At 72.1% G+C, this 115343-nt stretch carries 103 protein-coding genes, 2 tRNA genes and 2 pseudogenes; 75 read left to right on the forward strand and 32 right to left on the reverse strand.

What is annotated here, in order from left to right; all coding sequences use genetic code 11:
• The 6 genes from C3492_RS06225 to obgE form a co-directional block, all read left to right on the forward strand.
• A partial coding sequence (locus C3492_RS06225; RefSeq protein WP_103810740.1) for an Rne/Rng family ribonuclease occupies positions 1–3484 on the forward strand: 3484 nt, incomplete at its 5' end.
• Between the two features lie 148 nt (positions 3485–3632).
• Positions 3633–4385, forward strand: coding sequence for a sugar phosphate nucleotidyltransferase (locus C3492_RS06230; protein WP_103810741.1), 753 nt, complete (start codon positions 3633–3635; stop codon positions 4383–4385).
• Positions 4373–5434 (forward strand): iron-containing alcohol dehydrogenase family protein, encoded by a 1062-nt coding sequence (locus C3492_RS06235; protein WP_181140224.1) that lies wholly within the window; start codon positions 4373–4375, stop codon positions 5432–5434. The genes C3492_RS06230 and C3492_RS06235 overlap by 13 nt, the downstream gene beginning before the upstream one ends.
• 188 nt (positions 5435–5622) lie before the next feature.
• Positions 5623–5943 carry a 50S ribosomal protein L21 gene (gene rplU / locus C3492_RS06240; protein WP_028422127.1) on the forward strand — a complete coding sequence of 107 codons (321 nt, stop codon included), beginning with the start codon at positions 5623–5625 and terminating at the stop codon, positions 5941–5943.
• A 14-nt stretch (positions 5944–5957) separates the two neighbouring features.
• Positions 5958–6212 carry a 50S ribosomal protein L27 gene (rpmA, locus tag C3492_RS06245; protein WP_010041940.1) on the forward strand — a complete coding sequence of 85 codons (255 nt, stop codon included), beginning with the start codon at positions 5958–5960 and terminating at the stop codon, positions 6210–6212.
• 118 nt (positions 6213–6330) lie between these two features.
• Entirely contained in the window at positions 6331–7776 is a 1446-nt protein-coding gene (gene obgE / locus C3492_RS06250; protein ID WP_103810742.1) for a GTPase ObgE, read from the forward strand.
• Positions 7777–7861: 85 nt separating this feature from the next.
• Here obgE and galU read toward each other — a convergent pair whose 3' ends face one another.
• The 3 genes from galU to C3492_RS06265 all read right to left on the reverse strand — a co-directional run bounded on the left by galU (position 7862) and on the right by C3492_RS06265 (position 12277).
• Complete coding sequence (gene galU / locus C3492_RS06255) at positions 7862–8776, reverse strand: UTP--glucose-1-phosphate uridylyltransferase GalU (protein ID WP_103810743.1); 915 nt, start codon at positions 8774–8776, stop codon at positions 7862–7864.
• Between the two features lie 28 nt (positions 8777–8804).
• Entirely contained in the window at positions 8805–11105 is a 2301-nt protein-coding gene (locus C3492_RS06260) for a bifunctional glycosyltransferase family 2 protein/CDP-glycerol:glycerophosphate glycerophosphotransferase (protein WP_103810744.1), read from the reverse strand.
• 443 nt (positions 11106–11548) lie between these two features.
• Positions 11549–12277 (reverse strand): hypothetical protein, encoded by a 729-nt coding sequence (locus C3492_RS06265; protein WP_181140225.1) that lies wholly within the window; start codon positions 12275–12277, stop codon positions 11549–11551.
• Positions 12278–12685: 408 nt separating this feature from the next.
• On the opposite strand from C3492_RS06265, the gene proB reads away from it, so the two are divergent.
• From proB to C3492_RS06290, 5 genes are all read left to right on the forward strand, one after another.
• Positions 12686–13792: a glutamate 5-kinase gene (proB, locus tag C3492_RS06270; protein ID WP_181140255.1), complete on the forward strand. Its 1107-nt coding sequence runs from the start codon at positions 12686–12688 to the stop codon at positions 13790–13792.
• Between the two features lie 212 nt (positions 13793–14004).
• The gene (locus tag C3492_RS06275) at positions 14005–14430 is read left to right on the forward strand and encodes a hypothetical protein (protein WP_103810746.1); all 426 of its coding nucleotides are present in this window, start codon (positions 14005–14007) and stop codon (positions 14428–14430) included.
• 210 nt (positions 14431–14640) lie between these two features.
• Entirely contained in the window at positions 14641–15927 is a 1287-nt protein-coding gene (locus C3492_RS06280) for a glutamate-5-semialdehyde dehydrogenase (protein WP_103810747.1), read from the forward strand.
• A 116-nt stretch (positions 15928–16043) separates the two neighbouring features.
• Positions 16044–16643 (forward strand): hypothetical protein, encoded by a 600-nt coding sequence (locus C3492_RS06285; protein ID WP_181140226.1) that lies wholly within the window; start codon positions 16044–16046, stop codon positions 16641–16643.
• A gap of 88 nt (positions 16644–16731) precedes the next feature.
• Positions 16732–17802, forward strand: a complete 1071-nt coding sequence (locus C3492_RS06290; RefSeq protein ID WP_103810749.1) for a hypothetical protein — start codon at positions 16732–16734, stop codon at positions 17800–17802.
• 61 nt (positions 17803–17863) lie between these two features.
• Here C3492_RS06290 and C3492_RS06295 read toward each other — a convergent pair whose 3' ends face one another.
• The gene (locus C3492_RS06295; RefSeq protein WP_103810750.1) at positions 17864–18949 is read right to left on the reverse strand and encodes a M48 family metallopeptidase; all 1086 of its coding nucleotides are present in this window, start codon (positions 18947–18949) and stop codon (positions 17864–17866) included.
• Positions 18950–19052: 103 nt separating this feature from the next.
• Between C3492_RS06295 and C3492_RS06300 the strand changes: the two genes are divergently transcribed.
• From C3492_RS06300 to C3492_RS06325, 7 genes are all read left to right on the forward strand, one after another.
• Complete coding sequence (locus C3492_RS06300) at positions 19053–19217, forward strand: hypothetical protein (RefSeq protein WP_103810751.1); 165 nt, start codon at positions 19053–19055, stop codon at positions 19215–19217.
• Positions 19218–19384: 167 nt separating this feature from the next.
• Positions 19385–19549, forward strand: a complete 165-nt coding sequence (locus C3492_RS44475; RefSeq protein WP_165951521.1) for a hypothetical protein — start codon at positions 19385–19387, stop codon at positions 19547–19549.
• Between the two features lie 56 nt (positions 19550–19605).
• The gene (gene nadD, locus C3492_RS06305) at positions 19606–20292 is read left to right on the forward strand and encodes a nicotinate-nucleotide adenylyltransferase (RefSeq protein ID WP_030990853.1); all 687 of its coding nucleotides are present in this window, start codon (positions 19606–19608) and stop codon (positions 20290–20292) included.
• Between the two features lie 16 nt (positions 20293–20308).
• A complete protein-coding gene (locus C3492_RS06310) occupies positions 20309–22063 on the forward strand; it encodes an LCP family protein (protein ID WP_103810752.1) in 1755 nt (584 codons plus the stop codon).
• 126 nt (positions 22064–22189) lie between these two features.
• Positions 22190–22633, forward strand: a complete 444-nt coding sequence (rsfS, locus tag C3492_RS06315; RefSeq protein WP_014672675.1) for a ribosome silencing factor — start codon at positions 22190–22192, stop codon at positions 22631–22633.
• Entirely contained in the window at positions 22633–23301 is a 669-nt protein-coding gene (locus C3492_RS06320; RefSeq protein WP_103810753.1) for a histidine phosphatase family protein, read from the forward strand. Before rsfS ends, C3492_RS06320 begins: the two co-directional genes overlap by 1 nt.
• 92 nt (positions 23302–23393) lie before the next feature.
• Positions 23394–23466, forward strand: a tRNA-Ala gene (locus C3492_RS06325).
• 106 nt (positions 23467–23572) lie between these two features.
• Here C3492_RS06325 and C3492_RS06330 read toward each other — a convergent pair.
• Entirely contained in the window at positions 23573–24460 is an 888-nt protein-coding gene (locus C3492_RS06330) for a helix-turn-helix transcriptional regulator (protein ID WP_103811028.1), read from the reverse strand.
• 378 nt (positions 24461–24838) lie between these two features.
• On the opposite strand from C3492_RS06330, the gene C3492_RS06335 reads away from it, so the two are divergent.
• The 3 genes from C3492_RS06335 to C3492_RS06345 all read left to right on the forward strand — a co-directional run bounded on the left by C3492_RS06335 (position 24839) and on the right by C3492_RS06345 (position 26683).
• A complete protein-coding gene (locus C3492_RS06335) occupies positions 24839–26203 on the forward strand; it encodes an MFS transporter (RefSeq protein ID WP_258055555.1) in 1365 nt (454 codons plus the stop codon).
• A gap of 69 nt (positions 26204–26272) precedes the next feature.
• Complete coding sequence (locus tag C3492_RS06340) at positions 26273–26446, forward strand: hypothetical protein (protein WP_014672673.1); 174 nt, start codon at positions 26273–26275, stop codon at positions 26444–26446.
• Positions 26447–26449: 3 nt separating this feature from the next.
• Entirely contained in the window at positions 26450–26683 is a 234-nt protein-coding gene (locus C3492_RS06345) for a hypothetical protein (protein WP_030653820.1), read from the forward strand.
• Here the strand turns inward: C3492_RS06345 and C3492_RS06350 are convergent.
• Positions 26673–27884, reverse strand: a complete 1212-nt coding sequence (locus C3492_RS06350) for a glycosyltransferase 87 family protein (protein ID WP_103810754.1) — start codon at positions 27882–27884, stop codon at positions 26673–26675. The genes C3492_RS06345 and C3492_RS06350 overlap by 11 nt on opposite strands.
• A gap of 115 nt (positions 27885–27999) precedes the next feature.
• Here C3492_RS06350 and C3492_RS06355 point away from each other — a divergent pair.
• Positions 28000–28072 (forward strand) — tRNA-Ala (locus C3492_RS06355).
• A gap of 119 nt (positions 28073–28191) precedes the next feature.
• On the opposite strand, the gene C3492_RS06360 is transcribed toward C3492_RS06355, so the two are convergent.
• The gene (locus C3492_RS06360; RefSeq protein WP_103810755.1) at positions 28192–29802 is read right to left on the reverse strand and encodes an NADH-quinone oxidoreductase subunit NuoF family protein; all 1611 of its coding nucleotides are present in this window, start codon (positions 29800–29802) and stop codon (positions 28192–28194) included.
• The gene (locus C3492_RS06365) at positions 29799–31082 is read right to left on the reverse strand and encodes a cytochrome b/b6 domain-containing protein (protein ID WP_181140228.1); all 1284 of its coding nucleotides are present in this window, start codon (positions 31080–31082) and stop codon (positions 29799–29801) included. Before C3492_RS06365 ends, C3492_RS06360 begins: the two co-directional genes overlap by 4 nt.
• Before the next feature lie 417 nt (positions 31083–31499).
• Between C3492_RS06365 and leuS the strand changes: the two genes are divergently transcribed.
• From leuS to holA, 8 genes and pseudogenes are all read left to right on the forward strand, one after another.
• Positions 31500–34379, forward strand: a complete 2880-nt coding sequence (gene leuS, locus C3492_RS06375) for a leucine--tRNA ligase (protein WP_103810757.1) — start codon at positions 31500–31502, stop codon at positions 34377–34379.
• A gap of 137 nt (positions 34380–34516) precedes the next feature.
• Positions 34517–35254: a hypothetical protein gene (locus C3492_RS06380; protein WP_103810758.1), complete on the forward strand. Its 738-nt coding sequence runs from the start codon at positions 34517–34519 to the stop codon at positions 35252–35254.
• A 72-nt stretch (positions 35255–35326) separates the two neighbouring features.
• The gene (locus C3492_RS06385) at positions 35327–36172 is read left to right on the forward strand and encodes a DegV family protein (protein WP_103810759.1); all 846 of its coding nucleotides are present in this window, start codon (positions 35327–35329) and stop codon (positions 36170–36172) included.
• 584 nt (positions 36173–36756) lie between these two features.
• Positions 36757–37485, forward strand: a complete 729-nt coding sequence (locus C3492_RS46815; RefSeq protein WP_374938329.1) for a helix-hairpin-helix domain-containing protein — start codon at positions 36757–36759, stop codon at positions 37483–37485.
• The gene (locus C3492_RS06395; RefSeq protein ID WP_308461126.1) at positions 37482–40394 is read left to right on the forward strand and encodes a ComEC/Rec2 family competence protein; all 2913 of its coding nucleotides are present in this window, start codon (positions 37482–37484) and stop codon (positions 40392–40394) included. Before C3492_RS46815 ends, C3492_RS06395 begins: the two co-directional genes overlap by 4 nt.
• A 188-nt stretch (positions 40395–40582) precedes the next feature.
• A pseudogene (locus C3492_RS06400) lies at positions 40583–41418 on the forward strand (arylamine N-acetyltransferase).
• 225 nt (positions 41419–41643) lie between these two features.
• On the forward strand, positions 41644–41889 hold the full coding sequence (locus C3492_RS06405) for a hypothetical protein (RefSeq protein ID WP_103810761.1): 246 nt from the start codon (positions 41644–41646) through the stop codon (positions 41887–41889).
• A gap of 122 nt (positions 41890–42011) precedes the next feature.
• Positions 42012–43001 carry a DNA polymerase III subunit delta gene (gene holA / locus C3492_RS06410; protein WP_059261617.1) on the forward strand — a complete coding sequence of 330 codons (990 nt, stop codon included), beginning with the start codon at positions 42012–42014 and terminating at the stop codon, positions 42999–43001.
• Between the two features lie 396 nt (positions 43002–43397).
• Here holA and rpsT read toward each other — a convergent pair whose 3' ends face one another.
• Complete coding sequence (gene rpsT, locus C3492_RS06415; RefSeq protein WP_004001350.1) at positions 43398–43664, reverse strand: 30S ribosomal protein S20; 267 nt, start codon at positions 43662–43664, stop codon at positions 43398–43400.
• A 225-nt stretch (positions 43665–43889) separates the two neighbouring features.
• On the opposite strand from rpsT, the gene lepA reads away from it, so the two are divergent.
• From lepA to C3492_RS06440, 5 genes are all read left to right on the forward strand, one after another.
• Positions 43890–45764, forward strand: coding sequence for a translation elongation factor 4 (gene lepA / locus C3492_RS06420; RefSeq protein ID WP_103810762.1), 1875 nt, complete (start codon positions 43890–43892; stop codon positions 45762–45764).
• Positions 45765–46024: 260 nt separating this feature from the next.
• A complete protein-coding gene (locus C3492_RS06425; protein WP_103810763.1) occupies positions 46025–47899 on the forward strand; it encodes a long-chain fatty acid--CoA ligase in 1875 nt (624 codons plus the stop codon).
• A 176-nt stretch (positions 47900–48075) separates the two neighbouring features.
• Positions 48076–49896: a SpoIIE family protein phosphatase gene (locus C3492_RS06430; RefSeq protein WP_181140256.1), complete on the forward strand. Its 1821-nt coding sequence runs from the start codon at positions 48076–48078 to the stop codon at positions 49894–49896.
• A gap of 54 nt (positions 49897–49950) precedes the next feature.
• On the forward strand, positions 49951–51183 hold the full coding sequence (hemW, locus tag C3492_RS06435; protein ID WP_103810765.1) for a radical SAM family heme chaperone HemW: 1233 nt from the start codon (positions 49951–49953) through the stop codon (positions 51181–51183).
• A gap of 99 nt (positions 51184–51282) precedes the next feature.
• Positions 51283–51861, forward strand: a complete 579-nt coding sequence (locus C3492_RS06440; RefSeq protein WP_181140229.1) for a Uma2 family endonuclease — start codon at positions 51283–51285, stop codon at positions 51859–51861.
• Here C3492_RS06440 and C3492_RS06445 read toward each other — a convergent pair.
• Together C3492_RS06445 and C3492_RS06450 are read right to left on the reverse strand one after the other, a co-directional pair.
• Positions 51839–52654: a DUF3097 domain-containing protein gene (locus C3492_RS06445; protein WP_103810766.1), complete on the reverse strand. Its 816-nt coding sequence runs from the start codon at positions 52652–52654 to the stop codon at positions 51839–51841. The two genes, C3492_RS06440 and C3492_RS06445, sit on opposite strands and share 23 nt — an antisense overlap.
• Before the next feature lie 68 nt (positions 52655–52722).
• Positions 52723–53445: an MBL fold metallo-hydrolase gene (locus tag C3492_RS06450; RefSeq protein ID WP_103810767.1), complete on the reverse strand. Its 723-nt coding sequence runs from the start codon at positions 53443–53445 to the stop codon at positions 52723–52725.
• Between the two features lie 162 nt (positions 53446–53607).
• Here C3492_RS06450 and hrcA point away from each other — a divergent pair, with 162 nt between their 5' ends.
• From hrcA to C3492_RS06500, 10 genes are all read left to right on the forward strand, one after another.
• On the forward strand, positions 53608–54624 hold the full coding sequence (gene hrcA, locus C3492_RS06455; protein ID WP_103810768.1) for a heat-inducible transcriptional repressor HrcA: 1017 nt from the start codon (positions 53608–53610) through the stop codon (positions 54622–54624).
• Complete coding sequence (gene dnaJ, locus C3492_RS06460; protein WP_103810769.1) at positions 54625–55761, forward strand: molecular chaperone DnaJ; 1137 nt, start codon at positions 54625–54627, stop codon at positions 55759–55761.
• A 100-nt stretch (positions 55762–55861) separates the two neighbouring features.
• Complete coding sequence (locus C3492_RS06465; protein WP_103810770.1) at positions 55862–56938, forward strand: nitronate monooxygenase; 1077 nt, start codon at positions 55862–55864, stop codon at positions 56936–56938.
• A complete protein-coding gene (locus C3492_RS06470; RefSeq protein ID WP_103810771.1) occupies positions 56935–57687 on the forward strand; it encodes a 16S rRNA (uracil(1498)-N(3))-methyltransferase in 753 nt (250 codons plus the stop codon). The genes C3492_RS06465 and C3492_RS06470 overlap by 4 nt, the downstream gene beginning before the upstream one ends.
• A gap of 15 nt (positions 57688–57702) precedes the next feature.
• The gene (locus tag C3492_RS06475) at positions 57703–58095 is read left to right on the forward strand and encodes a VOC family protein (RefSeq protein ID WP_103810772.1); all 393 of its coding nucleotides are present in this window, start codon (positions 57703–57705) and stop codon (positions 58093–58095) included.
• Positions 58096–58506: 411 nt separating this feature from the next.
• Entirely contained in the window at positions 58507–59019 is a 513-nt protein-coding gene (locus tag C3492_RS06480; protein ID WP_258055530.1) for a hypothetical protein, read from the forward strand.
• A 47-nt stretch (positions 59020–59066) separates the two neighbouring features.
• A complete protein-coding gene (locus tag C3492_RS06485) occupies positions 59067–62321 on the forward strand; it encodes a S41 family peptidase (RefSeq protein ID WP_258055531.1) in 3255 nt (1084 codons plus the stop codon).
• A gap of 41 nt (positions 62322–62362) precedes the next feature.
• Positions 62363–62716, forward strand: coding sequence for a histidine triad nucleotide-binding protein (locus tag C3492_RS06490; RefSeq protein ID WP_103810774.1), 354 nt, complete (start codon positions 62363–62365; stop codon positions 62714–62716).
• Between the two features lie 6 nt (positions 62717–62722).
• Positions 62723–63628: a ribonuclease Z gene (locus C3492_RS06495; RefSeq protein ID WP_103810775.1), complete on the forward strand. Its 906-nt coding sequence runs from the start codon at positions 62723–62725 to the stop codon at positions 63626–63628.
• Between the two features lie 20 nt (positions 63629–63648).
• Positions 63649–64653 carry an adenosine deaminase gene (locus tag C3492_RS06500; RefSeq protein ID WP_103810776.1) on the forward strand — a complete coding sequence of 335 codons (1005 nt, stop codon included), beginning with the start codon at positions 63649–63651 and terminating at the stop codon, positions 64651–64653.
• On the opposite strand, the gene C3492_RS06505 is transcribed toward C3492_RS06500, so the two are convergent.
• Positions 64605–65876 (reverse strand): MFS transporter, encoded by a 1272-nt coding sequence (locus C3492_RS06505; protein WP_103810777.1) that lies wholly within the window; start codon positions 65874–65876, stop codon positions 64605–64607. The genes C3492_RS06500 and C3492_RS06505 overlap by 49 nt on opposite strands.
• A 316-nt stretch (positions 65877–66192) precedes the next feature.
• On the opposite strand from C3492_RS06505, the gene C3492_RS06510 reads away from it, so the two are divergent.
• The 7 genes from C3492_RS06510 to C3492_RS06540 all read left to right on the forward strand — a co-directional run bounded on the left by C3492_RS06510 (position 66193) and on the right by C3492_RS06540 (position 72583).
• The gene (locus C3492_RS06510) at positions 66193–67482 is read left to right on the forward strand and encodes a glucarate dehydratase family protein (RefSeq protein WP_103810778.1); all 1290 of its coding nucleotides are present in this window, start codon (positions 66193–66195) and stop codon (positions 67480–67482) included.
• A 75-nt stretch (positions 67483–67557) separates the two neighbouring features.
• On the forward strand, positions 67558–68715 hold the full coding sequence (locus tag C3492_RS06515) for a carbohydrate kinase family protein (protein WP_103810779.1): 1158 nt from the start codon (positions 67558–67560) through the stop codon (positions 68713–68715).
• Between the two features lie 210 nt (positions 68716–68925).
• Positions 68926–70005, forward strand: a complete 1080-nt coding sequence (locus tag C3492_RS06520) for a PhoH family protein (protein WP_051009688.1) — start codon at positions 68926–68928, stop codon at positions 70003–70005.
• Between the two features lie 12 nt (positions 70006–70017).
• Positions 70018–70515: an rRNA maturation RNase YbeY gene (gene ybeY / locus C3492_RS06525; protein WP_030657030.1), complete on the forward strand. Its 498-nt coding sequence runs from the start codon at positions 70018–70020 to the stop codon at positions 70513–70515.
• 9 nt (positions 70516–70524) lie between these two features.
• Positions 70525–71826 (forward strand): hemolysin family protein, encoded by a 1302-nt coding sequence (locus tag C3492_RS06530; protein WP_103810780.1) that lies wholly within the window; start codon positions 70525–70527, stop codon positions 71824–71826.
• A complete protein-coding gene (locus C3492_RS06535; protein ID WP_103810781.1) occupies positions 71823–72182 on the forward strand; it encodes an MmcQ/YjbR family DNA-binding protein in 360 nt (119 codons plus the stop codon). Before C3492_RS06530 ends, C3492_RS06535 begins: the two co-directional genes overlap by 4 nt.
• Before the next feature lie 47 nt (positions 72183–72229).
• Positions 72230–72583 (forward strand): cytidine deaminase, encoded by a 354-nt coding sequence (locus C3492_RS06540; RefSeq protein ID WP_103810782.1) that lies wholly within the window; start codon positions 72230–72232, stop codon positions 72581–72583.
• Positions 72584–72644: 61 nt separating this feature from the next.
• On the opposite strand, the gene C3492_RS06545 is transcribed toward C3492_RS06540, so the two are convergent.
• Together C3492_RS06545 and C3492_RS06550 are read right to left on the reverse strand one after the other, a co-directional pair.
• Entirely contained in the window at positions 72645–72983 is a 339-nt protein-coding gene (locus C3492_RS06545) for a P-II family nitrogen regulator (protein ID WP_103810783.1), read from the reverse strand.
• On the reverse strand, positions 72980–74293 hold the full coding sequence (locus C3492_RS06550) for an ammonium transporter (RefSeq protein ID WP_103810784.1): 1314 nt from the start codon (positions 74291–74293) through the stop codon (positions 72980–72982). Before C3492_RS06550 ends, C3492_RS06545 begins: the two co-directional genes overlap by 4 nt.
• Positions 74294–74467: 174 nt before the next feature.
• Here C3492_RS06550 and era point away from each other — a divergent pair, with 174 nt between their 5' ends.
• A complete protein-coding gene (gene era, locus C3492_RS06555; protein WP_181140230.1) occupies positions 74468–75421 on the forward strand; it encodes a GTPase Era in 954 nt (317 codons plus the stop codon).
• Here era and C3492_RS06560 read toward each other — a convergent pair.
• A complete protein-coding gene (locus C3492_RS06560; RefSeq protein WP_103810786.1) occupies positions 75418–76272 on the reverse strand; it encodes a helix-turn-helix transcriptional regulator in 855 nt (284 codons plus the stop codon). The genes era and C3492_RS06560 overlap by 4 nt on opposite strands.
• Positions 76273–76407: 135 nt before the next feature.
• On the opposite strand from C3492_RS06560, the gene C3492_RS06565 reads away from it, so the two are divergent.
• On the forward strand, positions 76408–77253 hold the full coding sequence (locus C3492_RS06565; protein ID WP_103810787.1) for an NAD(P)-dependent oxidoreductase: 846 nt from the start codon (positions 76408–76410) through the stop codon (positions 77251–77253).
• Here C3492_RS06565 and C3492_RS06570 read toward each other — a convergent pair.
• From C3492_RS06570 to C3492_RS06580, 3 genes are read right to left on the reverse strand one after another with little or no spacing between them, the layout of a single operon-like run.
• Positions 77227–78570 (reverse strand): GH1 family beta-glucosidase, encoded by a 1344-nt coding sequence (locus tag C3492_RS06570; protein WP_103810788.1) that lies wholly within the window; start codon positions 78568–78570, stop codon positions 77227–77229. The genes C3492_RS06565 and C3492_RS06570 overlap by 27 nt on opposite strands.
• 57 nt (positions 78571–78627) lie before the next feature.
• Positions 78628–78894, reverse strand: a complete 267-nt coding sequence (locus C3492_RS06575) for a protealysin inhibitor emfourin (RefSeq protein WP_103810789.1) — start codon at positions 78892–78894, stop codon at positions 78628–78630.
• Between the two features lie 21 nt (positions 78895–78915).
• Positions 78916–79986 carry a M4 family metallopeptidase gene (locus C3492_RS06580; protein ID WP_103811033.1) on the reverse strand — a complete coding sequence of 357 codons (1071 nt, stop codon included), beginning with the start codon at positions 79984–79986 and terminating at the stop codon, positions 78916–78918.
• Positions 79987–80327: 341 nt separating this feature from the next.
• Between C3492_RS06580 and leuA the strand changes: the two genes are divergently transcribed.
• The 4 genes from leuA to C3492_RS06605 all read left to right on the forward strand — a co-directional run bounded on the left by leuA (position 80328) and on the right by C3492_RS06605 (position 85144).
• Positions 80328–82049, forward strand: a complete 1722-nt coding sequence (gene leuA / locus C3492_RS06590; RefSeq protein ID WP_103810790.1) for a 2-isopropylmalate synthase — start codon at positions 80328–80330, stop codon at positions 82047–82049.
• Positions 82050–82235: 186 nt separating this feature from the next.
• A complete protein-coding gene (locus tag C3492_RS06595) occupies positions 82236–82931 on the forward strand; it encodes a TerB family tellurite resistance protein (RefSeq protein WP_103810791.1) in 696 nt (231 codons plus the stop codon).
• Between the two features lie 137 nt (positions 82932–83068).
• A complete protein-coding gene (locus C3492_RS45430; protein ID WP_258055532.1) occupies positions 83069–83863 on the forward strand; it encodes a LuxR C-terminal-related transcriptional regulator in 795 nt (264 codons plus the stop codon).
• 81 nt (positions 83864–83944) lie between these two features.
• Positions 83945–85144 (forward strand): exo-alpha-sialidase, encoded by a 1200-nt coding sequence (locus C3492_RS06605; RefSeq protein ID WP_103810792.1) that lies wholly within the window; start codon positions 83945–83947, stop codon positions 85142–85144.
• Positions 85145–85222: 78 nt separating this feature from the next.
• Here the strand turns inward: C3492_RS06605 and C3492_RS06610 are convergent, their stop codons facing one another.
• From C3492_RS06610 to C3492_RS45440, 10 genes and pseudogenes are all read right to left on the reverse strand, one after another.
• Complete coding sequence (locus C3492_RS06610; protein ID WP_103810793.1) at positions 85223–86161, reverse strand: dihydrodipicolinate synthase family protein; 939 nt, start codon at positions 86159–86161, stop codon at positions 85223–85225.
• On the reverse strand, positions 86158–87165 hold the full coding sequence (locus C3492_RS06615; RefSeq protein ID WP_103810794.1) for an ABC transporter ATP-binding protein: 1008 nt from the start codon (positions 87163–87165) through the stop codon (positions 86158–86160). The genes C3492_RS06610 and C3492_RS06615 overlap by 4 nt, the downstream gene beginning before the upstream one ends.
• Entirely contained in the window at positions 87162–89159 is a 1998-nt protein-coding gene (locus C3492_RS06620) for a dipeptide/oligopeptide/nickel ABC transporter permease/ATP-binding protein (RefSeq protein ID WP_103810795.1), read from the reverse strand. Before C3492_RS06620 ends, C3492_RS06615 begins: the two co-directional genes overlap by 4 nt.
• Positions 89159–90115, reverse strand: coding sequence for an ABC transporter permease (locus C3492_RS06625; protein ID WP_103810796.1), 957 nt, complete (start codon positions 90113–90115; stop codon positions 89159–89161). The genes C3492_RS06620 and C3492_RS06625 overlap by 1 nt, the downstream gene beginning before the upstream one ends.
• Before the next feature lie 4 nt (positions 90116–90119).
• Positions 90120–91757: an ABC transporter substrate-binding protein gene (locus C3492_RS06630; protein WP_103810797.1), complete on the reverse strand. Its 1638-nt coding sequence runs from the start codon at positions 91755–91757 to the stop codon at positions 90120–90122.
• Positions 91758–92000: 243 nt separating this feature from the next.
• Positions 92001–93155 carry an LLM class flavin-dependent oxidoreductase gene (locus C3492_RS06635; protein ID WP_103810798.1) on the reverse strand — a complete coding sequence of 385 codons (1155 nt, stop codon included), beginning with the start codon at positions 93153–93155 and terminating at the stop codon, positions 92001–92003.
• A gap of 114 nt (positions 93156–93269) precedes the next feature.
• Positions 93270–93869, reverse strand: a complete 600-nt coding sequence (locus tag C3492_RS06640; RefSeq protein WP_103810799.1) for an AAA family ATPase — start codon at positions 93867–93869, stop codon at positions 93270–93272.
• A 91-nt stretch (positions 93870–93960) separates the two neighbouring features.
• Positions 93961–94665 carry an AAA family ATPase gene (locus C3492_RS06645; RefSeq protein ID WP_103810800.1) on the reverse strand — a complete coding sequence of 235 codons (705 nt, stop codon included), beginning with the start codon at positions 94663–94665 and terminating at the stop codon, positions 93961–93963.
• A 240-nt stretch (positions 94666–94905) separates the two neighbouring features.
• Complete coding sequence (locus C3492_RS45435) at positions 94906–95616, reverse strand: ScbA/BarX family gamma-butyrolactone biosynthesis protein (protein WP_308461129.1); 711 nt, start codon at positions 95614–95616, stop codon at positions 94906–94908.
• A 91-nt stretch (positions 95617–95707) separates the two neighbouring features.
• Positions 95708–95935: pseudogene (locus C3492_RS45440) on the reverse strand (AfsA-related hotdog domain-containing protein); the annotation flags it as partial.
• 130 nt (positions 95936–96065) lie between these two features.
• Here C3492_RS45440 and C3492_RS06655 point away from each other — a divergent pair.
• From C3492_RS06655 to C3492_RS06665, 3 genes are all read left to right on the forward strand, one after another.
• Complete coding sequence (locus C3492_RS06655; RefSeq protein WP_258055535.1) at positions 96066–96707, forward strand: ScbR family autoregulator-binding transcription factor; 642 nt, start codon at positions 96066–96068, stop codon at positions 96705–96707.
• A complete protein-coding gene (locus C3492_RS06660; RefSeq protein WP_103810801.1) occupies positions 96704–97624 on the forward strand; it encodes an NAD(P)H-binding protein in 921 nt (306 codons plus the stop codon). The genes C3492_RS06655 and C3492_RS06660 overlap by 4 nt, the downstream gene beginning before the upstream one ends.
• Positions 97625–97699: 75 nt before the next feature.
• Positions 97700–98452, forward strand: coding sequence for an SDR family NAD(P)-dependent oxidoreductase (locus tag C3492_RS06665; RefSeq protein WP_103810802.1), 753 nt, complete (start codon positions 97700–97702; stop codon positions 98450–98452).
• A gap of 325 nt (positions 98453–98777) precedes the next feature.
• Here the strand turns inward: C3492_RS06665 and C3492_RS06670 are convergent, their stop codons facing one another.
• Positions 98778–99407 (reverse strand): TetR/AcrR family transcriptional regulator, encoded by a 630-nt coding sequence (locus tag C3492_RS06670; protein WP_103810803.1) that lies wholly within the window; start codon positions 99405–99407, stop codon positions 98778–98780.
• A 291-nt stretch (positions 99408–99698) separates the two neighbouring features.
• Between C3492_RS06670 and C3492_RS06675 the strand changes: the two genes are divergently transcribed.
• Positions 99699–100664, forward strand: a complete 966-nt coding sequence (locus tag C3492_RS06675; protein ID WP_258055536.1) for a helix-turn-helix domain-containing protein — start codon at positions 99699–99701, stop codon at positions 100662–100664.
• A 58-nt stretch (positions 100665–100722) separates the two neighbouring features.
• Here C3492_RS06675 and C3492_RS06680 read toward each other — a convergent pair whose 3' ends face one another.
• Positions 100723–101145, reverse strand: a complete 423-nt coding sequence (locus C3492_RS06680) for a MarR family winged helix-turn-helix transcriptional regulator (RefSeq protein ID WP_103810805.1) — start codon at positions 101143–101145, stop codon at positions 100723–100725.
• Positions 101146–101390: 245 nt separating this feature from the next.
• On the opposite strand from C3492_RS06680, the gene C3492_RS06685 reads away from it, so the two are divergent.
• The 10 genes from C3492_RS06685 to C3492_RS06730 all read left to right on the forward strand — a co-directional run bounded on the left by C3492_RS06685 (position 101391) and on the right by C3492_RS06730 (position 110456).
• Entirely contained in the window at positions 101391–102836 is a 1446-nt protein-coding gene (locus C3492_RS06685; protein WP_103810806.1) for an MFS transporter, read from the forward strand.
• 78 nt (positions 102837–102914) lie between these two features.
• On the forward strand, positions 102915–103769 hold the full coding sequence (locus tag C3492_RS06690; RefSeq protein WP_103810807.1) for an MBL fold metallo-hydrolase: 855 nt from the start codon (positions 102915–102917) through the stop codon (positions 103767–103769).
• A 430-nt stretch (positions 103770–104199) separates the two neighbouring features.
• Complete coding sequence (locus C3492_RS06695) at positions 104200–105000, forward strand: HAD family phosphatase (protein ID WP_103810808.1); 801 nt, start codon at positions 104200–104202, stop codon at positions 104998–105000.
• Positions 104997–106343 (forward strand): class I adenylate-forming enzyme family protein, encoded by a 1347-nt coding sequence (locus C3492_RS06700; RefSeq protein ID WP_103810809.1) that lies wholly within the window; start codon positions 104997–104999, stop codon positions 106341–106343. Before C3492_RS06695 ends, C3492_RS06700 begins: the two co-directional genes overlap by 4 nt.
• Complete coding sequence (locus C3492_RS06705; protein WP_103810810.1) at positions 106340–107119, forward strand: SDR family NAD(P)-dependent oxidoreductase; 780 nt, start codon at positions 106340–106342, stop codon at positions 107117–107119. Before C3492_RS06700 ends, C3492_RS06705 begins: the two co-directional genes overlap by 4 nt.
• Positions 107113–107394: a phosphopantetheine-binding protein gene (locus C3492_RS06710; RefSeq protein WP_103810811.1), complete on the forward strand. Its 282-nt coding sequence runs from the start codon at positions 107113–107115 to the stop codon at positions 107392–107394. Before C3492_RS06705 ends, C3492_RS06710 begins: the two co-directional genes overlap by 7 nt.
• A gap of 2 nt (positions 107395–107396) precedes the next feature.
• Entirely contained in the window at positions 107397–108431 is a 1035-nt protein-coding gene (locus C3492_RS06715) for an AvrD family protein (protein WP_103810812.1), read from the forward strand.
• A gap of 93 nt (positions 108432–108524) precedes the next feature.
• Complete coding sequence (locus C3492_RS06720; protein WP_103810813.1) at positions 108525–108926, forward strand: acyl carrier protein; 402 nt, start codon at positions 108525–108527, stop codon at positions 108924–108926.
• Positions 108923–109690 (forward strand): 4'-phosphopantetheinyl transferase superfamily protein, encoded by a 768-nt coding sequence (locus tag C3492_RS06725; protein WP_103810814.1) that lies wholly within the window; start codon positions 108923–108925, stop codon positions 109688–109690. Before C3492_RS06720 ends, C3492_RS06725 begins: the two co-directional genes overlap by 4 nt.
• A 1-nt stretch (position 109691) precedes the next feature.
• Positions 109692–110456 carry a thioesterase II family protein gene (locus tag C3492_RS06730; protein ID WP_103810815.1) on the forward strand — a complete coding sequence of 255 codons (765 nt, stop codon included), beginning with the start codon at positions 109692–109694 and terminating at the stop codon, positions 110454–110456.
• 69 nt (positions 110457–110525) lie between these two features.
• On the opposite strand, the gene C3492_RS06735 is transcribed toward C3492_RS06730, so the two are convergent.
• Complete coding sequence (locus C3492_RS06735) at positions 110526–111629, reverse strand: Gfo/Idh/MocA family protein (protein ID WP_103810816.1); 1104 nt, start codon at positions 111627–111629, stop codon at positions 110526–110528.
• Between the two features lie 41 nt (positions 111630–111670).
• Entirely contained in the window at positions 111671–112201 is a 531-nt protein-coding gene (locus tag C3492_RS06740) for a flavin reductase family protein (protein ID WP_258055537.1), read from the reverse strand.
• Between the two features lie 137 nt (positions 112202–112338).
• Here C3492_RS06740 and recO point away from each other — a divergent pair, with 137 nt between their 5' ends.
• From recO to C3492_RS06755, 3 genes are read left to right on the forward strand one after another with little or no spacing between them, the layout of a single operon-like run.
• Positions 112339–113085 carry a DNA repair protein RecO gene (recO, locus tag C3492_RS06745; protein ID WP_103810818.1) on the forward strand — a complete coding sequence of 249 codons (747 nt, stop codon included), beginning with the start codon at positions 112339–112341 and terminating at the stop codon, positions 113083–113085.
• Positions 113086–113115: 30 nt separating this feature from the next.
• Positions 113116–113964, forward strand: coding sequence for an isoprenyl transferase (locus tag C3492_RS06750; RefSeq protein ID WP_103810819.1), 849 nt, complete (start codon positions 113116–113118; stop codon positions 113962–113964).
• Between the two features lie 40 nt (positions 113965–114004).
• Positions 114005–115330, forward strand: a complete 1326-nt coding sequence (locus C3492_RS06755) for a histidine-type phosphatase (protein ID WP_103810820.1) — start codon at positions 114005–114007, stop codon at positions 115328–115330.
• The last annotated feature ends 13 nt before the right edge of the window (positions 115331–115343 follow it).

A 115343-nucleotide genomic window follows, 5' to 3' on the forward strand; every position in this document is an offset into this window, starting at 1 on the left:
GGAGGCCGCCGTGGCCGAGGAGGCCGCTCCGCGCCGTACGCGTCGTCGTGCCACGCGCCGGGTGTCCGCGCCCGACACCGCCCCCGCCACCGAGGACGCCGCAGAGGCCGAGTCCGCGGTGGCCACCCACACCCCGGAGGTCCCCGCGACCACGCACACCACCGAGCCGGCCGCGGCCACCCAGCCCGCCCAGGCTCCGCAGGTTCCCGCACCGGCCGCCGAGGCCGGGGGGCCGCGCCGGGCCCGGCGCCGGGTCGTCCGCGCCGCGTCCGGGTTCTCCGCTCCCCGGGCCACCGAGCCGGACGAGGCCGAGGCCCCGCGCCGGCCCGCCCGCCCCGCCGTCGCCGTCTTCCAGGCGCCGGTGTTCACCGAGCCCAAGTTCCAGACGCCGGAGCGGGCCGCCGCCGAGGCGGCTGCCGAGGCCGCCGAGGTGGACGAGGCCCCCGAGGCGGACGAGACCGAGGAGTACGCGGAGGAGCGCGCCGAGACCGGTGGCCGCCGCCGCCGGCGTCGCCGTGGTGCCGCCGAGGAGAGCAGGCCGGCCGAGGCCGCCGTCGAGGACGAGGAGCCGGAGGAGGCCGAGGAGGCCCCGGAGGCCGCCGAGGACCTCGCTGAGGCCGAGGGCGAGGAGGGCGACGAGACCGAGGGCGCCGAGGGCTTCGAGGAGTCCGGCTCGCGCCGTCGCCGCCGCCGTGGCGGACGCCGTCGCCGGCGCGGTGACGCGGCCGACGGCGAGTCCGGCGAGGGCGTGGACGGCGACGCCGAGGAACTGGCCGCCGAGCAGGCCGCGCAGGACGTCGAGGACACCGCCGAGCAGGAGGAAGAGGACGCCGAGGAGGCGCGTGGCGAGGAGTCCGGTGGCTCCAGCTCCAGCAGCCGCCGGCGCCGTCGCCGCCGCCGTCGGGCCGGTGACACCTCCGTGGACGCCGAGCCGTCCGAGGACGACCCGGAGCGCACGGTCGTCAAGGTCCGCGAGCCGCGCAAGCCCAGCGAGCCGTCCGACGAGGTGCAGTCCATCAAGGGCTCGACCCGTCTGGAGGCCAAGAAGCAGCGCCGCCGGGAAGGCCGTGAGCAGGGACGCCGACGCGTTCCGATCATCACCGAGGCCGAGTTCCTGGCCCGCCGGGAGGCCGTCGAGCGCGTGATGGTCGTCCGTCAGCACGGCGACCGTACGCAGATCGGCGTCCTGGAGGACGGCGTGCTCGTCGAGCACTACGTCAACAAGGAGCAGTCGACCTCGTACGTCGGCAACGTCTACCTGGGCAAGGTCCAGAACGTGCTGCCGTCGATGGAGGCCGCCTTCATCGACATCGGCAAGGGCCGCAACGCGGTCCTGTACGCCGGTGAGGTCAACTTCGAGGCGCTCGGCATGGCGGGCGGCCCGCGCCGGATCGAGTCCGCGCTCAAGTCCGGCCAGTCCGTCCTGGTACAGGTCACGAAGGACCCGATCGGGCACAAGGGCGCGCGGCTCACCAGCCAGGTCTCCCTGCCCGGGCGCTACCTCGTGTACGTCCCCGAGGGCTCGATGACCGGCATCAGCCGCAAGCTGCCCGACACCGAGCGGGCCCGGCTGAAGACCATCCTCAAGAAGATCGTCCCCGAGGACGCGGGCGTCATCGTGCGCACCGCCGCCGAGGGCGCGAGCGAGGACGAGCTGCGCCGCGACGTCGAGCGGCTCCAGGCGCAGTGGGAGGACATCCAGAAGAAGGCCAAGAACGGCGGCAACGCTCCGACGCTGCTGTACGGCGAGCCGGACATGACCGTCCGGGTCGTGCGCGACATCTTCAACGAGGACTTCTCCAAGGTCATCGTCAGCGGTGACGAGGCATGGCAGACGATCCACGGGTACGTCTCGCACGTCGCCCCGGACCTGGCCGGCCGCCTGTCGAAGTGGACCTCCGAGGTCGACGTCTTCGCCACCTACCGGATCGACGAGCAGCTCGCCAAGGCGCTGGACCGCAAGGTCTGGCTGCCCAGCGGCGGTTCGCTGGTGATCGACCGGACCGAGGCGATGGTCGTCATCGACGTCAACACCGGCAAGTTCACCGGCCAGGGCGGCAACCTGGAGGAGACGGTCACCAGGAACAACCTGGAGGCGGCGGAGGAGATCGTGCGCCAGCTGCGGCTGCGCGACCTCGGCGGCATCATCGTGATCGACTTCATCGACATGGTCCTGGAGTCGAACCGGGACCTGGTGCTGCGCCGCCTGCTGGAGTGCCTGGGCCGCGACCGTACGAAGCACCAGGTCGCGGAAGTGACCTCGCTGGGCCTCGTGCAGATGACCCGCAAGCGGGTCGGCCAGGGCCTGCTGGAGTCGTTCTCCGAGACCTGTGTCCACTGCAACGGGCGCGGTGTCATCGTCCACCTGGACCAGGCGACCGCGAACGGTGGCGGCGGCAAGCGCAAGAAGCGCGGCCGGGGCGCCGAGGCGCCGGAGCCCGTGCACGAGCATGTGCACGAGACCGCCGCCGTGGCCGTGGAGACCGGCGAGGCCGTCGAGCCCGAGGTGGAGACCGCCGTGGAGGTGGCCGCCGAGGTCGCCGAGCCGGTGGCCCTGCCGGCACCCGAGTTCGCGCCGGACGAGGAGCTGTACAGCAGCGTCGCCGAGGCCGAGGCGGCGGCCGGCCGTGGCCGTACGCGGCGCCGGGCGAGCCGCCGGGTGTCGGCTCCGGCGGGTGCGCCGAGGGCGGAGAAGGCGTCCCGGGCCGAGCGTGCGCCCCAGGCCGGTGAGGCCGCCGCGGAGGCCGAGGTTCCGACCGCCCAGGAGGTCACCGCCGAGCAGGCGGCGGCGCGCCCGGTGCAGCCGGAGCCTGCCGCCGAGGCGCTGGCCGAGCCGGCGGCCGTCGAGGACCAGGTGGTCCCGGCGCCGCAGGCCGAGACCCAGGCCGCCGAGGAGGCCGCGCCCAAGGGCCGTACGCGCCGTCGGGCGACCCGGAAGGTGTCGGCCCCGGCCGGCTCGCCCGAGGGTGCCGAGGCGGCCGTCGTGACGGTGCCCGAGACGGCACCGGCGGCCGAGGCACCGGCGGAGCAGCCCGCTCCGGTCGCCGGGACCACGGCTGAGGCCCCGGCCGGGCAGCCGGCGGAGGCCGTGAGCGCTGCCGCCCCGGCCCGCCCGCGCCGCCGTGCGGTGCGCAAGGCCACCGCGCCGACCGCGCCCGAGGAGGCGGCCGTCGTGGTCGTCCCGTCGGCCACGGCGGAGGAGGCCCCGGCGCCGGAAGCCCCGGCCGCCGAGGCTCCGGTGACCGAGGAGACGGCCGCCGCGCAGCCGGCTGCCGAGGAGGCCGCGCCGGCCAAGAAGACCGCCCGCAAGACGGCGGCCAAGAAGGCCACGGCGAAGAAGACGGCCGCCAAGAAGACCGCGGCCAAGAAGACGGCCGCCAAGAAGACGACGGCCAAGAAGGCGGCGAAGACCGCCAAGACGGCCGCGGCGAAGTCGACGGCGAAGAAGACCACCACGGTCTCCACCGCCGCGGACGAGGACTGAGTCCCTCGTCCCACCGGGTGTGGTCCTGTCCCTTCGGGCAGGGCCACACCCCTTGTCGGGGCCTTGGAGCGAGTTCTCCGCGGGGCGCCGGAGCCGAGTCAAGACGTACAGTGCCTCGGCACAGCTGAAACAAAGGAGAGAAACCGCGATGATAGGCCTCGTTCTGGCGGCCGGCGCCGGGCGCCGTCTGCGCCCCTACACCGACACCCTGCCCAAGGCTCTGGTGCCGGTGGGTCCCGAGGGCGCGGAGGAGTCGCTGACGGTCCTGGACCTGACCCTGGGGAACTTCGCCGAGGTGGGGCTGACCGAGGTCGGGATCATCGTCGGCTACCGCAAGGAGGCCGTGTACGAGCGCAAGGCGGCCCTGGAGCGGAAGTACGGCCTGAAGCTCACCCTGATCGACAACGACAAGGCCGAGGAGTGGAACAACGCCTACTCCCTGTGGTGCGGCCGTGACGCCCTGAAGGACGGCGTGATCCTCGCCAACGGCGACACCGTGCACCCGGTCTCCGTCGAGAAGACCCTCCTCGCCGCGCGCGGCGACGGCAAGAAGATCATCCTCGCCCTGGACACGGTGAAGAGCCTGGCCGACGAGGAGATGAAGGTCGTCGTCGACCCCGAGAAGGGCGTCCGGCGGATCACCAAGCTGATGGACCCGGCCGAGGCCACCGGCGAGTACATCGGCGTCACCCTGATCGAGGGCGACGCGGCCGAGGAGCTGGCGGACGCGCTGCGGGCGACGTTCGAGCGTGACCCGCAGCTGTACTACGAGGACGGCTACCAGGAGCTGGTCGACCGCGGCTTCAAGGTCGACGTGGCGCCGATCGGCGACGTGAGCTGGGTCGAGATCGACAACCACGACGACCTCGCCCGCGGACGGGTGATCGCGTGCCAGTACTGACCCGGCTCATCCCCTCGCCGGTCGTGGTGGACATCCGCGCGGGTGCCCTCGACGACCTGGCGAGTGTTCTGGCCGATCAGCGGATCTCGCACTCCGGGCGGCTCGCCGTCGCCGTCAGCGGGGGCTCCGGGGCCCGGCTGCGCGAGCGCCTCGCGCCCTCGCTGCCCGGGGCCGTCTGGTACGAGGTGGGCGGCGGCACCCTGGACGACGCGGTCCGGCTGGCCGACGAGATGAAGTCGGGTCACTACGACGCGGTGGTCGGTCTCGGCGGCGGCAAGGTCATCGACTGCGCGAAGTACACCGCGGCGCGCGTCGGTCTGCCCATGGTCGCCGTCGCCACCAACCTCTCCCACGACGGGATCTGCTCGCCCGTCTCCATCCTGGACAACGACGCCGGCCGTGGCTCCTACGGCGTACCGACCCCCATCGCCCTCCTCATCGACCTGGACGTCATCCGTGAGGCGCCGATGCGGTTCGTGCGGTCCGGCATCGGTGACGCCCTGTCCAACATCTCCGCGGTCGCGGACTGGGAGCTGGCCAACCGCGTCAACGGGGAGCAGATCGACGGCCTGGCCGCCGCCATGGCACGCCAGGCGGGTGAGGCCGTGCTGCGGCACCCGGGCGGATGCGGCGATGACGAGTTCCTGACCGTGCTGTCCGAGGGGCTGGTGCTGTCGGGCATCGCCATGTCGATCGCCGGGCACACCCGCCCGTCCTCCGGCGCCTGCCACGAGATCAGCCACGCGCTCGACCTGCTCTACCCCAAGCGGGCGGCGAGCCATGGCGAGCAGGTGGGACTGGGCGCCGCCTTCGCCATGCACCTGCGGGGCGACACCGAGCGCGCCCTGCTGATGGCCGAGTCGCTCCGGCGGCACGGGCTGCCGGTGGTGGCGGAGGAGATCGGGTTCCGTGACGACGAGTTCGTCCGCGCCGTGGAGTTCGCGCCGCAGACCCGGCCCGGCCGCTACACGATCCTGGAGCACCTGGAGCTGTCCCCGGAGGGCATCGGGAAGGCGTACGCCGCCTACGTGGCCGCGGTCGCCGACTGAGCCGGGGCCCGGTTTGACCCCTACGGTCCGGGCCCGTAACCTTGACCGTCGGCGTGTCCACTGAACACGCCACATCCCCGTAAACCTCTTCCTCCCGGGCACACGGTTGGCCGGGAGAGGTCGTCCGTGGTTTTCCCGGGCGACTGGCCTGCGGGGGTGCCGTTTCTTCGAGCGAAAGTGAGATCCGCGTGTACGCCATCGTGCGCAGCGGTGGTCGCCAGCACAAGGTTGCTGTCGGCGACATCGTTGAGGTTGACAAGATTTCCACTGCCAAGGTTGGCGACACGGTCGAGCTCTCGACCCTGCTCGTTGTCGACGGCGACTCCGTGACCAGCGACCCGTGGGTGCTGGCCGGCATCAAGGTCCAGGCCGAGGTCGTGGACCACCACAAGGGCCAGAAGATCGACATTCTGCGCTACAAGAACAAGACCGGCTACCGTCGTCGGCAGGGCCACCGCCAGCAGTACACGGCGATCAAGGTCACGTCGATCCCCACGGCTGCGAAGTAAGGGACTGAGGAGACATGGCACACAAGAAGGGCGCATCGTCCACCCGGAACGGTCGCGACTCCAATGCCCAGCGGCTCGGCGTGAAGCGCTTCGGCGGTCAGGTCGTGAACGCGGGCGAGATCCTGGTCCGCCAGCGCGGCACCCACTTCCACCCCGGCGCGGGCGTCGGCCGTGGCGGCGACGACACGCTGTTCGCCCTGCAGGCCGGTTCGGTGCAGTTCGGCACCCACCGTGGCCGCAAGGTCGTGAACATCGTTCCGGTCGCCTGAGTCGGCTGATCGGAAGCTTTCGCGAGGCGGACCTCACTTCCCGGTCGGGAAGGCGGGTCCGCCTTTCGCGTGTTACCCACAAGACATACCCGGACGTTCCTTCTGGAGGCACTGAACCATGACCACCTTCGTGGACCGCGTCGAACTGCACGTCGCCGCGGGTAACGGGGGCCACGGCTGTGCCTCCGTCCACCGTGAGAAGTTCAAGCCGCTCGGCGGCCCGGACGGCGGCAACGGCGGCCGGGGCGGTGACGTCATCCTGACGGTCGACCAGTCGGTCACGACGCTGCTCGACTACCACCACTCCCCGCACCGCAAGGCCACCAACGGCAAGCCCGGCGAGGGCGGCAACCGCTCCGGCAAGGACGGCCAGGACCTGGTCCTGCCCGTGCCGGACGGCACGGTCGTCCTGGACAAGGCGGGCAACGTGCTCGCCGACCTGGTCGGCCACGGCACCTCGTACATCGCCGCGCAGGGCGGCCGGGGCGGCCTCGGCAACGCGGCGCTGGCCTCCGCCCGCCGCAAGGCGCCCGGCTTCGCCCTGCTCGGCGAGCCCGGTGACGTCCAGGACATCGTCCTGGAGCTGAAGACCGTCGCGGACGTGGCCCTCGTCGGCTATCCGAGCGCCGGCAAGTCCTCGCTGATCTCCGTGCTGAGCGCGGCCAAGCCGAAGATCGCCGACTATCCGTTCACCACACTGGTCCCGAACCTGGGCGTGGTGACCGCAGGTTCCACCGTCTACACCATCGCCGACGTGCCCGGTCTCATCCCCGGCGCCAGCCAGGGTCGCGGCCTGGGCCTGGAGTTCCTGCGGCACGTGGAGCGGTGCAGCGTGCTGGTGCACGTGCTGGACACCGCGACCCTGGAGTCCGACCGCGACCCCGCCTCCGACCTCGACGTCATCGAGGAGGAGCTGCGGCAGTACGGCGGCCTGGGCGACCGGCCCCGCATCGTCGTCCTGAACAAGGTGGACGTGCCGGACGGCAAGGACCTCGCCGAGATGGTCCGCCCCGACCTGGAGGCCCGCGGCTACCGCGTCTTCGAGGTGTCGGCGGTGGCGCACATCGGGCTGCGGGAGCTGACCTTCGCCCTCGGTGAGCTGGTCGCGGGCGCGCGTGCCGCCAAGCCGAAGGAGGAGGCGACCCGGATCGTCATCCGGCCCAAGGCCGTGGACGACGCGGGCTTCACCGTCACCCGTGAGGAGATCGGCGGCGAGCCGCTGTTCCGGGTGCGCGGCGAGAAGCCCGAACGCTGGGTCCGCCAGACCGACTTCAACAACGACGAGGCCGTCGGCTATCTCGCCGACCGGCTCAACCGCCTCGGTGTGGAGGAGGAGTTGATGAAGGCGGGTGCCCGCGCGGGTGACGGCGTCGCCATCGGTCCGGAGGAGAACGCGGTCGTCTTCGACTGGGAGCCGACGGCCATGGCCGGGGCGGAGATGCTCGGCCGGCGTGGCGAGGACCACCGCTTCGACGCGCCCCGGCCCGCGGCACAGCGCCGCCGGGACCGGCAGGCCGAACGGGACGAAGTCAGCCGGGAGTTCGAGGACTTCGAGCCGTTCTAGCCCACCGGCGGGGCGGCGGCAACGCGAGAGGGCGGGCCGGAGGTTTTCCTCCGGCCCGCCCTCTCGCGTTGCCGCCGCCCCGGTGTCAGGCGTTGTCGTCCATCAGCTCCTGGCCGACGTAACCGCGGAGCCAGGTCCGGAAGTCCGGGCCCAGGTCTTCACGTTCGCACGCGAGTCTGACAATGGCACGCAGGTAGTCGCCACGGTCACCGGTGTCATAGCGGCGGCCCTTGAAGACGACGCCGTGCACCGGGCCGCCGACCTTCTCGTCCTGCGCGAGCTGCTGGAGGGCGTCGGTGAGCTGGATCTCGCCGCCGCGGCCCGGCTCGGTCTTGCGCAGTATGTCGAAGACGTGCGGGTCGAGGACGTAGCGGCCGATGATCGCGTAGTTCGAGGGGGCGTCCGCCGGGTCCGGCTTCTCGACCAGTCCGGTCACCTTGACCACGTCAGCGTCGGCGGTGGCCTCCACGGCCGCGCAGCCGTAGAGGTGGATCTGCTCGGGCGCGACCTCCATCAGGGCGACGACGCTGCCGCCGTGCTGCTCCTGGATCTCGATCATGCGCGCGAGCAGCGGGTCCCGCGGGTCGATCAGGTCGTCACCGAGGAGGACGGCGAAGGGCTCGTGGCCGACGTGCGGGGCGGCGCACAGCACGGCGTGCCCGAGGCCCCTGGGATCGCCCTGGCGCACGTAGTGCATGGTGGCCAGGTCGCTGGACTCCTGCACCTTCGCGAGCCGTTCGGCGTCGCCCTTCTTCTCCAGCGCCGATTCCAGCTCGTAGTTGCGGTCGAAGTGGTCCTCAAGGGGACGCTTGTTGCGCCCGGTGATCATCAGGACGTCGTCGAGCCCCGCCGACACGGCCTCCTCGACCACGTACTGGATCGCCGGCTTGTCTACGACCGGCAGCATCTCCTTGGGAGTGGCTTTGGTGGCCGGCAGGAACCGGGTGCCGAGGCCGGCTGCGGGAATGACAGCCTTGGAGATGGTGGGGCGGGAAGCCATGTGGTGCTCTCTTCTCTCTTTCCGTGTGTCAGGCCCCGATGAGGCCACGCTCGCCGGTCGGCTGCAGCGGGATGCGCGCCTTGGCGAGGACGGACGGTGCGGGCGCCGGAGTGCGCTCGTGCAGGGGCACCACCGCGGGAGCGGCATCCTGACCGAGGAACAGGTGGCGCACCACACGCTCCGCCGCATTCCCGTCGTCGAACTGCACGAACCGCTCGCGGAAGGCGGCCCGCAGCTCGGCGGCCTTGTCGCTGTTCCAGGCGCCGGAGCGGAAGACCTCGATCAGCTCTTCCTCGCTGGTCGCCGTCGCGCCCGGCGTCTCGCCCGGCTTGCCCGAGAGAATGTCGAAGTAGACGCCGCGGGCCCGCTGGTAGACCTCCCAGTCGTCCGCGTAGGTGACGATCGGGCGGTCGAGGCACGCGTAGTCGAACATGATGGAGGAGTAGTCGGTGATCAGCGCGTCGGCGGCCAGGCAGAGGTCCTCCACCACCGGATACCTCGACACGTCCTTGATCAGACCGCGGTCCTGCAGCGCCTGCAGCTGGGGGTCGGCGCCGTAGAAGTAGTGGGTGCGCACGAGTACGACGTAGTCGGGGCCCAGCTCGCGGCAGAACCGCTCCAGGTCGATACGGGGCACATAGCCCTTCTGGTAGTCGCGCACCGTCGGGCAGTAGAGGATGGCCGTCTTGCCCTCTTCGATGCCGAGTTCGGCGCGGATCCGCAGGACGTCCTCACCGGTGGCCCGGAAGTAGACGTCGTTGCGCGGATAGCCGTATTCGACCGCCTCGAACGCGCAGGGGTACACCCGCTCCCAGATCTCCGTGGAGTGCTGGTTCGAGGTCAGGCTGAGGTCCCACTTGTCGGCCCGCTCCAGCATCTTGGCGAAGCTCATGTTCTTGGCGGCCGCGGGGTACCGCTGCTGGTCGATCCCCATCTGCTTGAGGGGAGTGCCGTGGTGGGTCTGCAGATGGACCTGCTCCGGGCGCTTGACGAAGTTGTTCGGGAAGTTGACGTTGTTGACGAGGTACTTGGCACGCGCCATGACCTCCCAGTACCGCGGTGAGTTCGCCACGACGTAGTCCACGCCTTCGGGGACGGTCTCCACCGCGTCGCGCCGCACGATCCAGACGCCGTGGACATCGGGAGCGAGTTCTTTCGCCTTCTGGTAGATGGCCGCGGGGTTGCAGGCGACGCCACGGTTCCAGTAGGCCGAGTAGACGGCCAGCTTCTCGTCGACGGGGCGTCGCAGATGCAGCTGGTAGAGGCGGTTGTAAGCGGTCTTCCCGAGCTTGGTCTTGACCTTGGTGGCCCGCTTGATCACCTGGCGGCGGGTCTTGGTGGCGGCCGTCACCGCCGCGTACGCCGTGTAGGAACCACGCTCCAGCAGCTGGAACCTGACGCCCTGCGAGCCCTCCGGCAGGACGAACCCCTTCGGCTTGAAACGCTTGTAGTGCGCGGCCGACAGCTTGAAGAACTCGGCGCGGTCCCTGGGGACGATGCGGTCCTCACGGGCCAGGGTGAACAGGAAGTGGCTGGCCGCGCGCTCGAACAGCAGCGCCCGCACCGGCTCCAGGTGGGGGCGCTCGTCGAGGAACTCGAAGAGCCGCGTGTACTGCTCGAAGATCCCGAAGTGCTTGCGGCCGGGCGTGCGCATGGAGTTGCCCTGGCGACGCTGTCGGTACTCGACGCACACGTGGTCGGTGGCGGCGATGCGCTGCGCGGTCAGCATGGTCTTGTAGACCATGAGCGCGTCTTCGTAAATGCCGTCGGTGAAGGTGAAATTGTTGCCGACGTAGAACTCACGGCGGTAAGCGCGGTTCCAGACCACGGCGAACATGGTGAGGAACTCGGGGCGCTCCAGGGCCGTGAAGACGTCCGTGCCCGCGCCGGCGAGCATTTCGCCGGCCGCACTCGCCTGAACACGGTTGTTCCAGTAGGTGCGGACGTGGTTGAGCAGCAGGATGTCGGGGTTGCCCGTGGCCTCAAGGCGGTCGGCTATCGCCTGCAACGCGCCCTCGGCGAGGGTGTCGTCGCTGTCCAGGAACAGGATGTACTCGCCGCGCGACTTCAGGGCACCGGCGTCCCGCGCCTTTCCGATGCCCCGGTTCTCCTCGAAGTGCACGGGTATGACGCGGCTGTCCAGGGCGGCGTACTCATCCAGTATGCGACCACAGGCATCGGGGGAGTGGTCGTCGATGGCGACGATCTCGAAATCCTCGAAGGACTGGCTGAGTATGGAATCCAGGCATGCGCGCAGGTACCCCTGAACTTTGTAGACTGGGACCACAACGCTTATTTTCGGCGAAGCGTTTCCATTCTCAACGGGCATGCTTGGGGCTCCTGGACTGTCGTTCAGACTCGACCGCGCCCCGCAGTCGGGCGTACGGTGGCGGGACGCGAGAGGCACAAGGAGTGCGAGGTTAACGTTTGTAGAAGCGTACCGTACGTCTCTGTGCCGATGGTCCTACCGTATGCCCGGCCGTGGCTGGTCGGCCGGGGTGTGGCAAGGGTCACGGATGAGCCCGGTGAGGGCTGGACCAGGACCGTCCGGTGGTACGGACCGCACCGGGTGCCGACCGGGAGGCGGGGTGGCTGCCGCGGCGCAGTCAGGTGGAGGCCGGGTGCGTGCCGGAAATGGTGAAATCGATCCCGGTATTCACGATGCGCCGGAATCCGCAGAGGTACACGGAAGTGCGGGCGGCCACGGATCCGGGCTGTCGGCCGAAGCTCCGCTCCCGTCGGAATTCCGGGCGCAACACTCCTGGTGTCCCCTCAGGCCTTGAGGTCCGCCCTGTCTCCCATCACCACGACCGGGCGCAGCCGGGGATCGAGGGTGCGCAGCAGGTACCGCATCGCCGACTCGGACTGGCTCACGCACGCCGAAGTACCGCTGCCGTGATCCATGTGCAGCCAGATGCTGCCGCCCTTCGACTGGCCCTGCGGCCGCGTCGGGTCATTGGGCGCGGTGCCCTTCACGCGGTTGTAGTCGATGGCTATGACGTAGTCGAAGTCGTGCCAGTACGCCTTCTTCCAGTAGTGGGGCGCCTGGAAGGCCGAGGACCGGGTGTACGGCAGCTTGGTCCCCGGTGCGGCGAGGACGCCGCCCGCGTCGCTGAGCGTGAACACCCCGACGGGGCTGCGCAGATCACCCTCGTGATGATCCGTCGTCCAGCCCTTCCGCCCGTTGTGCGCCGCCCAGGAGCGTTCCTGCTTCCAGACGGCGCCGTGCTTGGTGAAGAGGGCGACGGTGGAGTCGGGGGAGTTCTTCCCCGCGCCGTACACCGCGACCACCTGGCGGGAGCCGGCCGGTACCTGTCGCCACAGCCGGTCCCCGATGCCGGGTACGCGCTTGAGGGCCGTCTTCCGCGGCTGCGTGTCGTCGGACTTGTCCCGAGGTGCGGCACTCCCGTGGCCCGAAGCACCGCACGCCGCGACCGACATCACCAGCAGCCCACCGAGGACCCCGCCCAACCCTGCCCGTGCCGAACCTCTTCTCCGCATGGGGTCCATGGTCGCAGACCGCCGCGAACGCGGCCGTACCGCCCTGGAGGCCCCTGAGGCGAAACCACCGCCCAGCCACACCACTTGGGGCTCGCCGCGGACGAGACCCGGACGAGGGTGTTGCCGTCCGGTGACACGGAGCCGTCCTCGCCGTACCGCGAGCCGCCCTGCTGGAGGCAGAGGTGGCCGCCCCAGCGGGTGAAGCCCTGGAGGTGGCCGGGGCACCCTGAGGGCGAGGACGGTCCCGGCCCGGCGGACGCCCGCGGGTCCCGGCCCGGGACTGTCCGGCGGTTGAGCAGCGCGGGCACGCCGTGCCCGGCTTCCCGTAGATTGAGGACGCCGGGAAGCACGGTGCCGGAACGCGCACGTGAAGGAGACGGACCGCAGGTGGCAAGGGCAAGGCAGGCCGTGGGCGAGGCCCGCAGGATCGTCGTCAAGGTGGGCTCCTCCTCGCTGACCACCGCCGCGGGCGGCCTGGACGCCGACCGCGTCGACGCGCTGGTCGACGTCCTCGCCAAGATCCGCAGCGGTGGCGAGAAGGAGATCGTGCTGGTCTCCTCCGGCGCCATCGCCGCCGGCCTCGCCCCGCTCGGTCTGCGCCGCCGCCCCAAGGACCTCGCGCGCCAGCAGGCCGCCGCCAGCGTCGGCCAGGGCCTGCTCGTCGCCCGCTACACCGCCTCCTTCGCCCGCTACGGCGTCCGCGTCGGCCAAGTCCTGCTCACCAGCGACGACATGAGCCGCCGCGCCCATCACCGCAACGCCTCCCGCACCTTCGACCAGCTGCTCGCGATGGGTGCCTTCCCGATCGTCAACGAGAACGACACCGTCGCCACCGACGAGATCCGCTTCGGCGACAACGACCGCCTCGCCGCCCTCGTCGCCCACCTCGTCCACGCCGACCTGCTGGTCCTCCTCTCCGACGTCGACGGCGTCTACGACGGCGACCCCAGCAGGCCCGGCACCTCCCGGATCGCGGAGGTGAAGGGCCCGCAGGACCTCGCCGGCGTCGAGATCGGCAGCGCGGGCAAGGCCGGCGTCGGCACCGGCGGCATGGTCACCAAGGTGGAGGCCGCCCGGATCGCCGCCGCCGCCGGCATCCCGGTGGTGCTGACCAGCGCCGTCCACGCGGCCGAGGCCCTGGCCGGCGGCGACACCGGCACCTACTTCCACGCCACCGGCAAGCGCTCCGCCGAGCGGCTCCTCTGGCTCCAGCACGCCTCCACCCCGCAGGGCGCCCTGATCCTGGACGACGGCGCGGTGGACGCGGTCGTCAAGCGGCGCACCTCGCTGCTGCCCGCCGGGATCGCCGCCGTCGAGGGCGAGTTCAGCGCGGGCGACCCCGTCGAGCTGCGGGACACCACGGGCCGCGCCGTGGGCCGGGGACTCGTCAACTTCGACGCCAAGGAGATCCCCCGGCTGATCGGGCGTTCGACCCGCGAGCTGGCACGTGAGCTGGGCCCGGCGTACGAACGCGAGGTCGTACACAGGGACGACCTGGTCCTCCTGCACCCCTGAGGCCCGCGGAAGGCCCGTGAAACGGGGCCTGTGGGACGCCCCCGGTGGGGGACGTTCCGTAAAACCGCCACGCGGAGCCCTGCGGCCTGCTCAACTTTGTCTGGGGGACATGTTGAAGGGACGGGTTCCGTCAAGGGGCCGAGCGAGCCATACGAGCATGCGAGCCGTGCGAGCCACGTGAGCCGTGCGAGCCATGCGTGAAGGAGGCCGTCGTGAGACGAGTGCGCCCGGGGGCGGCGTCCCGTGGTGCTCTGACGAGCGTCGCGGCCGGGGACACCTATGAGGAGCCCAAGGACCTGCCCAGGCTGTGGCACGTCACCCTCAGCGTCTCCGGGGAGAAGGTCCCGCTGCCCGAACTGCGGCGGGCCCTGGAACAGCTCGCCCACGACCACCCCTTCCTGCTGACCAGCAGATACGCGACCGACCACGCCGAGATCCGGTACTGGGAAGAGGCCCGCGACCTGCACGACGCCGCCGCCGTGGCGCTGCGCCTGTGGGGCGAGCACCGGCAGAGCGCCGGCCTGCCGCCCTGGGAGATCGTCGGCCTGGAGGTCATCGACCGCGAGACGTACCACCACCGCATCGCCGAGGGCTACGGCCCCGCCCCGGCGACACCGGTGGGGGTGCACCCGTTCTGAGGGGCGGGCGGGGGCGGGGCCGGTGCGGTGGGCCGGCCGGGGGCGGGGAGCCCGGGTCGGCTGTCGGGTGGGCGGGTGCCACGTGGGTGCACCGCGCCGGAGCGAGCGGGCCGGCCGTTGCCCCGCCCGGGAAGGTTCACCCCCTTTTGGGGTGTCTCGGGGTGTGGGACGACCGCTGAACCGCCGGGCCCCGCGCACTACCCTTCCTTCATGACCACGCTCTCGCCGTACGACTCGATGTCCCCGGTCACCCAGGCCGCCTACCGGGCCAAGGCCGCCGCCGCCGACCTCGCGCCGCTCCCGCGCGCCGTGAAGGACGACGCGCTGCTCGCCATCGCCGACGCCCTGGAGGTCCGGACCGCCGAGATCGTCGAGGCCAACGCCAAGGACGTGGCCAAGGCCCGGGAGAACGGCACCAGCGAGGCCATCGTCGACCGGCTCACCCTCACCCCGGAGCGGGTCCGCGCCATCGCCTCCGACGTCCGCGACGTCGCGAAGCTGCCCGACCCGGTCGGCGAGGTCGTCCGGGGCTCCACCCTTCCCAACGGCATCGACCTGCGCCAGGTCCGCGTCCCGCTCGGTGTCGTCGGCATCATCTACGAGGCCCGGCCGAACGTCACCGTGGACGCCGCCGCCCTCTGCCTCAAGTCCGGCAACGCGGTCCTGCTGCGTGGCTCGGCCTCCGCCTACGAGTCCAACTCCGCCCTCGTCCGGGTGCTCCGCGACGCCGTCGGCGGCGCCGGGCTGCCCGCCGACGCCGTGCAGCTCGTGCCCGGGGAGAGCCGCGACTCCGTCCGCGAGCTGATGCGCGCCCGCGGCCTGGTCGACGTCCTCATCCCGCGCGGCGGCGCCTCCCTGATCCAGACCGTGGTCAACGAGTCCACGGTCCCCGTGATCGAGACCGGCACCGGCAACTGCCACGTCTACGTCGACGCCCAGGCCGACATCGACACGGCCATCGAGATCCTGATCAACTCCAAGGCCCAGCGGGTCAGCGTCTGCAACGCCGCCGAGACCCTCCTGGTCCACCAGGACATCGCCGCCGAGTTCCTGCCGCGCGCCCTGGACGCCCTCGCCGAGGCCGGCGTCACCGTCCACGCCGACGAGCGGGTCATGGCCCACGCCAAGGACTCCAAGGCCACCGTGGTCGAGGCGACCACCGAGGACTGGGAGACGGAGTACCTGTCGTACGACATCGCCGCCGCGGTGGTGGACTCCCTGGACAAGGCCGTCGAGCACATCCGGCTGTGGACCTCCGGGCACACCGAGGCCATCGTCACCACCTCCCAGCAGGCCGCCCGCCGCTTCACCCAGCTGGTCGACTCCACCACCGTCGCCGTGAACGCCTCCACCCGCTTCACCGACGGCGGCCAGTTCGGCTTCGGCGCCGAGATCGGCATCTCCACCCAGAAGCTGCACGCCCGCGGCCCCATGGGTCTGCCGGAGCTGACCAGCACCAAGTACATCGTCACCGGCGACGGACACGTCCGCCGCTGAGGTTCACCCGTCCGGCCGCGGGCCCGCTGTCCCGAGCCCCGTCCCGCGCACCGTCCTGCGGCCCGGCCCCGAAGGCGTCTCACCAGGCAGACGAATTTCCGTACCGTCTGCCCAAATTGACCCCCCAGGTCTACTCTGGACACGTGCCGGAGGACGTGGGGGGCACGCCGTTCCCTGACGGCTGGGAGCCCGACGACGACCACGACCACGGGGTGTCGGACGAAGAGTTCGCCTCCGTGGTCTTCGACGAGGCCTTCGTGCAGGCGGCCACCTTCCACGAGCCGACCGCCGTGGAGCGCCTTCTGGCCGCGGCCCAGGCCAGAGCAGAGGCATCCGAGGCCGAGGCCCGCCGCGCCCGCGCGCGAGGCGAGCGCTACGACGACGGCTACGGCCCCGAGGGCACCGCATCCGGCCGGGATCACGACGATGACGAGCTGGACGACACCTACGTCCTCGGCGACCACCACGGCCCCTTCGGTGCCTACGGCAAGCAGGTCCGCTGGCACCGGCCCGTGGCCTGGGTCCTCGCCGTCGTGATGGGCATCGGCATGGTCGCCCTGGCCTTCGCCGCCGTCTACCGGGGAGGCTCCTCGGGCACCCGCGACCGCGTTCCCGCCCCCGCCTCAACCGGCCTCGAACAGGGCAGCGCGTCCGCCCCCGGCTCCGCCACCGACCGCTCCCGGCCGGCCGTCTCGGCCATTCCGCCCTCCCCCTGAGCGCCCCGCCCGAGTTTGGTGAGAACCTGTCAGAAGTTGTCGTGCGGCAGGGCGTTTACCCGGGGCTCACGAGACCTACTCTGAAGGTATGGGCGGGCCTGGAGACCCACCGGAGGGGACACCCGAGGGCGGCCCCGGCGGTGCGGAGGACGAATACCGATCCGTCGTCTTCGACGAGTCGTTCGTCCGCGCTGCCCGCCTCCAGGAGTTCTCCGCCGAGGAGCGGATGGCCGACCACGCCCCCGCCGTCCGCCGCCGCCCGCCCCTGCACCGGGGCCTCACCCGGCAGGTCCTCGTCCTGGTCCTGCTGATCGCCGTCGCCTTCGCCACCGCGATCTACATGGGCGTCCGCCACCCCTACGGCTCCCCGCAGACCCGGCGGCCCGTGGAATCCCTCAGGATGACCGTCATCCCGCTCGCCCCCCAGGGCAAGGTGCCCGGCGCCACGGACCCCGAGAGGCTCTACGCGCACAGCCCCGCCGCTCCGTACGAGGCCGGCGCCGAGGGCATCCCCCTGCCGGCCTCGCGCGGCACCGCCCACTTCTCCGACAGCCAGGTGGTGACCGCCCTCACCACCGCCAAGGACTACATCGTCCGCTCCTCGCTCTACCCCGAGGTGCTCAGCGGCCGCGAGGTCCGCCCCGCCCGGGCCCTGATCGACTCCGACCAGCTCGACCAGTTCGACCAGAGCTTCGACCACCCGGCGGCGGACGGCCGGCACGCGGCCACGGGCTGGGTGGTCCGCATCGACCCCGCCCGCGCCCAGCTCGCCGACGGCAGGATCCGCGTGTTCGGCAGTCTGCACGCGGCCGAAGCCGACTCGGCGACCCTGGAGGTCACCGCCGACCACACCTTCGTCTACGCCCTGCGCCCCACCGGCGCCGCCGCCGACGTCCCCGCCTCCCTCTTCACGGTCCGCCGCGAAGTGACCTTCCGCTTCGACCGCGACGACCTGCGCACCCACCAGGTCCAGCTGGTCACGTCCTACGTCCAGGCGGGCCCCCTCGCCTGCGCCGAGGACGCCTCCGCCTACCTGCGTCCCCTCCTGGCCGGCCAGACGGCCCGGTCGGGCGGCCCCGCGGGCACCAATCCCTACGAGACGGACAGCGCCACGGCCCTGTGCGGGACGCTGGCCACCGGGGCCCAGCCGAAGGTGTGAGGGGCGCGGAGGGGAAACGGCGCCGCGCCCGAGGCCGTCGCTCCCCCCGCCGGCCTGGCGGTTACTCCTCGCCGCCGCCCGGGGCGTCCCCCTTGGCCGGCGGCGGGCTCCGGAAGCCGTCGAAGCCCCGCCTGACCCGGCCGCCCAGATCGCCCGCGCCGCCCGCGAGGTCCGTGACCAGCTTCATCAGCGGGTCCTTGGAGGTCTTCACATCGCTCGCGTAGCTGGCCGCCGACTCGCGGAAGGAGTCACTGACGGAGGCGTCCCCGTCCTCGCTGCGCCGTGGGTAGTGCCCGTCCATGATCCGCTGGTGGTCCCGGGACTCGGCCCACTTCTTCAGCTCGGCGGCCCGCACGGTGGTGAAGGGATGCGAGCGGGGCAGCACGTTCAGGATCTTCAGCACCGAGTCGCGCAGATCGCCCCCGGAGTCGTACTCCTCGGCCTGCTCCAGGAACGCGTCCACGTTCATCTCGTGCAGATGGTTGCCGCCCGCTATCTTCATCAGCCCCCGCATCGAGGCCCGGACGTCCTGGCCCACCAGCAGGCCCGCCCGGTCGGCGGACAGCTCCGACTTGCGGAACCACTCCCGCAGCGCCGTGACGATCGCCATGATCGCCAGATTGCCCAGCGGGATCCAGGCGACCTTCAGCGCGAGGCTCGTCAGGAACAGCAGGATGGTGCGGTACACCGAGTGCCCGGACAGCGCGTGCCCCACCTCGTGCCCGACGACCGCCCGCATCTCCTCCTCGTCGAGCAGCTCCACCAGCCCCGTGCTGACCACGATGATCGGCTCGTCCAGGCCGATGCACATCGCGGTCGGCTGCGGGTCCTGCGTGACGTACATCGGCGGGACCTTCTGCAGGTCCAGGATGTAACAGGCGTCCAGCAGCATGTCGTGCAGGTGCGAGAACTGCCGCTCGGAGACCCGCACCGAGTCGGACAGGAACAGCAGCCTGAGGCTCCGCTCCGGCAGCAGCCCGCTGAGCGCCTTGAAGACGGTGTCGAACCCGCTCAGCTTGCGCAGCGCGACCAGGGCCGAGCGGTCGGCGGGGTGCTCGTACGCGCGCGTGGAGATCCCCGGGAAGCGTCTGCGCTGCCTGCTCGGAACCCGCTCGTGCCCCGTGTGCTGGTGGCCGTCGTCGGACATGTCTTCCCCCATGTGCGTGTGAGTGCCCACTGTGCCCCCGAGGCGGGGCCCAGCCTAGGCGGAGATACCTTGGACGGGCAGTACACCCGAAGGAGTCCACGTCATGGAGCACCACCCCGCAGCCGCCTGGCTGACCCAGGCCGCCACGAGCGCCGTCCAGCAGCACGGGTCGGGGAACCTGCTCCGCGCCGTGCTGATCGTGATGGTCCTCGGCTGTGTACTGACCGCCTGGTTCCTCCTGCGCGGCTACAAGCGGAAGGACGACTGACGGGCGGCGAAGGTTCCCCGCCGCCGGGCACCGACCGCTCCCCGCCGCGCGTGAGCCGCCGGCGCCCTCCGGTCCCAACGGCGGAGTCGGCGTGATCGCCGCACGGCCGCCCGCTTACGATGAGCCGACATCTTTATTCCGCCCACACGCGATAGGTCCTGCCGAAGATGAGCCTCCACAGCGCAGCAGCCCAGTTGGTCACCCTTGCCGCCGAGGGCGAGCAGCACGGCGGAAACCACAACAGCCTGAACCCGGCCCTCACCGGCGGCGGCGCCCTGTTCATCCTGCTCCTGCTGCTGTGGATCACCACGCGCTTCAACCGCGACCGCTGAGCGGGGAACCCGTCCCCGGCCGGACGTCCGAGGCCGGGCCGGTAGGGTCTGCACGCATGGGAGAGCAGGACATGCCTACCGGTCCGGCACACGAGACCGCCGACGACACGGTGAAGCACCCGCAGCACGGACCGGGCAACGGCCCCGCCCACACGGGCAAACGGCGTCTCGGCGTCATGGGCGGAACGTTCGACCCGATCCACCACGGGCACCTCGTGGCGGCCAGCGAGGTCGCCGCGCAGTTCCACCTGGACGAGGTGGTGTTCGTCCCCACCGGCCAGCCGTGGCAGAAGTCCCACCGCAAGGTCTCCCCGGCCGAGGACCGCTACCTGATGACGGTCATCGCGACCGCCGAGAACCCCCAGTTCTCCGTCAGCCGCATCGACATCGACCGCGGCGGTCCCACCTACACCGTCGACACCCTGCGCGACCTGCGCGCCCTCAACCCCGACACCGACCTCTTCTTCATCACCGGCGCCGACGCCCTCGCCCAACTGCTGACCTGGCGCGACTCGGAGGAACTGTTCTCCCTCGCGCACTTCATCGGCGTCACCCGCCCCGGCCACAACCTCACCGACCCGGGCCTGCCGGAAGGCGGAGTCTCGCTCGTCGAGGTGCCCGCGCTCGCCATCTCGTCCACAGACTGCCGTGCGAGAGTCGCCAAGGGAGACCCCATCTGGTACATGGTGCCGGACGGAGTCGTGCGCTACATCGACAAGCGCGAGCTGTACCGCGGCGAGTGAGCCGAGAGGGGCACCGGTGAACGACCGATACGACGCGGGTGACGCAGGCTACGGCGGCGGCCCGTACGAAGTCGTCGGCTACGACGAGTACGGCCGGCCCGTGTACGGGCAGGTCCCGGCACAGCAGGCCCCGCAGTCCCAGCAGGCGACCTACGACCCGTACACCCAGCAGCAGGGCTACGGCTACGACCCCTACGCCACCGGCCGGCAGCCGCAGCCGCCCTCCTACGGCTCGGTCCAACAGCCGCACGCCTACGACCCGTACGGCACCCAGGCCCCGTACGACCCGTACGCCACCGGCACCCAGGAGGCCACGGGCTACGACCCCTACGGGCAGGCGGCGAGCAGCGGACAGCAGCCCAGGGTCGCCGAGCAGACCGCCTACATCCCGCAGCAGGCCGGCCCCGCGGAGAACACCCGCGCCCCGGAGGGCAGCCCGGTCCACCCGGACACCCGGACGCCGGGGGACACCGAGCCCGCCACGGCGGAAGAGGACTACCACACCGAGCAGTTCGCCTTCGTCGAGGAGCCCGACGGCGACTCCGAGGACGTCATCGACTGGCTGAAGTTCACCGAGAACCGCACCGAGCGCCGCGAGGAGGCCCGCCGCCGCGCCCGCAGCCGGATCATCGCCCTTCTCGTCGTCCTCGCCCTCGTCGCGGTCGGCGGTGTCGGCTACCTCTGGTTCGCCGGGAAACTGCCCGGTCTGTCCTCGTCCGGCGGCAAGACCGGCACCGCCACGCCGGTCACCGCCCAGAAACGCGACGTGATCGTCGTCCACCTGCACAACACCGGCAAGAGCGGCACCTCCACGGCACTGCTGGTCGACAACACCACCACCAAGCAGGGCACCACGGTCCTGCTGCCCAACTCCCTCGCGCTGACCGACGACGACGGCTCCACCACGACCCTCGCCAAGTCCGTGGACGACGACGGTGCCTCCGGCACCCGCGACCAGCTCGACACGGTCCTCGGCACCAGCATCCAGGGCACCTGGCGCCTCGACACCCCCTACCTGCAGAACCTCGTCGAACTCGTCGGCAACATCGAGATCGACACCAACACCGACGTGCCCGACCCGGACACCAAGAAGAAGGGCACCGCCCCGCTCGTCCACAAGGGCCGGGGCCAGACCCTCAGCGGCAAGATGGCCGTCGCCTACGCCACCTACCGCGCCACCGGCGAGTCCCAGAACGCCCAGCTTGAGCGGTTCGGCCAGGTCATGCAGGGCGTGCTGCGCAAGATGTCCTCCGACCCGTCGTCCGCCACCACCACCGTGCAGACCCTCGCGCAGATCCTGGACCCGCCGCTCACCGACAAGGACCTCGGCGGCTTCCTCGCCAAGCTCGCCGACCTCGCCAAGAGCGGCGACTACCGGACCGCCCTGCTGCCCGTGCAGTCCGACGGCACCCTCACCGCGCAGACCAGCGACAGCGTGGTGAAGGACATCCTCGGCGGCACCGCCAAGAGCCCCGACGCCGGCTCCTCGGTCCGGGTCTCCGTCCAGAACGCCACCGGTGTGAAGGACGACACGGAGAAGGCGCGCGTGGTGCTCCTCAACGGCGGCTTCACCTTCCTGGAGGGCGGCACCGCCTCCGGTACCCAGTCCGCGTCGAAGGTGCTGTACGCGGACGCCGCCGACAAGGCGAACGCCACCGAGGTCGCCAAGACCCTCGGGCTGCCCGCCGGCTCCGTGACCAAGGGCAGCGTCTCCTCCGGCGCCGATGTCTCGGTGATCCTCGGCGGCGACTACGAGCCGTCCTCCCCCTGACCCCGAGCCGCCTTCCGAACCGGAGCGCGGCCGGGGGCACCCGACGTGATGCCGTAATCACGTGGGGTGCGCCGGGCGGTCCGTGAGACCCTTGATGACAAAAGACCGCCGACGGAAAGCCAAGTAGTGACCGCCACCGACCGTTCCCTTGAGCTCATCAACACCGCCGCCCAGGCGGCGGCCGACAAGCTCGCCCACGACGTCATCGCCTACGACGTGAGCGACGTGCTGTCGATCACGGACGCCTTCCTGCTGGCATCCGCGCCGAACGACCGCCAGGTCAAGGCCATCGTCGACGAGATCGAGGAGCGCCTCCTGAAGGACCTCGGGGCCAAGCCGGTCCGCCGCGAGGGCGACCGGGAGTCCCGCTGGATCCTGCTCGACTACGTCGACATCGTCGTCCACGTCCAGCACAGCGAGGAGCGGGTCTTCTACGCCCTGGAGCGGCTGTGGAAGGACTGCCCCGAGCTGGAGCTGCCCGCCGACGCCAAGGCCACCCGCGGCAAGGCGGAGGAACACGCCAGGGCGCAGGCCGCCGAGGCCGACCAGGAACCGGGCGGGGCCTGGTGATGAGCGCCACCGGCGAGGTGACCGACCGCAAGGGCCGGGGCCGCCGCATCATCCTGTGGCGGCACGGCCAGACCTCCTGGAACGTGGAGCGCCGCTTCCAGGGCACCACGGACGTCGAGCTGACCGAGACGGGCATCGGCCAGGCCCGCCGCGCCGCCCGGCTGCTCGCGTCCCTGAAGCCCGACGCGATCGTCTCCTCGGACCTGCAGCGGGCCGCGCACACGGCCGCCGAGCTGGCCGCCCTCACCGGCCTCGACGTCACCCGCGACGAGGGGCTGCGCGAGACCTACGCGGGCGTCTGGCAGGGGCTGACGCACGAGGAGATCATCGCCCGCCACGGCGAGGAGTACGCCGCCTGGAAGCGCGGCGAGGCGGTCCGCCGCGGCGGCGGCGAACTGGAGACCGAGGTCGCCGACCGCGCCGCCCCCGTCGTGCTGCGGCACGCCGAGAAGCTGCCCGAGGACGGCACGCTCGTCGTCGTGAGCCACGGCGGCACCATCCGCACCACCATCGGCCGGCTCCTCGGCCTGGACGCCCGGCACTGGGAGAGCCTCGGCGGGCTCTCCAACTGCTGCTGGTCCGTGCTCGGCGAGGGTGCCCGCGGCTGGCGCCTGCTGGAGCACAACGCGGGCACCCTCCCGGAGCCCGTCCTCGGCGACGACGACTGACCGTCCCGAACCCCCCGACCCCGGATTTCACTTTCTGGCAGGTCACAGGCTAAAGTTCTTCTTGTTCGCCCCGCCGAGCGGGAAGAACGCGAGGGGCTATAGCTCAGTTGGTAGAGCGCCTGCATGGCATGCAGGAGGTCAGGAGTTCAATTCTCCTTAGCTCCACTGATCGACACTCTGTTGAGTTGTCAAAGATCGGTGATGAGGATCCCGTCCCCACAGGGGGCGGGATTTTCTGCGTCAGACTGCCTTCACTTCCGTCCGACCGCCTTCAGTTCCGTCCGGCTGCCTCCAGTCCTTCAGTGCCCGGCGGCCACAGCCGCTCTCTTCGCTCCCGCAGCACCGCGATCTTCGCCCGCGTCTCCTCGTCCTCCGGCGTGTAGACCACGATCCGGCACTCGGGCATCCCGTCGATGGACAGCGACTGCGAGGTCATCCGCATCTCACCCACGGCGGTGTGGCGGAACACCTTCACCCGGGGGCCCGGAGGCACCACCTCACCGCTCGCCCACAGCTCGGCGAACCAGGGGCTCGCCGCCGACAGCCCGCGTATGTACTCCTCCCAGGCCTGCTCGCCCACGTGTCTGCCGTAGGACGACCGCAGGGTCGCCACCATCAGCGGCAGCTCCTTCTCCCGGTGCACCAGCGGACAGACTTCTTCCGGCAGCGTGAACAGCGTCCACAGCACGTTGGGCACGCCGGTCGCGAGCGTCTCGGGGACCAGGAACAGGTCCCGGTAGGCGGCGTTGGTGGCCAGGACGTCGTACCGCGCGTTGTAGACCGTCGCCAGCATCGGTTCGAGGGCGTCGACGATGCCCTGCACCTCCGGGCTGATCCGTCGGGTCAGTCCCTCGGGCACCGGCTCGAACGGCACCTCCGCGAGCCGGTACAGGTGCTCCCGCTCCGCCGGGTCCAGCCGCAGCGTCCGCGCGACCGCGTCCAGCACCTGCGGCGAGGCGTTGATGGACCGGCCCTGCTCCAGCCACGTGTACCAGGTCACGCCCACGCCCGAGAGCTGGGCGACCTCCTCCCGGCGCAGCCCTGGAGTACGCCGCCGCAGGCCCGGCGGCATCCCCACGTCGGCCGGTGTGACCCGGGCCCGCCTGCTGCGCAGAAAGGCGGCCAGTTCGGGCCTGCGGCGCTGTGTCCTCTTCCCCATCGTCATCCCCCGTCGTCCCCCGTCGCTCCCCGCCGTCCCCGTCTCATGGTCGGCACCCGGTCCCGCCCCTGCCAGGTGCTGGCAGTACCAGCATCGGCAGGCACTCGGCACCGGTACCGGCCCGTCGTCACGCTCGACGCCATGACGACGACATCCCGTACCGGCTCGGGCCCGGGGCCCGTGCCGAATCCTGCGATCAGTGAACCACCCGCCACTGACAGTGACGCCCCGACCGTGGATCGGGCCGCCTCACTCGCCGTGGCGAATGCATCATCTGCCACTGACAGTGACGCCATGACCGTCGACCGGTCTGCCTCACCCATCACGGACAGTGAAGCACCCACCACTGACAATCGGCCCCGGCTGCTGCTCGGCGTGCTGCTCGCCGCTCTGTTCATGGCGGCTCTCGACGTCTTCATCGTGAACGTCGCGGCACCCACCATCGGTTCCGAGCTGCGCGCTTCCGGCGCCGACCTGCAACTGGTCATCGCCGGCTACACCATCACGTACTCCGTGCTCCTGATCACCGGGGCCCGGCTCGGCGACCGGCTCGGCCACGGCCGGGTCCACTTCGCCGGACTGGCCCTGTTCACCGCGGCCTCGCTCGCCTGCGGACTGGCGTGGGGCTCGACCGAGCTGATCGTGTTCCGGCTGGTGCAGGGCGCGGGCTCGGCCCTGATGATCCCGCAGGTGCTCAGCCTCATCCAGCGCGGCTTCACCGGGGAGGCCCGGGCGCGGGCGCTGGGCGCCTACTCGGCAGTCCTGGCCGTAGGTGCGGCGGCCGGGCAGGTCGCCGGCGGGCTGCTGGTCAGCGCCGACCTGTTCGGCACCGGCTGGCGGCCGGTGTTCCTGGTCAACGTGCCGGTGGGCGCCCTGCTGCTCGTGCTGGGCCGACGGGTCCTGCCGCTGGGCCCGGCGGTCGGTCGGGAGCGCTCCCGCGCGCTCGATCTGCCCGGACTGGTGCTGCTCGGAGGCGCCGTGTCGCTGCTGACGGTGCCGCTGGTGCTCGGGCAGGAGGAGGACTGGCCGCTGTGGTCCTGGCTGTCGCTGGCCGCCGCCGCGGTGCTGTTCGCCCTGTTCTGCGGCTACGAGTCCCGACTGGCCCGGCGTGGCGGCGCCCCCCTCATCACGCCCCGGGTACTGCGGCATCCCGGCATCGGTCTCGCCGTCTTCCGCATCCTCGCCGTGATGTCGGTCAACGCCGGCTTCCTGTTCGCGCTGACCCTGCACGTCCAGGGTGGCCTCGGCCACAGCGCCCTGCGGGCCGGACTGGGTTTCGTGCCGACCGCGGCCGTCTTCGGCGCCGTCAGCCTCACCTGGCGAAGGTGGCCGGCAGCCTGGCAGCGGACCCTGGTGCCGGCCGGGTTCGCGCTCACCGCGGTGTCCGTCGCCGTCGTCGGGCTCGCCTTCCACGGCGGCGGTGACGGGGGAGCGGTCCTGTGGGCGGGGTACGCGGGCACGGGTGCCGGGCTCGCGCTCGCCTTCAGCCCGACGCTCACCGGGGCCCTGGCCACCGTGCGGCCCGAGGACGCGGCGGACGCCAGCGGCCTGCTGGCGACGGTCGCGCAACTCGGTCAGCTGATCGGCGTCGCGGCATTCGGCACACTGTTCCTGAACCGGCTTGAGTCGTTCGGGGCGCTGCGCGCGTATCCCTCGGCGGAGGCGTTCTCGGTGGTGGCCTGGGCGCTGGCCGCAACGGCCGCGGCGGGAGCCGTGTCCGGACTGGTACTGAGGCGTCGCTGACCGTATCGGTCCGGTCGTGGCAGAATCAAACGGCCGGAAGGGGGCGCGGCCCGACGGGAGGGAGTAGCGATGCCTGCGAGCATCCTTGAGGAGGTCGGCCACCTCCTCGGTGCGGCGTTGATACGGGATACGACCACCCGGCTGAGCTGCCCTTCCTGCGGTTCCGCGCATGTGGCGCAGGTCCTCGGCGACAACGGCGGAATCTCCTACGTGTGCACGGCCTGCGGCCACAGCTGGAGCTGATCGATGGGTGCACACAGGCGAAAGTGCGACTGGTGCGGGAGCGGTACCCCGATCGTGCGTGACATGGAGCCGATCAATCCCGATTACCAGTACTGGTGCGAGGAATGCGCGCGGGCGCTGATCATAAAAGGCGACCCGATCGAGACATACCGGGAACTGGAGGGCGAGCCGATCTACGGCCGCCTCCTGGAGGAGCACTGCACGCTCAAGAGGTTCTACCAGTTCGTCACGGCTTGACGCGGACTCCGCCCGGCCCGGCCTTCGGCAACGATGTCCGGGCCAGCGCGAGGAAGGCGGCGCCGACGCCCCCGTAGACGGTCGACAGCGCCAACTCCGTGCTCGACTGGTGCAGTTCCGGCCGCCCGGTCCCGTGCGGCACCCACCAGGGGGCGTACGAGCAGAACACCAGCAGGGTGCCCAGGGCCGCCGTCCGCTGCCCGCGCGTCCACAGCAGCAGCACCAGCGGCACGCACCACACCCAGTGGTGGGTCCACGAGACCGGGCTGATCAGCAGGGCGGTGACCGCGCAGACGCACACCGCCCAGGCCCGCTGCCCCAGCAACTCCGCCCGGACGGCCACGGCGAGGCCCAGGACGGCCGCCACAGCCACGCAGACCATCCAGAGGGCTCCCGGCTCGGGTGTGTGCAGAAGGCGGGCCGCGACGCCGCGCAGGGCCTGATTGGCGGTGTCCTCGGCACGCCCGACCCGGCCGGCGCGGAACAGCATCTCCGTCCAGAACCGCCAGGAGTCGTACGGCAGGACGGCCGCCGCCAGCAGCGTCGCCCCGGCGAACGCGACGGCCGCCCCGCGCGCGTGCCGCAGCCAGGGCTCCCCGTGACCGCCCCTCAGGCGGGCCACCAGGCCCGTGGCCAGCAGGAACACCGGGAACAGCGCGGGCGTCAGCTTGACGGCCGCGGCCAGCCCGAGGCCCACCCCCGTCCAGCGGTCGAACCCGCCGGCGGGGCGGCGGGTCAGGTCCCACAGCACCAGGACGGCCAGCAGCAGGTTGATCTGGCCGTAGCGCACGGTCGTCCACACCGGCTCGCACCACACGGCCGTCGCCGCGACCCACCACACGGTCTCCACGCGCGCGTGGCCGACGAGTTTCAGCGAGAGCCGGACGAAGACCACCAGCAGCGCGAGGTTCCCGGCCGTCGCCAGCGCCCGCAGGAGCGCGGTGTCCAGCAGGGGCAGCGGGGTGAACAGCAGGGCGGCGAACGGCGGGTAGGTGGTGGGCAGGTGTGCGGCCGTCGCGCGCAGCGCGTACAGGTCACCGCCGGCGCGTACGGTGGCTCCCTCGGCGCGGTAGACCATCAGATCGATCATGGACACGTGTGCCGCCCGCTGAGCCGCCCAGAAGGCCGCGAAGGACGCCAGGCACACGCCCAGCGCGACCGGGACCCTGTGGTGGGCTGAGGGTGACACGATCACGGCCATGAAAACCGACATTAGCGGGCGAATCGGTGCGGAGCTGAAACCGATTTTGTGCTGCGCCCTCCGCCCTGTAATGTTTACGTCGTCGCCGGGGGAACCGGGCGAAACAACAGAACAAGGGGCTATAGCTCAGTTGGTAGAGCGCCTGCATGGCATGCAGGAGGTCAGGAGTTCAATTCTCCTTAGCTCCACAGAAGTCGAAGGCGGACCATCCCGACGGATGGTCCGCCTTCGGCGTGTTGCGACACGGCGTGGCCGGGCGAACGGGGCGGGCCACCCCGTACGGGTGACCCGCCCCCTTCGCGTGTGCTCAGCGGCCGAGCGCGCGCCGGCCGCGGCCCTGGGAGAGGACCGGCAGGTTGCGCGACGGCGCCTGTCCGCGCGTGTCCTCCTCGATGCGCAGGGCCAGTGCCGGGCAGCGGCGCACCGCGCGCAGCGCCTTGGCCTCCGCGTAGCGCGGCACCTGTGCCTGGGCCACCGTCGGGAAGCCGTCGGCGCCGAGCTCGAACACCTCCGGGAGGATGTCCGCGCACAGCCCGTGCCCCCGGCAGAGCGTCCAGTCGACGTAGATCTTCTGGCGGCTGGCGCCGGTCTCCGCGGGCTCTGCGCCGCCCGGCACGCCCGTGGGGGCCCTGCCCCCCTCGAAGAGCGGCAGGACGCCCTCCACGGGCCGTCCGCAGCCGTTCCCGAGGACGTGCGCGGCCAGGTCGTCGGTGAACGCCTTGATGGTCGACTCCAGGAACATCGCCGAGCCGTCCGGGTGCGAACACGCCCCGCGCCGCTTCACGTTCTTGGCGACCTGCTTCAGCGCCTCCAGGGCAGCCGGTCCGCCGCCGTTCAGGATGTCCTCCAGCCCGCGCGCGGCGGCGGGAAGTCCCAGGTAGCAGGGCCCGCACTGGCCCGCGCTCTCCTCGGCCAGCCACTGTGCGACCCGCAGCGACTCGCCCAGCGGGCACGTCTCCTGGCTGATCGGCAGGATCGCGCCCGCGCCCAGCGAACCGCCCACCGCGTCCAGAGAGTTGCGGGAGACGATCGCCTCGTTGACGGTCGCCGCGTCGATCCACTTGCCGTGGTAGCCGCCGGTCAGCACGCCCTGCGGGACCGGCGGGGCGCCGGCCAGTTGCAGCACGTAGCGCAGCGGCACGCCCGTGGGGACCTCGATCACCATCGGACGGGCGACCGCGCCGGACACCGTGAGCATCACGGTGCCCGGTTCGTCGTACAGACCGGTGTTGCCGTAGCGCTCCGGTCCGATGCGGGCGGCGATGGCCAGCTGCGCGAACGTCTCCGCGTTGGACAGCAGCGTGGGCGCGCCGCCGACGCCGCTCTGCGAGGCGCTGATCTTGCGGCCGGGCGGGATGGCCGGGCCGCCGTCGACGGAGCGGATCAGCGAGGCGGCGGCGCCGGTGACCATGCGCACCGGATTGCGCTGCACCCACGCGCGCAGCGCCGATCTACGGCTGTTGCTCAGCCCGCGTTCGGCGAGCGCGGCCTCCATGGAGCGCTGCGTGGACTCCCGGGTGACGCCGATGACGAGCGTGCGGGCGCCGAGCGCCTCGGCGCACAGCAGCGCGCCGTCGAGGATGAGGTGCGGGGCGCGGTTGATCAGCACCGTGTCCTTGCGGCAGGCCGGTTCGTCCTCGCTGCCGTTGACCACGACGACCGGCCGCACCCCGCGCTTGATCGCCGACTCGGCGACCGAGCGCAGCTTCTTGTGGAAGGGGAAGCCGGCGCCGCCGCGGCCCTTGAGGTTGATGCTTTCGGCGAGCTGGGCGAGCTGCTCGCCGCCCAGCGGGTCGAGCGGCCCGTGCACCTTCAGGTGCATGGCCAGATCGAGCCGCTCCACAAGGTCGAAGCCCGACGTGAGCTGGGGAAGCCCGACCACGCGGACTTCGGGGACGTCGGGCAGGGCCTCGTTCACTTAAAGCCTCCGGAAGGCGTGTTCCAGGGTTCGCCCGAGCCCGGTGTCTCGTAGGACGAGCCGGGCAGCGTTTCGGTGGCGGGACCGCTGTTGAACGTGTCACCCGGGTTGTACGTGCCGTAGAGGCCGTTTGTCTCACCGGTGTCGTACACGTCACTTCCGCCGTATCCGGGTGTGCCCGGATTGCCGTAGACCGGGATGGTGTATCCGGTGTCCTGGAGCGGGTCGTAGGCGGACGGCGGGGCCTCGCCGACCGGCGGCGGGGACGGGATCGGCCAGCTGCCCGAGGTGCTGGACGGGCCGTCGACGCGCGGGATGGCCTCCGTGGGGCGCAGGTCCGTCGGCACGTCCATGCGGGCGGTCTGGTCGGCCATGTAGGGCTGCTGGGGGCGGCCCGGCGTGGAGACCGCTCGGTAGGCCGCCGCGAAGCCGGAGTCGGGCTCGGCGGCGGGGGTGGCCGGGGTCTGGTAGAGCGGGGACGCCACCGTCCCGGCGGACGCCGTGCGGGGATCGCGCCGGCTCTCGAAGCCGGGCAGCACCGACTCGGCCACCCGCGAGCGGCTCGCGTCCAGCTCGTCGAGTCCGGGCCGCTCCGAGCTGCCGAACAGGGCCACCAGCCGGTCGGCGACCTTCCGCTTGACCGGGCGCGGCGCGGCGCGCAGCGCCAGGGCGCCCATCACGCCGAGCAGGGACAGGCTGTAGAGGATCACGAAGACCGGCTTGGCCGAGCGACCCGCGTAGAGGCCGTGGATCAGCGCCGCGCACCAGGCCGGGTAGGCCAGCATGTGCATGGCCCGCCAGCGGGCGGCGACCGGGGCCGGGGTGGCGAAATTGCTGCGCAGGGCGCCGGTGATGCCCACGAAGACCATCAGCAGGCCCGCGAGCGAGCCCAGTCCGATCAGGCCGGCGATTCCGGAGACGCCGAGCGAGAACGGAATGATCGCGGCGATCAGCTTCGTGTGGCCGAGCGCGATCTTCGTGGTGATGTGCAGCAACAGGAACGCGATCGATGCGACCGCGGTCGTCCGGTGCACCGCCTGGCCGATGATCCGCTGGCGCGTGTTGAGGAAGATCCGGTCCTGGGCGAACAGGCCCCAGATCACCGAGCAGCTCAGCGAGACGAGGGACAGCACGCCCGCGCCGAAGTTCAAGAACTCGCGGAACTGGCTGCCTCCGACCAGCACGACCACGGGTATGAGCAGCAGGACGACAGCGGACGCCACCCCATAGGCCGAGCGGCCCGGTTTGGGGAGCGAGCTGGTACTACGACGAGGGTTCATGGGGGCAACTCCGAGCAGTTTCGGGAAAGCGGTCCCGCTGCCGCACTCTAAGTGGCGCCATACCGATCAGTACGGGGTTTGAGTTATTGCGTTGTTATCAACGGACCATGCGACTGGGGGAGGTGTCCCATAGGGGACGTTACGCGAAGTAATCGTTGACCTTCGTTCAGTTCCGGCGGGCTTCGTGACATGTCCACCAGGGATACGGAAGCGCCTCGCGGCTTGCTCAAGGGCTGCGGTACCCTAACGCCATGCGTGCCGTACGCCTTCTGCTTAGCGGGCCGCGCTGATCAGTACCGACCCCGGTCCACCCGTGAGGTCGGCATCGGCGCGGCGTCCCCTCCTGTGCGAGGGGTTTTTTCGTTTCTTTGGATGTCACAGCCGCAGGCAGAGACGATCGATGGAGCTTTGAGGATCATGAGCGAGACGAACCCCGCTGCCACCGCCGCGTCGGCGGAGGCCGCGCCGCACCGCTACACGGCCGCCATGGCTGCCGAGATCGAGGCACGCTGGCAGGACTTCTGGGACGCCGACGGCACCTACGCGGCGGCGAACCCCACGGGCGATCTGGCGGGCGATCCCGAGCTGGTCGCCAAGCCCAAGAAGTTCATCATGGACATGTTCCCGTACCCCTCCGGCGCGGGCCTGCACGTCGGCCACCCGCTGGGCTACATCGCCACCGACGTCTACGCCCGGTTCCAGCGCATGACCGGCCACAACGTCCTGCACACCCTGGGCTTCGACGCCTTCGGCCTGCCCGCCGAGCAGCACGCCGTCGCGACCGGCGAGCACCCGCGGATCACCACCGAGGCCGCCATCAACAACATGAAGTCCCAGCTGCGCCGGCTGGGCCTGGGCCACGACAAGCGCCGGTCGTTCGCCACGATCGACCCGGACTACTACAAGTGGACCCAGTGGATCTTCCTGCAGATCTTCAACTCCTGGTACGACGAGGAGGCGCGCAAGGCCCGCCCGATCTCCTCGCTGATCGCACAGTTCGAGTCCGGTGAGCGCGCGGTTCCGGGCTCCACGCGCGCGTGGAGCGAGCTGACCGCCACCGAGCGCGCCGACATCCTGGGCGAGTACCGCCTGGCCTACGCCTCCGACGCGCCGGTCAACTGGTGCCCGGGCCTGGGCACCGTGCTGGCCAACGAGGAGGTCACCGCCGACGGCCGCTCCGAGCGCGGCAACTTCCCGGTCTTCAAGGCCAAGCTGCGCCAGTGGAACATGCGCATCACCGCCTACGCCGACCGGCTGCTGGAGGACCTGGAGGAGCTGGACTGGCCCGAGGCCATCAAGCTGCAGCAGCGCAACTGGATCGGCCGCAGCGAGGGTGCCCGCGTCGACTTCCCGATCGACGGCGAGCGCATCACGGTCTTCACCACCCGCCCCGACACCCTGTTCGGCGCGACCTACATGGTGCTGGCGCCCGAGCACCCGCTGGTCGAGAAGTTCACCCCCGAGGCGTGGCCCGAGGGCACGCACGAGGTGTGGACCGGCGGCCACGCCACCCCTGCCGAGGCCGTCGCCGCCTACCGCGCGCAGGCCGCCTCGAAGTCCGACGTCGAGCGGCAGGCCGAGGCCAAGGACAAGACCGGCGTCTTCACCGGCGCGTACGCGACCAACCCGGTCAACGGCGAGCAGGTCCCGGTCTTCATCGCCGACTACGTCCTGATGGGCTACGGCACCGGCGCGATCATGGCCGTTCCCGCGCACGACAGCCGGGACTTCGCCTTCGCGCGCGCCTTCGAGCTGCCGATCCGCTGCGTGGTCGAGCCGACCGACGGCCGCGGCACCGACCCGTCCACCTGGGACGACGCCTTCGTCTCCTATGACGCGAAGATCGTCAACTCCGACAGCGACGACGTGCGGCTGAACGGCCTGGGCGTGGTCGAGGCCAAGGCGCGCATCACCGCATGGCTGGAGCGCGAGGGCATCGGCGAGGGCACCGTCAACTTCCGGCTGCGCGACTGGCTGTTCAGCCGCCAGCGCTACTGGGGCGAGCCCTTCCCGATCGTCTACGACGAGGACGGCGTCGCCCACGCGCTGCCCGAGTCGATGCTGCCGCTGGAGCTGCCCGAGATCGAGGACTACAGCCCGCGCACCTTCGACCCGGACGACGCCGACACCAAGCCCGAGACGCCGCTGTCGCGCAACGAGGAATGGGTGCACGTCACCCTGGACCTGGGCGACGGCCCCAAGAAGTACCGCCGCGAGACCAACACCATGCCCAACTGGGCCGGTTCCTGCTGGTACGAGTTCCGCTACCTGGACCCGCACAACGACCAGAAGCTGGTCGACCCGGAGATCGAGCGGTACTGGATGGGGCCGCGCGAGGGCCGGCCGCACGGCGGTGTCGACCTGTACGTCGGCGGCGCCGAGCACGCCGTGCTGCACCTGCTGTACGCGCGCTTCTGGTCCAAGGTCCTGTACGACCTGGGACACGTCTCCTCCGCGGAGCCGTTCCACAAGCTGTTCAACCAGGGCATGATCCAGGCCTACGTCTACCGCGACAGCCGTGGCATCGCGGTGCCGGCCGTCGAGGTGGAGGAGCGCGACGGCGCCTACTACTACCAGGGCGAGAAGGTCAGCCGGCTGCTGGGCAAGATGGGCAAGTCCCTGAAGAACGCGGTGACTCCGGACGAGATCGCCGCCGAGTACGGCGCCGACACGCTGCGCCTGTACGAGATGGCCATGGGCCCGCTGGACGTCTCCCGCCCGTGGGACACGCGCGCGGTGGTCGGCCAGTTCCGGCTGCTGCAGCGGCTGTGGCGCAACATCGTCGACGAGAACACCGGCGAGGTCACCGTCACCGACGCCGAGGCCGACGAGGAGACCCTGCGCGCCCTGCACAAGGCGATCGACGGCGTGCGCCAGGACCTGGAGGGTCTGCGCTTCAACACCGCCATCGCCAAGGTCACCGAGCTGAACAACCACCTGACCAAGGCCGGCGCCGCCGTGCCGCGGTCCGTGGCCGAGCCGCTGGTGCTGATGGTCGCCCCGCTGGCCCCGCACATCGCCGAGGAGCTGTGGCGCAGGCTGGGCCACACCGACTCGGTCGTCCACCAGGACTTCCCGGTCGCCGACCCGGCCTACGTCGTGGACGAGTCCGTGACCTGTGTCGTGCAGATCAAGGGCAAGGTCAAGGCCCGGCTGGAGGTGCCGCCCACCATCTCCGAGGAGGAACTGGAGAAGGTGGCGCTGGCCGACGAGAAGGTCGTCGCGGCGCTGGACGGCGCGGGCATCCGCAAGGTGATCGTGCGGGCGCCGAAGCTGGTCAACATCGTCCCCGCGTAGCAACCGGAGGGTTTTCGCCGGCTCGGGGTAGTCCCCTACGGGCAGGTTCGGGGTTCTTGCGGAACTCCGGACCTGCCCGCTGCGTTTACCGTGGAGAGCACAGCGGCTTGTGCCGTGCCGGCCGGAGGAGGAGCGTCATGGAAGTCGTGCTGACCGTGTTCGCCCTGCTCTTCCTGCTGTTCGTCGCCCTGGGCGCGTACGCCACGGTCAAGGCGGTCGGCGCCGCCAAGCGCGGCGTGGACCGGACCATCGCGCAGGCCCGCCGCACCGTCGAGGACCACACCCTGCGCGCCAAGTCCTTCGCGCAGATCGGACCCGCCGGGGAGATCGCCCAGCTGCGGCTCGCGCTGCGCACGTCCATGCGCGCCACACAGGACGCGCTGCACGCGGGCGCGGCGGAGGACGAGTCGCTGAAGGAGTCCCTCGGCCTCTTCGAACGGCTCAGCGCACACGGACACGAGCTGGACGCCGACCTCAAGCGTCTGGAGTCCGAGCCGGACCGGGCCACGCTCACCGCGCGCCTGCCCGAACTGCGCAGCCGCACCGAGCGGATCACCAAGTCGGCCGACTCCCTGCGCTGGGCCGTCCGCGATCGGGCCCGCCGCTTCGCCGACGACGATCTGGGCACCCTCAGCGCGCAGATCGACATCGAAGCGGACGCCCTGCGCCACTGGACGCGGTCCGAGCCCGGCCAGGCGCCCCCGCCGTGGCCCGACGCACCCGCCACCGCCGACGGCCGGACCACGGACCAGGCCTGGCCCAACGCCGCCGGGGCACCCGCCGCCGAGGAGCCGGCTCCCGAGGCGATCGCCCCGCCGTCCTGGCGCCCCACCGCCCCATGGCAGAAGAAGCCCCGCCCCGAGAGCACCACATGAGCGAGCCCCACCCGGGCCGCGGGACAGGGGCCGGGCTGCCGAGTGAGCACTACGCCAGGTAACCTCCAGCTCATGTCCCGCCATGTCGCGATCGTCACCGATTCAACGGCCTACCTGCCGCCCCGGGCGACGGAGCGTCACGGCATCACCACGGTCCCGCTGACCGTGGTCCTCGGCGACCAGGCCCTGGAAGAGGGCACCGAGATCTCGACCCGCTCCCTGGCCCAGGCACTGCAGAAGCGACGCTCCGTCACCACGTCCCGCCCCAGCCCCCAGGTGTTCGCGGAGACCTACCGCAAGGTCGCCGAGTCCGGCGCGTGCGGCATCGTCTCCCTGCACCTGTCCGCCGAACTGTCCGGCACCTACGACGCGGCGGTCCTCGCGGCGCGCGAGGCACCGGTGCCCGTGCGGGTGGTGGACACCGGAATGGTCGCGATGGCGCTCGGCTTCTGCGCGCTCGCCGCGGCCCAGGCCGCGGAAGCGGGCGGCACGGTGGACGAAGCCGTCACGGCCGCCGAGAAGCGCGCCGACGGCACCTCCGCCTTCTTCTACGTCGACACCCTCGACTATCTGCGCCGTGGTGGCCGTATCGGAGCCGCGCAGGCACTGCTGGGCTCCGCGCTCGCCGTCAAACCCCTGCTCCAGCTGGACGGCGGCCGCATCGACCTGCTCGAAAAGGTCCGTACGGCGTCCAGGGCGATCGCGCGCCTGGAGGAACTGGCAGCCGAGCGGGCGGGCGGCGCCGAGGTCGACATCGCCGTCCACCATCTCGCCGCTCCCGACCGCGCCGCCGCGCTCGCCGACCGGCTGCGGGCGCGCGTCCCGGGCCTGGCGGACCTGCATGTCAGCGAGGTCGGAGCGGTGATCGGAGCGCACACCGGGCCCGGGCTGCTGGGCGCGGTCGTCTCGCCTCGCTGACAACGGCGATCCCGGGTACGGCCTGGTTCCGTTGATCCCGAGGGCCGGCCCGTTTCACCCGTGTGAGTGGCGGGGTTTTCCACAACCAGGCGGTCGTCCACGGGAATTCACCAAGATCATCGCGATCGGGTGGAATGCCCCATCCTCGTCGCATGGCACTTCGATCTCGCTCACGCACAGCAACCCCGACCAGCGGCCCCGGCCGTGACCCCGCCTCCGACGGCCGCGTCCGGCAGCGCCGCCCCACCGGCCGTCGCCATGCCCGCCGCCACCCGTCCGCGCCGGCGGAGGAACTGCGCCGCCGAGCGGAACTCCTCTTCGGCGAACGGGCCGTGCAGTGGCGGGAGTCGGGGAACGCGCCGCCGATTCGGGACGGCTCCGGGGACACACCGACGGTAACGGTGACCGGCCTGGCACCCGGCCTGAGTTCACCTTCGGGTTCCAGGCGGACGGCGACAGCGGCCACGTCGGTGTCGGGCGGGATCCGGTCGCGGGCAGCGACTGTCACCGCGCCTGAACCGGGCGGTGCGGTGCGGTTGTCGGAGCGGGAGCCGGAATCGGAGCCGGTGTCGTTGTCGGAGCCGGTGACGGAGGAGCCCGGGGCCCCTGGCTGGCGGGAGCGGGCCGGGCTGGCGCTGCGCGAGCGGATGCCGGTGTGGCTCCAGACCCGGTACGCAGTGGAGCGGCGGGGAGTCGTGGCGCTCGCCGTGGTGCTCGTGGCCGCCGCTGTCTTCGCCGTGCAGCACTTCTGGGCGGGTCGGCCCCAGCAGGTGAGTGCCCCTCAGGTGGTGCGTGCTCAGGAGCCCTTCACCAAGAAGGGTGAGGGGGCGACCGACGCACCGGGCGTGGGCACGTCGGCGACACCCGGCGCGGAGATCGTCGTGGACATCAGCGGCAAGGTCCGGAAGCCGGGGATCCGGCGGCTGCCGGCCGGCGCCCGGGTGGCCGACGCGCTGCGGGCGGCGGGCGGGGTCCGGCCGGGCGTGAGCACGGAAGGACTGAACCGCGCCCGCTTCCTGGTCGACGGCGAACAGGTCGTCGTCGGCACCCCCGCCGGGTCCGCCGCTCCGCCCGCCCCGGCAGGAGGGTCGCTCACCGGAACCACCGGCACGGGCCCGCCGGCGCCGGTCTCCCTGAACACGGCCACCGCGGACCAGCTCGACACCCTGCCCGGAGTCGGCCCGGTACTGGCCCAGCACATCATCGATTACCGCACCCAGCACGGCGGTTTCCGCTCGGTGGACGAACTGCGCGAGGTCAACGGCATCGGCGACCGCCGGTTCACCGATCTGCGCGACCTGGTACGGCCATGAGCCGCGTGCTCGACGTGACCGGCCCCCGCTCCGAGTCCGAGCGGGATGGCACCGCGCGCGCCGACCGGAGCGGTCCCATGGACCTGCGCCTGGTACCGCCCGCACTCGCGGCCTGGGCCACGGCGGCCCTGACCGTGGACGCGCCGGGGGCCTGGACCGCGGCGATCGCCGCCGTCTGCCTGGTCGGCGGGCTGCTCCTGCTGTCGGTGCGGCGGCCGGGAGGGGTGGGCGGCGTCGGACGGGCTGAGACGGATCCGCCGGCCGAGGACGCGGTCGGTGCTCGGTGGACGGCGTCGACAGGGACGGCGGTGGCGGGGAGGGCTGCGGCAGGGACGGCGGTGACGGGCGTGGCGGTGGCGGGGCAGGGCCGCCCGGCGGGGCTGGCCCGGTGGGTGCGCGCTCGGTTCGGATGGGCGCGTGCCGCCGTCGCCGCGGTGTTGCTCTGCGTCGCCGCGGCAGCCGCCTCCGCCGGGCTGCACGGGGCCGATGTGCGACGTGGGCCGGTGCCCGAGCTGGCCCGGCGGTTCGCGACCGTGACCGCCGAGGTCGAGGTGACCGGCGATCCCTGGCTGAGCAGGCCACACGTGCGTGGTGATCACGCGGCCCCCGCGGCGGTGCTGGCCCGGGCCGAGATGCGCAGCGTCGAAGAGGCCGACGGAAGACGTGCGCGGACGCGGACCCCCGTGCTGTTGATCGTCGATCCGGATGTCCCAGCACCGGAGGGGAGTGCCGGGGGAAGCCGGAGTTCCGGGCCGCCGCCGGACCGCGCCGAACAGAGTGTGCCGAGTGCCGGGGGAAGCCGGGGTTCCGGGCCGCCATCGGACCGCGTCGAACAGAGTGTGCCGAGTGCCGGGGGAAGCCGGGGTTCCGGGCCGCCACCGGACCGCGCCGAACACAGCGTGCCGACTGGGCGAGCCGCCTGGCTCGGGCTGCTGCCGTCCACGCGGCTGCGGTTGGCCGGGCGGCTGGCGCCGGGGCTGACGGGCGGTGACCGGATCGCAGCCGTGCTGCGGGTGCGCGGCCGTCCGGAGCCGCGGATCGTGGCAGGGCCGAGCGGGCCGCAGCGTTTGGCGGGACGGCTCCGAACCGGCCTGCGGGACGCGACCGAGGACCTGCCGGAAGACGCGCGGGCGCTGCTGCCGGGGCTGGTCGTCGGGGACACCTCGCGGATCACGCCCGAGCTGGACCACGCCTTCGCGGAGACGGACCTGGCGCACACGCTCGCCGTCTCCGGGAGCAACCTCACCGTCCTGCTCGCGTTGCTCATCGGCCCGCCCGGCCTGGCCCAACGGGCCGAGCGCCGTGGCCTGGCACCACGCCTGGGACTCTCCCTGCGAGCGACGGCCCTGCTCGCGGGGGCACTGACACTGGGCTTCGTGGTCGTCTGCCGGCCCGACCCCAGCGTGCTGCGGGCCGCCACCTGCGGCGCGGTCGCGCTGCTCGCCCTGGCCACCGGGCGTCGGAGATCACTGGTGCCGGCATTGGCCACGGCCGTCCTGCTGCTGGTGCTGTACGACCCGTGGCTGGCCCGCAGCTACGGCTTCCTGCTGTCCGTGCTGGCCACCGGTGCGCTGCTGGTGCTGGCGCCGGGCTGGAGCGAGGCGCTGCGGCGGCGCGGGGTGCGTCCGCGGCTCGCCGAGGCAATGGCGGCGGCCGCCGCCGCGCAGGCCGTGTGCGCGCCCGTCGTGGCGGTGCTGTCGGCCAGGGTGAGTCTGGTGGCGGTGCCGTGCAACCTGCTGGCCGAGATGGCGGTCGCGCCGGCTACGGTCCTGGGGTTCGCGGCGCTCGCGACGGCGCCGGTGGCGATGCCGGTGGCCAAGGTGCTGGCCTGGTGCGCGAGTTGGCCGGCACGGTGGATCGCCGGCGTCGCCCGGACCGGGGCGGCGCTGCCGGGCGCGGGAATGGACTGGTCCGGGAGCTGGCCCGGCGCACTGGCGCTGGCGGTGGTCACCGTGGCCGTCGTCCTGGCCGGCCGGAGACTGCTGCGGCACCCGGGCTGGTGCGCCCTGCTCGGAGTGCTGCTCGTGCTGCTGGTCACGCGGCCGGCGCCGCTGACCCGGGTGATCACCGGCTGGCCACCGCCGGGCTGGCGGTTCGCGATGTGCGATGTCGGGCAGGGCGACGCGACCGTGCTGGCGGCGGGCGAAGGTGCCGGCGTGGTGGTGGACGCCGGTCCCGATCCCGCACTGGTCGACGACTGCCTGCGACGGCTGGGCATCACTCGTGTCCCCCTCCTCGTCCTCACCCACTTCCACGCCGACCATGTGGCCGGCCTGCCCGGCGTCCTGCGGGGCCGTGCGGTGGCCGCGATCGAGACCACGGCGTTCGCGGAACCCGCGGAGCAGGCCGAGTTCGTCCGAAGAGAGGCGGCCGAGCGGCACATCCCGGTCACGAGCGCCGTCGCGGGAGAGGAGCGGCGCACCGGACCACTCACCTGGCGGGTGCTGTGGCCACCGCCACCGCCACCGCCATCACAGGGTCCACGTGTGCCCCCGGTGGGGCAGGGCGCGGGTGCCGGGTGGGAGCCGGAGGGCCCGAACGACGCCAGCATCGCGCTGCTCGTGCGCACGGGCGGACTGCGGCTGCTGTTGCTCGGAGATCTCGAACCCCCGGCCCAGCAGGCGCTGGTGCGGTCCCCGGCGGGGGCCGAGCTGGCCGGAGTGGACGTCCTGAAGGTGGCCCATCACGGCTCGGCCTATCAGGAGCCGGAGTTGTTGCGCCTGGCGGCACCCAGGGTGGCGCTGGTGTCCGCAGGGGCCGGCAACCCCTATGGTCACCCGGCACCGGCGACCATGGCCGCGCTGCGGGCCGGCGGCGCGGTGGTCCTGCGCACCGACCGGGACGGGGCGCTCGCCGTCACCGGGACCGGAGGGAGGCGCGGGCGGATGGGGGTGACGACAGAGGACTGACGACGAAGGCAATGCAGGGGGCGGAGAGGACGGAGAGGAAGGAGACGACGGAGACGACTGGGGACGGGGTGGCGGCGAGCCCCGGAAAGGGCCGGCCCGGGAAAGGGGAGAAGAAAGGCGGACCAGTGGAGACGTCGGAGAAGGGCCGGCCCGGTGAGGACGGGAAGAGGCTGGAGCAGACTGGGCCCATGACCTCCGTACAGATCGACGCCTATCTCCGTCGACTCGGCCTCGCGCGCCCACCGCGGCCCACCAGCGAGGCGCTGCGCGAGCTGCACCTGCGCCATCTGCGGACCGTTCCCTTCGAGAACCTGTCGGTCCACCTGGGAGAGGAGATCACCCTGGAGGAGAAGCGGCTGCTGGACAAGGTGACCGAGGCCCGGCGGGGCGGCTTCTGCTCCGAACTCAACGGCGCGTTCGGGACGTTGCTCCCGCCCTCGGCTACGAGGTGGAACTGCTCGCCGGACGCGTGTACGGGGACGACGGGCGGCTCGGGATCCCGTACGACCATCTGGCGCTGCGGGTGCGGGCGGCGGACGGGGACACCTGGCTCGCCGACGTCGGGTTCGGGGCGCACAGCCACTGTCCGCTCGCCTATGCGGGACGCGGGGAGCAGGACGACCCCGGTGGCAGCTTCCGGGTGGTGGACGCGGGACCGGACCCGGCCGGGGCGCGTGGTGGTGCCGCGCCGGGCACCGGGGACCTGGACGTCGTGCGGGACGGCAGGCCGCAGTACCGGCTGGACACCCGCCCCCGGGCACTCGGGGACTTCGCGGCCGGCGCCTGGTGGCACAGCACGTCGCCGCGGTCGCACTTCACCCGGTCGCTGGTCTGTTCGCGGCTCACGGAGGACGGCGGGCGGATCACGCTCAGTGGGCGCAGGCTGAGGACGACCACCGTGGACGGCACGCAGGAGACGCGGGAGCTGGAGACGGACGAGGAGGTGCTGACGGTCTACCGGGAGCGCTTCGGTATCGAGTTGAGCTGTGTGCCGACCGTGCGCGACTTCGGCCTGAAGGGCTGACGTGCGGAGTGTGCCGAGGAGTCGAGGCGCCGCCCAGCCGGACTGCCGAAGCCTCGTCGTACGCCTCTTACGCTCTCTTACGCCTCTTACGCCTCTTACGCCTCTTACGCCTCGCGGCTCGTCTCGTAGGGCTCATACGCCTCGTAGGCCTCGACGGCTCATACGCCTCGCTCCCCGGGACCGACCTGCCCCTTCGTCTCACCCCCGGTGCCGGAGAATGGCCCCGTGAGTGATGTGAGACATGTGCTGGTGCTGCCCGATCGCGATGCCGCCGAGGAGGCGGCCGAAGCGCTCGGGGAGAGGTTCGGGATCGACGAGGAACCCCGGCTCGTCCGGGACGCGCTGGCCGGCGAGGACGACGCCGAGGACGCCCAGTGGCTGGTGGTGCTGCGGGACGAGGGGAAGCGGCTCGACCCGGCCGAGCTGGACGCGTTCGCGGGGGAGTGGGACGGCTGGCGCGAGGAGCCGTGACCCCGGAGCCCGGCGCGGCGCTCGCGTCGGGGCCGCCCCCGAGGCGTCTCAGGGATCGCTCCGGGACCGGTCAGGGTGCCGGGAGCGCTTCGTTGTCAGTACCGCGTGGGATGCTGTAAGCGATGGCCAGGAAGACTGCGAATGACGACCCTCTCGCCCCGGTGACCCTCGCCGTGGGCCAGGAGGACCTCCTGCTCGACCGTGCCGTGCAGGAGGTGGTGGCCGCCGCCAAGGCCGCCGACGCCGACACGGACGTACGTGACCTGACCCCGGACCAGCTGCAGCCCGGCACACTCGCCGAGCTGACCAGCCCGTCGCTCTTCGCCGAGCGCAAGGTCGTGGTCGTACGCAACGCGCAGGACCTGTCCGCCGACACGGTCAAGGACGTGAAGGCGTACCTCGGTTCGCCCGCCGAGGAGATCACGCTGGTGCTGCTGCACGCCGGCGGCGCCAAGGGCAAGGGGCTGCTGGACGCCGCGCGCAAGGCGGGGGCGCGGGAGGTGGCCTGCCCGAAGATGACCAAGCCGGCGGACCGGCTGGCCTTCGTGCGGGGGGAGTTCCGTTCGTCCGGGCGGTCGGCCACGCCCGAGGCGTGCCAGACGCTCTGCGACGCGATCGGGAGCGATCTGCGGGAGCTGGCCTCGGCGGTCTCGCAGTTGGTCGCCGACGTGGAGGGGACGATCGACGAGGCGGTCGTCAGGCGGTACTACACCGGGCGTGCCGAGGCGTCCAGCTTCACGGTCGCCGACCGGGCCGTGGAGGGCCGGACGGCGGAGGCGCTGGAAGCGCTGAGATGGTCGTTGGCGACGGGCGTGGCGCCGGTGATGATCACCAGTGCGCTGGCGCAGGGCGTGCGGGCGATCGGGAAGCTGTCCTCGGCCCGGGGCGGCCGGCCGGCCGATCTGGCGCGTGAGCTGGGCATGCCGCCGTGGAAGATCGATCGGGTACGGCAGCAGATGCGGGGCTGGACGCCGGACGGGGTCGCGGTGGCGCTCAGGGCGGTCGCCGAGGCGGACGCCGGTGTGAAGGGAGGCGGGGACGATCCGGAGTACGCGTTGGAGAAGGCGGTCGTGACGATCGCCCGGGCCGCCCGCTCCCGCGGACGCGGATAGCCACCGCCGGGACCAGCTCTGCAAGGGGGGCGTGGAGAAGGGCGACTTTCTCCCGCGCCCGCTCTGGAGGAGGCAGCAAAACCGCTGGCCCCGGCCCGCGAGGAAGCGGCCGAACCGCCTCGCCCCGGGGCAGGCCAACCCCTGAGCCCCGCCCCCGATCCCCGCCCCGGAAAGGAAGCCACCCCCTGGGCTTCCGTTCCAGAAGAGGCAGGAGACAACCGAGGACCCCGGCCCCCACCCTGGGGAAGGGCGAGGGGACCGGGGTCCTCGGTTCAAAGCTGGTGAGCCCGTTCCCGCGTGGCGAACGCAGGCCGCGAACAGGCTCGGGGTGCCGGGCGGGAGCGGATGAGAGAGGGCCCGCTCTGGGTCCTTCCGGCGGTCAGATCAGAAAGGGGTTCAGCCCTTGAGGGACGCGACCTTGGAAGCAAGCGCCGACTTCTTGTTGGCGGCCTGGTTCTTGTGGATGACGCCCTTCGAGACGGCCTTGTCGAGCGCACGCGCGGCAGCGCGCTGCAGCTCGGTGGCCTTCTCGACGTCACCCGCGGCAGCGGCCTCACGGGCCTTGCGGATCGCGGTCTTCAGGGAGGACTTGACGGCCTTGTTGCGCAGCCGAGCCTTCTCGTTGGTCTTGATCCGCTTGATCTGGGACTTGATGTTCGCCACGAAGGAGCCTTTTCAGGTTCAGGCGCGGGACCGCGAGGGTCCCGTACCGGTGATCCAAAATTACCTGTCGTGCCTCGCGCTGAGAGGGCATGAGGCACAGCCATCTACAGTACCAGTGGCCCTCCGGACGGCCCAAAACGGCCCCCGGTCCCTGCGCGTGGGACCATGGAGACTACGTAACGATCCGACCCGAGGCATAAGGCGCCTCAAGAGACAGGACCCTGCGTGCCCGCGACCCCTAACCATGTGCCCGAGCCGAGCCGTACCGACCCGGCTCTGATCCGCAATTTCTGCATCATCGCGCACATCGACCACGGCAAGTCCACCCTCGCCGACCGGATGCTCCAGCTGACCGGTGTGGTCGAGCAGCGGCAGATGCGTGCTCAGTACCTCGACCGGATGGACATCGAGCGCGAGCGCGGCATCACGATCAAGTCCCAGGCGGTGCGTCTGCCCTGGGCCCCGACCGAGGGCCCCGACCAGGGCACGACCCACATCCTCAACATGATCGACACCCCGGGGCACGTCGACTTCACCTACGAGGTCTCGCGGTCGCTCGCCGCCTGCGAGGGGACCATCCTCCTCGTCGACGCCGCCCAGGGCATCGAGGCGCAGACCCTCGCCAACCTCTACCTGGCGATGGAGAACGACCTCACGATCATCCCGGTGCTGAACAAGATCGACCTGCCGGCCGCCCAGCCGGAGAAGTTCGCCGAGGAACTGGCGAACCTGGTCGGCTGTGACCCGGCGGACGTGCTCAAGGTCTCCGCGAAGACCGGGCTCGGCGTGGACGCGTTGCTGAACAAGGTCGTCAAGGAGATCCCGGCGCCGGTCGGGGTCGCCGACGCCCCCGCCCGCGCGATGATCTTCGACTCGGTCTACGACTCCTACCGGGGTGTCGTGACCTACGTCCGTGTCATCGACGGCCAGCTCAACAAGCGCGAGCGCATCCGGATGATGTCGACCGGCGCCACGCACGAGCTGCTGGAGATCGGCGTCAACTCGCCGGAGATGCTGCCGGCGGACGGCCTGGGCGTGGGTGAGGTGGGTTACCTCATCACCGGTGTGAAGGACGTCCGGCAGTCGAAGGTCGGTGACACGGTCACCAGCCAGCACAAGGGCGCGACGGAGGCGCTCGGCGGTTACAAGGACCCGAAGCCGATGGTCTTCTCGGGTCTGTATCCGCTGGACGGCTCCGACTACCCGGAGCTGCGCGAGGCGTTGGACAAGCTCCAGCTCAACGACGCCGCGCTGGTCTACGAGCCGGAGACCTCCGCCGCCCTGGGCTTCGGCTTCCGCGTCGGCTTCCTCGGCCTGCTGCACCTGGACGTGATCCGGGAGCGGCTGGAGCGGGAGTTCGGCCTCGACCTGATCGCCACCGCCCCCAACGTGGTCTACCGCGTGATCATGGAGGACGGCACCGAGCACACGGTCACGAACCCGAGCGAGTTCCCCGAGGGGAAGATCGACGAGGTCTTCGAGCCGGTCGTGCGGGCGACGATCCTCGCGCCCACCGAGTTCATCGGCGCGATCATGGAGCTGTGCCAGACCCGGCGCGGCACGCTGCTCGGCATGGACTACCTCTCCGAGGACCGGGTCGAGATCCGCTACACGCTCCCGCTCGCGGAGATCGTCTTCGACTTCTTCGACCAGCTGAAGTCCAAGACGCGCGGATACGCCTCGCTGGACTACGAGCCCACGGGCGAGCAGTCGAGCAGCCTGGTCAAGGTCGACATCCTGCTGCACGGCGACAAGGTGGACGCGTTCTCGGCGATCACCCACAAGGACCAGGCGTACGCGTACGGCGTGCGGCTCGTCGCCAAGCTCAAGGAGTTGATCCCGCGGCAGAACTTCGAGGTGCCGGTGCAGGCCGCCATCGGCTCCCGGGTGATCGCCCGCGAGACCATCCGCGCCATCCGCAAGGACGTCCTCGCCAAGTGCTACGGCGGTGACATCTCCCGTAAGCGGAAGCTGCTGGAGAAGCAGAAGGAAGGCAAGAAGCGGATGAAGATGGTGGGTTCCGTGGAGGTTCCGCAGGAAGCCTTCATCGCCGTGCTGTCCAGCGATGACAGCGCGGGGTCGGCCAAGGGCAAGAAGTAACCAGGGGTAACTACTGGTGACGCCCGTAAACCGGGCATGTGGGGGCCCGTCGTGCGAAAGTGCGGCGGGCCCTACGCGTGCGTAACGTCGCTCTGAGTGGAAAGTGACAGGCCGAAGCCCCTTACGCAGCGGGCGGTCGCCCCTTACCCTGATGCCTGCTCGATAGTTACTCGCGAGTTAAACAACAGCCCGAAACCCCACCGTGAGTTAACCCAGCCGCACCGAGTCAGCCGCACCGTCGCGGGCCCCCGGAGGATGTCGTGAGCGACACACAGACCCTGATCGAGAACCGTCCGCCGTCCGTGGCGGCCCTCTTCCTGGAGCGCGTGGCGGCGACACCCGACGCCGAGGCCTACCGCTACCCCGTCCCGCCGTCCGCCGGGCAGGGCCCCGACGACTGGCAGTCGCTCAGCTGGGCGCAGGCGGCCGAGCGGGTGTACGCGATCGCGGCCGGGCTCATCGACCTGGGCGTCGAGCCCGAGCAGCGGGTGGCGCTCGCCTCCTCCACCCGCGTCGAGTGGATCCTGGCCGACCTCGGCATCATGTGCGCCGGCGGAGCCACCACCACCGTCTACCCGCAGACCAACGCCGACGAGTCGGCGTTCATCCTCTCCGACTCCCAGAGCCGGGTGCTGATCGCCGAGGACGCGGCCCAGCTCGCCAAGGCCGTCGAGAAGTGCGCCGAGCTGCCGGACCTGACGAAGGTCGTCGTCATCGACCCGGCCGGCGTGGAGACGGACGACTGGGTGATCACCCTGGCAGAACTGGAGCGGCGCGGCGCCGCCTACCTGGAGCAGCACCCCCAGCTGATCAAGGAGCGGGTCGGCGCGATCACCAAGGACCAGCTCGCCACCCTCATCTACACCTCCGGCACCACCGGCCGCCCCAAGGGCGTGCGGCTGCCCCACGACAACTGGGCCTACATGGCGAAGGCCATCGCCGCGACCGGTCTGATCAGCGGCGAGGACGTGCAGTACCTGTGGCTGCCGCTCGCGCACGTCTTCGGCAAGGTGCTCACCTCCGGGCAGATCGAGGTGGGGCACGTCACCGCCGTGGACGGCCGGGTCGACAAGATCATCGAAAACCTCCCGGTGGTGCAGCCGACGTACATGGCGGCCGTGCCGCGGATCTTCGAGAAGGTCTACAACGGCGTCGCGGCCAAGGCCCGTGAGGGCGGCGCGGCCAAGTACAGGATCTTCCAGTGGGCCGCCGAGGTCGCCCGCGAGTACGCCAAGGCCAGCCAGGACAACTTCCGGCGCACCGGCACCGCCTCCGTGCCGTTCGGGCTCGCCGCCAAGCACAAGGTCGCCGACACCCTCGTCTACGGCAAGCTCCGCGAGGCCTTCGGAGGGCGGCTGCGGGCCTGCGTCTCCGGCGCCTCCGCGCTCTCCCCGGAGATCGGCTACTTCTTCGCCGGCGCCGGCATCCACATCCTGGAGGGCTACGGCCTCACCGAGACCTCCGCGGCCTCCTTCGTCAACCCCGGCGAGGCCTACCGCACCGGCACGGTCGGCAAGCCGCTGCCCGGCACCGAGGTCCGCATCGCCGACGACGGCGAGATCCTGCTGCGCGGCCCCGGCGTCATGGAGGGCTACCACAAGCTGCCCGAGAAGACCGCCGAGGTGCTGGAGTCCGACGGCTGGTTCCACACCGGGGACATCGGCGAGCTCTCGCCCGACGGCTACCTGCGCATCACCGACCGCAAGAAGGACCTCATCAAGACGTCCGGCGGCAAGTACGTCGCCCCGGCCGAGGTGGAGGGGCAGTTCAAGGCGGTGTGCCCGTACGTCTCCAACATCCTCGTGCACGGCGCCGACCGGAACTACTGCACCGCCCTCATCGCCCTGGACGAGATCGCGATCCGGGAGTGGGCGAAGGAGAACGGGCTGGAGGGCAAGTCGTACGCCGAGATCGTCGCCGCGCCGCAGACGGTGGAGATGGTCGACGGGTACGTGCGGCAGCTCAACGCCGGGCTCCAGCGCTGGCAGACCATCAAGAAGTTCCGGCTGCTGCCGCGGGACCTCGACGTGGAGCACGGGGAGATCACGCCGAGCCTGAAGCTGAAGCGGCCGGTGGTGGAGCGGGAGTACAAGCACCTCATCGAGGAGATGTACGCCGGTACGAAGGAGGCGTAGCGCGGTCCGGAGGGGTGGCTCGGGGACCGTCGCGGCCGCGTGCGCGTCGTGGTGGTTCGCGCGGTTCCCCGCGCCCCTTTTCGTGCTCGCCCGCGCCCGAAACGTTCCGTCTTCTGGTCACTTCCGTGACTCACTGCTTATAGGTGCCCCCGGTCTGTCACCCTGACCGCATGGATATGGCGGCCATACCCACGCAACGGGACAGCGGCACCCAGCCCGGAGAGACGCGGGGGCGGGCCACGCTGCCCGGGAGCCCTCTCGCTCCGGGTTCGGCCCGCGCGCTCGTGCGGGCCGCGCTGGACGCGATGCCCGGGGTCTGCGCGCGGCTCGCCGACGACGCCATGGCCGTCGTCAGCGAGCTGGTCACCAACGCCGTCGTGCACGCCGGCACCGAGGTGCAGGTCGAATGGCGGCTGGAGGACACCGGCGCGCTCGTGGTCGAGGTGCGCGACCAGCACCCGTCCCGCGCCCCGCGGGACGCCATGAGCGGCGAGGCGCCGTACGACACCCCCGAGTACGGGCGCGGCCTGCGCCTCGTCGCCACGCTCGCCGAGTCCTGGGGCGTCACCTACCGCACCGGCGCCAAGACCGTCTGGGCGCGGCTGCCCCCGGGCGGCAGCGAGGCCCTGGACGGACCCGGCCCCGACCCCGCCCTGGAGGTCGCCGAGGACCTGGCCCCGCAGCCGCACCGCGCCGAGGGCGACCGGGACTGGCTCGGCCGGGGCGCCCTGTCCTTCCTCGCCGAGGCGTCCGACCTGCTCGCCGGGCAGCTCGACGAGAACCTGGTCGCCGCGCTCACCGGCCAGCTGATCGTGCCCCGGCTCGCGGACTGGTGCGCGGTCTGGCTGGAGGACGAGGCGACCGTCCGGGGCGGCGCCGGCGGCGGACCGGCCCGGGTCTGGCACGCCAGCGAGACCCGGATCGAGGAGCTGCGGTGCGCCCTGGAGAAGGAGCCGCCGTGCCCGCCGGGCGGGCTCCGCTCCGGCCCCGAGCCCTACCCCTGGCCCGGCCACGCGCTCGGCCCCCAGGGCGCCCATGGGACGGCGCTGTCGTACCGGCTCATCGCGGGCGGCCGGCCCCTCGGCACACTGGTCATCGGCCGGTGCGGGCTGATGGGCTTCCCGGACGAGATCACCGGGCTGGTGGAGGACCTCAGCCGCAGGGTGGCCCTGGCCATCGGCGCGGCCCGCCAGTACGCCCGCCAGGCCACCATCAGCGCCGTCCTCCAGCGGGGCCTGCTGCCCGGCGCCGTCGCCGAGATCCCCGGCGTGCGCAGCGCGCTGGTGTACGAGCCCTGCGACAAGGGCGGCCCCAGCGGCGACTTCTACGACCTGTTCCCGGCGGGCGACGGCCGCTGGTGCTTCGCGGTCGGCGACGTCCAGGGCAAGGGCCCGGAGGCCGCCGTGGTGATCGGCCTCGCCCGCCCCTGGCTGCGTCTCCTGGCCCGCGAGGGCTACCAGGTCGCCGACGTCCTCGACCGCCTCAACCAGCTCCTCCTGGACGACGCCACCGAGGCCGCCGACGCCGCCGCCCGCGCCCTGGTCGCCGTCGGCGGGCGGCCGCTGGCCACCGGGGAGGGCCCGCAGACCCGCTTCCTCTCCCTCCTCTACGGCGAGCTGACGCCGTACGACGGCGGGGTCCGCTGCACCCTCGCCTCCGCCGGCCACCCGCTGCCGCTCGTCCTCAGCCCCGACGGCACCGTGCGCACCGCCGCCCGCCCGCAGACCCTGCTCGGTGTGGTGGAGGACGAGACCTACACCAGCGAGACCCTCGACCTGCGCCCCGGCGACAGCCTGCTGTGCGTCACCGACGGCGTGACCGAGCGGCGCTCCGGCACCCGCCAGTTCGACGACGGCGACGGCCTCGCCCGCGCCCTGTCCGGCTGCGCCGGGCTCGGCGCCGAGCTGATCGCTGAAAGGATCCGCCGCCTGGTCCACGACTTCGGCGGCGGCCTGCCCGAGGACGACCTGGCCCTGCTGGTGCTCCAGGCGGAGTGACCCCCACGGTCGCTCCAGGCGGAGCAACGCCGCCGGTGCTGGACAATGGAGGGCATGCCTTCCGCACTCCCCGACGGCGAGCCCGTCCCCACCGACGGCGCGCTGCCCGCGCACGCGCTCGCCGGGGCCGCCGACCGCCCGCTCGGTTTCTACCTGCACGTCCCGTACTGCGCGACCCGCTGCGGCTACTGCGACTTCAACACCTACACCGCGACCGAGCTGCGCGGCACCGGCGGAGTGCTCGCCTCCCGCGACAACTACGCGGACACGCTGACCGACGAGATCCGGCTGGCCCGGAAGGTGCTGGGCGACGACCCGCGCGAGGTCCGCACGGTGTTCGTCGGGGGTGGTACGCCGACGCTGCTGGCCGCCGACGACCTCGTACGGATGCTGGGGGCGATCCGGGACGAGTTCGGGCTCGCCCCGGACGCGGAGATCACCACGGAGGCGAACCCGGAGTCCGTCGACCCCGCGTACCTCGCCACCCTCCGCGAGGGCGGCTTCAACCGGATCTCCTTCGGCATGCAGAGCGCCAAGCAGCACGTGCTGAAGGTCCTCGACCGCACGCACACCCCCGGCCGCCCCGAGCGTTGCGTCGCGGAGGCGCGGGCGGCGGGCTTCGAGCACGTCAACCTGGACCTGATCTACGGCACGCCGGGGGAGAGCGACGACGACTGGCGGGCCTCCCTGGACGCCGCCCTCGGCGCCGGCCCCGACCACATCAGCGCCTACGCGCTCATCGTGGAGGAGGGTACCCAGCTCGCCCGCCGCATCCGCCGGGGCGAGATCCCGATGACCGACGACGACGTCCACGCCGACCGGTACCTGATCGCCGAGGAGATGCTGGGCGCGGCGGGCTTCGACTGGTACGAGGTCTCCAACTGGGCCACCTCCGAGGCGGGTCGCTGCCTGCACAACGAGCTGTACTGGCGGGGCGCGGACTGGTGGGGGGCCGGGCCGGGAGCGCACTCGCACGTCGGCGGGGTCCGCTGGTGGAACGTCAAGCACCCGGGTGCCTACGCGGCGGCCCTGGCCTCCGGCCGCTCCCCGGGCGCGGGCCGGGAGCTGCTGTCCGACGAGGACCGGCGGGTGGAGCGCATCCTCCTGGAGCTGCGGCTGCGGGAAGGGGTCCCGCTGTCCCTGCTGAAGGAGGAAGGGCTCGCGGCTTCCCGACGCGCGCTGGCGGACGGACTCCTCCAGGAGGGCCCCTACGAGGAGGGGCGGGCCGCGCTGACCCTGCGCGGGCGGCTGCTGGCGGACGCGGTGGTGCGGGACCTGGTGGACTGATCACCCCGGCGGGTGAATCCCCCCGGAACGCCGGTTCGGTCCCTAACCTGGTTCGTAGGCTGCCGCCGATGGGACGCGGCGGATGTGGAGGCCACGGAGATGACCGCTGTGGACGAGCGTGGAATGGCCAGGTACCTCGACGAGTTCGAGCCTCCCGAGGGCGTCAGGGCTGAGCTTCTCCGAGGAGTCATCGTGATGATGGCCAGTCCTGATCTGGTGCACAACCTGATCGTGCTGCACACACAGCGGCAGATGCCCCTTGAGCGGTGGTATCCCCTCCAGACCCAGGACGTCGACATCGCCGGTGAGTCGAGCGAGCCGGTGCCGGACCTGGTGGTCCTCTCGCCCGACGTCCTGCCGAGTTCGGGGCGGCTGTTGCCCAGTCGGCTGATCACGATGGTGCTGGAGGTCGTCTCGAAGTACAGCGTCCACCAGGATTACGTGGTCAAGCGCTCGATCTACGCGGCGGGGAAGATCCCTGCCTACCTCGTCGTCGACCCGATCATGGCCCAGTGCGTTCTGCTGACGAAGCCGGCGGGCCAGGGGGAGGACGCCGACTACCTCAGCCAGGAGATCGTCAAGTTCGGCGATCCGGTGCCCCTGGAGGTTCTCGGGGTCGAACTGGACACCACCGAGTTCGGAACGTTCCCCGACGTCAGGCCCCACCGCTACCCGTGACGAAGTCGATCAGCTCCTCCACCCGCCCCAGCAGCTCCGGCTCCAGGTCCTTGTAGGACCCCACCCGCTTCAGGATCGCCTGCCACACCGCCCCGGTGTTCTCCGCCGGCCAGCCCAGCGCCCGGCACACGCCCGTCTTCCAGTCCTGCCCCTTCGGCACCGTCGGCCATGCCGGGATGCCCAGCGACGCCGGCTTCACCGCCTGCCAGATGTCGATGAACGGGTGGCCGACGACGAGCGCGTGTTCGCTGGTCACCGACTCCGCGATGCGCCACTCCTTCGTCCCCGGCACCAGGTGGTCCACCAGGACGCCCAGACGCGCGTCCGGGCCCGGGGCGAAGGACTCCACGATCGACGGCAGGTCGTCCACGCCCCCCAGGTACTCCACGACCACGCCCTCGATCCGCAGGTCGTCGCCCCACACCTTCTCGACGAGCTCGGCGTCGTGCCGGCCCTCCACGTAGATGCGGCCGGCGCGGGCCACGCGCGCGTGTGCCCGGGGGACGGCGACCGAGCCGGAGGCCGTACGGGTGGGACGTACCGGCGCCGACGAGGTGGGGCGGACCAGCGTCACCACGCGGCCCTCCAGCAGGAAGCCGCGCGGCTCCAGCGGGAACACCCGGTGCTTTCCGAAGCGGTCCTCCAGGGTCACCGTGCCCGCCTCGCAGCGGATCACCGCGCCGCAGAACCCGGTGCCGGGCTCCTCCACCACGAGACCCGGCTCGGCCGGGACCTCGGGGACGGACTTCTGCTTCTTCCAGGGTGGGGTCAGGTCGGAAGAGTACTGGCGCATTCGGATGACGATAGGAGAAGCCGTACGCCGAGGCGTACGACACGCCGGGGCCGGCCGGGAAGAGCCGCTCAGATCACGCCGAACCGCGTTGCCAGGGCGTCGCGTTGACGGCGGACGAACCCCGCGTCCACCACCGCGCCGTGACCGGGCACGTACAGCGCGTCCTCGCCGCCGAGCGCCAGCAGCCGGTCCAGGGCGTCCGGCCAGCGGGAGGGGACCGCGTCGGGGCCCGCCTGGGGTTCGCCGGACTCCTCCACCAGGTCGCCGCAGAACACCACCTCGGGATCGCCGGGGACCAGCACGGCCAGATCGTGCGCCGTGTGGCCGGGGCCCACGTTGGCCAGCAGCGCCTGGCGGCCGTCGCCGAGGTCCAGCGTCCACTCGCCGGAGACCGCGTGGCGGGGCGGGACCAGCGCGTCCACCGCCTCGTCGGCGTCGGCCGCCGGCAGCCCGTTGCGGATCGCGTCCAGCCGCAGGTCCGCGCGCTCGTACGCGAACACCGCGTCCAGGCCCACCGCCCCGTACACCTCGACCCCGGCGAACGCGGCTGCGCCGAAGACGTGGTCGAAGTGGGGATGGGTGAGCGCGAGATGGGTCACACGGCCACCCGCCAGCTCCTCGGCCTGGCCGCGCAGCCGCGCGCCCTCCGCGAGGCTCGAACCGGCGTCCACGAGCAGTGCCGTACCCTCCCCGAGGACCAGCCCCGCCGTGCAGTCCCAGCCCGGCAGCCGGCACCGGCCCACCCCCGCGGTCAGCCGCTCCCACCCCAGCTCTTCCCAAGTCACGGTCATACCCGCGACGCTAGCGGTACGAGCCGGTACGGCGGCACGACCTTGCCCAGGGTGTACCCGGCAGCCGTACACTGGGCCGGGGAACGCTGGCACTCACAAGGGAAGAGTGCCAGGCGGACGACCCGCAGGGACGAGGGGACGACGTGCTGGAGGTGCGCGCGAATGCTGAGTGAACGCAGGCTTCAGGTTCTGCGCGCCATCGTCCAGGACTACGTGGGCACCGAGGAGCCGGTCGGTTCCAAGGCGCTCACCGAGCGGCACAACCTCGGCGTCTCCCCGGCGACCGTCCGCAACGACATGGCGGCCCTGGAGGAGGAGGGGTACATCGCCCAGCCGCACACCAGCGCGGGGCGGATCCCCACCGACAAGGGCTACCGGCTGTTCGTGGACAAGCTGGCGGGCGTGAAGCCGATGACCGCGCCGGAGCGGCGGGCCATCCAGAACTTCCTGGAGGGCGCCGTCGACCTCGACGACGTCGTGGCGCGGACCGTGCGGCTGCTCGCGCAGCTCACCCGGCAGGTCGCCGTCGTGCAGTACCCGTCCCTGACCCGGTCCACGGTCCGGCACGTGGAGCTGCTGTCGCTGGCTCCCGCGCGCGTGATGCTCGTGCTGATCACGGACACCGGCCGGGTCGAGCAGCGGATGGTCGACTGCCCGGCGCCGTTCGGCGAGGCCTCGCTGGCGGATCTGCGGGCGCGGCTCAACAGCCGGGTCGCCGGCCGCCGGTTCACGGACGTGCCGAAGCTGGTCGAGGACCTCCCGGACGCCTTCGAGCCGGAGGACCGCGGTACGGTCTCCACGGTGCTCTCCACACTTCTGGAGACACTCGTGGAGGAGAACGAGGAGCGGTTGATGATCGGCGGCACCGCCAATCTGACCCGCTTCGGACATGACTTCCCCCTCACGATCCGGCCCGTCCTGGAGGCCCTGGAGGAGCAGGTCGTGCTCCTCAAGCTCCTCGGCGAGGCGAAGGATCCGGGCGTGACCGTGCGCATCGGGCACGAGAACGCCCATGAGGGACTCAACTCCACCTCCGTCGTGTCGGTCGGCTACGGTTCGGGCGGCGAGGCGGTTGCCAAGCTCGGCGTGGTCGGACCGACCCGCATGGACTACCCGGGAACGATGGGAGCGGTACGCGCAGTGGCACGGTACGTCGGACAGATCCTGGCGGAGTCGTAAGTGGCCACGGACTACTACGCCGTTCTCGGCGTGCGCCGCGACGCGTCGCAGGATGAGATCAAGAAGGCGTTCCGCCGGCTCGCGCGCGAGCTGCACCCGGACGTCAACCCGGACCCGAAGACCCAGGAGCGGTTCAAGGAGATCAACGCCGCTTACGAGGTGCTGTCGGACCCGCAGAAGAAGCAGGTCTACGACCTCGGCGGCGACCCGCTCTCCCAGTCGGGCGGCGCGGGCGCGGGCGGTTTCGGGGCCGGCGGCTTCGGCAACTTCTCCGACATCATGGACGCGTTCTTCGGTACGGCGTCGCAGCGCGGGCCGCGCTCGCGCACCCGGCGCGGCCAGGACGCGATGATCCGGATCGAGGTCGAGCTGGACGAGGCGGCCTTCGGGACGACCAAGGACATCCAGGTCGACACGGCCGTCGTCTGCAACACCTGCAACGGCGAGGGCGCGGCGCCCGGCACGTCCGCCCAGACGTGTGACATGTGCCGCGGCCGGGGTGAGGTCTCCCAGGTCACCCGGTCCTTCCTGGGCCAGGTCATGACCTCCCGGCCGTGCCCGCAGTGCCAGGGCTTCGGCACGGTCGTCCCGACGCCGTGTCCGGAGTGCGCCGGCGACGGCCGCGTCCGCTCGCGCCGCACGCTGACCGTCAAGATCCCGGCCGGTGTCGACAACGGCACCCGGATCCAGCTCGCCGGTGAGGGCGAGGTCGGCCCCGGCGGCGGCCCGGCCGGTGACCTGTACGTCGAGATCCACGAGCTGCCGCACCCGACGTTCCAGCGGCGCGGCGACGACCTGCACTGCACGGTCACGATCCCGATGACGGCGGCGGCCCTCGGCACGAAGGTGCCGCTGGAGACGCTGGACGGCCTGGAGGAGGTCGACATCCGGCCCGGCACCCAGTCCGGCCAGTCGATCCCGCTGCACGGCCGGGGCGTCACGCATCTGCGCGGCGGCGGCCGGGGCGACCTGGTCGTGCACGTCGAGGTGACCACGCCGACCAAGCTGGACCCGGAGCAGGAGCGCCTGCTGCGCGAGCTGGCCAAGCTGCGGGGCGAGGAACGGCCACAGGGCCAGTTCCAGCCGGGTCAGCAGGGGCTGTTCTCGCGGTTGAAGGATGCGTTCAACGGGCGCTGAGCGGGGTCGCGCGGGGTGCTTCGGCGCCCCGTGTGCCATCGGCATGTCCCAGCGGATGCCCGGATTCGGACTTGTCCGGAGGACGTGACAACATGCGGTCATGTCCTCCGCGCTGACCGATCTCTTCCCCCACCCGATCGTGCAGGCCCCCATGGCGGGCGGTATCTCCGTCCCGCAGCTCGCCGCCGCCGTCTCCGAGGCCGGTGGCCTCGGGTTCCTCGCCGCCGGGTACAAGACCGCCGACGGCATGTACCAGGAGATCAAGCAGCTGCGCGGGCTCACGAGCCGCCCCTTCGGCGTGAACCTCTTCATGCCGCAGCCCGAGCACGCGGAGTCCGGGGCCGTCGACCTCTACGCGCACCAGCTGGCCGGCGAGGCCGCCTGGTACGAGACCGAGCTGGGCGACCCGGACAGCGGCCGGGACGACGGCTACGACGCCAAGCTGGCCGTCCTGCTCGACGACCCGGTGCCGGTGGTCTCCTTCCACTTCGGCGTGCCGCGCCGCGAGGTGTTCGACAAGCTGCACCGCGCCGGCACCTTCACCCTGGTCACCGCCACCACCGCCGAGGAGGCCCGCGCGGTCGAGCGGGCCGGGGCCGACGCGGTGATCGCGCAGGGCGTGGAGGCCGGCGGACACCAGGGCACCCACCGGGACCTCCCGGAGAACGACGGCGCCGGCATCGGCCTGCTGTCGCTGGTCGCGCAGGTCCGCGAGGCCGTGCGCATCCCGGTCGTCGCCGCCGGCGGCATCATGCGCGGCGGCCAGATCGCCGCCGTCCTCGCGGCGGGCGCGAGCGCGGCCCAGCTGGGCACCGCGTTCGTCGCCACCCACGAGTCCGGCGCGCACCCCCTGCACAAGCGGGCGCTGACCGACCCGCTGTTCCCGCGCACCGAGCTGACCCGCGCCTTCACCGGCCGCCCGGCCCGCGCGCTGGTCAACCGCTTCCTGCGCGAGCACGGCCCGTACGCGCCCGCCGCCTACCCCGAGGTCAACCACCTCACCGCGCCGCTGCGCAAGGCCGCCGCCAAGGCCGAGGACGCGCAGGGCATGGCGATGTGGGCCGGGCAGGGCCACCGGATGGCCCGGGAACTGTCCGCGGGCCGGCTGGTGGAGGTGCTGGCGGCCGAACTCGCCGAGGCCCGGACAGCGTTGTCGGCCGGGGGTGGTCCCCGATGACCGCGCCGGTGTTCGTCGTCGACTCGCTGGAGGGCGTGGGCCCCGGCTCGGTCGTCGACGTCCGGGGCCCCGAGGGACGGCACGCGGTCTCCGTACGGCGGTTGCAGCCGGGCGAGAACGTGGTCCTCACCGACGGCAGGGGCCGGGGCGCGGCCGGGGTGGTCGTCAGCGTGTCGGGGAAGGACCACCTGGTGGTCGAGCCGTTCGAGTTCCCGGTGGAGCCCGAGCCCAGCCCCCGTATCACCGTCGTCCAGGCCCTGCCCAAGGGCGACCGCGGCGAGTTGGCCGTGGAGACGATGACGGAGACCGGCGTCGACGCGATCGTGCCCTGGCAGGCCGCGCGCTGCATCACCCAGTGGAAGGGCGACCGGGGGGCGAAGGCGCTCGCCAAGTGGCGTGCCACCGCGCGGGAGGCCGGCAAGCAGTCCCGCCGGCTGCGCTTCCCGGAGGTCGCCGACCTGGCGGCCACCAAGCAGGTCGCCGCGCTGCTCGGCGCGGCGGACTTCGCCGCCGTGCTCCACTCCGACTTCGACCACGTCAGCGAGCCCCTGGCCACCGCCGAACTCCCCACCGAGGGTGAGATCGTCCTGGTCGTGGGTCCGGAAGGCGGTGTGTCACGGGACGAGTTGGCGCTCTTCGAGGAGGCGGGCGCGAGGGCTTGCGTCCTCGGCCCCACCGTCCTGCGCACCTCCACCGCCGGCACCGCCGCCGTGGCCCTGTTGCTGGGCCGCACCGGCCGCTGGTCCTGACCGACTGGGGGCACCGTGGAACTCGCCCAGGTCCGGCTCCTGGTCACCGATTTTGCCGCCTGCTACCGCTTCTACGCCGATGTCCTCGGCCTCAAGCCGCAGTCCGGCGCGGTGGAGGGGCCGTACGAGAAGTTCAGCCCGCACGCCGGTTCCGCCGGGATCGCGCTCCAGGACCGCGCGATGATGGCCGAGCTCCTGGCCGAGCTGGGCGACACCGCCACCGGCCACCGGTCCCTGGTCGTCCTGCGCGTCGACGACCTCGACGCCTACTGCGCTCAGGTCACCGCCCGGGGCGCGACCCTGCTGCACGGACCGGCCCCCATGACCGACCGCATGCGCGTGGCCCACCTCAAGGACCCGGAGGGCAACCTGGTGGAACTACAGGAGTGGCTGCTGCTGCGCGGCTGACATCGGGCAGCAACGCCCACCCTTCCACGTCACCGGCCACCGGCCCGCAGCGACGCCGCAGTTCGTCGGCGAAGGCCCGGACGACGCGGGGTTCGTGCAGGTTGACGGTGTGTCCGTGCCGGTCGAAGACCAGACCGGAGTGCCCGTAACCGCCTTCGACCACGCCGGGGAACACGATGCGCGTCACGGTCCCGTCCCGGTGCAACGAGAGCACCTCCGTGCAGGGGCCGCCGTGGGCGTGCCGGTGCCGGACCCTCCACCGGTACTCGGTCCCGTCGGGCAGAACGAGCCGTCTGAGTCTGCGTTCACTGCGCATCGGGCCAGAGTAGACAGCCGGCCCCTGCCCCCCGAACGGGTGAGTGGCCGTATCCAGGCTTCCACGCGGCGGGGGCCGGTGGCACGCTGCCCTGCATGGGGGCTTCGAGGGGGATACGGCGTCGGGCGCGAGTGGTGGCCGTGGCGGGGCTCGTCGTGGTGGGCGGCGGGGCTGTCGTGGCCTGTCAGCCCGGTGGGGGGCTCGGGTCGGCAAGCGTCGCCTACACCACCGACCAGACCGCGACCGCCGCACTGGAACACCGGCACGTGAACGTCAGCTGGCTCACGTGCACCGGCGGTTACCGCGACGACGGTGCGCGCGGCGGCACACCCGCGCCGAGCGAGACCACCGTCGTCTCCGTCGACTGCCGGGGCGAGACGGACGACGGGCGGAAGATCGTCGTCGCCGGGCTGGTCACCAGGGCCGTCGACGGTGCCTGTGTGCGCGGGGACCTGACCGCCGAGGTGGACGGCAGACGGGTGTTCCGCGTCAGCGGGCTCGGCAACTGCTCCGCCCCGTCCGGGCCGGCGTACCGGCCGCCCACCGGGGGACGGCCGACCGTGACCGTCACCGTCACCCGCACCGTCCTGCCCGTGCCGGGCAAGTGATCCGAAACCGGGAGCGGAGGTACCCGGTCGCTGCGTAGAGTGACGGCGTGACTCAGGGTGCTTCGACGGGAACCACGGCAAACTCCGCCTATCTCCGATTCCCCCATCTGCGCGGCGACTTGGTGACCTTCGTCGCCGAGGACGACGTCTGGCTCGCGCCGGTCGACGGCGGCCGGGCCTGGCGGGTCAGCGCCGACAACGTGCCGGTGACCAGGCCCCGGATATCGCCGGACGGCCGGCACCTCGCCTGGACCTCCACCCGGGACGGCGCCCCCGAGGTGCATGTCGCCCCGCTCGACGGGGGCCCCGCCCGGCGGCTGACGTACTGGGGCAACGGCCGTACCGAGGTGCGTGGCTGGACCCCGGACGGACGGGTGCTCGCGCTCGGCGCGCAGGGCCGGCACAGCTTCCGGCACACCTGGGCGCACGCCGTCCCGCTGGACGGCGGACCCGCCGAGACCCTGCCGTACGGTCCGGTCGGCGATGTGGCCCTCGGCCCGGCCACCGTGCTGCTGTCCGCGCCGATGGGCCGTGAGGCAGCGCACTGGAAGCGCTACCGGGGCGGCACGGCGGGCAAGTTGTGGATCGACCGCGACGGCAGCGGCGAGTTCGTCCGGCTGCACGAGGACCTCGACGGGAACATCGAGTGCCCGGTGTGGGCCGGGGACCGCATCGCCTTCCTCTCCGACCACGAGGGCACCGGCGCGCTCTACTCCTCCCTCGCCGACGGCTCCGACCTTCGCCGGCACACTCCACTCGGGGGCCCCTCCCGGTCGAGCGGAGCCGAGAGCGGGGGAGGCTTCTACGCCCGCCACGCGGCCGGTGACGGCACCCGCGTCGTCTACAGCTCGGCCGGCGAACTCTGGCTCCTGGACGACCTGGAGGGCACCGAGCCGCGCCGGCTGGACGTACGGCTCGGCGGACCCCGCGTCGACCTGCGGCCGTACCCGGTCAACGCCTCCCGGTGGTTCGGCGAGGCGGCCCCCGACCACACCGCGCGCGGCAGCGCCGTCTGCGTGCGCGGCGGCATCCACTGGGTCACCCACCGCTCCGGTCCCGCCCGCGCCCTGGCCGCCACCCCCGGCGTGCGCGCCCGGATGCCGCGCGTCTTCCGCGCCGACGGCGAGGAGTGGGTGGTGTGGGTGACGGACGCCGAGGGCGACGACGCCCTGGAGTTCGCGCCCGCGACCGGCACCGTGCCCGGCGCCCCGCCCCGCCGGCTCGCCGCCGGACAGCTCGGCCGGGTCCTGGAGCTGGCCGTGGCACCCGACGGCAGCCGGGCCGCCGTGGCCGCGCACGACGGCAGACTGCTCCTGGTCGAACGCGAGACCGGCGAGGTCCGCGAGGTCGACCGCAGCGACGACGGCGAGGTCTCCGGCCTCGCCTTCTCCCCGGACTCCGCCTGGCTCGCCTGGTCCCACCCCGGCCCCCGCCCGCTGTCCCAGCTGCGCGTCGCCCACACCACCGACCTGTCGGTGACCGAGGCGACCCCGCTGCGCTTCCAGGACTACGCGCCCGCCTTCACCCTGGACGGCAAGCACCTCGCGTTCCTCTCCAACCGCGCCTTCGACCCGGTCTACGACGAGCACGTCTTCGACCTCGCGTTCGTGGTCGGCGCCCGCCCGCACCTGATCACGCTGGCCGCGACCACCCCCTCGCCGTTCGGTCCGCAGCGCCACGGCCGCCCGTTCGAGACCTCCGACAAGGACGAGACCCCCGACGGCGAGGGCACGCCGACCACCCGCGTCGACCTGGAGGGCCTGGCCGACCGCATCGTCCCCTTCCCGGTCGAGGCCGGCCGCTACTCCACGCTCCAGGCCGCCAAGGACGGCGTCCTCTGGCTGCGCCACCCCGTCCAGGGTGTCCTCGGCGCCTCCCGCGCCCACCCCGAGGACCCCGACCCGCACACCGAGCTGGAGCGCTACGACCTCGCCCAGCGCCGCCTGGAGCACCTCGCCTCCGACGCCGACCACTTCGAGGTCAGCGGCGACGGCAGACGCGTCCTGCTGTGGGCCGACGGCCGGCTCCGGGTCGTACCGAGCGACCGCCGCACCGGCACCGACGACGACGGTGACACCAGCGTCACCGTCGACCTCGGCCGGGTCCGGCAGACCGTCGACCCGGCCGCCGAGTGGCGGCAGATGTACGACGAGACCGGCCGTCTCATGCGCGACCATTTCTGGCGCCCCGACCTCGGCGGCACCGACTGGAACGGCGTCCTCGCCCGCTACCGCCCGCTGCTGGCCCGCCTCGCCACCCACAGCGACCTGGTCGACCTGCTCTGGGAGGTGCACGGCGAACTGGGCACCTCGCACGCCTACGTCATCCCGCGCGGCGGTTCCGGCCGCCGCGCCCGGCAGGGCCTGCTGGGCGCCGACATCTCCCGCCACGAGGACGGCAGCTGGCGCATCGACCGCATCCTGCCGTCGGAGACCTCCGACCCGGAGGCCCGTTCCCCGCTCGCCGCGCCCGGTGCCGCGGTCCGTCCCGGTGACGCGATCATCGCGGTCGCCGGCCACCAGGTCGACCCTGTGACGGGTCCGGGCCCGCTGCTCGTCGGCACGGCCGGTCACCCGGTGGAGCTGACCGTCTCCCCGGCCGGCGGCGGCGAACCCCGGCACACGGTCGTCGTCCCCATCGCCGACGAGGAGCCCCTGCGGTACCACGCCTGGGTCGCCGATCGCCGTGCCCATGTGCACGCGGCCTCCGCGGGCCGCCTCGGCTACCTCCACGTCCCGGACATGCAGGCCCCCGGCTGGGCCCAGATCCACCGTGACCTGCGCGTCGAGGTGGCCCGCGAAGGCCTCGTCGTCGACGTCCGCGAGAACCGCGGCGGCCACACCTCCCAGCTCGTGGTCGAGAAGCTGGCCCGCCGGATCATCGGCTGGGACCTCCCGCGCGGCATGCGCCCTACCAGCTATCCGCTGGACGCCCCGCGCGGCCCGGTCGTCGCCGTCGCCAACGAGTTCTCCGGCTCCGACGGAGACATCGTCAACGCGGCCATCAAGGCCCTGGGCATCGGCCCGGTCGTCGGCACCCGCACCTGGGGCGGCGTCATCGGCATCGACAGCCGCTACCACCTGCTCGACGGCACCCTGGTCACCCAGCCGAAGTACGCGATGTGGCTGGAGGGCGTGGGCTGGGACGTGGAGAACCACGGGGTGGACCCCGACGTGGAGGTCGTACAGAGGCCCCAGGACTGGGTGGCGGGCCGCGACGCCCAACTGGACGAGGCGATCAGGCTCGCGCTGGAGGCGCTGGAGACCAGTCCCGCGAAGACACCGCCGGGTATGCCCGGCTGACCGACTACGATGCCCACCGTATTGATCACAGGAGGCACCCCATGGCCGGAGAGCCGCAGAACGACTGCCTGTTCTGCAAGATCGTCGCGGGCGAGATCCCGGCGACGATCGTCCGCGAGACCGAGACGACCGTGGCCTTCCGGGACATAAACCCCCAGGCCCCGACGCACGTCCTGGTGATCCCCAAGGCCCACTACGAGAACGCGGCCGAGCTCGCCGCGGGCGACCCGCAGCTCGCGGCCGACGTGCTCGCCGAGACCAAGGCCGTCGCCGACGAGGAGAAGCTCGACAGCTACCGCCTCGTCTTCAACACGGGCAGCGGCGCCGGCCAGACCGTCTGGCACGCCCACGCCCACGTCCTCGGCGGCCGTGGCCTGCAGTGGCCGCCCGGATAGGCAGCCGTGTCCGTCCGTGAACTGGTGGTCCTCGGCACCGCCAGCCAGGTCCCGACCCGGCACCGCAACCACAACGGCTACCTGCTGCGGTGGGACGGCGAGGGCCTCCTGTTCGACCCCGGCGAGGGCACGCAGCGGCAGATGCTGCGCGCCGGGGTCGCCGCCCACGACCTGAACCGGATCTGCGTCACGCACTTCCACGGCGACCACTCCCTCGGCCTCGCCGGGGTCATCCAGCGGATCAACCTCGACCAGGTGCCGCACGAGGTCACCGCGCACTACCCGCGCTCGGGGCAGCGCTTCTTCGACCGGCTGCGCTACGCGACCGCCTACCGCGAGACCGTCGGCCTGACCGAGGCCCCGGTCGCCGCCGACGGCATCCTCGCGGTGACCCGGTCGTACACCCTGGAGGCCCGCAGGCTCTCGCACCCGGTCGAGTCCTACGGCTACCGCCTGATCGAGCCCGACGGCCGCCGCATGCTGCCCGACCGGCTGGCCGCGCACGGCGTCAGAGGCCCGGACGTGGGCCGCCTCCAGCGTGAGGGCCGGCTCGGGGACGTGACGCTGGAGGACGTCAGCGAGGTGCGGCGCGGGCAGCGGTTCGCGTTCGTCATGGACACCCGGCTCTGCGACGGCGTGCACGCGCTCGCGGAGGGCTGCGACCTGCTCGTCATCGAGTCCACCTTCCTCGACGAGGACGTGGAACTCGCCATCGAGCACGGACATCTGACGGCGGGTCAGGCCGCCGCCGTGGCCCGGGACGCCGGTGTGCGGCACCTCGTGCTCACCCACTTCAGCCAGCGCTACACCGACCCCGGGGAGTTCGAGCGGCAGGCGCGGGCGGCCGGGTTCGAGGGGGAGCTCACCGTGGCCTACGACCTGCTGCGGGTGCCGGTTCCGAAACGGCGGTAAAACACCCGTACGATGCTTTGATGCCCGTCCCGAAAGCAGAACTTCACCTCCATGTCGAAGGCACGCTGGAGCCGGAGCTGGCCTTCGAGCTGGCCGCCCGCAACGGCGTGACCCTCCCGTACGCGGACACCGACGCCCTCCGCGAGGCCTACCGGTTCGAGGACCTCCAGTCCTTCCTGGACCTCTACTACGAGCTGATGGCCGTCCTGCGCACCGAGCAGGACTTCGCCGACCTGGCGAACGCCTACCTCGCCCGGGCCGCCGCGCAGGGCGTGCGGCACGCGGAGATCTTCTTCGACCCGCAGGCCCACCTGGTCCGGGGCGTGGCCATGGGCACGGTCGTGGAGGGGCTGTGGCGGGCGCTCGGCGGCAGCGAGGCCGCCCACGGCGTCTCCACCAAGCTGATCATGTGCTTCCTGCGGGACGAGTCCGCCGAGTCGGCGCTGGCCACCCTGGAGGCCGCGAAGCCGTACCTGGACCGGATCACCGGGGTCGGCCTGGACTCCGCCGAGGTCGGGCACCCTCCGGCGAAGTTCCGGGAGGTGTACGAGGCCGCCGCCGCGCTCGGGCTGCGCCGGGTCGCGCACGCCGGCGAGGAGGGGCCGCCGGAGTACATCACCGAGGCGCTGGACGTGCTCGGCGTGGAGCGCGTCGACCACGGCCTGCGCTGCATGGAGGACCCCGCGCTGGTCGAGCGGCTGGTGCGGGAGCGGGTTCCGCTGACGCTGTGCCCGCTGTCCAACGTCCGGCTCCGGACCGTCGGCACGCTCGCCGGCCATCCCCTGCCCGCCATGCTCGACGCCGGCCTGCTGTGCACGGTCAACTCCGACGACCCCGCGTACTTCGGCGGGTACGCGGGCGACAACTTCGCCGCCGTGCACGAGGCCCTGGGGCTGTCCCGGGATCGGCTGCGCGAGCTGGCCCGCAACTCGTTCCTCGCCTCCTTCCTGGAGGACGACGAGGAGCGCAGGGCCCGCTACCTCGCCGAGGTCGACGCGTACGAGTTCGGGGACGCCGTCTCGTAGGCGCGCCGAGCGGGTACGGCGGGCGTGTCCACCGGGACTTCGACGACCGGGACATCCGTGACCGGGACTCCGGCGGCCGGGACGTCCACGGCCGGCAGGGGGCGCCTGCCCGTCCGCAGCGCCACCGCAGTCATCGGTACGGCGATCAGCAGCAGCCCGGCGCCGAGCACCCGCCCCATCGCCGGGAAGCCCGCCCCGGCCGCCAGCACACTGCCCGCGAGGGGTCCCGCCGCGGTGCCCAGCGAGGACGCCGAGCCGACCAGGACCGTCCAGCGGCCCCGCGGGTCCAGGGAAGCGGCCAGGGCGATGACGTAGGACAGCACGACCGGGTAGAGCAGGTTCCAGGCGATCTCGCCGGCCGCGAACGCGGGCAGGTCCGTGGCCGCCGCGCTGAGCGCGACGCACCCCGCGATGAGGGCGGTACCGGCGCCGATGGGCAGGGCCCGGCCCAGTCGCGGGCCGAGCGCGCCCGCGCCCACCACGCCGAGGAGTCCGGCGCCGAGCGCGACCGCGAAGACCGCGCCGACGGTGACCTCACTGAGGTGGGCCTGGCCGAGGCCGATCCGGCCGCTGACGCCCCACAGGGCGTTCTGGGCGAGGGACCAGCAGGGCATCGCGGCGGCCAGCAGCAGGCCGGCGCGCGGGTGGGGGAGGCGGTCGTACCCGGCGGCCGGGCGGGCCGGGGCGGTATGGACGGACAGGCGGCCGGTGAGCGGCCAGACGGCGAGCGCGGTCAGCGCGAGGGCGGCGAGCGGAAGGCCGTGTCCGGGCCCGAGGTGAGGGATCGTCAGGTACAGGGCGCCCGCGAGGGCGGAGACGCCGAGCAGGCCGAGGGTGGTGACCCGGTGCGGGTCGCGCTGTCCGGCGATGCCGCTCGCGGCCACCGCCGTGACCGTGCCGGAGCCCAGGCCGCCGACGACCGCGCCCGCGACGACGGCCGGTACGGCTCCGGTGAGGGCGGCGCCGCCGTAGCCGAGGGCGGCGAGCGCGAGGCCGGCGCGGGCGAGGACGCGGGGGCCGGTCCGGTCGGCCCGGGAGGCCAGCAGGAAGCCGGCGGTCGCCGAACTCAGCAGCAGGGCGCTGCCGGTGGCCCCCGCCTGGGTCGCGGTGAGCGGGAGTCCGCTGTCGAGTCTGCCGACGGTGGTGGGCAGCAGGTACGGGGCGAGGTACCCGGCCGCGAACAGGGCGACGAGGGGCCAGGGCAGGGTGCGGGGGGCGGACACGGGCGTTCCCAGGGCAGGCGAGAAGTGCGGCTCGGAAAAGGGGGGATGGGCTGCGGCCGTCGACGGACAGGAACGCGCGAGCAAGTTGTATCAAGCACGCGGTTCCGGAAGAAGTCCGGTGGGTGTGATCCGGACCACGGTTGTGTTTGGGGGTGGTGCACGGGGGTAGGAGATTCTAGGCTCTGTTCTCATATGTGGATGTCATTCACAAGAAGAGACGATCAGGTCGGCGGTGCCCGGTCCCGCCCGACGGCTTCCGCGTCGCCGGCCTGAAGGCCCTCCTCGCCGCCGGACCCGACCTCGTAGGAGCCTGCCCGTGACCCGTGACCTGACCATCGCCGAGGTGCGGCTGACGCCGATCCTGGTCGCCGACCCGCCGCTGCTCAACACCCAGGGCGTGCACCAGCCGTACACCCCCCGGCTGATCGTGGAGATCGTCACGGCCGACGGGACCACCGGGCTCGGCGAGACCTACGGCGACACCAAGTACCTGGAGCCGGCCCGGTCGCTGGCCGAGCGGCTCACCGGACGGTCGGTCATGGACGTGAACGGCCTCTTCGGGATCGACCTCGCCGTGGACGCCTCCCGGATCGAGGGACAGGCGGACGCGGGCGGGCTGCGCGGGGTGCAGACCGCCGACAAGCTGCGGCTGTCCGTGCTGTCCGCCTTCGAGGTCGCCTGCCTCGACGCCCAGGGCAAGGCGCTCGGACTGCCCGTGCACGCGCTGCTCGGCGGCAAGGTGCGGGACGAAGTCGAGTACAGCGCCTACCTCTTCTACAAGTGGGACCGGCACCCGGCGGGGGTCCCCGCCGAGCCGGACGAGTGGGGCGCCGCGCTCGACCCGGCCGGTGTGGTGGAACAGGCGCGCCGGCTCCAGGAGCGGCACGGCTTCGGCTCGTTCAAGCTCAAGGGCGGGGTGTTCCCGCCCGACGAGGAGATCGCCGCCGTCCGCGCCCTCGCCGCGGCCTTCCCCGGACACCCGCTGCGGCTCGACCCCAACGGCGCCTGGTCGGTGGAGACCTCGCTGAAGGTGGCGAAGGAACTCGGCGACGTCCTGGAGTACCTGGAGGACCCGACGCTGGGCACGCCCGGCATGGCGGAAGTCGCCGCCGGGACCGACGTTCCGCTCGCCACCAACATGTGCGTGACCACCTTCGGCGAGATCAAGGAGGCGTTCACGAAGGACGCCGTGCAGGTCGTCCTCTCCGACCACCACTACTGGGGCGGACTGCGCAACACCCAGCACCTCGCCGCGATCTGCGCCGCCTTCGGGGTCGGGGTGTCCATGCACTCCAACACCCATCTCGGCATCAGCCTCGCCGCGATGACCCAGGTGGCGGCCACGGTCCCCAACCTCCACCACGCCTGCGACTCCCACTACCCCTGGCAGTCCGAGGACGTCCTCACCGAACGGATCGCCTTCGACGGCGGCCGGGTCGCGGTGTCCGACGCGCCGGGCCTCGGCGTCGCACTGGACCGGGACGAACTGGCCCGGCTGCACCGGCGGTGGGCCGAGGACGACGGCTCGCTGCGCGACCGCGACGACGCGGCGGCGATGCGCGCCGCCGAACCGGACTGGCGGACACCGGCGATGCCCCGGTGGTGACCCGGCGCCGCACGGCATCCCGGTGCGTGACCTGGTGCACACTGGCCAGAACCGCACCACGCCAGGGAGCGCACCGTGACGCCGTCGCACACCCTCACCGGAGAGGAACCGGAACACCTCACCCAGGCAGCGCGCTGCCAGACCCAGGTCGACCCGCTCGCCGCGCTGCGTGCCCCCGGTGACCCGCCCTGGGACGTCTACCTCACCGGCACGGTCTTCCTCGACATCATCTTCACCGGCCTGGAGTCGGCGCCGGTCCGCGGCACCGAGTCCTGGGCCCGGGGCATGGGCTCCAGCCCCGGCGGGGTCGCCAACATGGCCGCCGCCCTGGCCCGGCTCGGCCTGCGGACCGCCCTCGCGGCGGCCTTCGGCGACGACCACTACGGCGAGTACTGCTGGGACGCGCTGGAACAGGGCGAGGGCATCGACCTGTCCGCCTCGCAGACCGTGCCCGGCTGGCACTCGCCGGTGACCGTCTCCATGGCCTACGAGGGCGAGCGGACCATGGTCTCCCACGGGCACGAGCCGCCGGCGGAGGCGGTGCTCCTCCAGGAGGAGGCCACCGCCCGGCCGCCCCGCGCGCGGGCCGCCGTCGCCTCCCTCACGCCCGGCCGCAGCGCGCCCTGGATCGCGCAGGCCGCCCGCGCGGGCACCCGCATCTTCGCCGACGTCGGCTGGGACGAGACGGGCGCGTGGGACCTGTCCGGGCTGGCCGACCTGGAGCACTGCGAGGCCTTCCTGCCCAACGCGGAGGAGGCCAAGCGGTACACCGGCACCGACTGTCCGCGGCTCGCCGCGCACGCCCTGACCGAGTACGTGCCGGTCGCCGTGGTCACGCTGGGCTCGGACGGCGCCTACGCGGTGGACCGGCGGACCGGGGAGACGGCGGAGGTGCCGGCGATCGAGGTGGAGGCGCTGGATCCGACCGGGGCGGGGGACGTGTTCGTCGCCGGGTTCGTGACCGGATCCCTGGCGGGGTGGCCGCTGGCCGACCGGCTGGCCTTCGCCGGGCTCACGGCCGCGCTGTCGGTGCAGGAGTTCGGGGGGTCCCTGTCGGCGCCGGGGTGGTCGGAGATCGGGGCGTGGTGGCGGCGCGTGCAGTCCCTGCCGGGGCAGTCGCCCGCGGCGCTTCGGCGGTACGAGTTCCTGGAGGGCCTGGTGCCGGAGGAGCTGGACCGGCCGTGGCCGCTGCGGCGGGCCGTGCCGACCATCGGGTTCCGCCGGTCCGGCTGACGTACCAGGGGGCTCCGCCCCCTGGACCCCCGTTCGCCCACCCACCCGACTCGGCCGGCTGGGAGGTGGCCCGCGGGGTGCGGCTCGGGGGGTGGTCGTATGAAAAGCCCTACGGTGTTGTCAGCCCCCCGTCGTACCCTTGGGAGTGCGAGGCCGCCCTCAGCTACGCGGCCGTGACGAGGAGGAAGCGCAGGCCTTCAGAGCCGGCCCATGACACAGACACCCACAGCTCACACCCCCGCGCAGGAGCAGGCGAGAGCGCAGTTCACCGTCCCCGCCCAGCACCCCATGGTGACCGTGCTGGGTTCCGGCGACTCCCTCCTGCGTGTGATCGAGAAGGCCTTCCCGGCGGCCGACATCCACGTCCGGGGCAATGAGATCAGCGCGGTCGGCGACCCGGTCGACGTCGCCCTCATCTCGCGCGTGTTCGAAGAGATGATGCTGGTGCTCCGCACCGGGCAGCCGATGACGGAGGACGCAGTGGAACGCTCGATCGCCATGCTGAAGGCGAGCGAGGCAGGGACGAGCGACGGCCTGGAGACCCCGGCCGAGGTACTGACGCAGAACATCCTGTCCTCGCGTGGCCGAACGATCCGCCCGAAGACCCTCAACCAGAAGCGGTACGTCGACGCGATCGACAAGCACACGATCGTCTTCGGCATCGGCCCCGCCGGTACCGGCAAGACCTACCTGGCCATGGCCAAGGCCGTGCAGGCCCTCCAGTCCAAGCAGGTCAACCGGATCATCCTGACCCGTCCGGCGGTGGAGGCGGGCGAGCGGCTCGGCTTCCTGCCCGGCACGCTCTACGAGAAGATCGACCCGTACCTGCGCCCGCTGTACGACGCGCTGCACGACATGATCGACCCGGACTCGATCCCGCGGCTGATGGCGGCCGGGACGATCGAGGTCGCGCCGCTCGCCTACATGCGCGGCCGCACGCTCAACGACGCCTTCATCATCCTGGACGAGGCCCAGAACACGAGCCCCGAACAGATGAAGATGTTCCTCACCCGCCTCGGCTTCGACTCGAAGATCGTGATCACGGGTGACGTGACGCAGGTCGACCTGCCGAACGGGCAGAAGTCAGGCCTGAGGCAGGTGCAGGAGATCCTGGAGGGCGTCGAGGACGTCCACTTCTCCCGGCTGTCGTCCCACGATGTCGTACGGCACAAGCTGGTGGGCCGTATCGTCGACGCGTACGAGAAGTACGACAGCAAGTACGGCACCGAGAACGGCGCTCCCAAGGGCGTCCGTGGCAAGTCCGGCGCCAAGGGCACCAAGGGGAAGTAGACCAGCACGACCATGTCGATCGACGTCAACAACGAGTCCGGCACCGAGGTAGACGAGCAGGCGATCCTGGACATCGCCCGCTACGCGCTCGCGCGGATGCGCATCCACCCGCTCTCCGAGCTCTCGGTGATCGTCGTGGACGCCGACGCCATGGAGCAGCTCCACATCCAGTGGATGGACCTGCCGGGCCCCACCGATGTCATGTCGTTCCCGATGGACGAGCTGCGCCCGCCGTCCAAGGACGACGACGAGCCGCCGCAGGGGCTGCTCGGCGACATCGTGCTGTGCCCGGAGGTCGCCGCGAAGCAGGGGGCGGAAGCCCCGACGCAGCACTCCATGGACGAGGAGCTCCAGCTGCTCACCGTCCATGGCGTGCTGCACCTGCTCGGGTACGACCACGAGGAGCCCGACGAGAAGGCCGAGATGTTCGGGCTCCAGGCCGCCATCGTGGACGGATGGCGGGCCGAGCGCGGTCTGACCGGGCCGTCCCCGGCGCCGACCGTCTCGTAAGCGGGCCGTATGTCTCCGCAGATCGTGATCGGCGCGATCGCGCTGGTCGTCGTGGCCTGGCTCGCCGCCTGCGCGGAGGCGGGCCTCGCCCGCGTCTCCAGCTTCCGCGCCGAGGAGGCCGTCAAGTCCGGCCGGCGCGGCAGCGCCCGGCTCGCCCAGGTCGCCGCCGACCCCACCCGCTATCTGAACGTGGCCCTGCTGGTCCGCGTGGCCTGCGAGATGGCCGCCGCGGCCCTGGTGACGTACGCCTGCCTCCAGGAGTTCGCCGCCACCTGGCAGGCCCTGCTGGTCGCCATCGGGGTCATGGTCCTCGTGTCCTACGTCGCCGTGGGGGTGTCCCCGCGCACGATCGGCCGCCAGCACCCGGTCAACACCGCCACCGCGGCGGCCTACGTGCTGCTGCCGCTGGCCCGGATCATGGGCCCCGTCCCCTCCCTGCTGATCCTCATCGGCAACGCCCTCACGCCCGGCAAGGGCTTCCGGCACGGTCCCTTCGCCTCCGAGGCGGAGCTGCGCGCGCTGGTCGACCTCGCCGAGAAGGAGTCGCTGATCGAGGACGACGAGCGCCGGATGGTGCACTCGGTCTTCGAGCTGGGCGACACGCTGGTGCGCGAGGTCATGGTGCCGCGGACCGACCTGGTCACCATCGAGCGCTTCAAGACCATCCGGCAGGCCCTCACCCTCGCCCTGCGCTCCGGTTTCTCCCGCATCCCGGTCACCGGCGAGAGCGAGGACGACATCGTCGGGATCGTGTACCTGAAGGACCTGGTCCGCAAGACGCACATCAGCCGGGACGCGGAGGGCGACCTGGTGTCCACGGCGATGCGCCCGGCCGTGTTCGTGCCCGACACCAAGAACGCCGGCGACCTGCTGCGCGAGATGCAGAAGGAACGCAACCACGTCGCCGTCGTCATCGACGAGTACGGCGGCACCGCCGGGATCGTCACCATCGAGGACATCCTGGAGGAGATCGTCGGCGAGATCACCGACGAGTACGACCGGGAGCTCCCGCCCGTGGAGGACCTCGGCGACGACCGCTTCCGGGTCACCGCCCGCCTGGACATCACCGACCTGGGCGAGCTGTACGGCCTGGAGGAGTACGACGACGAGGACGTGGAGACCGTCGGCGGGCTGCTCGCCAAGGCGCTCGGCCGCGTCCCCATCGCCGGGGCCTCCGCCGAGGTGGAACTGCCCGACGGGCGCAGCCTGCGCCTGACGGCGGAGGCCGCGGCCGGCCGCCGGAACAAGATCGTGACGGTGCTGGTGGAGCCCCTGCCCGTGCCCGTCGTCGAGGAGGAGCCGGCCGAGTGACGCCCCAGGAGCTGCGCGCCTTCTGCCTGTCCTTCAACGCGGCCGTGGAGGACTTCCCGTTCAGCCCGGAGATCTCGGTCTTCAAGGTGCTGGGCAAGATGTTCGCCCTGACCCACCTGGACGCGCGGCCCCTCACGGTCAACCTCAAGTGCGACCCGGAGGACGCCATCCGGCTGCGCGGCGAGCACGAGGGGCTGATCGTCCCCGGCTGGCACATGAACAAGCGGCACTGGAACACCGTGACGGTCGACGGGGAACTGCCGGACCGGTTGGTCCGGGAGCTGATCGAGGACTCGTACGACCTGGTGGTGGCCGGTCTGCCCCGGGCCGAGCGGCTGCGGCTCGACCGTCCGTGAGCGCACCCGTGCCGGGCGGGCCTCCCGGGGCTTCGTATGCTCGGGGCATGACCGAGAGCAACGCGCTTGATCCCGAGGACCGCAAGATCGTCACCCTGGCCCGTTCCGCGCGGGCCCGCAACGGCGTGCCCGAGGGGGCGGCCGTGCGGGACGAGACCGGGCGCACCTATGTCGCCGGGTCGGTGGAGCTGGCCTCGCTGAAGCTGAGCGCGCTGCGTACGGCGGTTGCCATGGCGGTGGCCTCGGGGGCGCGGTCGTTGGAGGCGGCGGCGGTGGTGAGCGACGCGGAGGCCCTGCCGGTGGAGGACCTGGCCGCTGTCGCCGACCTGGGCGGTCCTGAGACGCCGGTGCTGCTGGCCTCACCCGACGGCACTGTGCGGAGCACCGTTTCCGCCGGCTGAGCGATTCCCACCCGCCTGCCCGTTGCTCTCGGCTGACAGGTTGCCGCCGGGGCGCTGCTGGTCAGAGCGCGTCGGGTCCGCGCTCGCCGGTCCGCACCCGGACGACCGTCTCCACGGGAACGGCCCACACCTTGCCGTCCCCGATCTTCCCCGTCCGCGCGGCCCTGACGATCGCCTCGATCACGTCGTCGGCGGTGGCGTCCTCCACCACGACCTCGATGCGCACCTTCGGCACCAGGTCGACGCGGTACTCGGCCCCCCGGTAGACCTCGGTGTGGCCGCGCTGCCGGCCGTAGCCGCTCGCCTCGGTCACGGTCAGCCCGTGCACCCCCAGCTCCTGCAGGGCGGTCTTGACCTCGTCCAGCCGGTAGGGCTTGACGATCGCGGTGATGAGCTTCATGCCTCAGGACGTACCTTCTGGGCGGAGGGGGAGAGGACGGACGAGCTGACCGGGGCGCCGTGACCCAGGACGCCGTGATCGTATGCGGTCTCGGCGTGCACCGTAAGGTCCAGGCCGGTGTGCTCCTGCTCCTCGCTCGCCCGGAGGCCCAGCGCCTTGTCGAGCAGCTTGCCCAGGCCGTACGTCACCGAGAAGGCGTACACCGCGACGACGACCACGGCGAGCAGCTGCTTGCCGAGCGGGGCGAGCCCGCCGCCGTAGAGCAGGCCCTCCGCCCCGCCGGTCATCGCCTTCTCGGCGAACAGGCCGATCAGCAGGGTGCCGATGACGCCGCCGACCAGGTGGACGCCGACGACGTCCAGGGAGTCGTCGTAGTTCAGCTTGAACTTCCAGCTCACCGCGTAGGAGCAGACGACACCGGCGGCGAGGCCCACGACCAGGGCGCCGAGCAGGGAGACCGTGCCGCAGGACGGGGTGATGGCGACCAGGCCGGCCACCGCGCCGGAGGCGGCGCCCAGGGTGGTCGCGTGGCCGTCGCGCCGCTGCTCGACGAAGAGCCAGCCGAGCAGGCCGGTGCAGCCGGCGGCGAGCGTGTTGAGGAACGCGGCGGCGGCCAGGCCGTTCGCGCCGAGCGCCGAGCCGGCGTTGAAGCCGAACCAGCCGAACCAGAGCAGACCGGCGCCGAGGACGACCATCGGCAGGTTGTGCGGGCGCATGGCGTCCTTCTTGAAGCCCAGGCGGGGGCCGAGGACGAGGCACAGGGCCAGTCCGGAGGCGCCGGAGGTGATCTCGACGGGCAGACCGCCCGCGAAGTCCAGGGCGCCCAGCTTGTCGAGGATCCAGCCACCCGGGCCCCACACCCAGTGGGTGACCGGAACGTATACGAGGAGCGTCCAGAGCGGTACGAAGACCAGCCACGCCGAGAATTTGGTGCGGTCGGCGACCGCGCCGCTGATCAGGGCGGCCGTGACGATCGCGAAGGTGAGCTGGAAGGTGGCGAACAGGACGGCCGGGACCGTGCCGTGCACGCTGTCCGGGCCTAGCCCGCGCATCCCGGCCTGGTGGAGACCGCCGATCAGCCCGCCGCCGATGTCGTCGCCGAAGGCGAGGGAGTAGCCGGCCGCCAGCCACACCACCGTGACCAGGGCGATCGACACGAAGCTCATCATCAGCATGTTGAGGACGCTCTTCGTGCGGACCATGCCGCCGTAGAACAGGGCCAGGCCCGGGGTCATGAGCAGGACGAGGGCGGTGGCGGCGAGCAGCCAGGCGGTGTCGCCGGTGTTCACGTGGTCTGCGGCGAGGGTCACGGGCGTCTCCAACGGGTGGGGGCTGCGTCAGAGGGTCACCGGTGTGCGTTTCCGGTCGCGTACGGGTGTGTTTCCGTGACGTTTCGTTGCGTGCGGGTTTCCGGAAGCTCACCGCCCGGGGTGCGCGGTGGCCGTGGTGCGGCGCCGCTCTGTGGATCAGGGAGAATGGGCGGCATGAGCGTTCGCACCCAGACTTCCGAGCAGCCGGCCGAGACCGCCCACCGCGCCGGCTTCGCCTGCTTCGTGGGCCGCCCCAACGCGGGCAAGTCCACCCTCACGAACGCTCTCGTCGGGCAGAAGGTGGCGATCACCTCCAACCGGCCCCAGACCACCCGGCACACGGTGCGGGGCATCGTGCACCGGCCCGAGGCCCAGCTCATCCTGGTCGACACCCCCGGGCTGCACAAGCCGCGCACGCTGCTCGGCGAACGCCTCAACGACGTGGTCCGCACCACCTGGGCCGAGGTCGACGTGATCGGCTTCTGCCTGCCGGCGGACCAGAAGATCGGCCCGGGCGACCGGTTCATCGCGAAGGAACTGGCGGGGATCAGGAAGACCCCGAAGGTCGCCATCGTGACGAAGACCGACCTCGTCGACTCCAAGACCCTCGCCGAGCAGCTCATCGCCATCGACCAGCTCGGCAAGGAGCTGGGCATCGAGTGGGCGGAGATCGTGCCGGTGTCGGCGGTCGGGTCCAAGCAGGTGGACCTCCTGGCCGACCTCCTGATCCCGCTGCTGCCGGAGGGGCCCGCCCTCTATCCCGAGGGCGACCTGACGGACGAGCCCGAGCAGGTGATGGTGGCCGAGCTGATCCGCGAGGCCGCGCTGGAGGGTGTCCGGGACGAGCTGCCGCACTCCATCGCGGTCGTCGTCGAGGAGATGCTGCCGCGCGAGGACCGGCCCGCCGACCGCCCGCTGCTGGACATCCACGCCAACGTCTACATCGAGCGCCCCAGCCAGAAGGGCATCATCATCGGCCCCAAGGGCAAGCGCCTGAAGGAGGTCGGCATCAAGTCCCGCAAGCACATCGAGGCGCTGCTGGGAACGCCCGTCTTCCTGGACCTGCACGTGAAGGTGGCCAAGGACTGGCAGCGGGACCCGAAGCAGCTGCGCAGGCTGGGGTTCTAACCGACGGCTTCCGTGGGGGTCATGTCCTGCGTCCCCACCACCCGTAGCAGCTGCAGCCTCTCGTGCGACTCGGTGCCGGGCCGGGCCGTGTGGATGATGAGGTGGTGGTGGCTGTGGTGGCTCAGCAGGACCTCGCAGTCCAGTTCCAGCAGGCCCACCACCGGGTGCAGGAAGCGCTTGGTGCCCGGGCGGCGCAGGGACACCTCGTGTTCCTCCCAGAGCCGGGCGAACTCCTCGCTCTCCGCGCGGAGTTCGGCCACCAGAGCCGCCGGTTCCGGGTCGTCGGGGCGGGCCGCGGCCACCGCACGGAGGTTGGCCACGTGGTCCCGGGCGTGCGCCGGAAGGTCCTCCGGCGGGAACAGCGCGCGAGCCGTGGGGTCCAGGAAGAACCGGCGGGTGAGGTTCCGCTCGCGCGGCGGGCGGGTGAGCACGTCTCCGACCAGCGCCTTGGCCAGCGCGTTCTGCGCCAGAACCGCCCCCAAGTCCGTGACCACCTGCGCCGGTGAGTCGTACAGCCGGTCCAGGACCAGCAGCAGTCCGGGCCGGACATGGGCCGAGGCCGCGTCCCGGCGCGGCGGCTCCTCGCCCACCAGGTGGAACAGGTGGTCGCGTTCGTCGTCCGTCAGCCGCAGCGCCCGCGCCAGCGCGGTGAGCATCTGCCGGGACGGGCGCGGACCCCGGGACTGCTCCAGGCGCGTGTAGTAGTCGACCGACATCCCGGCCAGTGCAGCGACCTCCTCCCGGCGCAGCCCGGGGGTGCGGCGGCGGGCGCCGGGCGCCAGGCCCACGTCGGACGGTTCCAGACGGGCGCGGCCACGGCGCAGGAAGTCGGCGAGTTCGGCTCGGTTCACCCCTCCAGGCTGCGGCAGACCGGCCCGCTTATCCAGGGACTGTCGATCCCCCGATCAGGAGGTCTCTCCCGTCGGCGCCGCCCGCCGCCGAGGCTGGGGGCACCGAACGAGACGCGATCGAGAAGGAGCACCACCATGCTGACCCTGGTCACCGGAGCCACCGGACAGGTGGGCCGTGGATTCGTCCCCCGCCTGCTCGCCCAGGCCCGGCCCGGCGAGCGGGTGCGGGTGATCGTCCGCGACGAGGCCCGCGCCGCCGCCCTCGCCGAGCGCGGCGCCGAGGTCGTCGTCGGCGACCTGCGCGACACCGACGTCCTCGGCAAGGCGCTCACCGAAGTGGACGCCGTCGTGAACATCGCGGCCTCCTTCCGGGGCGTGACCGACGAGGAGATGCGGGCCGTCAACCGGGACGCAGCGCTGGAGCTGGGCCGGGCGGCCGTCGCCTCCGGGGTACGGCGGTTCGTGCAGACCAGCACCATCCTGGTGTACGGCGCCGGACGCGGCCGACCGCACGTCGAGGACGACCCCACCGTGCCCGGCGGTCCGATGTGGATGACGTACCCCGAGTCCAAACGGGAGGCCGAGCTGGGGCTGCTGGCGCTGGACGGGCTGGACGTCCGGATCGGCCGCCTCGCCTTCGTCTACGGCGAGGGCGACCCGCACCTGCCGGGCATCACCCGCTGGACCGCGACCCAGCCGGCCACCAAGCGGCACCACCTGGTGCACGTCGCCGACACCGCCCAGGGCCTGCTGCGCCTGCTGTACGCCCCCGGCGCCGACGGCCGCGTCTACAACATCGCCGACGACGCCCCGGTCACCGCTCTGGAGATCCACCAGCTCCTCGGCGCGGAACCGCCGGCGGACGGACCCGACCCCGACCCCTGGTACGGCATCGCCTCCACCGACCGCATCCGCCGCGAGCTGGGTTACCGGCCCTCCTTCCCGACCCTGTGTTCAGCGCGGGACGCCGGAGCCCTGTGAGGGCGGGCGCTGGGCCCTCAGCAGCTCCCGGAACCAGTGGTAGGAGGCCTTGGGCGTGCGCTCCAGCGTCTCGAAGTCCACGTGCACCAGGCCGAACCTGCGGGTGTAGCCCTCGGCCCACTCGAAGTTGTCCATGAGGGACCACACGAAGTACCCGCGCACGTCGACCCCGGCCTCGATCGCCCGGTACAGGGCCTGGACGTGGGCGTCCAGGTAGGTGATGCGGTCCTGGTCGTCGACGCCCTCGTAGGAGCAGCCGTTCTCGGTGATGACGACGGGCGGCAGCCGTTCGCCGTAGCGCTCACGGAACCCGGTGAGCAGCTCCGTCAGCCCTTCCGGTACGACGGGCCAGCCGAAGTCGGTCACCGGCCGGCCCTCGATCTCCCGTACGGAGAAGGGGAGTCCGGCCGGCACCGTCAGCCCGCCGAACTCGGTGTCGGTGCCCTGCGGGGCGCCCACCCGGGTCGGGGCATAGTAGTTGACGCCGTACCAGTCGACCGGCTCGGCGATCACCTTCAGATCGGCCTCGACGTCCCCCGGCATCAGCTCGCCCATGCCCTCGGGGTACGTCCCCAGGAGGACCGGCTCGGCGAACAGGCGGTTGAGCAGGAGGTCGTAGAAGCCGGCCGCCTCCACGTCCGCCGGCTCCGGTGAGGCCGGCCAGGCCGGGCCGTGGGAGTTGGCGATGCCGATGTCCGTGGCGCCGGCCGCGCGCAGGGCCCGTACCGCGAGGCCGTGGGCGAGGAGCTGGTGGTGGGCGACCGGGAGGGCGTCGAACAGCAGCCGCCGGCCGGGGGCGTGGGCGCCGATCGCGTGCCCCAGGAGGGTGTGTTCGGCGGGCTCGTTGAGGGTGATCCACGTGTGCACCCGGTCGCCGAGCCGGTCCGCCACCACCGCCACGTGATCGGCGAACCGGGCCGCCGTGTCCCGGTCCAGCCAGTCCAGGTCCGCCGGCAGGTCCCAGTGGAAGAGGGTCGGGACCGGCCGCACGCCGGCCGCGCACAGCTCGTCCACCAGACGGTCGTAGAAGTCCGCGCCGCCGGGGGAGTTCACCCGGGGCCAGGAGACCGAGAAGCGGTAGGCGTCCACGCCGAGACCGGCGAGGAGGGCCACGTCCTCCCGGTAGCGGTGGTAGTGGTCGCAGGCCACCGCCGCCGTCGAGCCGTCCTTCACCCGCCCGGGCCCGGCCGTGAACACGTCCCAGACGGACGGCTCCCGCTCCTCGGCCGCGCCCTCGATCTGGTGGGCGGAGGTCGACACGCCCCACAGGAAGCCGGGCGGGAACCGGGGGATCGCCGTGCCTGCGTCAGTCGCCATGGCCGGATCATCCGTACCGGCGGTAACGGAAGTCAACGCCCTTGCGTCGGGCGGCCGTTACGCGCCCTCCTTCAGCACCCGGGAGACCAGCTCCCGCTGGGCCTCGGTCAGCCGGGGATCCGCCGCGTACACCGTGCGGCCGTCCACGGTGATCTCGTAGTGGAAGCCGTCCGGGACGCCCGCCTCGGGCGCGCCCCGGCCGGACGCGAGGGCGCGTTCGGCCAGGGACTGCCACTCGTGGGCGTCGGGCCGGCCCGAGGTGTCCACCTCGGCCCGGCGCTCGATGCCCGCGAAACCGCCCGTGCGCCGCACTCGAATACGCATGGGTCTCTGTGTAGTACGGAACTACAGCGTCCGCACCCCCACCTGTTCCCACGCCTTCTGCACGGCCTGCAGTTCGTCCCCGGCGCCGTACCGCTCCCGGGCCGCCTTCACCGTCAGCGTGGCGAAGTCGGCGAAGAGGGCGTTCTCCTTCAGTTCGCCGCCGGTCAGCACGTCGTACCAGATCTGCCCGGCCTTCTCCCAGGCGTAGCCGCCGAGGGCGGTGGCGGCCAGGTAGAAGGCGTGGTTGGGGATGCCGGAGTTGATGTGCACGCCGCCGTTGTCGCGGCCGGTGCGGACGTAGTCCTCCATCTTCGCCGGCTGCGGGTCCTTGCCGAGGACGTCGTCGTCGTACGCGGTGCCCGGGGCCTTCATCGAGCGCAGGGCGGTGCCGGTGACGCGCGGTGCGAGGAGCCCGGCGCCGATCAGCCAGTCGGCCTCGGCGGCGGTCTGGCCGAGGGTGTACTGCTTGATCAGCGAGCCGAAGACGTCCGAGACCGACTCGTTCAGGGCGCCCGACTGGCCGTAGTACTCCAGGTTCGCGGTGTGCTGGGTGACGCCGTGGGTCAGTTCGTGCCCGATGACGTCGACGGGGAGGGTGAAGTCGAGGAAGATCTCGTTGTCGCCGTCGCCGAACACCATCTGCTCGCCGTTCCAGAAGGCGTTGTCGTAGTTCTCGCCGAAGTGCACGGTGGCGTCGAGCGGCATCCCGTTGTCGTCGATGGAGTGCCGGCCGTAGATCTTGAGGTACAGCTCGAAGGTGGCGCCGAGGCCCGCGTAGGCGCGGTTGACCGTGGCGTCGGAGCCGGGCTCGGAGCCCTCCTCGCGGACCTTGGTGCCGGGCAGGTCCTGGGTGTGCTCGGCGTCGTAGACGGTGCGGTGCGGCTTGTCGGCGGCGGCACCCGCGGGCGGGGCGGCGGAGGTGGCACCGATCACCGTGGTCAGGCGGCGCTTGGTGCGCTGGTAGGCGTCGTGCTCCAGGGACCGGCGGGCCGGGCCGGAGAGCGCGGGATCCTCGTTGCGGGCGATCCTGTCGAGGACGTGCGGCGGCACGATCGTGCAGAAGACGGGCTGGAAGCCCCCGTTGGTCGTCATGTTCCGCACCATTGCACTGTGTGAACTGACTGTCACTAGCTGCCACCATGATTGGTGAAATACCAGGACACGAAACGCAACAGACCGTGACGGTGTGGTAGGGCGATGTGGCGCGCCGCACTTTTTGTCCCTTTTTGTCATGCGGTCCCGCATACTGGGACAGGCCCGCGCGCCCGGAACGGCTCGGCTAGGCTGCGGAACATCATGCGTTCCTGGCTGCTTCTTCTTAGCTGCCGCGGCGAGGGCCTGTAGTCGAGGCCGACTCCCTCCCCGCGGAGCTTGGCGTTGCGTCGTCGGCCGTCCACTCGGATATCCGGACATCCTGAGGAGCCCACGCCATCATGGCCAACCGCCAGCAGCCCAGCCCCATGCCGATCCACAAGTACGGCCGCTACGAGCAGGTCGACATCCCGGACCGCACCTGGCCCGACAAGCGGATCACCACCGCCCCCCGCTGGCTCTCCACCGACCTGCGCGACGGCAACCAGGCCCTGATCGACCCCATGTCGCCCGAGCGCAAGCGGCGCATGTTCGACCAGCTGGTCAAGATGGGCTACAAGGAGATCGAGGTCGGCTTCCCCGCCTCCGGCCAGACCGACTTCGACTTCGTGCGCTCGATCATCGAGGAAGAGGGCGCGATCCCCGAGGACGTGACGATCTCCGTCCTCACCCAGGCCCGCGAGGACCTGATCGAGCGGACCGTGGAGTCCCTGAAGGGCGCTCGCCGGGCCACCGTCCACCTGTACAACGCCACCGCCCCGGTCTTCCGCCGGGTCGTCTTCCGGGGCTCCAAGGACGACATCAAGCAGATCGCCGTCGACGGTACCCGGCTGGTGATGGAGTACGCCGAGAAGCTGCTGGGCCCGGAGACCGAGTTCGGCTACCAGTACTCCCCGGAGATCTTCACCGACACCGAGCTGGACTTCGCGCTGGAGGTCTGCGAGGCGGTGATGGACGTCTACCAGCCGGGTCCGGGCCGCGAGATCATCCTCAACCTGCCCGCCACCGTGGAGCGTTCGACGCCGTCCACGCACGCGGACCGCTTCGAGTGGATGCACCGCAACCTCTCCCGCCGCGAGTACGTCTGCCTGTCCGTCCACCCGCACAACGACCGCGGTACGGCCGTGGCCGCCGCCGAGCTGGCCCTGATGGCCGGCGCCGACCGCGTCGAGGGCTGCCTGTTCGGGCAGGGCGAGCGCACCGGCAACGTCGACCTGGTCACCCTGGGCATGAACCTGTTCTCCCAGGGCGTCGACCCGCAGATCGACTTCTCCGACATCGACGAGATCCGTCGTACGTGGGAGTACTGCAACCAGATGGAGGTCCACCCGCGCCACCCGTACGTGGGCGACCTGGTCTACACGTCCTTCTCCGGCTCCCACCAGGACGCCATCAAGAAGGGCTTCGACGCCATGGAGGCCGACGCGGCGGCCCGCGGGGTCACCGTGGACGACCTTGAGTGGGCGGTGCCGTACCTGCCGATCGACCCGAAGGACGTCGGCCGCTCCTACGAGGCCGTCATCCGCGTCAACTCGCAGTCCGGCAAGGGCGGCATCTCCTACGTCCTGAAGAACGACCACAAGCTCGACCTGCCGCGCCGGATGCAGATCGAGTTCTCGAAGATCATCCAGGCGAAGACCGACGCCGAGGGCGGCGAGATCACGCCGAAGGAGATCTGGGCGGTCTTCCAGGACGAGTACCTGCCGAACCCCGAGAACCCGTGGGGCCGCATCCAGGTCAGGACCGGCCAGTCGACCACCGACACCGACGGCGTGGACACCCTCACCGTCGAGGCCACCGTCGACGGCGAGGACCGGGTCCTGACCGGCTCCGGCAACGGTCCGATCTCGGCCTTCTTCGACGCCCTGCAGTCCATCGGCATCGACGTACGCCTGCTGGACTACCAGGAGCACACGATGAGCGAGGGCGCCTCCGCACAGGCCGCCTCCTACATCGAGTGCGCGATCGACGACAAGGTCCTGTGGGGTATCGGCATCGACGCGAACACGACGCGTGCGTCGCTGAAGGCGGTCGTCTCCGCGGTCAACCGCGCGACCCGATAGACCCCGTCTGACCGGCCCCTTCGGCGCCCTGACCGCTGGACACGGCGGCCAGGGCGCCGTCGTTTATCGGCCACCGCGCCCCTCAGGTCACAGAAAGGTCTCTTACGGGGTACTGACTCCACCTCGGTGATGTGGCTAACATCACGCCAGCACGGCGATGTTGCCGTGCGGTTACGGAGGTGCGACGTGCTGCCAGTACGGGGACGAGACGGCCGTGCCGCCAGGGCTGTGCGCATCCTGGGCACCCGCACCGCATGGACACCCGTGGGAGACGGCGAGTTCTTCTGCCCCGGCTGCGGCGGCGACCGCAACTACCAGCGGCTCACCGGACGACGCCGGCTCACCCTGCTCGGGGTGCCCGTGCTGCCGCGCGGGACGGCCGGGCCGGTCGTGGAATGCGCGGCCTGCGGGCACCAGTTCGGCACCGAGGTGCTCGACCACCCCACCACCCGCCGTTTCTCCGCGATGCTCCGCGACGCCGTGCACACCGTCGCCCTCGCCGTGCTCGCCGCGGGCGGCACCTGCTCCCGTACGGCCCTGGAGACGGCCGCCGCGACGGTCCGCGCGGCCGGCTTCGCCGAGTGCACCGAGGACCAGCTGGCCGCCCTGGTCGACGCCCTCGCCGCCGACACCGGCCGGTACTTCGAGCAGCCGTGCGGAGCCGGGCTGACCATAGAGCTGCACGAGTCCCTGGACCCGCTGGCCCCGCACCTGGCCCCGGCCGGACGCGAGTCCCTGCTGCTCCAGGCCGCCCGCATCGCCCTCGCCGACGGCCCCTACACCCCCGCCGAACGCGACGCCCTCGCCACGGTCGGCGCGGCCCTCACCATCTGCTCCGACGACGTGACCCGGCTGCTGGCCGCGGCGCGTACACCGTCCTGATACTCCCGCGGGAGTAACACCGCGGACGAGTCACCCCCGGCAGTAGCCCCCAACTCGCCCCCGAGCCCGACGAACCCGCCCCCGCGCACCGGAAGTCTGGAACCGGACCAGACGACCGACCGGAGGGAGATTCGTCCATGGGGGCCGCGAGGACAGACAGACGGCGCAGGCGGGCCGTGCCCTGGGCGGTGTTGGGGCTGTGGGTGGCCGCGCTGCTGCTCGTCGGGCCGTTCGCCGGGAAGTTCGGCGACGTCCAACAGAACCGGGCGGTGGACTACCTGCCCGACAGCGCCGACTCCACCCGGGTCGCCCGCATCCAGGACGAGCTGCCGGGCGGGCAGGCCACCGACCTGGTCCTCGTGTACCACCGCGACGGCGGGCTCACCGCCGCCGACCGGGCCAGGGCCGCCGGACAGATCGCCGAGATCCGGCGGACGTACCCGCTCACGGGCAGCCCCGCCGCCGTGCCGTCCCGCGACGGCACCACGCTTATGTACGCCGTCTCCAGCACACAGCCCGGCCAGGACGACGACAAGCGGGACGCGTTCGTCGAGGCGCTGCGCGCCGGCGCCTCCGGGTTCCTGGTCAAGGACACCCGGCCGGCCGAACTCCTGGACGCCATCCGCACGGTCGCGGCCGGTGAGTCGCTGCTGTCGCCCGGGCCGACGGCACGGCTGATCGCGCGGTTCCTGCGCACCCCGTCGGTGCCGGTGGCCGGCGGGCCGGAGTGCCTGTCGGAACGCGAGCGCGAGGTGCTCATCCTGGTCGCCCGCGGCCTCAACAACACCGAGGTCGGCGAGGCGCTCGGCCTCAGTCCGCTGACCGCGAAGACCCACGTCAGCCGCATCATGGGGAAGCTGGGGGCGCGGGACCGGGCGCAACTGGTCGTCGTGGCGTACGAGTCGGGACTGGTGACACCGGGAACGGTCTGACCGCGTACCGGGTGTCCGAGGGTCCGGGAGATCCCCCGGACGGAGTAAGAACGGCCCCGCCGATGCGGGCAGCATCACGGCGTGACCCCGCGCAGCCGCTCCCTCCTCACCAGCCTGGCGCTCCTCACCTCGCTCACCACCGGGCTGCCCGCTCACGCGGCGGCCGCCGGCTGCGTCTCCTCGGTGCCGTACGTGTCCGGGCGGGGCGGGTACGCCGTCTACCGCATCCCGGCCGTGGTGACGACCCGGCACGGCACCGTCCTGGCCTTCGCCGAGGGCCGGCGCGACGGCGCGGGGGACACCGGTGACATCGACGTCGTCCTGCGCCGCTCCACCGACGGCGGCTGCACCTGGGGCCCGCTGACCGTGGTGGCCGCCGGGCGGGGTCACACCCGGGGCAACCCGGCGCCCGTGGTCGACCCGCGCACCGGCGCGGTCGTCCTGGTCACCTGCGCCAACGACGGGAACGTGACCGAGGCGCAGATCATGCGCGGCGAGGTCACCCCGGAACAGGGCCGCCGGGTCCTCGTGCAGCGCAGCTGGGACGACGGCCGCCGCTTCACCGCCCCCCGGGACATCACGGCCCGGGTGACCCGGCCCGGCTGGCGCTGGTACGCCACCGGCCCCGGCCACGCCGTCGCCCTCACCCGCGGCCCGCACTCCCCCAGAGGGGGCACCCCCAGCCGTCTGCTGGTCCCCGCCGACCACTCCGCGGCCCCGCCCCCCGGCTCCCGGGACACCGGCCAGGAGCCCAGGTACTACGGCGGACACGCCCTGTACAGCGACGACTCCGGCCGCACCTGGCACCTGGGGTTCGTGGACGCGGACTACGACGGCGTCACCAACGCCAACGAGACCAGCGCCGCCCAACTCCCCGACGGGCGCGTCTACTTCAGCTCCCGCGACCAGAACGGCACCGCCCCCGGAAACCGCCTCGACACCTACTCCGGCGACGGCGGCCTGACCCTGCACCGCCCCTACGCCGTCCAGCCCGCGCTGAACGCCGTCCCGGTGGTCCAGGGCAGCGTCCTCCAGCCGCGTGGCCCGGGCGCGCCCCTGTTGTTCTCCGCGCCCTCCGTGCCGACCGCGCGCCGCGCCCTGGCCCTCTGGGCGAGCACGGACGCCGGCCGCACCTTCCGCAGGCTGCTCACCCTCTCCGACCGCCCGGCCGCCTACTCCGACCTGGTCCAGCTCGCCCCCGACACGATCGGCGTGCTCCACGAGACCGGCGTCCGGGGCCCGTACGAGTCCCTGGAGTTCCGCAGACTCCGCCTGCCGTGAGGGGTGCGGGCCGGCCGGTGACCGGGGCCGCGTCCGGGCCGTCGCCGGGCGGGGTGGCGGAGTCCGCCACCACCCCGCCTAGCCGTCGAGGCCGAGCAGGCCCGCCGCCGCCAGCAGCTTGCCGATCTGTTCGACCTCGGCACCGGACAGCGGTACCTGCGGCTCGGCGGTCACCGGGCAGTCGATGATCCCGCGCAGATGCAGCGCCGCCTTGAACGCGCCCAGCGCGGCCGAGCTGCCGCCCATCCGCGCGGGGTCCCCGACGCCGGTGATCCCGAACAGCGCGCACAGCCGCTCCTGTTCGCTCCGCGCCCCCTCCGCGTCGCCCGCCCGGCACTGGCGGTACAGGCGCACATAGCCGTGCGGGTCGACGTTGGCCAGGCCAGGCACGGCCCCGTCGGCACCCAGCGCCAGCGCCGCGTCGGTGATCAGTTCCGAGCCGGTCAGCACGCTGAACCCGGGGTGGGCGCGGGCGCCGGTGACCACCTCCCGGAAGGCCGCCAGGTCCCCGCTGGAGTCCTTGACCCCGGCCAGTACGCCGTCCCCGGCGAGCCCCAGCAGCAGGTCGGCGGGGAGCTTGGTGTGCACGGCGACGGGGATGTCGTAGGCGATCACCGGGACCGGGCTGGCGGCGGCGATCCGGCGGTAGTGGTGGACGATCTCGGACGGGTGGGTGCGGGCGTAGAAGGGAGCGGTGACGACGACGGCGCACGCGCCCGCCGAGGTGACCGCGGCGACGTGCTCCAGGACACGCGGGGTGGTCATGTCGATGGCCCCGGCGAGCACGGGCAGCTGACCGCCCACGTGCGCGGTCACGGCCGCCACCACCCGCTCGCGCTGCGCGTCCGTCAGGAAGGCCGCCTCCGAGGTCGAGCCCAGCAGGAACAGCCCGTGCACCCCGGCCTCCACCAGGAAGTCCACCAGGCGCAGCAGCGAGGGCACGTCCACCTCGCGTTCCGGCGTCAGGGGCGTGCAGACGGGCGGGACGACACCGGTGAGCGGGGTGGGAAGGGTCATTCACGGCTCCTGCGCGCTAGGTCTCGGGTCGGCTGGTCCTCCTGAACAGGATGGTGGCACCGGTAGCGGTGTCCCGGCCGTGACGCGGCCGAGAAGTCCGGCATCGACGCGGCGCAGACCTCGTCGGCCTTCCAGCAGCGGGTACGGAACGGGCAGCCGCTCGGCGGGCGGGTCGCCGAGGGGACCGGCCCGCTCAGCGGGATCGGGTCGAGGGGGTCCAGCAGGCCGGGCGTGGCCGAGAACAGGGCGCGGGTGTACGGGTGCCGGGCCGCGTCGGTGACCCGGCCGGCCGGGGTCTCCTCCACGATCCGGCCCAGGTACATGGTGATCACCCGGTCGCTCATCCGCCGGACCGTCTGGATGTCGTGCGAGACGAACACCAGGGCCAGACCGAGGCGGTCCTTCAGGTCGAGCAGCAGGTTGAGGATCTGCGCGCGGACCGAGACGTCCAGGGCGCTGGTCGGCTCGTCGGCGACGACCAGGTCCGGGTCCAGGGCGAGCGCGCGGGCGATGGCGACGCGCTGCCGCTGCCCGCCGGAGAGCTGCCCGGGCAGGGCGTCGGCGAGCGCCCGGGGCAGGCCGACGAGGTCCATCAGCTCCCGCACCCTGTCCTCCCGTCCAGCCCGCGTGCCGCGCCGGTGCACGTCCAGCGGATCGCGCAGGATCCGGCGGACCGTCAGCCGGCGGTTCAGCGCGGTCGACGGGTCCTGGAAGATCATGCCGGTGCCCGCGCCGACCGTGGTCCTGCGCTCGGCGGCCGGCATCGCCCACAGGTCCCGGCCCCCGAACGCCACCGTCCCGGACACCGGCCGCTGGATGCCCACCAGCACCTTTGCCAGCGTCGACTTGCCGCACCCCGACTCGCCGACCACCCCGACCGTCTCGCCGGGCGCGACGGAGAGACCGGCACCGGTCAGGGCGTACACCCGGTCCCGTCGGAACAGGCCGCCACCGCGCGCCCGGTGGACGACGTGCGCGTCCCGCACCTCCACGACAGCGCTCACCGCAGGGCCTCCTCGCTCTCCGCCGAGGCCAGTTCCACCGCCGGGTGGTGGCAGGCGGCCGTGTGGGCGGGGGTGCCCGCGAGGGCCGGGGCGGTGGTGTGGCACACCTCGGTGGCGAGCGGGCACCGGTCGGCGAACCGGCAGCCCGCCGGGAAGTCGGCCGGGGCCGGTACGACCCCCTTGATCTGGGTCATCCGCTCCTCGGCCGACTCCAGCGAGAGCACGCTGCCGAGCAGCCCGCGCGTGTAGTGGTGGGCCGGTGCCGCCACCAGGTCGGCGGTCACCCCGCTCTCCACGATCTGTCCGCCGTACATCACCACCACCCGGTCGGTGACGTCGGCGACCAGCGCCAGATCGTGCGAGACCAGGATCAGCGCGAAGCCCAGCTCGGCCCGCAGCCGGAGCAGCAGCTCCATGACCTGGGCCTGCACGGTGACGTCCAGGGCGGTGGTCGGCTCGTCGGCGACGATCAGACCCGGGTCGCGGGAGAGGGCCATGGCGATGAGCACGCGCTGGCGCTGCCCGCCGGACAGTTCGTGCGGACAGCTGCGCAGGGTGCGGTCGGGGTCCAGGCCGACCAGCTCCATGAGCTCGCGCGGACCGCGCCCGCCCCCGCGCCGGACGAGCTGCTTCAGCTGGGCCCGGACGGTCATGGCCGGGTTCAGGGAGGACAGGGCGTCCTGGTACACCATGGCCATCTCGTGGCCGAGGAGCCGGCGCCGCACCCGCGCCGGCTCGGCGAGCAGGTCCCGCTCCCGGAACCGGACCCGGCCGCCGACCCGGGCGCCCTTCGGCTGGAGCCCCATGACGGTCAGCGCGGTCAGCGACTTCCCGCAGCCCGACTCGCCCACCAGCCCGAGCACCTCCCCGGGGTGCACCTCGAAGCTGACCCCGGCGACGATGTCCACGCCCCGGTGCCGGTCCGGGAAGCCGATGGAGAGGTGCTCCACGGCGAGCACCGGCCGCCCGCTCCGGTCCGGCAGCGGCCGGGCCCGGGAGCGCAGCCGCCGGGCGGCCTCGGCGAGACCGGGCAGCGGCAGCACCCCGCCGGTGCCGGGCTCCGGGGTCTGGAGCCGGTCCGCCGGCGGTGCCCCCTCCGGGGGAGCCTCCACCTCGCGGGGCGCGGGCGCCGCCCACGCGTCCGAGACGCCCTCGGAGAGGATGTTCAGCGCCAGCACGGTGAGCAGGATCAGCAGCCCGGGGAAGACGGTCGCCCACCAGCCGCCGGTCAGCACCATGTTCTTGCCGTCGGCGATGACACTGCCCCAGGACGGGTCCGGGGGCCGCACGCCCGCGCCGATGAAGGACAGCGACGCCTCGAACACGATGGCCTCGGCGACCTGGACCGTGCAGAACACCAGCACCGGCGCGGCACAGTTGACGGCCACGTGCCGCAGCACGATGTGCGGGGTGCGGGCGCCGATGACCCGTTCGGCGGTGACGTAGTCCTCGCCGTACTGGTCGAGCACATTGGCCCGTACGACCCGCGCGACGGGCGGGGTGAACAGGAACGCGACGGCACAGATCAGCACGCCGATCCCGCCGCCGAACACGGCCACCAGCACGGCCGCGAGCGCGATGCCCGGGAACGCCATCACCACGTCCAGGCAGCGCATCAGCGTCTCGTCCACCGCCTTGCGGGAGGTGGCGGCCAGCGCTCCGACGAGGGCGCCGACGGCGAGCGCCAGCGCGGTCGCGCCCAGCCCGATGGCGAGGGACCAGCGGGCGCCGTACATCAGCCGGCTGAGGACGTCCCGGCCGAGGCTGTCCTGCCCCATCCAGTGCGCGGCCGACGGCGCCCCGGTCCCGCCGACCGGGTCCTGCTGGTCGAGCGGGTCGTGCGGGGCGAGGACGGGGGCGAGGGCGGCGACGACGAGGACGACGGCCAGGAAGCAGACGGCGGCCCTGGACAGCGGCGGCAGCCGGCGCCACCCGCGCAGCCGGACGCCGCCGGGCCGGGAGAGCCGCTTGCCGAGGTTCGCGCGCGTGACCATCAGGCCGCCCTCAAGCGTGGGTTGACCAGCAGATACAGGATGTCGATGACGAGGTTCACGACGACGAACCCGGTGGCGGTGGTCAGCACGACCCCCTGCACGACGGCCGGATCGCCGTTCTGCACGGCGTCGATCATCAGCTTCCCCATGCCGGGCAGCGAGAAGATCGTCTCGATGACGACGGCACCGCCGAGCAGGTAGCCGACCCGCAGCCCGAGCACGGTGAGGGGATTGACGAGCGCGTTGCGCAGCACGTTCCGGCCGACGACGACCCGGGGCGGCAGCCCGCTCCCGATCGCCGTCCGGACGTAATCCTTGTCCAACTCCTCCACCACGGAGGTCCGGACGATCCGGGTGAGCTGGGCGGCGACCGGCAGGGACAGCGCGCACGCGGGCAGGGCCATGGTCCTCAGCCAGCCGGTGAGGGAGTCGGCGGGGTTGACGTAGCCGCCGGTCGGGAACCAGCCCCGGTCCACGGCCAGGTACTGGATCATCAGCAGCGCCAGCCAGAAGCCGGGCGCGGCCACCCCGACCAGCGAGACCACCCGGATGACCTGGTCCGGCAGCCGGTCCCGGTACACCGCCGCCGTCACCCCGCCCGCCAGCGCCGGCACGACCGCGAGCGCGAGACCGAGGAAGGTCAGCTGGAGGGTGAGCGGCAGCGCGGTGGTGACCTGGTCGACCACGGGCGCGCGGGTGAGGGCGCTGGTGCCGAGGTCGCCGTGGAGCAGGTCGCCGACGAAGTGGACGTACCGCAGGGGCAGCGGGTCCAGCAGCCCGTTGCGCTCCCGGAAGTCGTGGAGCTGCCCGGGGGTCGGCTTGGCGCCCTGGAAGAACGCGGACGCCGGGTCGACGTCCGAGAACCGCATCACCAGGAACACGAAGAGCACGATGCCGAGGAGCAGGGGCACGAGCAGGGCGATGCGGCGCAGGAGGATCCGTACGACGGCCGTCATGCCGTCAGGCCCACGTGGCCTGGAGCAGGTTGAGGCCCGGGTACGGCTGGGTCCTTATCCCGCTGAGCTCGCGCGGGTCCCAGGCGGTCATCAGCTCGTTGTGGACGACCGGGTAGAGCACGGCCTGCTCGGCGACGACGTCGATGTAGTCCTGGATCATCGCCTTCTTCCTCGCGGGGTCCGGCTCACGGGTCGCCCGGTCCATGTCCTTGAAGAGCCGCTGGGCGACGGGGTGGCCTTCCCACCGCGTGTACCGCATCCACAGGTTCCCGGGCCCGTAGTTGTAGCGCATGATCAGGTCTGCGTCGCGCCCGAACTGGTTGGGGTTGGAGGCCGCCGCGACCACCTGGTAGTCCTGCTTCTGGTCCATCTTGGTGAAGACGGCCGTGGTCTCCTGCGGTGCCAGGGTGGTCCGCACGCCGATCGCGTCCCAGGAGGACTTGACGGTCGGCAGGCAGTCCACGATCCAACTGACGTTCACCGCCAGGACGGTGACCGCGAGGTCGGTGACCCCGGCGGCCTTCAGCAGGGCCTTCGCCTTGTCGGGGTCGTGGTCGTAGACGGTCCTGGCCCGGCGGTGGCCGGGATTGCCCTCGTTGAGGAACGAGGACGCGGGCCTGCCGTGGCCCTTCAGCGCGACCCGCACCATCTTCTCGGTGTCGATGGCGTAGTGCAGGGCCTGGCGGACGCGGACGTCGTCGAAGGGCTTGTGCCGGGTGTTGAACATCAGGAAGAGGTTGTTCATCCCGGCACCGCCGGCGACCTTCAGCCCGCCCTGTTCCAGCCGGGAGATGTTGGCGTAGGGGATGTTGTCGGCGATCTGCGCGCCGGCGCCGGTCCCGGAGATCTTCGCGACGCGTGGTGCCGCGTCCACGATGGTCAGCCAGTTCATCCTCCGGAAGGCGGGCTTGCGGGGACCGTTGTAGGCGCCGAACGCCTCGAAGGTGGTGTTCGACTTCGGGTGGTGCGCGGTCTGCAGGTACGGCCCCGAGCCCACGGCCAGCCCCTTGACGGCGTCGTCCCAGGCGCCGGGCCGGGAGAAGACGTGCCGGGGCATGATCTTGGCGAGGGTGAGCCGGGACAGACCGTCCGGGAAGGGGAACTTGAGGACGAGTTCGACGGTCCGGGCGTCGACCTCGCGCACGGAGTCCAGCCAGGAGGCGAAGAAGCCCTTGGCGAGCGTCTGGGTGTCCGGATCGAGGATCCGGTCGAAGGCGAACACGACGTCGTCGGCGGTGACGGGCTTGCCGTCGTGGAAGGTGGCGCCGGAGCGGAGCGGGAACCGCCAGGTGGTGGCGGACGGGTCGGCGGGGATCGAGGTGGCCAGCGCCGGATACGGCTCCCGGGTGATCGGGTCCGTGTCCAGCAGCCCTTCGTAGATGTGGTTGTTGGCGGCCATCGCGAACGCCGAAGCGGTCTGCGTCGGGTCCCAGCTGCCGTCGTTGCCGTACCCGATCACCGCGGTCAGCGTCCGGTCCTTGCCGCTGCCACCGCCTCCGGTGTCGTTCGTCGACTCCGGACCGGTGGAACAGGCGGCCAGGGCGGGGGACAGGGCGGCGGCCGCGCCGAGCGCGCCCGAGTACTTCAGGAACTGCCGGCGAAACGGTGCCGGTACGCCGGGGTTCACGTCGTCGTCGCGCACGGGTCCTCCAACGGGTGGGTGGGGGAGGGGGAGGTGAGATACGACGTCCTACGTCCTACGTCCGGTCGGTAGCGCGACCATAGGAGGGCCCCCGGGGGCGGTCAAGACGGCAGACACGAATGGCGTATCCGCCAGAGGGCACCAATGGGGGTTCTCCGGCGGCACGGGGACACGACGCGGCAGACCGACAACGCCCGTCACGGGTCGCTGTCGGTCTGCGGTGGGCGGTGGGCGGCTCGATGGTCAGACCGCCTGGGTCTCCCGGGCCTCCCGGGCGCGGCGGGCCTCGGTGTGGGGGAAGACGTGGCGGTTGTCGACGCTCCACCGGATGGACTCGTCACCGCGCGCGGTGGAGCCCGAGAAGCGCGGGGCGACCTGCTCGGCCAGCAGCGCGTAGCTCTGCTTCGTCTTCTCGAAGGACGCCCAGTTCATGGCGTAGACGAGGAACGTGCCGAAGCCGCCGGTCTGCTCCTGGAGCCGCTCGATCGCGGCGACGGCGTCCTCGGGGGAGCCGACGATCGCCAGGCCCTGCTCCACCCCCGCCTCCAGTTCCTGCGAGGACGGGACGCCCTCCATGCTCGCGGCGACGTCGAAGCCGGCGGCGCTGCCCCAGTAGCCCCACAGCCACTCGGAGAAGCCCCGCCGCACGTCCTGGTAGGCCTGCTCCCGCGTCTCGGCGATGTACAGCGGCACGACGACCCGCCACTTGGCCCGGTCCATCGTGTTGCCGTGCTCCTCGGCGGACTCCTCGGCGTAGCGCCACTGCTGGGCCAGGTCCACGGCCGGCAGTCCGGGCGGCGGGGCGCCCCAGGACACCAGGCTCAGCCCGAACTGCCCGGCCACCTTGGGGCTGTTGGGGGTGCCGATGCTGGAGATGGCCATCTCGATGCCCGGCTTGCTGTAGCGGGGCAGCTGCATCTTGGCGTCCTGGAGCACGAACCAGTCGGTCTTGGCGCTCACCCGCTCCTCGCCGTTGACCAGTTCCCGCACGGCGGGGATCGCCTCGCTCGCCATGCGCTTGAGGTCGTCCTGCGCCACGCCGAACTGGTGCGAGTCGTTCGGGGTGGCGCCGGGGCCGACCCCGAGGATGTAGCGGCCCCGGGTGAGGTGGTCGAGCATCAGGGCACGGGTCGCGACGTTGTACGGGTGGTGGAAGGGCAGCGGCACGACGCCGTTGGCCAGCCTTATCTGCCGGGTCCGCTCGGCGGCGGCCGCGATGATCGTCTCGGGGGCGCCGATCGTCGGCCAGGCCAGGGAGTGGTGCTCGCCGAACCAGCACTCGTCGTAGTTCAGCTCGTCGAGGTGCTCGACGAGCTGGAGGTCACGCCGAATGGTCAGGTGGGGGTCCTGACCCGGGGCGTGGAGGGGGGAAAGGAACACTCCGATTCCGCTGTGCACGGTGCTCTCCTTGCCGTGAACGGGGGCAGCCGGGGGGGGAGGGGGAACGGGGGCGTCGCCCGAGGTGGACGGAGGTGGACGACGCCGGCGGTGGGCCTGCGGGCGGCCGGTCCGCTACGCGGTCTGCGGCAGACCCGCGATCTTGAGGACCTGCTCGATCCGCTCCTCGAGACTTCCCGTGACGATGCGCAGCGGGACGTCGAGCGTCTTGACGATCTCCAGCATCAGTTCGTCGGACAGGGTGCGGAAGCGCTCGCTGATCGGGTCGACGCCCTTGGGCAGCGGGAACTCCACCGGGCAGTGGATGACGACGTCGTAGTTGGCCGTGGCGTGCTCCTTGCCCAGCAGGGCGAGCTGGTCCACGACCTCCTCGTAGGGGCTGGTCGAGGCGTGCACGTCGGCGAGGGTGACCGACGGCTCGGGGTAACGGCCCACGGCGAGCCGCACCTTGCTGTAGACCCACTCGTGGAGCACCGAGCCGTCCGAGAGGAAGCCGTCCTGAAGCCGGGCCTCGTCGACGGCGCGCTCCGTGAAGCGGCGCACCGCGAGCTGGATCAGCTCGGGCTCGTTGGTCTCCTCCAGCGCCTTGGGGGTGCCGCCGGCCGGGTCGCGCATGGCGCTGCCGTGGACCCGCTCCAGACCGAGCCGCTCGGACAGTTCGGTGGTGAGGGTCGTCTTGCCGTTTCCGTAGGCGCCGACGAATGCGATTCTCACGTGGTCTCTCTCCTTCTTCTGCGATGCGCTCTGCGACGCGCTCTGCGATGCGGCGGTGCCGGGAGGGTGACGCGCTTCCGCGCGGCTCGGCCTACGCGGCGACGTCGGCCAGCCGCTCCAGCTCGTTGCGGGTGTCGATCTTGGAGTACTCGTCCTCGGCCCGGTCGATGGCCTCTTCGATGCTCATGACGGGCGTGAACCCGAAAATGTCGACGATCTTGGCCAGTCGCTCCGGAATGGTTCCGCCGACCACGTGCACCGGGATTTCCAGTTCCTCCAGCGTCTTCAGCAGGAGTTCCTCCGCGAGCTGCCGGAAGCGCTCGTTCACCGGGCGGTGGCCGTCCTCGACAATGGGGAATTCGATCGGCAGGTGCACGAATGCGTCGTACGACTGCTTGGTGTGCTGCTTCGCCGGAATGGCGATCTGCTTCATCACCTCGGCGTAGAACCGGACCTCGTCGGTCATCTCGACGTTGTCGAGGTCCACGGACTCGTTCGGGTTGATGCCGACCTTGACGCGCACGGTCGCGTAGGACCACTCGTGCAGGGCGGACCCGTCCGAGATGAATCCGTTCGGCAGGTGGCTCTCGGCGACCGCCCGGCCCTGGATCCGCCGTGTGATCAGCATGATCAGCTCGGCGCCGTTGCACTCCTCCAGGGTCTTGCCGGGGAGCGAGACGGGGAGCAGCTCGCGCATGGTGGGGGCGGAGGTGCGCGGAACGCCGGTGAGGTGCGCGAGCGCCATGCTGGTGAGCGTCTTGCCGACGGAATAGGTACCGGAAATGGACAGATTCATCTCTGTCTCCTCGTGGGAATTCGGGTCGGGTGAGCGGGACAGAAGAATCATGGCAACAGCCGCCGGAATGACCCAGACTCCAAATTCAACAGCGTCGGCGAGCCCATCACCACAAACACGATTGCTGTCACCAACAAGCAGCCGGGCCGGACTGCGGCCGGGTGGGAGCCGGAAAAGGGGGAAGCCGCGGTGGCGTGGAGCCACCGCGGCTTCCCGGGTGTGGGTGCGCTGTGCCCGGTGTCAGCCGGCGACCGTTCCGGTCCGCCGGGCGTGGGGGAGCGGTGCCCGGTCCGGGACGATGCTGGTGATCAGCGTGGTGAAGGCGGTCTGCCCGTCCTGGACGCCGCTGATCCGCCGGGGCCGCCGGCCCGGCCCGTCCGTTCCGGGGTCGTCCGTGACGGGGTCGTCCGTGACGATGGCGCACGGCAGGTCGAACTCGACGTAGCGGTGGAAGACGGTGTCGAGTTCCACCGGGACGGCCGGCCGTGGGGCCGCGTCGGCGTGGGCGGCCTGGATCACGGCCTCCAGCAGGACCATGCCGGGTACGTGGTCGTGGGGGTGGTCGAAGAGGACGCGGTGACTGGTGTCGCTGCGCAGGGTCCAGCGGCGCGGTGTGCCGCCCGGACCGGCGCCGGTGTCCGGGCCGGCGCAGCTGTCCGGGGCGAGCGTCACGTCCCGTGCGTCGGTACGGCCCACCAGCGCGGGGTCGACGGCGGGCCCCGGCGGCAGGGCGCGGGCGAAGGCCGCCCGGGCGTCGGCGCGAGCGCCGCGCAGTCTGTCGTAGAGGGCCGGCGGATAGGCGGTGTAGCCGATGTGGGCGGTGCCGAGCGGCAGTCCGTTCCGGGTGGCCCGCACCCGGGCGGTGAGCCGGCACACGCCCGACTTGCGCCGTACGACGTCGTCGTGGGTGATCGTCAGCTGGACGACGGACGGGTCCGGGCCGGTGGCCAGGGCCTCGGGCGAGGCCGGAGCAGGTCAGCCTCTCCCAGCCCATGCGGTAGCCCCGGGGGACGCCGAGTCCGAGATGGCTCGCCACGGCCAGGGCCTGGCGGACGCTCTCGATGAAGAACAGCAGCCCGTGCCGCTGCGGAGTGGTGGTGTAGAACGGGTGGTGCGCGGGCCATTCGACGGTCACCGCGTGGGTGCGATCGGTCACCGGGTGCCAGTCGGCGACCAGTACTTCGGTGAGGTCGACCTTGCCTGCGTACTGCTTGACGTCGGAGGCAGAGGAGCGGGATGAAACGATTCTCTGCCTGGTGGGCGTAGCCATCGGAGTCCCCCGAACAAGGTGTCGGCGCAAGGTTGCGCAAAGGTGGGTGACAGCGTGGTGCCTGCCGGAGCCACGTCGTAAGATAGAGATAGTTCTTTTTTTGTCGAGGGTGACTTCGGAGGGCTGGTCGATGGCTGAACTCACGGGCAAGCGGGAGGTCAAGCAGGAGCGTGCGGTGCGCACCCGCGCGCTCGTCGCGCGTGCCGCCGCCGAAGTGTTCGCGGAGAGCGGGTTCGCCGGCGCGAGCGTCACCAAGATCACGCAGCGGGCCGGCCTGACGCTCGGGGCGATGTACTTCCACTTCGAGAACAAGGAGGCCCTGGCCCGGGAGATCGTGCGCAGCCAGCCGGACCGCGTGACGCCGCCGCACGAGTCCCGGGGCCTCCAGCACGCGATCGATATCACCTTGACATGGGCACACAAGCTCCTTGACGATCCCTTCCTGCTGGCCGGCGCTCGCCTCGTCATGGAGCAGGACCTGTTCATCGGTCCGGAGGAGAACTCGCACCAGCAGTGGACCGAGGTGATGGCGCAGGACCTGGCCCTCGCCCAGAAGGAGCGTGAGGTTCGCGCCAACGTCGACGTGAACGCGGTGGCACGCCTGGTCGTCAACGCGTGCACCGGCGCACAGATGCATGCCCACCTGGAGAGCGGTCGTCGGGACCTGCCCCAGCGAGTGACGGAGATGTGGAACGTGCTGCTGCCCACCATCGCCACCCCGAGCGCGCTGAACCGCATGCGACTCGACGAGTCGCGCGGGAAGTCCGCGTGACGGCGCCGGGTGCGCCCGCCGAGTCGCGCACCGGCGAACCCGCCACCGGAACTTCCGGCCCGGGGATCGTCGTCACCGGTGCCACCGGAGCCGTCGGACGTCAGGTGGCGCGGCTCCTCGCGGAGCGCGCGGGGGTACGGTACAGCCTGTTCGTACGGGACCCCGGCAAGGCCGCGGCGCTCGGACTGCCCGGCCCGGCCGTCCGGGGCGACTACACGGACCCGGAGTCGCTGCGCCGCGCGCTCGACGGCGCCGACGCCGTCTTCGTGGTCACGGCGAACCCGCTGCGGCCGGAGGACGACGAGCGCGTCCTGGCCGCCGCCCGCGCCGGCGGGGTGCGGCACGCCGTGAAGCTCTCCTGGTGCGGTGTCGCCGACCCGGGCGCCGACGACCTGGTCGCCCGCTGGAACCGGCGGAGCGAGGAACTGCTGCGCGACAGCGGGCTGTCCTGGACCGTCCTGCGCATCCGCACGCCGATGTCGAACGCGCTCGCCTGGGCGCCGTCCATCCGTGACCGGGGCGTCGTACGGGCCTTCGGCGGCGCGGCACGCACGGCCTGTGTCGACCCCAGGGACGTCGCCGTGGCGGCGGTGGCCGCACTGACGGGTCCTCAGCACGCGGGCCATACCTACACGTTGGCCGGCCCGGAGGCGCTCTCGGCGCGCGAGCAGACCGGTGTCCTCGCCGAAGTCCTCGGCAGGCACCTGGTGTTCGAGGAGGTCGCGGAGGAAGACGCCCGCGCCGGCTGGAGCCGCCGGTACGGCGAGCGGATCGCCGACGCCCTGGTGTCCGGCGCACGGCGGCGGGCCAAGGGAGCGGCCACCGCGTGCGACGACGGCACGCTGGCGCGGCTGCTTGGAGGACGACCGCGGACCTTCGGGGAATGGGCCACCGATCACGTCCGGGAGTTCATCTGACTCGGGCATGACGGGGAGGGACCGGTTCGGCGGGGACCGAACCGGCTGTCCGGAGACAACGGGGAGGGGAACGACGTGTTCACGGGCAAGACGGTCATGATCACGGGGGCGTCCAGCGGCATCGGCGCCGCGACGGCCCGCCATCTCGCGGCGCAGGGGGCGGCGGTCGTCCTCATGGCGCGGCGCGAGGAGAAGCTGGAGAAGCTGGCGGCGGAGATCGGTGCGGAGGGGGGCCGGGCGCTGCCGTGCCCGGGGGACGTCACCTCGGCGGAGGACGTGCGCCGCGTCGTCGACACCGCCGTCTCCTCGTTCGGTTCCCTGGACGCGGCGTTCAACAACGCCGGCTGGGGGACGGCGGGCGTGCCGCTGCACGAGCTGCCCGACGACGTCTACGACCAGATCATGGACGTCAATGTGCGCGGCGGGTGGAACTGCATGCGCTACCAGATCCCGGCGATGCTGGCCCACCAGGGCGGTACCATCCTCAACACCTCCAGCACCGCGGGGCAGTTCGCCACCGGTGCCGCGGCCCCGTACGTCGCCGCCAAACACGCGCTGATCGGTCTGACGAGGGCGGCCGCGGCCGAGTACGGCGACCAGGGCATCCGCATCAACGCCCTGGTCGTCGGCACCACCCGGACGGAACTGATGGAAGCGGTGATCGAGCGGCACCCCGAGGTGGAGACCCAGGGCGTCTCCCGCGCCATCCAGCGGCGCATGGCCGAGCCCCTGGAGATCGCCCGGGCCGCCGCCTGGCTCCTCAGCGACCAGTCGTCCTTCGTCACCGGCGCGGCCGTCCCGGTGGACGGAGGGTGCAGCGCGGTCTGACGGATCCGGCCCCGTCCCGTCCGACGGATGACTCGCAACGGACGCTCTCCGAAAGGCGGTTGACCGGCCGATGACCGGACGACCGCCGTGCGCGGGCCGCCGGTCGGCACGGGTCGCGGTGGGCGGACCGCCGGGGTGCGGATGCCTGGTACCGGGTGCCGGGTGCCGGGTGTGCTGCGGCGGGCAGCCGTGGCGTTGTCAGGTACGGGATGTCCGTCAGGGGCTCGGTGTCCCGTGTCCCTCACCGGGCTTGGAAGCAGGGCGGCGGTGACCGGGTCGGCGGGCAGCTGTGGCGGCATCGTGCCCGGCGTGTCTGCCGGGCCGTTCAGACGGTGCCGTCCCCCGGCTGTGGCGAGTCCGCCGCGGTGCCGATCAGGCCGGTCAACAGGACGGCCCAGACCGCGTTCAGCCGGGACAGGTGGGAGGCGCAGCCCTCGGTGGGCTGGGGGGAGTCCAGCACGCCCAGGACCAGGTACCGAAGGAGCAGCGCCACGATCTCGGGGTCGACGCCGGTGCGCAGTTCCTTCTCCCGGCTCGCCTGGTCCAGCAGGCCGCGCACGTCGGGCAGCCAGGAGTCGGTCCAGTCCGCCGGCCCGGGCGCCCGTTCCCGGGTCAGCCGGCCGGCGGCCCGCACGGTCGGCTCCTCGCACAACAGGGCCGCCACGGCGTGCGCGATGCGGATGACCCGTTGCAGGAGCGGGTATCCGGACTCCTCCGCGGGCTCCGCGCCGGTGCGGGCCACCGCCTCGCGGGTGATCTCGGACCCCCGGGCGTGCACGGCTTCCGCCAGGGCCGGTTTGGTGGGGAAGTGGAAGGTGAGGGCGCCCATGGTGACGCCCGCGGACCTGCTGACGCGCTGGAGCGACGTACCGCTGTACCCCTGGAGGGAGAACTCCCTGGCGGCAGCCTCCAGCAGACGCCCTCGCGTCCGCTCGGCCCGCTCCTGACTGACCATGCTCCCCGGCCTCCGCACGTTCGGTGGGCTGTTCCCGTGGCTGCGGAGACCCGCACGCCCGTCGAACAATGATAGCGCTCGTTATCTTTATGCGTAGTACGTCCGCCCGCAACCCCATGGCCGGCAAGGTGGCGCGAACGGACCCGGTCCGACCCCGTCGTTCGATGGTCAAGTATGAGTAAAAATAAAAAATATAACTCTCTTCATGCCTCTGAAAAAATAACGGTACCTATTATGTTGTGAGCGCACCGAGACGGGGGGCGCGAACGTTGTACACGGAGGAGGGGCACCATGATGACTGGTACTGGATCTCCGGCATCCGGCGTCGCGTTGTCAGTGATCCGCCGCAAGCGCCGGGAGGCGGTGCCCGTCCCACGGCGGGACGCCGTCCAGGCTCCGGCGGCCAAGCCGGCCGACCTGAGGTTCGCCGAACTCGGCAGCTTCCTGGCGGCCCGGCGTGCGGAGGTCACTCCGGAGCAGGTCGGACTGCCGGGCGGCGGATCCCGCCGGCTGAGTGGTCTGCGCCGTGAGGAGGTGGCCATGCTGGCGGGTATCGGGGCGTCCTGGTACGCGTGGATCGAGCAGGGGAGGGCCAAGAACGTCTCCCCGGAGATCCTCGCGGCCATCGCCGGTGTCCTGCGGCTGGACGAGGCGCAGTGCCTGTATGTGATGCGGCTGGCGGGCTACACCGCGCCGCGCCGCCCCCGGGCCGGTGTGGAGGACGACGATCCGCTCGGCGCGGAGATCGTCGACGACTTCCTGCCCAGCCCGGCGTACTTCCTCGACCGCTACTGGGACGTCACGGCCGCCAACACCGCCGCCGAGCGTCTGCTGGGCGTCGAAGGAGGAGACGCGAACTACCTGGAGATGCTCTTCCTCGACCAGGGCGCCCGGAGCCGGTTCCCCCTGTGGGAGCGGGACGCGGCCGACGCGGTGGCCCGGTTCCGCACGCAGAGCGGTGAGTTCCTGGGTGATCCCCGGCTCGCCTCCCTCGTGCGCCGCCTGCGGGAACGCAGCCCGTTCTTCGCCGACCTGTGGGACCAGCACCGCATCAGCGACGGCTCGGGCATCACCCAGGTGGTGCGCCATCCGGGGCTGGGGCAGGTGTCCCTGAACCAGGTCTGTCTCGACCTGTCCTGCCGTCCCGGTCGTCAGCTGATCCTGCTCCGGCCGGACTCGGGCGGTGACGCCGAACGGATCGGCAACTGGATCCGGGAGGTGTCACCGGCCTTCACCGTCTCCACGGTGCCTGCCTGACCGGTCGGCCGGGCGGCTGTCGCCGGTGGTGCCCGCCCGGGCGCCGGTGCGCGGTCGCTCAGTCGGCCGCCCGGGCCAGCAGGTCGCGCAGGGTCGTCTGCTCCGAGTCGGTGAGCCGCCCGATCGGCGAGTCCACCTGGAGCTGCTTGACGACCTTCCTGCGTAGCGCGGCCCCTTCGGGTGTCAGGTGCAGCAGCTTGGCGCGCCGGTCGGTCGGGTGCGGCCGGCGCTCCAACAGGCCCATGGCCTCCAGCCGGTCCGCGACGAACGTCGCGTTCGACGCCTCGCAGTGCATCCGCCGGGCCAGCTCGCGCAGGGTCCGCGGCTCGGGCAGCTCGCGCAGGGCGACCGCCTGCGCCGAGGTGAGGCCGAACCGGTCGGAGACCTGCCGGGTGTGCCGTTCGATCGCCTGTGACAGGGCGTTGACCAGGCTGCACACGTCGCCGTCTGCGAGCCGGCCGGGGGTGTTCGAGTGCGCCATGTCGTCATCGTACCCGGCGGCTTCGCACACCCGGCCGGTCAGATCGTACGAGTTGGAAACATTTGAACTCGACCTTCCCTTGCGGAGGTCGCCTGCCAAGCCCTAGCTTCGGACTCGGATAGTTCGAGCTAGTAGTATCCGAGCTAGAAGTATCACTGGCTCGGTGGCCCGCCGGACGGATGCGCCGTCCGGTCCGGCCCGTCCCTTCCCTGCCTTCCGCTCTATTCAGAGAGGTACACAGAGCCATGACTTCGTCTGGTTCCGCGCGTCACAAAGGGCTCATCCTGGCGGCCCTGGCGCTGGCCCAGCTGATCATCGCCCTGGACTACAGCATCGTGTTCGTCGCCCTCCCGGACATCGGTTCCGGCGTGGGCTTCTCGGACCAGCAGCTCCAGTGGGTGATCGGCGCGTACGCCGTCGCGTTCGGCGGCTTCCTGCTGCTCGGCGGTCGCATGTCCGACCTGCTCGGCCGGCGCCGGATGTTCCTGACCGGCCTGGCGCTCTACGCGCTCGCCTCCGTGCTCGGAGGACTGGCCTCGGACCCCTGGGTCCTGGTCGCCGCCCGAGCGGTGCAGGGCATCGGCGGCGCCTTCCTCGCGCCGGCCACCCTGTCCCTGCTCACCAGCAACTTCGAGGAGGGACCCGAGCGCAACCGCGCCCTGGGCGTGTGGGGCGCCACCGGCAGCAGCGGCATGGTGGTCGGCTCGCTGCTGGGCGGTGTGCTGACGCAGGCGTTCGGCTGGGCCGCGGTGTTCTTCGTCAACGTCCCCCTCGCCCTGGGCGTCGCCCTGCTCGGACTCCAGGCGATCCCCGCCGACCGGCCTACCGAGCGCCGTCAGGGCTTCGACCTGCCCGGCGGCATCACCGTCACCGGCGGTGCCCTGCTACTGGTCTTCGGTCTGGTGCAGGGTCCGGAGATCGGCTGGGCCGCGCCCGTCACCCTGGTCAGCTTCGTCGCCGCGGCGGCCCTGATCGTCGGCTTCGTCGTCATCGAGTCGCGCACCGCCGACCCGCTGGTGCCGCTGCGGGTGTTCTCCTTCCGCAGCCTGCGCCTCGGCTCCATGATCACGTTCGCGTTCATGGCGACCTTCGGGGCGAGCGCGTACTTCATCACGCTCGCGCTGCAGACCGTGCGCGGCTGGAGCGCCCTGGCCACCGGCCTGGCCTTCATCCTGCCGTGCGCCTGCATCCTGGTCGGCACCGTGATCGGCGGCAGGATGTCCACCGCGATCGGCGTGCGCAGCACCCTGGCCATCGGCCTGGTGGTCGGCGCTATCGGTACGGCCGTGTTCGCCGCCTTCCTCGGCAACGGCTCGACGTACGCGCAGATGGTTCCCGGCATCGTGATCTTCAGCATCGCGCAGGGCGTCATCTGGACCGCCATGTTCTCCGCGGCGACCACAGGTGTCGAGGAGAAGCTCCAGGGCCTGGCGTCCGGCCTGGCCACCAGCGGCCAGCAGGTCGGTGCCGCCGTGGGCCTGGCCGTGCTGGTCGCCGTCTCCAACGCGGTCAGCGGCTCCGACCCGGCCCCGGCCGAGCTGTCCGACGGGCTCCAGGCGGCCACCTTCACCTCGGCCCTGCTGATCCTGCTCACCGTCGGCCTGGCGCTGGCCCTGCCGAAGCCGGCCGCGGCCGTCAAGGAGACGCCGGTGCCGGCCGAGACCCCCGTCCGGGCCAACGAGGCGGTCTGACGGTCCGCCCGGGGAGGCCGGACACCGGTTCCGGCCTCCCCGGGCTGCCCCGACGACGTCACCCACCGAAGGATCACCATGCCGCTCCCCACGGGGCTCAACTCACCCCCCGGCGCGCTGCGTTCACTGCGCCTGGGCGACCACACCGTCACGGTCGTCCCCGACGGCGCGGTGCAACTGCACCCGCGGCGCTGGCTGCCCGACTCGACGGACCGCGACTGGACGGACGACCACCCCGGCCTCCTGGACGACCAGGGCTACCTCGCGACGTCCGTGGCAAGCCTGCTCGTGGAGCACGACGGCCGGGCCCTGCTCCTCGACGCCGGGTTCGGGCCGCACGACATCCCGGCCGAGGACACCATCGACACCATCGGCGCCCTCCACGGCGGACGGCTCCCCGACGCCCTCGCACGGGCCGGCCGTGACCCCGCCGACATCGAGGCCGTCGCCTTCACTCACCTGCACGACGACCACATCGGATGGGCGTTCCGGCCCGGCCCGGACCGTCCCACCCCGTTCGCGCGGGCCACGCTGCTGGCCTCCGCGGACGAGTGGGCCGACTGGCCCGCACCCCCGGAGGCCGCCGGCCCCCCGGTGACCCCGGGGCAGGAGATCTTCCCCGGCGTCACCGCGTGGCCCGCCCCCGGACACACGCGCGGCCACACGGCGTACGTCCTCTCGGCCGGCGGACGGCGGCTGATCGCGTTCGGCGACGTCTTCCACAGCCCCGCCCAACTCGCCCGCCCCGACTGGCGGGTGTCGATGGACGCCCTGCCGGAGCAGGCGGTGCGCACACGGCAGGAGATGCTGGCCGAGCTGGCGCGTCCGGACACCCTGGCCTTCGCCAACCACTTCGCGCGGGGACAGCTCGGACGCGTCGCCCACGGCGAGGACGGGGCGCGCTGGGAGCCGCTGCCCGAAGGAACCGCATAACGCGTCCCGGCCCGTAACGCGGGCCCGGCACCGGGGAATCCCCGTGCCGGGCCCGCCTTTTCGCGTCCGAGGTGGTGAAGTGCCGCGCGCGAACGTGTTGGTGCGGGCGGCAGCATCTTCGGTGATGGCGTCGGGGAAGCCGGTGACATTGAAGTCTGGGGCCGGAAGGCCGCCGGTGAAATGATTCCTGACATGAGCCGGAACATCGCCCTGGGCGGTGCTCAGGGAACCGGCGGAACCCAGGCCGACTCGTCCGGCGGCAGGCCGGAACGGCCCACGGCGTCTTCCTCCGCCCGCCGGCCGAATTCCCCCCGGCCGAGGACGGCCGGCTGGTCAGAGGAAATGTGAGCGGAGCCCCGGACACCGGGTGGAGGACATCTCGGCGCGCGGCCGGCCCATTCGCCCCCAGACCTCAGGAGCGTACCGACCCATGAACCGCACGCGAGTCGCCTTCTTCGACGTGGACGGCACCCTGACCACGTCCGGCAGCATGTTCCGCCTCCTCGCCTTCCACCTCGCCGCCATGGGCCACCCGCCGCGCGTGTACGAGGAGCGGCGCCGCGAGCTGAAGGCCATGGCGGCGATCGGCTGCCCGAGGGAGGCCACCAACCGGGCCTACTTCAGCGGTCTTCAGGGGGTGGACGCCACCGTGCTCGCCGGCGTGGCGGACGCGTGGTTCGCGGCCGAGCTGGCCACCGGCGGCTACTACCACGAGCCGGCCCTGGCCGCGCTGCGCCGCCACCAGGAGCGGGGCGACCACGTCGTCCTGGTGTCCGGGTCGTTCCCGGCGCCGCTCCGGCCGATCGCCGCCGACCTGGGCGTCGAGGAAGTCTGGTGCACCGAGCCCGAGATCGTCCACGGGCGCCACACCGGCGACCTCAAGGGCCCGCCGATGCTCGGCGCCGCCAAGGCCGAGGCCGTCCGAACCGTCCTCGCCCGGCGCGGCGCCACCCCGGACGACTGCGTCGCGTACGGCGACCACGTCTCCGACCTGCCGATGCTCAAGGCCGTCGGCTCCGCCGTGGTCGTCGGCGGCGACGCGCGGCTGCGCACCTCGGCGCGCGCCCACGGGTGGCGCCTGCTGCCCGGCACCCTCCCCCCGCCCGCGCTGCCGCTGCCGCGGACCGGCCCCGGTGCCGCACGGGCCCGTACCCGCCCGGCCTTCCACTCCCCTCACTCGTCCTTCGCCCCCACCACATCCACCCGCTACGAGATGCCGGAGACCGCATGACTGCCTGGTTCTTCGAACGGATGCACAGCTTCGGTGACGCCGACGCGATCGTCTTCGACGGCCGGAGCCACAGCTACGCCCAGTTGCTGGCCCTGACCGACCGGTGGAAGGCCTTCCTCGACGCGCGGCAGGTGCGGCCCGGACAGGTCGTCGCCCTGGAAGGGGCCGGCAGCGTCGAGGTCTGCGCCGGGCTGCTCGCCCTGATCGACCGCGGCGCCGTCGTCGTACCCCTGACCCGGCTGCCCCCGGCCAAGCGGTCCGAGTTCCTGGACATCGCCGAGGTGGAAGCCGTCGTCACCGTCGACGCCCTCGGCGGCCGGCACCGGTTCGAGGCCACCGGCCGCACGGCCGACCACGAACTGTACGGCCGGCTGCGCGCGGCCCGGACACCCGGCCTGGTGCTGTTCAGCTCCGGCACCACCGGCCGCAGCAAGGCGACGGTCCTGGACTTCGCCAAGGTGCTGGGCAAGTACGGCGAGGCCCGCAAGCCCAAACGAACCCTCGGCTTCCTCAACCTGGACCACATCGGCGGCATCAACACGCTGCTGCACACGCTCAGCCAGGGCGGAGCGCTCGTCACCATCGACGACCGCACCCCCGACACCGTGTGCGCCGCGATCGCCGCCCACCGGATCCAGGTGCTGCCCACCACGCCCACGTTCCTGAACATGCTGCTCATCTCGCGCGCCTACACACGCCACGACCTCAGCACCCTCCAACTGATCACCTACGGCACCGAACCGATGCCGCTCGGCGTGCTCCAGCGGCTCGACGCGACACTGCCCGGCGTCCGTCTGAAGCAGACCTACGGCCTGTCCGAGCTGGGCATCCTGTCCACCCGGTCCCGCGACAACGACAGCCTCTGGGTGAAGCTCGGCGGCGAGGGCTTCGACTACCGGATCCGCGACGGCGTCCTGTGGATCCGCTCCGACATGGCCATGCTCGGCTACCTCAACGCGCCCGCGCCCTTCGACGAGGAGGGGTACTTCAACACCCAGGACGCGGTGGAGACCGACGGCGACTACGTCCGCATCCTCGGCCGCAAGTCCGAGATCATCAACGTGGCCGGGGAGAAGGTCTACCCCAGCGAGGTCGAGAACGTCCTCCTGGAGATGGACATCATCGCCGACGCCACTGTCTCCGGCCGGCACAGCCACATCACCGGCCAGGTGGTGCAGGCCACGGTGAAGCTCACCGAGCCGGCGGACCCGCGGGAGGTGGCCCGCCGCGTCCGCACGTACTGCAGCCGGCGGCTGGAGGCGTACAAGGTGCCGCTGCTGGTCGAGGTCACCGACGACGACCAGCACTCCGACCGCTTCAAGAAGATCCGGAGCGCGGCGTGAACCCGGCCACCGACCCCGCCGGGCCCGCGCCCGACGGCCCCGACGACCGCGGCGCCCCCGTCGCCGTCGTCAGCGGCGGCAGCCGGGGACTGGGCCGGGTCCTGGTCGAACGGCTCCTCGCCGACGGCCGGCGCGTGGCCACCTTCAGCCGCAGACCCAACGAGTTCACCGAGGCGATGGCCGGCAAGCACCCGGACTCCTTCCACTGGGCCGCCGCCGACCTGACGGACTTCGCCGGACTGCGGGAGTTCGCCCGCGACAGCGCGCGCCGCTTCGGCCGGATCGACCTGCTGGTCAACAACGCGGGCGTGCTCCACCAGGAGCTCTTCCTGACCGGCGCCCCCGCCCGGATGAACGACCTCGTCGGCGCGAACCTCCTGGCGCCCATGCACCTGGCCCAGACCTGCGCCCGCGTCATGACGCGCACGGGCGGCGGCACCATCGTCAACGTGTCGTCCATCAACGCCATCCGCGGCTACCGGGGCGTCGCCGTGTACGCCGCGGCCAAGGCCGGCCTCGAAGGGCTCGGCCGCGCCCTGGCCCGCGAACTCGGCCCCCTGGGCATCCGGGTCAACACCGTCACGCCCGGCTTCTTCGACAGCGACATGACCGCGGACGTCACCTCGCGCAACCGCGAGAAGATCCAGCACCGCACCCCGCTGGGCCGCCTGGGAACCGTGGACGAGATCGCCGAGGCGGTCCTCTTCCTCGCCTCGCCCGAGGCCCGGTTCATCACCGGACACACCCTTGTCATCGATGGAGGCATCACATGCTGAACAACACGCGGACGTCCGACATCAGGGCAGCCGTCCAGCGCGAGATCGACAGCGTCCTGCTCGACGAGGAGGGCGGCACCGGCTACTCCCTGGACGACCCGCTGCTGACGGCCGGCCTCAACTCCCTGCTGCTGGCGCAGCTGCTGCTCCAGCTGGAGGCCGAACTCGGCGTCGACCCGTTCGGCGAGGACCGCTCGATCACCGACGTCCGCACCGTCGGCGAGCTCATCGACGTCTACGAAGAGGCGATACGCGCCGCCTCGGCGGGGGTGTGACCGTGGGAACCGGCCGGCAGCTGTCGCTCACGTCCATCGACGACTACCTCGGCCCGAGCGAGACCCGGTTCTTCTCCCGCGGCTACCAGCGCGCCGGATACCGGGTCAGGGACGTCGTCGTCACCCCGGCCGACGCCCCCGACGCGGGCGCGCGGGCCACGGTGGACGTCACCTATCCCGCCGACTGGTCCCGCAAGAAGGACGGCACCGACCTGCGGCCCCACCTGAGCACCGTCGACGCGCTCGTCCTCGGCGTCCAGCTCGCCGAACTCCACCTCGCCCACGGCTACGGACTCGACGGCGCCGCCCGCACCCGGATGCGGCTGCGCAAGGTCGTCCTGCGGGCCGGCGGCGCGCCCCAGGAGGAGCTGACGGACATCCCGCTCGCGGCCCGCCTGGTGCGGACCGAGGAGCTCCCCGGGCCGTCCGCCCGGCACCTGTCCGTGCACGACTGCACCGTCGGCAATCTGCGCGTGCGGTGCGAGATCGAACACGGCATCGCCACCCGCACCGTGGAGGAGGCGCGCCACGAGAGCCTGGAGAAGGCGCTCGGCCCCGGCACGGAACGCTTCTGGGGCGAGGGGTTCAAGAACCGGCGGCACCTCATCCGTGACGTCCGCGTCGACCTCGAAGCCCTCGCCGCCCGGGCCGACGTGCACTTCGCGCCGGAGCCGGACGCCGGCCGGGAGGGCATCGAGGGCGACACCCAGCCGTCCGTCTCCCTCATCGACGCCTTCGTGGTCAACCTCCAGCTCGTCCAGGTCCTGATGTACGAGCTGGACTCGATCAGCCGGGCCGAGAGCAACACCCTGTGGATGATGCAGACGGTCCTGGAAGCGCCCGAGGACGGCTTCCCGGTGCCCGACCGCCCGCACGCGCCGGTCGTCGCCGAGGCCGCCCTCACCGGCAAGCGGCTGCTGCCCCTGCGCGGCGGCATCTGGCGCAGCGTCGAGATCAAGGCGGGCCTGGCCGGCGTCCGGCTGCGCTGCGGCTTCGCCCACGAACTGCCCGCGCAGGCCGCCGCCACCGCGGCCTGACGCGCGGCGGCACCCCCTGGATGCGCCGCCGTGTCCGTCCCGGACGCGGTGGCGCACCGCTCACCGACTCCCTGAAACGGAGGTTGCGGCACAGTGGATCAGGCACTGCTCGACTGGTTCCGGACCGCCCCCGGCGACCCGGACGAGTCCGGCGCACCCGACGACGACACCCTCCCGGCCGACGTGACCCCGCCCACCCGCACCGAACTGGCGGCCGCGAGCCCCGCCCGGCAGGAGCGCCTGATCGGCGACTACCTGTGCCAGGAGCTCGGCCGCGTCCTGCACTGCCCGGCCGGGCAGGTGGACCGGCACCAGACCATGACCGACCTCGGTGTCGGCTCCATGACCGGCCTGGAGCTGCAACGGCGGATCAGGGCGGCCCTCGGCGTCGCGCCCGACCTGCCCACGATCCTGCGAGCCGAGAACACCCCCGCGCTGACCCTGCGTCTCGTGGACCTGCTCGGCACGACCACGGCAGGAGCCCTGTCAGCGTGAAACTGTCCCTGCCCGCCGCGGGCGACGCCGATCTGTGGCTGCTGCGCCAGCCCCGGCTCGGCACCTGCACCGGCGAACTCGACCTGACCGAACTCGACGAGGCCGAACGGCAGCGGGCCGGCAGTTGCCGCCGCGAGGCCGGCCGCCTCCTGTACTCGTCGGTGCACATCGCGCTGCGCCGGCTGCTCGGCGCCTACCTGGACACCGGGCCGCGACAACTGCGGTTCGGCCGGGCACCCTGCCCCTGCTGCGGGGAGCCGCACGGCAGGCCCGTACTCGAAGCACCCGCGTCCCCTTTGCACTTCTCGCTGTCCCACAGCGCCGGCATGGCCCTCGTCGGTGTGTCCACCGTCCCGATCGGCGTGGACGTCGAGAAGATCCCCTCCCGCGACACCGTGCGGGTGTGCACGCCAGCGCTGCACCCCGACGAGCGGGGCGAACTGCTCGCCCGTCCCGACGGCGTCGGCGCCGTCGCCTTCGGGCAGCTGTGGACGCGCAAGGAGGCCTACCTCAAGGGAATCGGCACCGGGCTCGCCCGGGACCTGGCCGCCGACTACCTAGGCGCCGACAGCGGCCGGCACCCCGCCCGGTGGACCCTCCACGACGTGCCCTGCGGCCCCCGCCACACGGCCGCCGCCGCACTCCGGGACCAGCCCCCGGGCGCCCGGCTGAGGGTGCACTGGCTCCCCATGGACTGCCTGTACAAGGAGAAGCCCATGCCCCTGGGCAAGCGGGACACCTTCCTCGGAGAGCTGGTCGCCTGAGATGCCCGTCTACGACATCACCGCCCCGTCCGGCCACGAGCCGCCCTTCACCCTGGTGCTGCTGCACCACGCGGGCGGCTCCGCCCGCGGGTTCGCGCCGCTCCTGCCCCACCTGCCGCGCCCGTGGCGGGTGCTCGGCGCGGACCTGCCGGGCCGGCTGCTCGACCGCGCCCGCTCCCGCTGCCGTACCGCCCGCGAGGCCGTGGACCATCTCGGCGACGCGCTGCGACCCGAACTGACCGGCCCCTACGCCGTCTTCGGCCACAGCATGGGGGCCCTGCTGGCGTTCGAGCTGGTACGGCGGCTGGAGGCCGAGGCCCTGGGCCCCCGCTGGCTCGGGGTGTCGGCCGTCCCGCCGCCCGTGAGCGAGGGTACCGCCCGCGCCGCCGCCCCGGCCGGCTGGCCGGCCCACCGCGTGCTGCGGTACCTGCACGGCCTCGGCGGCACACCCGCCGGGGCCGACCACCGCACGGCCCTCGCCGAACTCGTGGCGCGGACCGTGCGCCAGGACCTGGAGGTGGTCGGCAGTTACGAGTACACCGACGGCCCGCCGCTGCGGACGGCCCTGTCGGTGTTCGGCGGCGAGGACGACCCGCTGGCGCCCCCGCACCTGCTCCGCCGCTGGTCGGCGTACACCCGGCGGCCGATGGGCTGTCACCTCTGGCCCGGCGGGCACTTCTACCTCTTCGACCACGCCGAGGACGTCTCCGCGCGCCTGGTCGGAGCCTGCCGGACGCTGCTCGCCGGTGACCGCGCGGCACCCTGACCGCCCCGGCGCACGGCGCAGTCCCCCGGGCCGCCCGGCCCGGGGGACTGCGCCGTGTGTGCGGTGCAGCTATTGACGCACGCCCGTCCCGGCGGCGCGCGCGATCCGCTCCAGGAGCCGGTGGTGCCCGACCGCGTGCCGGAAGTCGGGCACGGTCCGGGTGCCCTCCTCGATGTCGGCGCGCAACCGGGCGTAGGCGTGCGCGACCGGCGACGCCGGCCCGCTCACCCCGGGCACGAGCTGGTACTCGTCGGGGACGGGCAGCACGGACAGCTCCTCGTCGCCCCGGGCGCCCCGGAGGGTGAACCGGCCGAACTGGAGGTGCCCGGTGTCCCCGGTGACCACCAGGTCGCCCTCGGTGCCGTTGATCTCCCACAGGAGGTTGGTGGACCGGCTGGAACCGCCCCGGTAGTGCAGGGAGGCGACCGCGCCGCTCTCCAGCACACCGGACACGGCGATCTGGTCCTCGGCGGTCTGCGGCAGCGACTCCCCGGTCTCCGCGACCCGCACCGTGCCGCGGCGCGTGGCCGTGGTGGCCGTCAGTCCGGCGAAGCCCGACAGGCACATCGTCAGCGCGTCCAGGGTGTGCCCGAACGGGATCGTCATCAGCGTGGCCCCGTTGGTCCGGTCGGCCGTGTACGCGCCGCGGGAGCCCACCACCGGTCCCCAGCCGCCGCCGGAGCCCACCAGGGTGGTGGACAGCACCTCGCCCACGTACCCCTGCGCGATCAGGTCCCGCAGGTACCGCACGGCCGGCGCGGAACGGGACTGCAGACCGACCGCGGTGCGCACCCCGCGCCGCTCGGCGAGCGCGGCCAGCGCCTCCGCCTCCTGCGAGCCGACGGCCAGCGGCCACTCGCTCAGCACCATCGTGCCGGCCTCCAGCGCGGGCTCGATCAGCTCGCGGTGCCGGGGCACCTTGACCGCGACCACGACGAGGTCGATGTCGTCGTGGGCGGCCAGTTCCGCGACGTCGGTGAAGGCCAGCGGCACCCCGTACTTCTCGGCCGAGCGCCGCGCGGCCTCGGGCGAGGACGCCGCCAGACCGCGCAGCTCGAATCCTTCCACCGCGGCGAGCGCGGGCAGGTGCCCGCGGGCAGCCCAGCCGCCGTCGGCGCTGAGACCGACGATGCCGACTCCTAGGGGCCTGGGGGAACCGGTGCTCTGTGTCATCAAGGGTCAACCCACCAACTGTTGGTCCGGAAAACTGTTCATCAGGCGGCCAGCCGCTCGTACGACCCGCGGTAGAAGACCAGCGGCGCCCCGTCCTCACGGCTGCTGAGCCGGTGGACACGGGCGATGACGACGTCGTGGTCCCCGGCCGGGTACTCGGCCTCCACCGAGCACTCCAGCCATCCGATGGCGCCGTCCAGCACGGGCGTCCCGGCCGGTGTGGTGCTCCACCGGACGTCCCGGAACTTGTCGGCGCCGCTCGTGGCCAGGCGGCTGCTCAGCTCGCGCTGGTCCGCCCCGAGGATGTTGACGCAGAAGCGCTCCGCGGCCCGGACCCGCGGCCAGCTGGTGCTCGTCCGGGCGATGCAGAAGAGGACGAGCGCGGGATCGAGGGACACCGAGGTGAAGGAGTTCACCGCGAGGCCGGCCGGCGTGGCATCGCCCGCGCGGACCGCGGTCACCGCGACGACCCCGGTGGTGAACCGGCCCAGCGTGGCGCGGAATTCCTCGTGGCTGACCTGGCTGACCTGGCTGACCGGACTGACCTGGCGGACGCCGCTGACGCTGCTCACGCGGCTGACGGAATCTGTCGACGAGGGCATGCGTCCATCCTTGGCCCCCCGACAACCCGTAACAAGTGCGTACGCACAGTAGTGGTGCCACCAATACGCGCGACGGCGCCGCCCCCGGCATGGGCGAGAATGGAGCCATGAGTCTCTTCCGCGACGACGGCATCGTGCTGCGCACCCAGAAGCTGGGAGAGGCGGACCGGATCATCACGCTGCTCACGCGCGGCCACGGCCGGGTGCGGGCCGTCGCCCGGGGCGTGCGGCGTACGAAGTCCAAGTTCGGCGCCCGGCTGGAACCCTTCTCCCACGTCGACGTGCAGTTCTTCGCGCGGGGCAGCGAGCTGGTCGGGCGCGGACTGCCGCTGTGCACACAGAGCGAGACCATCGCGCCCTACGGCGGCGGGATCGTCACCGACTACGCGCGCTACACCGCCGGGACCGCCATGCTGGAGACGGCCGAACGGTTCACGGACCACGAGGGCGAACCGGCCGTCCAGCAGTACCTGCTGCTGGTCGGGGCCCTGCGGACGCTCGCCCGGGGCGAACACGCGCCGCACCTCGTCCTCGACGCCTTCCTGCTGCGCTCCCTCGCCGTCAACGGCTACGCGCCCAGCTTCAGCGACTGCGCGAAGTGCGGGATGCCCGGCCCGAACCGGTTCTTCTCCGTGGCCTCCGGAGGCTCCGTCTGCGCCGACTGCCGGGTGCCCGGCAGTGTCGTACCGTCCTCGCAGACCCTGGTACTGCTGGGGGCGCTGCTTACGGGAGACTGGGAGACGGCGGACGCGTGCGAGGCGCGGTACGTCCGCGAGGGCAGCGGGCTGGTGTCCGCCTACCTGCACTGGCACCTGGAGCGCGGGCTGCGCTCCCTGCGGTACGTAGAGAAGTAAGCACGGCACGGTCGAGGAGACGAGAAGGACATGGTCGTACGCGGGATCCTGGGGCGCCAGCGGCGCGAGTACAAGGCGCCGGAGCCGCACCCGTCCGGTGCCCGCGCGCCCAAGCTCCCGGGAGAGCTGGTCCCGGAGCACGTGGCGATCGTCATGGACGGCAACGGGCGGTGGGCCAAGGAGCGGGGGCTGCCGCGCACCGAGGGGCACAAGGTCGGCGCCGAACGGGTGCTGGACGTGCTCCAGGGCTCCATCGAGATCGGCGTCCGCAACATCTCCCTGTACGCCTTCTCCACCGAGAACTGGAAGCGGTCGCCCGACGAGGTCCGCTTCCTGATGAACTTCAACCGCGACTTCATCCGCAAGACCCGCGACCAGCTCGACGAGCTGGGCATCCGGGTGCGCTGGGTGGGCCGGATGCCCAAGCTGTGGAAGTCGGTGGCGAAGGAGCTCCAGGTCGCCCAGGAGCAGACCAAGGGCAACGACCTGCTCACCCTGTACTTCTGCATGAACTACGGCGGCCGCGCGGAGATCGCCGACGCGGCGCAGCGGCTCGCCGAGGACGTGAAGGCGGGCCGGCTCGATCCGTCCAAGGTCAACGAGAAGACCATCCAGAAGTACCTGTACTACCCGGACATGCCGGACGTCGACCTGTTCCTGCGGCCCAGCGGCGAGCAGCGCACGTCCAACTACCTGCTCTGGCAGAGCGCGTACGCCGAGATGGTCTTCCAGGACGTGCTGTGGCCCGACTTCGACCGCCGTGACCTGTGGCGGGCCTGCGTCGAGTTCGCCTCCCGCGACCGCCGCTTCGGCGGCGCGGTCCCGAACGAGGAACTGCTCGCCATGGAGGCCGCCATGAAGGGCGGGTCCACCTCCTAGCCACCCGGGGTTCACGCGGGCCGCAGAGGATACGGGACTCATGAGACGTCTGACCCCTGTCCTCGCCCTCGGTGCCCTGTTGCTCACCGCCCTGCCCGCGCACGCGGGAGAAGGGCCCGCGCACCGCGAGAGTTACGGCACCAAGGCGCCCTACGCGCCGCAGCAGGACCCGCGCGGTCACCAGCGGCCCCCGGCCGGGTTCGAGCCGGTCTTCACCGAGAACGTCTCCCGGCACGGCTCCCGCGCGGCCACGGACAGCGAGGACGGGGACCTGGTCCTCGCGCTGTGGGACCAGGCCGAGGCGGAGGGACAACTCACCGGCAAGGGGGAGGAGTTCGGTCCGACGGTCCGCGCCCTGGAGGCCGCCATGGCCAAGGTCGGCTACGGCAACCTCAGCGGGCGCGGCAAGCGGGAGCTGGCGGACACGGCCGTACGCATGCAGCGGCGGCTGCCCGCCCTGTTCAAGGAGATCGCGGACGACGGGGAGCGGATCGACGTCGTCAGCTCGGGGCAGGGGCGGGCCGTGGACAGCGGCACCGCGTTCACGGACGCCCTCACCGAGGCCGACCCGGCGCTGGAGCCGCTCATCGGTCCGGCCCGCACCGACAAGGACCTGCTGTACTTCCACAAGGCGGCGGGCGGTGCCGCCTACCGCGACTACATCGCGGGCGACCAGCGCCTCAAGGACACCCTGAGCCGGATCACCGACCAGCCCAGGACGCGGCAGGCCGCCCGCAGCGTGCTGCGGAAGATCTTCAAGGACGCCTTCGTGGAGCGGATCACCGACCAGGTGGGTGCCGCGGAGGCCGTCTACAACCTGTACGCCATCGCCCCCGCGATGATCGAGGAGAGTCCGGGCGGCACGGGCTGGGGCATGGAGCGGTTCGTCTCCCGTACGGACGCGGCCTGGTTCGGGTACCTCGGGGACGCCGAGGACTTCTACGAGAAGGGTCCCGGCTTCGCCGACAGCGACATCACCTACAAGATGGCCGACGTCCTGCTGGACGACCTGTTCCGGCAGGTCGAGGCCAAGCGCGCCGGCACCAGCCGCCTCGGCGCCGAGCTGCGCTTCACCCACGCCGAGGAGATCATTCCGCTGGCCGCGCTGATGGGTCTGCCGGGCAGCACCCAGCCGGCGACGCCGGGGGAGCCGTACACCTACGCGGACAACCCGTGGCGGGGCGCCGCCGTCTCCCCGCTGGGCGCCAACATCCAGTGGGACGTCTTCCGCAAGGGAGACCGCTGGCTGGTGCGGATGCTCTACAACGAGAAGGAGACGGCGTTCAGGGCCGGCTGCCGTCCGGTCGCGAAGGGCAGCGCCTTCTACGACCTGCACGAGCTGGAGCGCTGCTTCGGGCGGAGGTGAGCCGGAGCGGGCG

It is taken from the genome of Streptomyces sp. Ru62 (assembly GCF_002920615.1).
Classification (GTDB): Bacteria; Actinomycetota; Actinomycetes; order Streptomycetales; family Streptomycetaceae; genus Streptomyces.

Coding starts and splice junctions, on each gene's coding strand:
- C3492_RS06680 (WP_103810805.1), bottom strand. CDS start 101,145: ATGGCGCACTCGAACACCCCCGGCCGGCTCGCAGACGGCGACGTGTGC.
- C3492_RS06330 (WP_103811028.1), bottom strand. CDS start 24,460: ATGGGGAAGAGGACACAGCGCCGCAGGCCCGAACTGGCCGCCTTTCTG.
- C3492_RS06260 (WP_103810744.1), bottom strand. CDS start 11,105: ATGCCCGTTGAGAATGGAAACGCTTCGCCGAAAATAAGCGTTGTGGTC.
- C3492_RS06570 (WP_103810788.1), bottom strand. CDS start 78,570: ATGGCGACTGACGCAGGCACGGCGATCCCCCGGTTCCCGCCCGGCTTC.
- C3492_RS06655 (WP_258055535.1), top strand. CDS start 96,066: ATGGCTGAACTCACGGGCAAGCGGGAGGTCAAGCAGGAGCGTGCGGTG.
- C3492_RS06710 (WP_103810811.1), top strand. CDS start 107,113: ATGCTGAACAACACGCGGACGTCCGACATCAGGGCAGCCGTCCAGCGC.
- leuS (WP_103810757.1), top strand. CDS start 31,500: ATGAGCGAGACGAACCCCGCTGCCACCGCCGCGTCGGCGGAGGCCGCG.
- C3492_RS06350 (WP_103810754.1), bottom strand. CDS start 27,884: ATGGCCGTGATCGTGTCACCCTCAGCCCACCACAGGGTCCCGGTCGCG.
- C3492_RS06380 (WP_103810758.1), top strand. CDS start 34,517: ATGGAAGTCGTGCTGACCGTGTTCGCCCTGCTCTTCCTGCTGTTCGTC.
- hemW (WP_103810765.1), top strand. CDS start 49,951: ATGCCTTCCGCACTCCCCGACGGCGAGCCCGTCCCCACCGACGGCGCG.
- C3492_RS06620 (WP_103810795.1), bottom strand. CDS start 89,159: ATGGTCACGCGCGCGAACCTCGGCAAGCGGCTCTCCCGGCCCGGCGGC.
- galU (WP_103810743.1), bottom strand. CDS start 8,776: ATGGCTTCCCGCCCCACCATCTCCAAGGCTGTCATTCCCGCAGCCGGC.
- C3492_RS06295 (WP_103810750.1), bottom strand. CDS start 18,949: ATGTCCGACGACGGCCACCAGCACACGGGGCACGAGCGGGTTCCGAGC.
- C3492_RS06670 (WP_103810803.1), bottom strand. CDS start 99,407: ATGGTCAGTCAGGAGCGGGCCGAGCGGACGCGAGGGCGTCTGCTGGAG.
- C3492_RS06345 (WP_030653820.1), top strand. CDS start 26,450: ATGGGTGCACACAGGCGAAAGTGCGACTGGTGCGGGAGCGGTACCCCG.
- C3492_RS06430 (WP_181140256.1), top strand. CDS start 48,076: ATGGCGGCCATACCCACGCAACGGGACAGCGGCACCCAGCCCGGAGAG.
- C3492_RS06730 (WP_103810815.1), top strand. CDS start 109,692: ATGCCCGTCTACGACATCACCGCCCCGTCCGGCCACGAGCCGCCCTTC.
- recO (WP_103810818.1), top strand. CDS start 112,339: ATGAGTCTCTTCCGCGACGACGGCATCGTGCTGCGCACCCAGAAGCTG.
- C3492_RS06750 (WP_103810819.1), top strand. CDS start 113,116: ATGGTCGTACGCGGGATCCTGGGGCGCCAGCGGCGCGAGTACAAGGCG.
- C3492_RS06755 (WP_103810820.1), top strand. CDS start 114,005: ATGAGACGTCTGACCCCTGTCCTCGCCCTCGGTGCCCTGTTGCTCACC.
- C3492_RS06610 (WP_103810793.1), bottom strand. CDS start 86,161: ATGACCCTTCCCACCCCGCTCACCGGTGTCGTCCCGCCCGTCTGCACG.
- C3492_RS06520 (WP_051009688.1), top strand. CDS start 68,926: ATGACACAGACACCCACAGCTCACACCCCCGCGCAGGAGCAGGCGAGA.
- C3492_RS06450 (WP_103810767.1), bottom strand. CDS start 53,445: ATGACCGTGACTTGGGAAGAGCTGGGGTGGGAGCGGCTGACCGCGGGG.
- C3492_RS06320 (WP_103810753.1), top strand. CDS start 22,633: ATGAGCGCCACCGGCGAGGTGACCGACCGCAAGGGCCGGGGCCGCCGC.
- C3492_RS06675 (WP_258055536.1), top strand. CDS start 99,699: ATGATGACTGGTACTGGATCTCCGGCATCCGGCGTCGCGTTGTCAGTG.
- ybeY (WP_030657030.1), top strand. CDS start 70,018: ATGTCGATCGACGTCAACAACGAGTCCGGCACCGAGGTAGACGAGCAG.
- C3492_RS45430 (WP_258055532.1), top strand. CDS start 83,069: ATGGGGGCCGCGAGGACAGACAGACGGCGCAGGCGGGCCGTGCCCTGG.
- hrcA (WP_103810768.1), top strand. CDS start 53,608: ATGCTGAGTGAACGCAGGCTTCAGGTTCTGCGCGCCATCGTCCAGGAC.
- C3492_RS06625 (WP_103810796.1), bottom strand. CDS start 90,115: ATGACGGCCGTCGTACGGATCCTCCTGCGCCGCATCGCCCTGCTCGTG.
- C3492_RS06440 (WP_181140229.1), top strand. CDS start 51,283: ATGACCGCTGTGGACGAGCGTGGAATGGCCAGGTACCTCGACGAGTTC.
- C3492_RS06735 (WP_103810816.1), bottom strand. CDS start 111,629: ATGACACAGAGCACCGGTTCCCCCAGGCCCCTAGGAGTCGGCATCGTC.
- C3492_RS06700 (WP_103810809.1), top strand. CDS start 104,997: ATGACTGCCTGGTTCTTCGAACGGATGCACAGCTTCGGTGACGCCGAC.
- leuA (WP_103810790.1), top strand. CDS start 80,328: ATGGCCAACCGCCAGCAGCCCAGCCCCATGCCGATCCACAAGTACGGC.
- C3492_RS06385 (WP_103810759.1), top strand. CDS start 35,327: ATGTCCCGCCATGTCGCGATCGTCACCGATTCAACGGCCTACCTGCCG.
- C3492_RS06500 (WP_103810776.1), top strand. CDS start 63,649: ATGCCCGTCCCGAAAGCAGAACTTCACCTCCATGTCGAAGGCACGCTG.
- rpmA (WP_010041940.1), top strand. CDS start 5,958: ATGGCACACAAGAAGGGCGCATCGTCCACCCGGAACGGTCGCGACTCC.
- C3492_RS06565 (WP_103810787.1), top strand. CDS start 76,408: ATGCTGACCCTGGTCACCGGAGCCACCGGACAGGTGGGCCGTGGATTC.
- C3492_RS06645 (WP_103810800.1), bottom strand. CDS start 94,665: ATGAATCTGTCCATTTCCGGTACCTATTCCGTCGGCAAGACGCTCACC.
- holA (WP_059261617.1), top strand. CDS start 42,012: ATGGCCAGGAAGACTGCGAATGACGACCCTCTCGCCCCGGTGACCCTC.
- C3492_RS06300 (WP_103810751.1), top strand. CDS start 19,053: ATGGAGCACCACCCCGCAGCCGCCTGGCTGACCCAGGCCGCCACGAGC.
- C3492_RS06580 (WP_103811033.1), bottom strand. CDS start 79,986: ATGACGACCAACGGGGGCTTCCAGCCCGTCTTCTGCACGATCGTGCCG.
- C3492_RS06290 (WP_103810749.1), top strand. CDS start 16,732: ATGGGCGGGCCTGGAGACCCACCGGAGGGGACACCCGAGGGCGGCCCC.
- C3492_RS06480 (WP_258055530.1), top strand. CDS start 58,507: ATGGGGGCTTCGAGGGGGATACGGCGTCGGGCGCGAGTGGTGGCCGTG.
- obgE (WP_103810742.1), top strand. CDS start 6,331: ATGACCACCTTCGTGGACCGCGTCGAACTGCACGTCGCCGCGGGTAAC.
- C3492_RS06395 (WP_308461126.1), top strand. CDS start 37,482: ATGAGCCGCGTGCTCGACGTGACCGGCCCCCGCTCCGAGTCCGAGCGG.
- C3492_RS06575 (WP_103810789.1), bottom strand. CDS start 78,894: ATGCGTATTCGAGTGCGGCGCACGGGCGGTTTCGCGGGCATCGAGCGC.
- C3492_RS06280 (WP_103810747.1), top strand. CDS start 14,641: ATGACCACGCTCTCGCCGTACGACTCGATGTCCCCGGTCACCCAGGCC.
- C3492_RS06340 (WP_014672673.1), top strand. CDS start 26,273: ATGCCTGCGAGCATCCTTGAGGAGGTCGGCCACCTCCTCGGTGCGGCG.
- C3492_RS44475 (WP_165951521.1), top strand. CDS start 19,385: ATGAGCCTCCACAGCGCAGCAGCCCAGTTGGTCACCCTTGCCGCCGAG.
- C3492_RS06490 (WP_103810774.1), top strand. CDS start 62,363: ATGGCCGGAGAGCCGCAGAACGACTGCCTGTTCTGCAAGATCGTCGCG.
- C3492_RS06230 (WP_103810741.1), top strand. CDS start 3,633: ATGATAGGCCTCGTTCTGGCGGCCGGCGCCGGGCGCCGTCTGCGCCCC.
- C3492_RS06265 (WP_181140225.1), bottom strand. CDS start 12,277: ATGCGGAGAAGAGGTTCGGCACGGGCAGGGTTGGGCGGGGTCCTCGGT.
- nadD (WP_030990853.1), top strand. CDS start 19,606: ATGGGAGAGCAGGACATGCCTACCGGTCCGGCACACGAGACCGCCGAC.
- C3492_RS06465 (WP_103810770.1), top strand. CDS start 55,862: ATGTCCTCCGCGCTGACCGATCTCTTCCCCCACCCGATCGTGCAGGCC.
- C3492_RS06685 (WP_103810806.1), top strand. CDS start 101,391: ATGACTTCGTCTGGTTCCGCGCGTCACAAAGGGCTCATCCTGGCGGCC.
- C3492_RS06445 (WP_103810766.1), bottom strand. CDS start 52,654: ATGCGCCAGTACTCTTCCGACCTGACCCCACCCTGGAAGAAGCAGAAG.
- C3492_RS06530 (WP_103810780.1), top strand. CDS start 70,525: ATGTCTCCGCAGATCGTGATCGGCGCGATCGCGCTGGTCGTCGTGGCC.
- era (WP_181140230.1), top strand. CDS start 74,468: ATGAGCGTTCGCACCCAGACTTCCGAGCAGCCGGCCGAGACCGCCCAC.
- C3492_RS06695 (WP_103810808.1), top strand. CDS start 104,200: ATGAACCGCACGCGAGTCGCCTTCTTCGACGTGGACGGCACCCTGACC.
- C3492_RS06470 (WP_103810771.1), top strand. CDS start 56,935: ATGACCGCGCCGGTGTTCGTCGTCGACTCGCTGGAGGGCGTGGGCCCC.
- C3492_RS06545 (WP_103810783.1), bottom strand. CDS start 72,983: ATGAAGCTCATCACCGCGATCGTCAAGCCCTACCGGCTGGACGAGGTC.
- C3492_RS06540 (WP_103810782.1), top strand. CDS start 72,230: ATGACCGAGAGCAACGCGCTTGATCCCGAGGACCGCAAGATCGTCACC.
- C3492_RS06365 (WP_181140228.1), bottom strand. CDS start 31,082: ATGAACCCTCGTCGTAGTACCAGCTCGCTCCCCAAACCGGGCCGCTCG.
- C3492_RS06690 (WP_103810807.1), top strand. CDS start 102,915: ATGCCGCTCCCCACGGGGCTCAACTCACCCCCCGGCGCGCTGCGTTCA.